The sequence below is a fragment of the Moraxella sp. CTOTU46934 genome, from assembly GCF_031979465.1.
GTDB lineage: Bacteria > Pseudomonadota > Gammaproteobacteria > Pseudomonadales > Moraxellaceae > Faucicola > Faucicola tetraodonis.
This window is the reverse complement of sequence record NZ_DALZEG010000006.1, coordinates 1-115,343: the sequence shown is the minus strand read 5'-3', so window position 1 is coordinate 115,343 and position 115,343 is coordinate 1. Positions and strand designations below refer to the sequence as shown.

Genomic DNA, 115,343 nt, shown 5'->3' with positions numbered 1-115,343 from the left:
TAGCGCTACCCATTTTCGAGACTGCGCGTAGTTACCCGCTCGCATTTCACCCATTGCCATCAGCATTTGTGCGCCTTGGTGTTTGGGACTTTTGGCTAGAATATGCTCAACCACTTGACGGGTTTTGTCATCCATTACCCCGCCTTGGGTAAAAAAGCTAGTTTGCGCGTAAGTAATGGCGATTTTTTCATCATCAGGATTGAGACGATACGCCCTTGCCAAGGCTTCAATTGCTTGCTCGGGTGCTTGCAAGGCTACAAACACTTCAGATAGACGGAACCAACGTAGCGGATCGGTGGCATGATGATGCACGTTGGTTTGCATGGCACTAATCAGTCCCACACTGTCTTTGGTCGCCCATTCGGGTGGCGTATCGATTTTTGCGGTCAGCAAATCATCCGCGACTTGTCCCAAGCGATTTTGTGCATCCCATAATTGATAGACGGGCGTGCGGTCGCCAATCATCACATAAGCCATCGCAGATAATAGCGGAATCCAGATGATAACTATCAGACGGCTTTTCCAATTGGGGGTAAAATGGCTGGTATCTTGATTGTCACTGATGTCTAGTAATTGACGCTCTAACGCCAGTTTTTGGGTTTGATAAGTCGCCTCATCGATTTGACCCTCGCCAAAATCGGCATCAAGTTCTACCAACCGTTGTTTAAATACTTCAATATTGAGCGTTAGTAGCTGATTATCAGCGCGATTGGCAATAGCGTGATGGTCTTGGGTTTGCAACCAAGGTAACAAAATAAATACCGCAAGCGTGATAGCAAACAAAAGCGCGACAATGATAAAAATAATTAGCGTTGACATTAATTTTCCTTAACCGCTGCTTGATTGATTTCACTAGTTTTAGCATTGGCAGCGTTATCATTGGCGTTTAACAAGTCTTGTAATCGCTGTTGTTCGGCGGCTGAAAGTGGCGCATAGCCGTCTTCTATGGGATTGGCAATGACAGCGGCACGTTTTGACGAATTACGGTTACGAATAAACCAAGCCAGCATCACAAACACCAACAACACAGGCGGAAAAAACCATAAAATCCAGGTGGATGGGCGCACAGGTGGTTTGTAGCTAATAAAGTCACCGTAGCGCTCATTCATATACTGGCGAATTTCGGCGTCGGAACGACCGTCTTTGACCATGTCATAAGTCTTTTGTTTTAAATCTTGTGCAATTGGCGCATCGGAACCTGCCAAGTTTTGATTTTGACATTTTGGACAACGAAACTCTTCGATAAGCGCACGATACTGGGCTTCTTGGCGCGGGTTGTCAAATTGGTAGGTATCAATATTTGCCCAAGCCGATATGGATAACCCTGCGACTAACAATACCATAGCCATCGCCCTGACTATCAAATGAAGAGTTTTTGAAAATGTGATACTCATTGGCACACCTCACGGATTTTAGCATCGGCGGCTTGTTCACGCAGCGCAGTCATACAAGGCAATACTTGCTTATTGTAGCGATCTTCGTTGATTTCACCCAAGATATGCTGGCGCACATTGCCTTTGCCATCAACCACAAACGACTCTGGCACACCCGTCAGACCCAAATCAATGCCAAAATTCCCTTCTTTGTCTTGCACATTGAGGGTAAATGGGTCTTCATGGGTGTTGAGATAATCAAGCGCGTCTTTGGTTTCATCTTTATAATTGACTCCAACAATCGGTACGCCTGCCTTTGACATTTGCAATAAAAACGGGTGTTCAACTTTACAAGTCACACACCAAGATGCCCATACATTGAGTAAAAATGGCTGTTTGGGTAACTGCGCTTGGGTAATCATTTGTGATGGGTTACCCAAAGACGGTAAGCTAAAACTTGGCAAAGCGCGATTGAGCGAGGTGTTGGTCACTACCGTGGTATCTTTGCCCAACCGCGTATAAAACAGCGCAATGATAATCAAAAAAAGCACCAAAGGAATTAAAAACCAAAGTTGTCTTTTACGCATTGCCATGAGCACTCTCCTCACCTAACTTGCTGTCATTTTTTACTAACACGGGGGCATTTGCCGCTGCTGTGTTAATCGCTGCCAAATTCCCCGACTTGTCATCACTCATATCAGCAAGTCTCGGCAGTTTACGATAGCGTTTATCAAACATACTTAAAATCGCACCCAGCGCCAGCACAAAACCGCCCCACCACACCCAGCGTACGCCAGGTTTGATATAGATACGCACCGCCCATTTAGTGGCAGTGGCTTCCGTTTGATTAACCCCTAAAATCGGCTCACCCATTGCCATGTAGATATCTCTTAATGGGTTGTACTGGATAGAAGCTTCGGTCATGGGCATTTGACTGACCACATAATGGCGTTTTTCTGGATAAAGGGTCGCGACCACTTGATTATTTTTACGAACACTGACGACCGCTTGGGTGGCATCAAAGTTGGCGCCGCGAATTTTTTTTAGTTCATCCATCGTGAACTGGTAGCCCTGTACTTCAACCGATTGGTTTTTTTGCATGGCAATGTCTTTTTCGATACTTAAGCTTGTGGTAATGGCAATGCCCATCACGGATAGTAAAATACCCAAATGCGCTAGCTGCATTCCCCAATAGCCCATGTGCAGACGTTTCAGCCCAGCGCCCAGCGAGCGCGCGTTACGGGTTTTGTCTTTGATATCAATCACCATCCATACCAACACCCATAAACACAGTGCCGCTGACATAAAGATGTTGATATTGATGCCACTCACCAAGAAATAGCTTAAAACCCCGGCTAACACAAAACAGCTGGCTAAAATCGCCAAGCCTATACCTAAGAATGGACGGGTGTCTTTTTTCCAACGGCTGACCGGTCCAATGGCTAAAAACAACAACAATAACCAAGTTAATGGCACAAATAACGCATTAAAATAAGGCGCGCCGACCGATACTTGACCCAGTTTTAACGCATCGGCCAGCATTGGATAAAGTGTGCCAATGACCACCACGATGGTTGCGACTAATATAATAATGTTATTGATGACCAATAATGTCTCACGAGATTTGAGCTGATAATGGCTTTCTTGGGTTAAACGCCAACCGCGCCACGCAAACATCGCCAGACCGCCACCGATTACCACGCCCAAAATCACTAGGATAAACAGACCGCGGGTGGGATCTGCGGCAAATGAGTGAACCGAGGTAATGACCCCCGAACGTACCAAAAACGTACCCAATAAACTCAAGGCAAAAGTGAAAATCGCCAACATAATCGTCCAAGCTTTGAACACGCCGCGCTTTTCAGTAACTGCCAATGAGTGTAATAATGCGACCCCACCGAGCCAAGGCATAAACGACGCGTTTTCCACAGGGTCCCAAAACCACCAGCCACCCCAGCCAAGCTCGTTGTATGCCCACATTGAGCCAAACACAATCCCTAAGGTCAAACAGCTCCAAGCCGCTAGTGTCCAAGGACGCGACCAACGCGTCCACACCGCATCTAACCGACCCGCCCACAATGCTGCCATGGCAAAAGCAAACGGTACTACCGCGCCCACATAGCCCATATACAGCATCGGCGGATGAAAGATCAATCCGGGGTCTTGCAGTAGTGGATTCAAATCTTTGCCATCCACGGGGATGCTGGGTAGACTGCGATTAAAAGGTGACGACACAAAAATCACCATGCTTAGCATCATCATTTGCACAAAGGCTATAATCACCAACACGCGTGCGCGCATGGCAAGCGGCAGGCTTCGACTAAAAACGGCTACCGCCGCGCCCCAAGTGGCCAAAATGGTGACCCACAGTAACAGTGAACCTTCATGCCCACCCCACGTGGCGGATAGGCGATAGTACCAAGGCAGCAAAGAATTTGACTGATTAGCGACATAAATCAACGTAAAATCATTGGCATAAAACCCATACATCAGGCACAAAAATGACGTACCGGTTGCCAAAAACTGCGCAATGGCAAAACTTCCCGCCAGTCGTTGCCAAGCAGGTTGGTGTTTAAACACCCCGACTGCTGGCAAAATAACCTGTAAAATGGCAATCACCAAGGCTGAAATAAGCGCAAAATAGCCCAATTCAGTAATTAACATACCCACTGCTCCTATCGCTGTAGTGGTTATCACACTGTAGAATTTTCACCAAAAAAATGGGTCAAATTAATAAAACACCAATATCAAATGTATCCAGCCCGCCAAAAACCCTGTCACACCGCCCAAAATAATCAGTGTTAATTCATCTTCACGAAAGGCAGGACGCAACAGATTTTGAAATTCATTGGGCGTCAATGCGCGAATACGGTCTCGAAACAGCCCAAAGATTTTTTCTGCGCGGCTAAGGTTTAGCTCAGGATTACTCATCGGCACCATAGTCGCTGCAATTGACTTATCAATAATCACGTGCTTAAGCTGACCAAACTCTTTACGACCCAAACCAAATTTCAAGCTTGTTTGAATCACCTGTGATTCCAAAATTGGGTTTAGGTGTTTTTTAATCAGCTCACGCGTTTGCATCGCACGGCTGCCATACATCATTTCATGCATGATGTTTTTGAGCGTGACCAAATCTTTGACCACAATCTCAGCAAACACCTCAGAGACCTCAGGCTGGCGTTTCATAAAACCACCTTGCCAGTTAAATTGTCCCATATGCGGTTTTTCAAAGCGGATAAACGGCAGCGATTTGCTAAAACTAAAAAATTTGGGATAGCGATAATAATGCGGCTCAATCGGATTAAACACCATCCAGATGGCAATCCAATTGGTCAACAGCCCCCAAATCGCGGCAAAAAACGGCACCGTCCAGTGCTGCGGCACAAACCAAAAAATCGCCATCTGCAAAATACCAAATACAAACCCAATCAGCGCACTGATATGCCAAATAAAATTAATCTCTTTTTGACCTACCTTCAAAAACATCCGCACCATCAGCGCGCGGTCGCTTTCCATCTTATTGACAATCATCTCGCGCATATCAACCAAGTTTTCGACATTGTAGGTCAAGTCGAGCACCAGATTTTTCATGATAGCTGGCAATTGCTCGTGTCCATACGCATAGATACGGCGTTTGACAGCAAAAGGCAGATTCGCCCACAGCGTTGCCGAGCGCTCATTCATGATTTCATCAATCAGCAAATCCAAGTTTTGGTTCATGGTTTGGCTGATAAAATCTGCCACTTCTTCAGGGTGCATGGCTTGGAAAAACTCATCAAGCGAGCCAAGCTTGGATAAAGTTTGGTCAACAATAATTCCTGAGATTTTACCCGCTTTGCGTGGCACAATGCCCTGCCAGCCGATACCGCCGCCTGGGAACCCTTGAATCTTAATGCCCCAAAAATGAATGGGATAAAATAGCATCTTGAGCGCCATCCATACATGCGCCCAAGTCACGACTGCTGTCACAAATGGAATGGTCAGCATGGCGAAAAATTGCGGATGGGTTGCAAGCTTGTGCCAAATTTCTGCAAACATATCAAAAAAGCTCACATAGTGAAAAAGCTAAAATCAAAGGACCATAAAACCGAGATGACATTACAAGGTTTGCTTGACAACGTCTGTAGTATGGGTGCGTGAATATGGGTGCGTTCAAACCGCTAGATTTTAGCACAGAAAGATACATTTTACCTGAAGAAGTTGTATTTTTAGCGGTTTTGCATCCCTATGTTATATCCATATTGCCGTCAATTCGGTTATCATAATTTGATACACTTGTTTTGACAGCAGCCGTTAGTTATTTGCGATTTTGACAGGATTTGGGCATGCTTATTTGCCACATTTTATGCTAGTATATCGCTCTTAAATTTTGACTTAAGCCATCAGATTTAAGCCACCCATACTTAAGCCACCCATATAGGAGCTTAGTAGCTGGGTGATATCCCTATATTTGCATTAAGCTAAACATTCATCGCACCGCGACCCTTTTTAAAACCGTTCTAATTGCTGTTACCCGCTTATGAAACCACCCCATTCTTCAGATATGCAACGTGAAAATCTCATCTTTCGCCGCCGGGTAATTTTGGCATCAGTGTTTGTTTTTTTGGGCTTGGTTGGCTTGATTGTACGCTATGCTTATCTACAAATTTATACCCACGACCAGTACGTTACCCAGTCTGACAATAATCGTATCAAACTGGTTTCTGCGCCGCCCAGTCGCGGCTACATTTATGACCGTAACGGCGTGATTTTGGCAGATAACCAGCCTGTTTTTACCGCTGTCATCAGTCCTGATGAAATTGACAATCCTGACAATACCTTGGCACTACTCACCCCGATTTTTCAGTTGACACCTGAAGAAATCAGCGAAGCTTCAAAAGCCCTTAAAAAAAGTAAAAACGAACCTGTCACCATTAAAATCGGACTCACCGAACAGCAAGTTGCCCAGTTTAGTGAACGCAAACCGTTTTTTAAAGGGGTGACGATTCAAAGTAAACTCACGCGCACCTATCCCTACAGTGATTTGTTTGCCCATGTGATTGGCTATGTTGGGCGTATCAGCGACAACGACAGTAAAAAGCTGGATAAAAAGCTGTATGCAGGCACCGATTTGATTGGTAAAACAGGGATTGAAAAATATTACGAGCCGCTGCTACTGGGCAAACCCGGTTATCAATCAATTGAAACCAATGCTTATGGCGATATCATCAAAAAACTCGATACCAAACCACCCATTCCCGGCAATGATATTTATCTAAGCCTTGATTATGGCTTGCAAAAGGTGGTGAGTGATGAACTTGCTGGAAAAAGAGCGGCTTTGGTGGCAATGGATCCTAGCACAGGCGAGATACTTGCATTTGTTAGTAACCCAAGCTTTGACCCAAACCCCTTTATCTCAGGGATAAGCTCCAAAGAATACAAGGCGCTGCAACAAGACCCCGACATGCCACTGTACAATCGCGCCTTGCAAGGTCAATACCCGCCCGCCTCAACCATTAAGCCTTTTGCTGGGCTTGGTCTGTTAGATGCTGGTATCATGACTTGGGACAGTACGATATATGACCCTGGGTATTTTAGTATTCCAGGTGATAAGCACAAATTTAGGGACTGGAAAAAATCGGGTCATGGTACGGTTAACTTGACCAAATCGATTACCCAATCTGTTGACACCTATTACTACAAGAATACCTATGAGTTAGGTATTGATAGAATGCATGACTGGATGACGCGGTTCAACTTTGGTAAAAAAACAGGTATTGATTTACCGGGAGAAAAAACCGGTGTCTACCCTTCAACGGCATGGAAGATGAAAACTTATAAAAAGCCTTGGTTACCAGGCGAAACTGTCTCTGCCAGTATCGGTCAAGGTTATTTTTTGGCGACCCCTTTACAAGTTGCGAATGCAACTGCCATTTTAGCAAATGCAGGAAATCACTTGACGCCCCATCTATTGAGCAAAACCACGGGGGCGGTTAAATATTCACTTGCCAATAACCCAGACGGTAAAATTCCCTTTAGAGGCACTGAGCAAGATTGGCTCAACATGCAGACTGCCATGGAATTAACGGTAAAATCGGGTACCGCGAAAGGGGTGTATACCGATCGTTACCGTTTGGCGGGTAAAACAGGTACTGCGCAAGTTAAATCTATTGCTCAAGGCAAGCGTTATAACGAGGCAGCACTGAGTGAGCGTCACCGTGACCATGGCTGGTTCATAGCATTTGCACCTGTTGATAACCCACAAATAGCGGTGGCTGTGATAGTTGAAAATGGACGTGGGGGTAGCAAGGTGGCACCCATTGCTCGAAAAGCGATTGATTATTGGTTGCTTACGCGTCATAACAATCCAATCACCCCACCCTCGCCTGAACAACTTGCCAAAATCAATGCGAAAAAACAGCAACTACGACTGCAGCGCCAAGAAGCAATTTTATCAGGTAAACCTATTGTCTCAAAACCCAGCTTATCCAAATCCACTGCCGCCGAACTCACTGCATTGAGTGGCGCTGACTGACGTAATGCAGATGTCCAAACTATGATGTCCAAATTTAGCAAACGACCCAATAAAGCTACCAAATCTCCACCAGTTTCTCACGTGCGTATTATTGGCGGTGAGTATCGGCGGCGTTTGGTAGCGTTTATCGATGCCGATGGGTTGCGACCGACCCCCGACCGTGTCCGAGAGACAGTGTTTAACTGGCTTGCCGATGATTTAGTCAATGCCAAGGTACTAGATTGCTGTGCGGGTAGTGGGGTGCTCGGTTTTGAAGCCTTGTCGCGAGGTGCCAAGCAGTTAACTTCTATCGAGCCTAACCATGAGCAATGTAGGCACATCAAAGCCACCCAAGCCATTTTAGGTATTGATGATACAAAAATTGTGACAATGGAAACTACGATACAACATGCCTTACCGCAACTGGCAAACACCGAGCCGTTTGATGTGGTGTTTATCGACCCGCCTTATCAACTAGCGTTGTGGGGGACAATTTTGCATGGCTTAATAAACCATCAGTTAATCCATCCGCAGTCATTACTATATATCGAAAGCGATCAAGATCACACACAGTTGTTGGAATCATTCACCGCATCACTTGAGCCACTCAAATATAAAAAAATGGGGCAAATTTTTGCCGGCATTTATCAGCTCAAAGCGCTTTAATTCAAAGCGTTTCAATTAAAAGCATTTTAATTCAAAGCCCTTGAATTTAGCCATTAAAAAACCGACTGGATTAACCGAGTCGGCAAATATAATAACCATTCACGCCTAATAGCAAACCTACTATTAGCTCTTAACGCATATACCCACTTGTACGGCAGAAGCGGACGGACAAAAATATTTCGATGACTGTCCTTTTAAGTTGTTAGCTTCATACAGATAGCTGACCCCCACCACCATCAAAAATGTCACCACGAGCGCTAACATAATCACCAGTACAACACTATGAATGTTGATTTTGGAGTGATGGCGCGTCATTTCTACACTATCATCGGTGCCTTTAGTATCGTTCACTTGATGGATCATAACTTGTGTCCTAAAAAATTTGAAATTTAACTGTTTAAATTTCACTCTGTTACTTAGCAATTATCCCTATACGACATAGATTGAAACCTATGTCTAGTAGTGCTACAAAAGCAATTTACAAAGGTAATCAAATATTACATTTATCTTATAGTGATTACATTCTACACTGTATCTGTTACTAAATTATAACAATAATAAAAAAATTACACAATTGTTTTATCAGAAAAGTTCCTATTTGGTCATTTTTTGCGATTAATGGTATAGTGTCATCAAACACTTGAAAAAATTTTTATCCAAACTGGTTAATAATCAATTATCTAGCTAGAATCAATTAGCTAGTTAGCTAATTCCAAGAATCCGCTATTTATCTTTATGACTGAAAATAATAATGAAAAAAAATACACACAAGCAATGGCAAGCGCTGTTATCTGCCAAACCTATCTATCATGGCAATCATTTCACCCAATCCAAGACGTCAAGGACGGCATTTCATAAGGACTATGACAGGCTGGTTTTTTCGCAATCTTTTCGCCAATTGAATCAAAAAACCCAAGTGCATCCGTTAACTCATGAGATGGGTATTCATACCCGCTTAACCCATTCGCTTGAAGTGTCTTGTATTGGTCGCTCGCTAGGGATGATGAGCGCGGAGAAACTCGGTAATGACTTGCCAAGCGGCTTTACCATGTCGGATATGGGAGTCATTGTGCAGGCAGCTTGTCTGGCGCATGACATCGGTAACCCCCCATTTGGGCATGCGGGTGAACAGGCGATTCGAGATTGGTTTTTTCAGCCTGCGCAGCGCCAATATCTAAGGCGGCTTAGCCCGCGCCAGCAAATAGATTTATTAGCGTATGAAGGCAATGCGCAAGGCTTTCGACTGCTGACCCGTAACGAGCATCATCCCGATGCAGGCGGCATGCGCTTGACAGCGGCGACGCTGGGCGCTTTTATGAAATACCCTTATCTTTCCACACCTATCAACCCAGTCAGCAACCCAGTCAGCGACAGTGACGCACTGCCCTCACCCTTAACGCTCAAAAAATTTGGTTGTTTTGAAAGTGAAGCGCCGTATTTGCATGATTTGGCAGAGCAGCTGCGATTACCCAAGACTCAAAGGGGGTACGCGCGTCATCCATTGGCTTATTTGCTAGAAGCTGCCGATGATATTTGTTATGCGCTGATTGATTTGGAAGATGGGATTTTACTGGGTATGTTAGCGTATCATGAAGTTGAGCCACTGCTGCTCAAACTCGTCGGTAAACGGCTTGGGGTACCGTCTGAAGTCACGACCAATGCGCCTATCAGCCAAAAATTAGCCGCGCTACGGGGGCGAGCAATGCGGCGATTGGTGGACAAAGTTACTGATGCCTTTGTTGCCAACCAAGCCGCATTATTGGCAGGTGAGCTGACGGGCAGCTTATTTGACTACTGCCCCAATAACGTACGCAGTAGTATCAGTGAAGCCAAAAGCCTAGCCCATACCCGTATTTTTCAACATCCAAGCAAAGTACGCGTTGAAATCATGTCAAACCGCTGTTTACATACGCTACTTGATGCGTTTATGCCGCTCGCGTTGACGGGTAATTCAGCAGACAGTATCTCTCAGTTTGAGCAATTACGGCTGCTTAATCTATTAAATGCCCATTTAAGCAATGTTAGTCGGCAATTAGGGGATGATGTTTATCAAAATATCTTGTGTATTTTAGACATGCTGACTGGCATGAATGATCATGAAGCCTATCGGCTCGCGCAAGCGTTAAAAGGCAATTGGTCGGTGAATATTTAAACCTCATCGCTGAGCTTCAATCGCCAATCGTCAATCGTCAATCGTCAACGATTGTATATTTGGCGTTTTCGGCTTAGAATATTTTTCCTTATTTAACCCGCTGATTGGATACCTAATGACTAGCCGTGACTTGCAAAAACGCCAAACCCGTCAAGCCTTTTTTCAATCGGTGCTTCAGTTATCGAGGTCAGGGCATGCGTTTTCGTCGATCTCACTTCGTCAGATTAGCCGCGAAGTGGGCGTAGTGCCGACGGCTTTTTATCGACATTTTCAGGATATCGATGAGCTTGGCACCTGCTTGGTCAATGAAGAACTCGGTCACACGCTGCAAAGTCTGCGCGATCATTTGCAGCTAGGTCGCACCCGAACGCATGAAGGTCAAATTGCCTCAAGCGTGCGTTTCTTTTTGGAAAGTGTGGAACACGCGTCATTGCACTGGCACTTTATTGTCTCTGAACGCTATGGTGGCAACCAAGCTGTGCAAAATGCACTCGACGAGCAAATCAGCTTGTTCGCGCAAATCATGACCGATGATTTGGCCATGCAACCTGCCTTTGGTCATTTAAATCAAGAAGTACGGCTGTTGATTGCGGATATGGGCGTAAATATGTATTTTTCTTGGGTGTATCAATGGCTCAAATTTGACCCCACCGAGGTGCAAGGTAAGCAAGAGTATCTCAATCGCTGTATCAAACAGGCGCAAGTGCTGTTTTATGGCGTCCGTAATTGGTATCCTTAACCAAAACTTAAGCTAAAAAACAGTAAAACCAACAAACCGTGAAACCAAAAAACCGTGAAACCAAAAAAGGCTGAGCATTAACTCAGCCTTTTTACTGTTTATCAACCCATTAATAGCGCCAGTTATAAATCAAATCGACAGAGTTATTGATGGCGGATTTAGCCTCAATGTATAAGCGCCTTGTTAATTGATAACGCATACTGAGCTCAGGCTGCGAGGTGAACACGCCTACCCCATACCGTATAAACAAGTCTGGGGTGATATACCCTGTTAGACTGACCAAGGTGTCATTGCCCGAGCCATTGGCATCTAACGTTAAACGCTGCAACCCAAACGCCCGACCAATTTGGTTGGTAAATTGGCGCGTCCCGCTTAAGCCATAACTTAACCCTGCTGCGGCAATGGTATTGTTGACGCGATTTCTAAAGTCTTGTTCGTTGGTAGTTTGACCTGAATTGTTATTTAGACTACCTGTCACCAACGCATTCATCGCCTGCTGTTCACTAAGTCCGCCATTATTAAACACGGTAATATTTGGCGCACTGGTGCTGCCTTTGACTTTGACACCCACTTGTACGCCTTGCACGTCTTTTACTGCCTCTACGTTTAGCAGTGGTTTCATCACTTCACCATTGAACCGAACTTGCGCAAAGTTTAGATTCAAGCTTTGCCCAAATACTTCGACTTTTGAGCGGCGTGATACTTGTACCACCCCTTCTGCTTTCATGGTGCCTTGACCGCGCTGGGTGATATGCAGCGCACCCGCCAATGGCAAGCGTGCCCCAAAACCTTGGAAGCTGACGCGATCGCCGAGATCCACACCCACATCTGCGTTGATGCTCCAGGGTTGAGTGACTTTTAGCACATCATCAATCTGACCCATCAAGCGTCTATCAATCACGTTAACATCTGGGGATTTGCTCACCACATTGCTTGTGGTTTCAGGTGGGCGAATGGTGGCACGAGGCACATCAACCACGCCTACGATATTCACGTAGCGCTGGCTAGGTTTGACAATCACATCAAAAATTGGATTAATAATGGCAGAAATCGCAGGCGGCTGGCTCACTTGCAGCGCTTTACCTTGCAGCTTCAGCTTGGCTTGCAACTCACGTGTCCAATCAACTGTACCGGTAATGGTGCCTTGACCATCGCCTGCACTGGCAAAAGACCCATCAATAGAGGCTTGATTGCCTGCCACGTGCGATAACACATTAATCTTATCAAAGCGCATCGGCACGCCTGTGATGCTAAGACCGGCATCTTGTAACTCAATATCGCCCACAAATTTGGGCTGCATTAATGAACCACTGATTTTACCTGCCACAAGACCGTTACCTGTCAAGCGTTCAAACGATGGGAAGAAAGGTTTAAATACCGCCAAATCAATATCTTGAAAAACAACGGTGCCTGAAATCGGTTTTGACTGTATGTACGGATTGACAGTGGCGTCCAAATAGCCATTGCCTGCACCATTGGCTGTTTTGATATCTGCACGAAGTTTTAGCCCTTCTGCGGTTGAACGGGCGATGACACTGATACGCTCATAGGCAATGGTCGTTGGATTTTCTTCAGGGGTTTGTGGGGCAGTACCAAATACCCCGTTATCGGTAAAGAAGCTGGCATTGATACTGGGTCGTTGGTTCTTCTGCCAATGAACGAGTGCGGTGCCGTTGAGTTTTCCTGACCAAGCGATATCACGCGGCATCACCACAGAGAAAATTTGGCTATCAATTTGTTGTACGCTGACATCGACATTGCCTTGCCCATTACTGACCACAAGGTTGTTTTTTAGACACAGACTGCCGTTTTGACCCACCATTTGCCAGCAGTGTGCCGCCATTTGTACATTCAGGTTTTGCCAGCCCAATAGCATTTGTGCGGGCTGTAGCTGTTGCAGCTTGGCATATTTGGTACCAATTTGTCCATTACCGAGCATACCCGACCACTGTTTTTTGGCAAGATCGATACGACCTTTGAGCGTCGCTTGTACTTGTCCTTTGGTACTATCTGCTTTGACATCCAAGGTGTGATTGTCTTGGGTACCGTTAAAATACAGTTGCAAAGAGCGCAGCGGTTGATTAGCGATATTGATACCCGTTGCAGTCAATTGCAACTGACTGGGTGATTTGGCAAGATTGACCAATTTGCCGGTGATTTTGGCATCGAGTACCACAAAGTTTGGCAGTGAAATGTTACGCCCGACTAAATCCACATAGATATTAGGCAGTGCTTGGTTGTTATCTTGGGTTAAGACAATGCCGCCTTTAACGATACCTTTTAGCTGCGGCATTAGCTGATTGAGCGTGCTGATATCGACACTGGTCACTAGTTGATTTTGGTTGCCATTGGCGGTGATGCGATTGCTGCCCCATTGTACCAGCAGATTATTGGCTTGCAGACTTTCAACAAGACGGCGGATTTGTCCGTATTTTTGATTATTGGCGCTATTTTCAATGACTTGGCGCAGCGTGCTGAGGTCTTTTGGCAAATTCAGTTTTGCGGTCAATTGACCTGTCGCCAATAACGGTTGGTTTTTTAGCCTGCCTGTGAGATTCATATTGGCGATATGAATGTACTGAGCGCCTGCCCGCCAATAGCCATCGGTATTGATGGTGCCGGTGATTTGGCTTGGCAGACTTGGCACAAAATAGCTGGCATCAAAATTTTTCATGTCAGCATTGATATGCCAGCCGGCACCATTGCTCATATCAATGCTACCGTTGGCATTGATATAGCCTTCTTTACCTTGATGGCTAAATTGATTAATTTTAAGCTGTTGTGGCGTGCCTGCAATATCAAATTTAAACGAGCCTGCGGGTACGTTTGGCGCATTGAGGCTACCATCAAATTTGGCGGCGATATAAGATAATTTATTGCCCAGTAGATCGGCACGTACTTTGCCTGCGCCTTTTAACGCTAAGTGTTTTTTGCTATTGTTGGCGCCCAATAAATCCCCTGTCATGTCAATTTGGTTGATGGTGACATCATGACGGGTCACAACTGCTCGATTGGCTTGGCGAATACGTTGCTGGGTACCGCTGGCAACCACATTGCCCGTCAAGTCTTGCAGCGGGATGCTATTTAAAATGCTGTGGGCATTTAAATGATTGGCTTTGGCATTGATTTGCCAAGCTAACGGCTGATTGCCGCTCGCTAGTTTAATTTTACCATTGCCTGCCAAATTACCTGCCACGCCTTGGTACAGCAATTGAGTGATATCAACCAGCTGACCTGTTTTATTGACATTGACTTGATAATTACCGCTTGGGGCTTGATTGAGCTTTAAGATATTGGCATTGACTTGGGCTTGTACACTGCTGGGTCGCTTGCCGTCTGCCGGCTGAAAAATCACGTGCGCTTTGCCATTGGGACTGTTAAGCTCGCCAATGCTCGGTAGATTGTGACGTATCAGCTGTTGCCAATTGGCATCGATAGTATAAGGTTTATGGTTGCCTTTGGCTTGTCGGATATCGGCATTGATAATTTCACCGTCATCTTGGCGCAGATTTGCCCGTACTTGCATCGGCAATTTATCGGTTGCCACATCATAGACGATGCCTAATTTGCCTGTTAAGGTCTCTGGCGCATAGGGGGCGATGTCTTTTGGCAACAACTGACGAATCTTAAAGCCATTCCCCGTATTCATGAGGGCAATACGGGTGCGGTCATGCCAATCAATCGTGCCTTGACTCGTCAATGTCCCTTGCGCGACTTTAGCCGTGAGATATTCGATACTGAGTTTTTGATTGGCAATCACGCCGCGACCTTGATAATGGCCATCGGGGATATCTTTGGCAGTCAAATCAGCATTGATACGCAGCTGGATATTATTGGTCACCCCGCTCGCAGTCGCTAAGCCATTTTTTAGATGGATGTTTTGACTGGTGGCATAGGGCAATAACACATCTTTCCATTCAAGTTTGGCATTAAATGGCGCGTTTTTATCCATCGGCTGCGCCGTTAAATGCCCAGTAACATCCGATTTATTGTATTTACTCTTTATATCCGCGGTCAAAAATTTCAAACTGCCTGTGGCATGGGTATCGAGCGCATCGACATACACTTTTGACAATGAATTGACGATGACCAGTCCTGTCACATCCAGCGGATAATCATGCTGCAGGTCAATTTTGCCTTTGATTTTATCAACGCTTAATAAATTGTTATACGCCAATTTGCCTTCGCCAACCGTGATTTGGGTATCATACCAAGTAAAATTTTGGACATGCGCTTGTTTAAAATCGATGGGGTCGCGGGTCACTTGCTGATAGCGCACTAAATTTGCTTTTACGTCATCTAAGGTTAAGTTAACAGGCAGTGCGATGCGTGGGTAATCAAAGGGTTTATTGGAAGGGGGTTTTTTGTAGGTGATGACCATGCGATTGATGTTGGCTTCACGCAAATGCACTTCTTTGTTGATGAGCGCGCGCCAGCCAATTTTGACATAGGCTTTATCAACGGTGACTTCGACATAATTTTTGGGGGGATTGTCAGGGATTTTAACATCATACACCCAGATACCATCACGAAGATTGCCTTTGCCGTATGTTAGGCTGATACCTGTTTCTTGAACGATGGCATTGATAAGTAACCGTGTACCCCACGGGGTGCCGACGGCATAATAAGCCCCTAACAAAATCGCAATCAAAATAACGACTAACACCATCACAATTTTAGTGACAAGACCCTGTCGATACCAGTGTCGAAGCCAACCCGCCTCTTCTTTTGCAGGGTCTAAATCTTCACCGTCTGGACTTTTAGTTTCTAGATTTTCAGTGTCTATTTTACCGTCTAGGTCATTATCTACCAATGATTTATCGTCAGGCTTGGTGCCATCTTCGGGCAATGAGTCGTTGTTATTATCGTCTTTCATTAATATCGCAAATCAATCGTTGGCTAACTACAAAAACACAGGTTCTATGCGCTGTATATGGGCGGTATATTGGATAAACCTTCCATACTAGCAAAGTTTTATCCAAAAATCTTAACTAAAAACCTTGCATAAAATAATGCCGTGATTTTTAGCCAAATTATTATAACGGTGAGCCGATAAAGAAGTGTAAACGGACATCGTTGTTATCCCCTGTCAGACCTTTTGCCACATCGAGCCGTACCAAGCCTATCGGTGATTGCCAGCGGATACCTGTACCGATACTGACCGCCGTTGCGTTATCATATTCGCCAGTTGTATCATACGCATTACCAAAGTCAGTAAACACAGCGCCACGAAAGCTCGGTCTAAACTCATAGTTATACTCTGCCGACCCTACCGCTAAGGCATCACCGCCGACTAAGAAATTTTCGCCGCCATAGGTTGGTCCTAAACTATCGGTGTTGTAGCCGCGGATACTAGAATCACCGCCTGCAAAAAAGCGTGAACGATAAGGCACATCATAAAAATCACCGCTATATAGATAACCCAAATCCAGTCGCCCAATCACTTGTTGTTTGTTATCTTTGCCAAAAGTATACATCCCAGTACCACCCGCACGTAGAATGGCCATATTGGTGTCACTCAGTGCCCCTTTAGCACCGACTTCAAGCGAATAACGTTGGCTATAACCCCACATTGGCGTCAGCATATTGTCTGCTACCGTTTTATTAATTGCATAACCCGCTAACAAGGCTTGTTGGGTATAATCCGATGCGTAGTTGTTAAAAGGATAAGGCAAGCTATCGGTGCTATATTTTTCAGGATCGACTGTGAGTTTATCGCCGCGGTAGCGCAGCGAATAGGTGCGATTCCAACCACTATCATGATAAATATTGCGGGCGATACTGGCATAGACCGTGTCCGCTTCAAAGGTGTTGACTAGGTCATCAACTTCTTTGTGTTGATAGCCGACTGTGCCTGTTAGTTTATCGTTGAGGGGATGCTTATAGGGTAAACTGGCATTAAATTCCACCGCTTGATCGACTTTAGATAATGCTACTGATGCCCCAGTCTGCAAGCCACTTCGGTTAACCAAGTTGTTTTGATATTTACCAGTCAAGCGCACGCCCACATCCGTTTCATAACCCAAACCCAACTGTGCCTCATGCGGCTTGGTGGCATTGAGTACCACATAGGTTGGGATTTGCTTTGTTTCATACACTTGTTGTGGCGTGAGCTTTGGTATGACTTGGTCTTCTCGTGGTTTGATGGGTAAGTCTTTGTCTTTATCCAGTTTTTTTGCCGTTTTACTGACCGCATTGGCAATGACCACCAGCGGATTTTTACTTTTATTTTCAGCCTCGGGTGATAACTCCATATCTTCGGGTGCGGCCAATAAGTTTTTGGCTTTTCGGCTGATGGCATTGAGACGTTGTTCGGTCGAGTCATCGACTTCAAATTGAATCGGCGCAATGTCATTGGGGTCTTGCACCTGATTGACGGTTTTTTGTGTCGTGCTATCGACAGTACCTGCGGATTGAAGTTCCGATGACTGATTTTGAGATGAGTTACTTTGAGCTGAGTTGCTTTGAGATGCGAGACTTTGATCGGTTGAATTGGCGGATAAAATACCGGCGGATGTATCAGAAGTGTCCGCGGTATTGTCGGCTGCGGTATTACTGGTGTTGGCATTGCTGAGTGTCGCCGAGCCAGATTGTTCAAATGCGATATCACTTGCTGCTTCGTCCGATGGCATGATGACATCCACATCCACCCCATTAAAATAACGGGTGGCAGTCAAGTTGTTGGTAAATTCGCTGACAAAGGGTTGATAGTAGGCATCGCCTTTTTGGTACGTCATTAAGGCTTTCATTAGCTTTGGCTTTAAAGGCAGTTTATCGGGGTCATCGGTCAAATTGCCTTGCTTATCAATGCTATATATTTTTATATCATCAAAGTGATAGCGAGTCTTTGTGTCATAAATTAGGTCAACATCCGCGGTATTGTCCGGCAAAATAATATCCACCGAACTATTGAGCCATTTGGCATCGAAGTAACCATTGGTTTGCGCGACACCTTCAATCGTGGCCTTTGCGGCTTTATAGATACCATGACTGAACACATCCCCTTCTTTGGGCGGGATTTCTTTTTCTATCACAGGATACACCGGCAGGGCGTTATCGCCTTCCCCACCTTCACCACGGATATCAATGATGCGATTTTGCACGATGACGGGTTTGCCGACCTCTAAGCTGACTTGGATATTGTCTTTGCCTAGATGTTTAAAAGCAATTTTAGTGTCATAAAAACCCACCGCCTCTGCCGCATCTTTGGCAATTTGGCGTAATTTGTTCACACTGGCATTAAAATCCGACACCGATTCGACGGTCACTTTTTCCAATGCTGCCTTGATATTGCGCGCAGGCTCAAGTTTGGCATCTGCATTGGCAAAGCTGATATCAATATAGTTTAGCCCTTCGCCGCGACCAATGATTTTGTTCTTCAAACGCGCCACGATGCCTTGCGACTCTGCGGTCACGGTTGAGTTGGCTTGTGGGGTGGTCAATGCCGTTGTTTGCTGTTGATAGGCGGGCAAGTAATCATTGGGATTGATGGTGTCGGTGGATTTGATATTGCTGGCATCATTGGCAACGCCTTGATTACTAACATTCTGATTAGCAACATTTTGGTTAGCGATATTTTGATTAGATAAATTGGTTTGCTCGCTCACCTTTTGATTAATCGCGTCGAAATTCTGCTTTTCGGTGGTTAGCTGCTCAGTGATTTGTGCTTGCGCCTGAGTGTTCACGGTTGCCCTGGGTGCAGGCTTGCTATTGTTGATTTGATTGGCAACCGACTGCGGCGTTGTTTGGTCTAATGCTTTACTGTAGCCGACACTAGGTTGGTTTTGTTTCAACGTCGCCACAGGTTGGTTAAAATTATTAAAGTCTGCCAAGGTCTGATTATCGAGTTGTTGTCCAATTTTATCTTCAACACGCTGCTGATTGAGTTGATACAGATAAGGTTGAGCGCTGTTGGCATCGGTAGTGATACTATCTTGCCCAGTTGCCGCAGGCGTGGTATTTTGCGTTGCCGTGGTGCCCTTGCTGTCATTGGCGGTCGTGTGCGCTGCGCTGTTCGTGGTTAGCGTGCTATTCGTTGCTGAGCTATTAGCTGAACTACTAACAGTAGCTGGCATTGTTATTGTTGGCGTTTGTGCCCCCCAAGCAGGCACCACACCCATACCAACCAAGGTAATTGCCAAACGTATGGGTGTCAAGCGAAACAGCGAATGGTTTGATACGCTAGATTGGGTCGGGCTTTGATAAGGATTTGACGATAGTAGAGAAATGGCATGAACAAAACTAAACGGGTTATCGGTCAATGCGATTGACGGACGATAGGGTAGCAAATTTATTGGTTTCATGATAAAAATCAAATCCTTGAGCGAGCACTAGGCGATTTTAGCATAAACATTTTACTAACCAAACATTTTCGCAACCCTTTGTAAAATATTTGTTAAGATAGTCATCATCAGACATTTCTAGGATTGCTCATGAGTACCCAATTTGCGCTTTTTAAATACAAACGCTTTAGCGCCATGTTTGCTACCCAGTTTTTAGGGGCATTTAATGACAATGTATTTAAGCAAGGTTTGATTCTAGTACTGACCTTTATGGCAGCGGCAAAATTGGGGATGCGTGTCAGTTTGCTCAACAATCTGGCGGCGATGCTATTTGTATTGCCGTTTTTTTTGTTTTCCGCCTTGGCGGGTCAAATTGCTGATAAATATGAAAAATCTTGGCTGACAAGGCTGATTAAAATCCTTGAAATCGTCATCATGGTAGTTGCCGCATTTGGGTTTGTGTTTGAGATTTATCCGCTATTATTTGTGGCGTTATTTTTGATGGGCACCCATTCGACGTTTTTTGGTCCTATCAAATATGCTTATCTACCCCAAGCCATGACTACCGATGAGTTGGTAGGAGCCAATGGGCTGTTCCAAATGGGCACGTCACTGGCTATTTTGACAGGGATGATGCTGGCTGGCGTATTGATGAAATTAGACAGTCCGCTGTTTTGGATATCTGGGGTGACGGTTTTTGTGGCGATTATGGGCTACTTGGCTTCTCGGTTTATTCCCGTCATGACTGCGCCACAGCCTGATTTGACCATCGACTGGAATATCTTTCGTACTAGCTGGCAAACCATTGCCAATTTATATCGCTTACCGATTATGTGGTTTACCATTTTGGGTAATAGTTGGTTTTGGTTTTATGGTGCCACGTTTTTGACCCAAGTACCTGAATTTAGCAAGTCTATTTTGCTAGGCGATGAAAGCGTCGTGATATTTTTATTGACGCTGTTTTCTGTCGGTACGGCGCTCGGCTCACTGTTATGTAAAACGTTGACTAAAAACCAAGTGAGTTTAAAGCTGTTGCCCTTTGGGATTGCAGGATTGACGATTTTTGCGATTGACTTATACTTCACGCTTTCAGCGATGCATTTGCCGCCCCTCGCCAACAGCGCGCACTATAGTATCGGTATGATTTTTGCCACGCAAGGTGCTATTCGTGTGTTTGTCGATTTGTTTTTATTGGGTTTCTCAGGCGGTATTTATATTGTACCTTTATACGCTTATATGCAAGCTTATTCACCTGAAACAAGCCGTGCTCGCATTATCGGTGCCAACAATATTTTAAATGCCGTATTTATGGTGGGTTCGGCGATTTTTTCGATTGTTTGTTTGACGCTAGTTAACGTGAGCCTGCCGATGCTATTTGCGATTGTCGGGGTGATAAATTTGATCATGGGCATTTGGCTATTTTTAAAACTAAAAAAATATAGCCCTGCCAAGCCCTTTATGATTCATGAATAACACTCTATCGCCCTATTTAATCGCCCCGTTAAATAGTCAGTATAAATAGCTAGCAATGCTAGGCAATGGATGAATGGCAAGCAATGGATAAATAAGGGGTTTTGCGCTATTTTTTCATTTGAGTCCAAAATGTTGCTATTTGTTATCGTTTGGCAAAGAAACGTTGTTGTTAACTCCAGTTACTTTGTAAGTGGTTAAAAGTTAGTTACTATACCCTGACTTGTTGTAATTTTTTTTGTATCACTTGCTAGGAATGACTGTTATGTTTGCCACTTATAAAACACTCTGCACGCCCAAACTGGTAAAACTCAGTGCGATAGCCTGTACGGCGGTGTTGATGACCGCTTGTGCTTCACAGAAGATCGCGACCGTGGATAAGCGCCCTGTGTATGTACGGGGTGTCCCCAACTATTATATAGTTAGAAACGGCGATACTTTAAGCAAAATCGCCACCACTTATGGACTAGATTATCGTCGGGTTGGCGCGCTCAATGGGCTCGATAGCAACTATACCATTTATCCAGGGCAACGCTTGATTTTAACCTCAGCAAGTAGTCCCACTTCTTATCGCCCAACGACCATTCGCCCGGTGACGGTCAACCAATCATCCCGCCCGTCTAACCCGACTTATTACCCACCTAGACAAGCCAATAACTTATCAACCCCGTTACCGATGCCAAATCAAGTCATCGTGCCAACCAGCAGCTTGTCACAAGGTTGGTTACGTCCTACGAATGGCAATCTATTGCGGCCGTTTAACCAGCAAACAGGTACGCTAGGTATGTGGTTTGGCGGACAAGCAGGGGCAAATGTTGTCGCCAGCCAGCCAGGTACGGTGCTGTATGTCGGTAGTGATTTGCCAGAATATGGCAAATTGATACTGATTCAGCACAACAGCGACTATATTAGTGCCTATGCGCATTTGGGAAGTTTTGCTGTACAAGAGCGCCAAACGGTGCAAGCAGGTCAAACCATCGGTACCGTTGGGACGGACAATAATTTGAATCAACCTGCTGTAGAGTTCCAAATCCGATATCGGGGTACGCCAGTGAACCCTGCCAGTTATTTAAAATAATTAAATAGCTGCTTAAAATAGTTAAAAATCCATTTAAAATATCGCAATAAAAAAGCCAATCGTCATAGATTGGCTTTTCTTTGTCAGGGTGATTATCGCTATTATCGGTGAGGATGATTAGAGGGCAATCGCGGTCGCCATGTTATTGGCATAGTCAATCGCATGATACAGACTATCGGTACTCGCTTTGCCTGTCCCTGCCAAATCCAGTGCTGTGCCATGATCGACTGAGGTGCGAATATAAGGCAACCCTAAAGTGATATTCACCGTTTCGCCAAACCCATGTGATTTGAGCGGCGCCAGTCCTTGATCGTGATACATGGCGATAATAGCATCCGCAGTGGCGATATGTTTTTGGGTAAACAAGGTATCAGCTGGCATTGCCAAACTAATATCGACACCTTGATCGCGATAATGCTGTAATACAGGATTGATGATGTCAATTTCCTCTCTGCCAAGATAGCCGCTTTCCCCGGCATGAGGATTGAGTCCACAGACCAATATTTTTGGGTGAGTGAGACCAAATTTTTGCTGACAATCATGGATGACAATATCAACGGTTTTTGCCACTTCTTCGTGGGAAATCGCATCGGCGACCGCACGCAGGGGCAAATGGGTGGTGACTAAAGCCACTTTCATCAGGCTATTGGCGAGCATCATCACCACTTTATCCAGCCCCGACTGCTGCATAAAAAATTCGGTATGCCCCATAAAGTCTGGCAACACAGTCATAATCACCGATTTTTGCAGTGGCGCGGTGACAATTGCAGCGACTTGTTTGCTGATGGCGAGCTTATGCGCCAGTTGCAACTGTGCGATGACCATTGGCGCGTTATGAGGATTTAACTGCCCTGCTACCACAGGTTGTGCTGTCGGCACATCCACCACCAAAATAGTATCATGCGCTGAGGGTTGCGCAATTTGCGGTAAATCTTTTAACTCATGTAACTCATGCGTCGCTAATTGTTGAATCATCAATCCGTCTTTTACAGCGCCTTTTTGTTTGAGCTCACTATACCTTTCTTGCAGCGCGTTGATATCTGCCAACACAATGACAGCGCGATTGGGCAGATTTAATTGCTGTCTGTCAGCAAGCATCAGTATGATATCCATGCCAATACCCGCAGGTTCGCCCGAAGTAATCACTAAGGGAAGACTTTGAATGGTCATTTTTATACCTTTTGATAAACACTGATAAAGCTATCAGTTAATATTTTATGAATTTATTACCAATGATGGGGCGCATTGTTAGCTTGATAAAGATAAAATAGTTTCATGTTCATGACGTCAACTAAAACCCTGATTACATCGATTATGGTTAGCGATCACCAATGATTTGATTAAATGAAATCTAATTATTTGCGTAATGTTAAGTAACTATTGTATACCCAATGAGTTTGCTATTATTAACTTAATTTAAATCAGTGTATAATAGCACTACACTTTACTGTCAATCCTGTATTTTACTGTTGTTATCAATGGAGTCCTTATGGCTACCTACGAACATATTAACCAAAAAGTTGAAAAAATGTGTCAGCAATCTGAAGATTTTTCAGTTCGCGTACCACAAGTCATGCAGCGCCGCATCTATATGATAGCGAAACAAAACCCCCTCAATAATGCCAAAGAAATGAAAGAAATGGAACGTATGGTGACTGAAAAACCCATCGCATTTTTTGAATCTTGGACGCAAATGGCTTGGCAAGCGCTCGTTGCGCAGCAAAATATTGGGCAATTAATGTTTTCAAACTGTATGAAATTAAGCGTGGGTCAACCGATTTCCTTGGAAAACTTCTTTTATGCTGTCAATCAAGAAGCGCTGCATGTATTAGAAAAAGGGATGCACCCTATCTATAGCCGCGTGGCCGCTAATGCCAAACGTTTAAGCTAAGTTTTACTTTTTTAAGCCACACCCAATAATTTTTTATTGGGTTTTTTATTTTTATAAGTTTTTGATGTCAAAAAAACTGGTACGCCCAGCGGGACTTGAACCCACGTCGGTCGCTTAGGAGGCAACTGCTCTATCCAGTTAAGCTATAGGCGTAAAGGGCTACTATTTTATCATATTAAATCGTAAATGCTTAGCATCCGCTGATATTTTTAGGCATTTTGTTGCTGATTTTGTAGGTTCGCAGTTTTGCAATTCATAGTATAATAGTGGGCTAAAGATAAACCGCAATAAAGGCAATCCATGGCATTTGTACACTTTGGTATTCACACCGAATTTTCTATCACTGACTCGATTGTACGCATCAAAGCGCTGGTCAAAGCTGCCAAAGCCGATAACCAACTGGCGCTTGCCATTAGCGATTTATCCAACCTGTATGCCACGGTCAAATTTTATAAAGCTTGCTTGGATGCCGGTATCAAGCCAATTATTGGCTCTGAAGTCTGGCTTGAAAATGATAGTACGACGGTAACGCTACTTGCCAGCAACCAAGTCGGCTACAAGAATTTGACCAATATCGTGTCAAAAGGCTTTGTCGATGGTCAAGTAATGGGCAAACCGATTATTCAGCGTGACTGGATTTTTGAGCGCAGTGAAGGGGTGATTGTGCTGTTCACCGAAAAATCAGACGTCGGTCAAGCCATGTTATCAGGTCACCCAGAAAAAGCCGATAGCCTACTACAACAATGGCAAACCACATTTGCCGATCGTGTCTATTTTGCCATTAAACGCACCCAGCGTGCCAACGAAGACCGTTTTATCGAGCAAGCCATTCGCATGTCAAATGCCTTTGATGTGCCTATCATTGCCCATAATGACGTGCGTTTTTTAACAGAAGATGATTTTGAAGCGCATGAAGCACGGGTGTGTATCGCCAATTCGCAAGTGCTTGCCGACCCCAATCGCCCACGTGATTATTCCTCTGAGCAGTATTTAAAAACCCAAGATGAGATGACTGCCCTGTTTAGTGACATGCCAGCGGTGATTGACAACACCTTGGATTTGGCAAAACGCTGTAACGTCATTATTCCTATGGGTCATCACGATTTACCCGAATTCCCCATTCCCGAAGGCGATACTATTGAAACTTTCTTTCGGCGCACCGCGCAAGAAGGTCTAGAAAAACGCCTTGAAAAACTCTACCCCATCGAAAAACGCGACGACAGTTGGGTAGAAAAACGCAAGCCGTATGATGCGCGTTTGGCGTTTGAACTCACGACGATTTTGAATATGGGTTTCCCCGGTTATTTCTTAATCGTGATGGACTTTATCCGCTGGTCAAAAGCCAATGATGTGCCTGTAGGTCCTGGTCGTGGCTCAGGCGCGGGTTCATTAGTGGCGTATTCGCTCAATATCACTGACTTAGACCCGCTAGAATATGACCTACTGTTTGAACGGTTTTTGAACCCTGAGCGGGTATCCATGCCAGACTTTGACGTCGATTTTTGTATCGAAGGTCGCGACCGCGTCATTGATTATGTGGCGCAAAAATACGGACGAGAAGCGGTATCCCAAATCATCACCTTTGGTACGATGGCGGCAAAAGCGGTGGTGCGTGATGTCGCGCGCGTTCAAGGTAAATCGTATGGTCTGGCTGATAAAATCTCCAAACTTATCCCGAAAACCCCAGGTATTTCGCTGGCTGAAGCGGTTGAAGCCGAACCGCAACTCAAAGATTTGCTTAACAATCCTGACAACATGGATTATGAAGATGCCAATGAGATTTGGGAAATGGCGGTACGGCTCGAAGGGATTACCCGGGGCGTTGGTAAACATGCAGGGGGCGTACTTATCGCGCCGACCAAAATCACCGATTATAGCGCAATCTATTGTGATGAAGAGGGTCATCCCGTCAGTCAGTTTGATAAAGACGATGTGGAAGCAGTTGGCTTAGTAAAATTTGACTTTTTGGGTCTGCGCAATTTAACAGTAATTAATGCGGCAGTAAAAAATATCAATGCACGCCGCGCTAAAGAGCAACAGCCACCGCTTGATCTTGAGACTTTACCCTTAGACGATAAGCCCACCTACTCCCTGCTACAAGATGCCCATACCACCGCTGTATTTCAGCTTGAAAGTACCGGCATGAAAAAATATTTGGCCAAGCTTAAACCGACCAATATTGAAGACGTTATCGCCATGTGTGCGCTGTACCGCCCAGGTCCACTAGATGCTGGAATGGTCGATATGTACATTGACCGTAAACACGGCCGCGAAGAGGTCATCTATGACCATGACCGACTTGAGCCGATACTGGAAAATACCTATGGGGTGATTGTCTATCAAGAACAGGTGATGCAAATCTCGCAAGCGATGGCAGGCTATAGTCTAGGCGGTGCCGATATGCTACGCCGCGCAATGGGTAAGAAAAAACCCGAAGAAATGGCAAAACAGCGCAGTATTTTTGTTGAAGGGGCGATTGGTCAAGGCATCGATGATAAACTTGCAGGTGGCGTGTTTGATTTGATGGAAAAATTTGCCGGCTACGGGTTTAACAAATCACACTCAGCCGCATACGGTGTGTTAGCCTATCAAACTGCCTATTTAAAACACTACTACCCTGCCGAATTTATGGCGGCGGTCATCACCTCGGATATGAATAATACCGATGGCGTGGTGTTTTTTATCAATGATTGCCGCGAAAATTTTGGTTTAAAAGTAGAAAACCCCAGCGTTAACCACTCCAATTGGGCGTTTGTGCCGATTAACCCGACGACCATTGTGTATGGCTTAGGCGGTATCAAAGGTGTCGGTGAAGGTGCCGTAGAGTCTATCGTGGAAGCGCGAAACGCGGGCGGTGAGTTTACCGATTTGTATGATTTTTGCCGCCGTGTTGACACACGAAAAGTCAATAAACGCACCCTTGAAGCATTGGTTAAAGCAGGCTGTTTTGATAGTTTTGCGCCAAAATTACGACCTGATTTGCCTGCGGATGAAGCTTATCACATTCGTGGCGCGTTACTTGCCGAATTGCCAAAAGCGGTACAAGCAGCCGAGCAACAGCGTAGCAATGACAGCCTAGGGATGATTGATTTATTTAGCGATATACAAGAAGTCACTGCGCCGCCCCCATTGCCCCGTGAGCCAGTCTGGACAGATGCTGAGCGCTTAAAAGGCGAAAAAGACACGCTAGGACTTTATCTCACCGGCCACCCGATTGATAGTTATCGCGATGAGTTAAAACGCTATACGCCAAAGACATTAGGCGATTTAAGCGAAACCAGCTATGGCGAAACCGTATTTTTTGCAGGCTTGATACTTGATGTCGCAAACTTTGGTAATCGCTCAGTGATTACCTTAGATGACGGTACAGGTCGTATCGAGGTGAGTTGTTATGCCGAGCGCTTTGCCCGCGTCAAAGATAAGCTTAAAGTGGAAACCGTGGTGATTATCGACGGCTCTATTCGTGAGCGCGATGGCACGTTTTATGCTAGCCTACAAGAGGTAATGACCTTAACCGATGCGCGCAAACGCTGGCTAAAAAAAATCAGCATCAAAATTGCAGGTCATGATATGGCACTGTTTGAACAGATACAGCAATTGTTAGCGACCGCCAATAACTCAACAATTCACTATTTATCGCATCAATTTAATCACTCTGCCGACAATGCCCAATTTGCGGACAGTCAGACCGCCAATGCATCGGGTCAATTAGGGGTACCGATTAACCTATGTGTGTATAACGACTATGCGATTGCCCATCTTAATATGCCAACGCATTGGCAAATTGTGCCGACTGAAGAGAATTTTGGCAAACTCAAAAGCTTGGTCAATGAAGAAGATTTGCATTTACATTTTAGTTAGCGTCTGATTTTGGTGAATTTGGCCGATAAACCCATCATGTGATAAACGTTTGTATCCTTTAAACTGACTTTCATCAAAGTTTTGATAAAATTCAATGAGATATGGGCTAAAATAAGCCAATCAAATTTAATCAATGATGTTTTATTTAATGTCCCATCAACAGGAAAATCATATGACTCAGCCATCCCATATCAGCTTGCCCCAGTTTGAAGAATTAAGAGCATTACTTGACGAAGATTTTGTCGATTTGATTCATACTTATATGGAAGATAGCTTACAACGTTTATCGGAAATGGAGACAGCGTATGCCAACTTAGACAACCGTTTGGGGTATAATGCAGCGCACGGCTTAAAAGGCGCTAGCTCTAACCTTGGCGCTACCGAGCTGACCGAACTTTGTTATAAACTGCAAGAAATCTGCCGCACGGGTCATATCCATCAACATGAACAATTGATTGAAGAAATCAAAGCGGAATGCCAAGCAGTGAATGACCAAATACAATCGCTTATTGCGTAACGACTGGCTAAAATTTGACAACCCATGGTAACGACTGACACTAACGCTTCCCCGCAACCCTTCTCAACCCTTGCGGCATTTTTAGCCGGTATTCGCATTGTGATGGTGAATACCACCTTGCCTGCCAATATTGGCTCTGCCGCCCGTGCCATGCACACCATGGGTCTAACGCAGCTCACGGTAGTGGCGCCCAAACTACCGATTGACGAAGATGCCTATGCCCATGCCGCAGGTGCCAAAGCAATTTTAGACGCTGTGACCATTTGTGACACCCTTGAGCAAGCCCTGCAAGATTGCCACTGGGTAATTGCTACCAGTAGTCGCCAACGCCATATTCCAAGACCCGTGTTATCGCCCCGACAAGCGGCTGAATTGATGGTCACTAATTTTCAAAACCTTGACGATTTAATGACAGATGCTGCGCATCGCAATTGGCAACTTGCCATTGTGTTTGGCCGTGAAGATCGGGGTTTAACAAATGAAGAGCTGCAACTGGCCGACTACCATATTCAAATTCCTGCCAATGCTGAGTATGGGGTGTTAAATGTGGCGGCTGCGGTTCAAGTGATTGCCAGCGTTTTTTACGAAACCGCCGAATTGGCATTGACGGCAAAAACAGCGGCTGAAAAATCCATTGATTTGACTTTTCGCCAGCAGTGGGATGAGCCGCCTATCTCAAATGAGCAGCGTTTACAGCTAGAAAATAGGCTGTTGGCATTGCTGGAGAATTTAGATATCTACAACCCTGCCCAATCTAAAGTGATGCCTCAGCGTATTAATCGACTGCTTAGTAGATTACAGCTTGATATCAAAGAATATCAGTTACTGCAAGCCACCATCGCAAAATTACTCAAACGATAAATTATTAACCCGTTAAGCGCTCAAAGTTTATGTCTGCCACTGTTTTGCTTGCTGTTGTGTTTGTGCTGAGCTTAACGCTTGTCACTTGGCTACTCAATCAACTCCCCCAACGGATGATTGTGGGGTTTGATGCTACCCATCGCCATTCCCCATTAGATGGTATCCGTGGCATTTTAGCGCTATCAGTGTTTACTCATCACTTTTTTAAACATTATTTCTTTCAAACGACGGGGCGCTGGCAGTCACCCAATATTGATTTTTTTACCAACTTGGGTAGTGTGCCGGTATCGCTGTTTTTTTTAATCACCGGCTATTTATTTTTTGGTAAGCTCAGACAGCCGCGGATGGATTGGCAATATCTTTATCGCTCTCGGCTGCAGCGCATTGTTCCACTGTATTTGTTTTTGGGCATTTGTATCGTCGCTATCTATTTCACCCAGCAACACCCGCCGTTACCCCTGTCTGAATGGCAGCAATGGACGCTGCGCTGGTTAAGCTTTAACAATCAATCTCTTAAAGATTTTTACGCTTGGCCGCTGGTCGCAGGCGCGGCTTGGACGCTGCTTTATGAGTGGGGTTTTTATTTTAGCTTACCGTTACTGTTTGTGTTGGTGCATCCCAAACAAGTATGCCAGTGGCAAAATATCGCGATGCTGATGATAAGTTTGCCTGTGTTGTATTACGTTCTCACGCATACTATTATCAAGCTGTATGGGTTATTTTTGTTGGCTTTTTTTGCAGTTTGGCTGGAAGATTTTTTTAAAAATTTATTGGCAAAATTTCCTGTGGTTTTTGCAATCGCTTTATGCCTACTAACCCTGTTTATTTTATTTGAAACTTCGGCGTATTCTTATTGGCAAATGCTACTTTGTGGCTTACTGTTTTGTTTTATTGCCAACGGTTTTACGTATTTTGGCGTGTTATACCAACAAGGTCTAAAGGTCTTGGGTGAATTAAGTTATAGCTTATATCTGACCCATGGTTTGGTCATGTATATATGGTTTAACTTATTACACTTGCATGACTTTAGCCAATCGATGACCGCTTATGTGTGGACGTACCCGCTAGTATTGGTATTCGTTGTTATGTTTGCTGTTATAGGCTACAACTATATTGAAAAACCTTTGATGCATCGACCTAACTCTCGCCGTGATGCGACAACAGTATTGCAATCATAGCCAATCATAGCGTAGCTTAATGAGTTCGTGATATCATAATCACTTAAAATTTTTATAAAATCGGTAGTCAGTATGTTGTCCGTCATCCAAAATTTATCCAAAAAAACCCAGACCATCAAAGCAGAATTACAAGAGGACATCCAAGCGGTGTTTGACCGTGACCCTGCGGCACGTAACACGCTTGAAGTGCTGTTGACTTATCCTGGCGTCCATGCGCTATTGATTCACCGCGTCGCCCACAGTATGTGGCAACACAATAACAAAGGCTTGGCACGGTTTGTATCCTTTGGCAATCGATTTTTGACCGGGATTGAGATTCATCCTGCAGCAAAAATTGGGCGGCGATTCTTTATTGACCATGGCATGGGCGTGGTCATTGGTGAAACCGCTGAAATCGGTGATGACGTCACCTTGTATCACGGCGTCACGCTCGGTGGGGTATCATTAAGTGAAGGCAAACGCCATCCCACCCTGGAAGATGGCGTGGTTGTCGGTGCAGGTGCCAAAGTATTAGGCGGATTTACCGTGGGTAAATATGCCAAAATCGGCTCTAATGCTGTCGTGGTCAAAGAAGTGCCTGCCGGTGCGACCATGGTAGGCGGCGCGGCGCGTTTGATTCATGATAAAGCCAAAGCGGAGCAAATGGGGCTTGATAGCTTGGCAAATAATGGGGTCACCCCAACTGACGACTATATCGAAAAAACCGTCATCAAAAAAACAACCGATGCTGAGCAGATGAAAGCGGTTGAACAAACCTCCATCAATACCTCTGCTACCAATGAGGATGATTGCAATAAAATTAAGTTAGAGCAAGCGGGCGTTTTTCATCAATATGGCATTGACCCAAACACCCAAGACCCTGTGGCAATGACTTTTATCAAAATGCTCGAGCACATTCGCCAGTCTGAAGCGCGCCTTGATGAATTGCAAAGTGCGATGTGCAAATTGGATCCAAATTTCTGCAAAAAACACTATACCAAACTTGATGTGCGTGATTTGGATGCCGTCGATCCGCAATTTTTTATGGAAGATGAATTGTAAGATAAATTCCACCCGATGATAAATATGACAGATTATTGGGTGACGGCTTAGGTGATGAGCTTAAAAAGACTGAGGCGTTGGCGTAGGTTTAAGTAAAAATTGGTTGCTTCGTTTGGTGGTTTGCAAATCCGCTAATACCTGATCTTGCCAACTCGTTTCTGCACCCGTCAAAGTCACATCCGGTTTGACGCCTACGCCATCAATTTTCTCGCCTTTACTTGAGTAATAATGCGCGACCGTTAGCTTTACCGCTTCGTTATCATTGATGGGTACAATGCTTTGGATAGAGCCTTTACCATAACTGGTTTCGCCATACACCTTAGCTCGTTGGTTGTTTTGTAGCGTACTGGCTAATACTTCAGCCGCCGAAGCAGAATAACGATTTTGCAACACCACCAACGGTAAATCGGCAAACTGGGCTTTGCCGTGGGTGCGCATCACCTCTTGTATGCCCTGGCGATTTTTAATCTGCACCACCACTTTATCGTTCATAAATAAGCTTGCGATATCATTGGCAGCTGACAACACGCCACCTGGATTATTGCGCAAATCGAGTACCAGCACGCTAAAAGGCTGATTTAATTTGGTGAGTGCCATTAAAAATTGCTGCTGGGTATTGTTTTGAAACACGGGGATTTGCACCACCGCAGCACCATTAATGATGTTGGTGCTCATGGCTTGTTGTTGTACCAAGGTTCTTTGCACCACTACCAGATGTTTACGACGGCCTTTATCCGAAACTAACAAGCGAGCCGTTGTCCCTGCGATGCCTGTTAGCAGCTGCTCGACATCTTGTGGGGTTCGCGTGCTGTCTAGCTTATTATCATTGATTTGATGCAAATAATTACCGCGCTGAATACCCGCTTTTGCAGCAGGCGAGTTGGGCAGCACGTCATCAAACACCCAGCTATCTACATCGGCATGAAAACTCACACTCACACCAATACTGCCAATATCGCCTTCGGTAAATAACCTTAAGTTTTCAAACGCGTTCGCATCCAAATATTCAGAATAAGGATCGAGACCAGTTAAAGTGCCTGCCATCGCATTGGCAAACAGCGATTCATCATCGACATTTGTCACATAGTTTTGACGGATGATATCAATCATTTTGACAAATTTTTCGACTGTGACGGGTGATACTGCGCCCAACGCCACTTGCTGGATTTGCCCAGAAGCTGGCGCGATGGGCTGAGTGTCTTTTGGCTGAGTGTCTAGGTTTGGCTGAGTAGCTGGATTAGTCACCATAGGCGTGGTTGACGTAATATCCACTTCCCCGCCATCGTCAGCGCCGTCATCCGTTAAATTATCGTCATCAGCGGCATCGGGTATACCATCAGGTGCATTCCCCCCACTAACAGGTACGGCAGCAGGATTGGCACCTGCAATCGCCTGAGTGATTGCAGGTTTTAATGCCGTTTTATTAGTTTTTGCCGCAACTGAGGTAGCAGATTTGACCGGTGGTTTGACAGGCGCACTGACAGTCGGTCGGTTAGCAGCATAACCCAATGACCCTATCCCCCACAATGCCAGCGCTATAATGTGTCTTTTGAAAGTAGGGTTAAATAGGGGTTTGAGACGCTGCGTTACCATACGATAGTTGTACCCATTAACTGTTAATTTGCTACGATTAAGCTTTCACCTGTCATTTCGGCAGGTTTGGCAAGGTTCATTAAGTCCAATAGTGTTGGCGCCACATCTGATAGCTTACCACCCGTGCGAATGTGCACGGTATCAGTCGCTTGCTCATTGACATAAATAAATGGCACTAGCTCTGTGGTGTGCTGGGTGTGTACCTGTCCGCTATCATAATCTTGCATTTGCTCGACATTGCCATGATCAGCGGTAATCAGTAAATGGCCATGATTGGCAATCACACAATCGGCAATGGTTTTCACACAATTATCTAACGTTTCGACGGCTTTGACAGCGGCATCGAACACACCTGTATGGCCTACCATATCGCCATTGGCATAATTCACAATCAGTACATCATACGCACCGGAATTGATGGCATCGGTCAATTTTTCAGTGACTTCTGGCGCACTCATTTCAGGTTGTAAATCATAAGTAGCAACAGCAGGCGAGTTGACCAAAATCCGCTGCTCCCCCTCAAACTCTGCTTCACGCCCACCACTAAAGAAGAAGGTCACGTGGGCGTATTTTTCGGTTTCAGCAATGCGCAGTTGGGTTTTGCCTTGCGATTGCAAATATTCGCCCAATGTGTTGGTCAGCGATGTCGGTTCAAATGCGATACTGGTCACGCCATTGTTTTGTAATTCATCGGAGTATTTGGTCAGCATCACAAATTTTGACAGTGTTGGCAGCTTTTCACGCGTAAAGCCATCAAAATTAGCTGACACCAGTGCTTGGCTGATTTCACGGGCACGGTCGGCACGAAAATTCATAAAAATCACACTGTCATTGTCTTGGATAGTACCAAAGTCAGCGTTTTGGTTAGCATAACGCACCCAAGTCGGTTTGACGAACTCGTCACTTTCACCTGCGCTATACGCCGCACTAATCGCTTCAGCACCTGATATCACCACCCGTTCTGCTTTGGCTTGGGTCAGCAAATCATACGCTTGCTGTACCCGATCCCAACGTTTATCCCGATCCATCGCAAAGTAGCGACCAATGAGACTGACCAAATAAGCCGTGCCTTCATATCGCTGATTAAGCGTGGCAAGCGCTTGTTCTAATTGTGCGACATAATTGTCCGCACTTTTAGGCGGCGTATCACGCCCGTCCAAAAATGTATGGATAAAGACCTGCTTTGCACCCTGCTGCAATGCCAGCTCCACCATCGCGACAATATGATCTTGATGCGAATGAACTCCCCCATCAGATAACAATCCCATGATATGCACATTGGCTTGTCGGTCATTGGCAAGCTTTACTGCTTCGGTTAATGCAGGGTTGCTAAAAAATTGCTGTTCGCGGATTTCTTTGTGAATACGGGTAGAGTCTTGATACAAAATACGACCTGCCCCCAAATTCATATGCCCGACTTCAGAGTTACCAAACTGCCCTGCGGGTAAACCCACGTCTTCACCTGATCCTGAAATCAACCCATGGGGATAATGCTGATACAAATAATCAAGGTTTGGGGTATGTGCTGCGGCAATCGCATTATCACGCTGATCTTCGCGATATCCAAAACCATCTAAAATCATCAACACATGGGGGATTTTTTTAACCGTCGATTGATGGGTAACCGAGTTAGACGCTTGATTCATTGTTGCCTCTAGAAAAGCTAAAATAAGGAAAATACAAAACTAGTATTAAAAAAATTTTGAAAATTATAGCATAGCTCGCTCAATCTCTTTAACCCAGATTTTGCGTCATTCTGTTAACTGCAAAGCCTGTTAACTGCTAAGCCTGTTAACTGTTAACTGCTAAGCAATATGATGACAACAAAAAACCTTGTGATGTGTGTTGAGGGTTTGAATGGTATTTTGACCGTCAAGTGTGATTAATTTAATCAATCATTGAATTAATGCGCGAGCTTTTGCATCATCTTAGGTAATCTGCTACAATACATGCATCTGGGGTATTCGCCAGTTTATGGTTTTACCTGAGCTGATAATTTATATAAGGGTATGCGTTCTTTTCACTTGTTGTGCAAGCCTGCATCCAGCTACGCTGCGATGATTCAGGAAGCCTTAAGAGTGGTTGCCATACCCACCCTGAACGTTACAGTTCATGGGTTCACATAGACAGCGGTACTCTGGACCAAAATTTAATAAAAAAACCATCTAACCCAATTCGGCTAGATGGTTTTTTTTGCTCAGCCATTGATTAACTTAAAAAAATCAATTTTGCCAACAAAATCACCGTTAACACCCAAACCGCAGGGCTAACTTCTTTATAACGTCCACTCACCAATTTGGCAATGGTATAGGTGATAAAACCTAACGCAATCCCATCCGCGATTGAGAAAGTAAGCGGCGTCAATAGCAGCACTACCGCGACAGGTGATGCTTCGGTCAAGTCATCCCAATCAATCTCACGCAGCGTAAATAACATCAATACCGCGACATAAAAAATCGCCCCTGCCGTCGCATACGCAGGAATCATCCCAGCCAATGGCGCAAAAAATAACGCCAATAAAAATAACACACCCACTACAATCGCGGTCAAACCGGTGCGTCCACCTGCTGCCACCCCAGCTGTGCTCTCTACATAACTCGTTACCGATGAAGTCCCTAGCAATGACCCTGCCACAGCCGCCGTTGAGTCAGCAAACAAAGCTTTACCTAGATTCGGGATTTGACCGTCGGTAGACATTAACCCAGCTTTTTTGGTTACACCGATTAATGTGCCTGATGTATCAAATAACACCACAAATAAAAAGGCAAAAATCACGCTAACCATAGTCACATCAAGCGCGCCTGCAATATCTAACTGCATAAACGTCGGTGCAATCGATGGCGGCATTGACACAATCCCTGAGTAATGGGCTTCCCCTGCCAACAAGCTAATCACCGTCACAATTAAAATTGACAACATCACTGCCGCAGGGACTTTACGCTGCACAAATACGACAATCAGAAAAAAACTTAAAATCGCCATCGCAGGACCAAAATCAGTGAGTTTGCCCATCGTCACAAACGTGGCGGGACTCGCCACGATGATGCCCGAGCTTTTAAGCGCAATAAACGCTAAAAATGCCCCAATCCCTGCCACGATACCTTGTTTAAGGGTATAGGGAATCGCGTTGATAATCCATTCACGCAGTTTAAAGGCACTAATCAACACAAAGAGCAAGCCTGAAATAAATACCGCCCCCAACGCCACTTGCCAGCTTTTACCCATCCCCAAGACGACGGTAAAAGTAAAAAACGCATTCAAACCCATGCCAGGTGCCAATGCCACGGGCAAACGCGCAATCAATCCCATCAAAAAACAGCCCAGCGCTGAGGCTAGACACGTCGCCACAAATACGGCCCCTTTATCCATCCCGGCTTTTGCCAGCATGTCGGGATTGACAAAAATAATATAAGCCATGGTCAAAAAGGTTGTCAGACCTGCCAGAATTTCAGTTTTTATCGTTGTATTGCGGCCATCTATGCCAAAATAGCGCTCGATTACATTCATCTATATTCACCCAATTTATTCATCCAATTTATGCGTCTAGGTTACATCTAGGTTGCATCTGTATCCGTTGTGTTAACAACGCTTTTGTGCCCGTTTTCTGCCCCATTGTCATTCAACAACGCCCAACAAAAACCCCTTATTTTACCCTAGAATACGCCAGCAACAAATAACTGATTAAAATAAACACAAAATAACTGAGAATTTTGAAGCCAATTTATTGCGCTGCTGCGTTATTGGGCAAAGGGTAAAAATTGGCGGTTGTAAGTGATAAGTTGCGGCGACGTGTTATTTTGCGTGCCATTTTGCGTATTGACTGGTGCTGGGATGGTTGTCGCTGACACACCAGAAGCAGCTGCTGGGTCATTGTCAGCTTTGGGTAAAATCTTAGCAATTTGACTATGCAAAAAAAGCTGCTTGTCGTCACTTTTGACACTGACAACGACGTGAAAACTTTGGCTTTGGATGGATAACAGCTTGGCGATGCGTGCTTGGTTACGCTCGTCAATCTGGGCAAAACTTGGCACGGCCCATAATTGACTCAAGTTTTGCACCGGCAGGTTATTTTCTCGGGCATTCGCCCAATTGATGATTGCGGTATCGTCGATTTGGTGGGTAGCCGCCACATTTGAAGCTGCGCTAGTGTCTTGCCCAGATTGTGAGTTGCCATCACTGTCCGAACGGTTTGAGCCTTGCGGATGATTGCCATTGGCTTCGGTAGGTAAATTCACCAGTATGCTTAATAGTTCGGGCTTTACCGTGTTGATATTCATGGGCAGATAGTATGGCACTGCGGTCAGATAAGGCGCTAATTTTTGCAATCCCTCGCTATCCATACCGCGCACATATTGCAATTCATTGATTGAGATAAAAGGCTGATTAGCGATACCCATCGCCATTTTTTTGCCCGTACTTTGATAATACGCTGCTTCTGCGCCACCATCGGCACGGGTGTCACTGTCTGGATCTTGCCAATCGAGCACCGCCATCGCAATGTTGGGCGATAAGCCATTGGCTTGTAACAGCGCTTGAAAAAAAGCCAGTGCCGTATCATCCACTTTGCCATCGTGATACAGGTTGTTCACATTAAAACGGCTGGCGTCATCATCGATTTTAATATTGACTCTGGCTTGATTGATGGTTTGCTCAGCTATGGGTTTTGCCCAAGCGTCTGCTAAACTATCGACTTGGTTGACTTGGCTGTCTTGCGCGATCAAATTGGTCGCCATAGCTTCCCCTGCCAAGGCATATTCTTTAAGCTGCCCTTGACCTTTGGTCAGCTCAAACTCTCGAATCATCACTTTTTGATTGGCAAGCATACTGCCTGCCACGATGGTAATCGCCACCACCAACAACAAAATAGTCAGGAGTGCCATCCCTTGTTGCCCATGCCGATATGGCGGGTTTGCTATGGCAATATTTGCAAAAATTTTAGACGGAGTGCGGTTTGTTGGCATGGTGTATTTGCTAAAATTTGATTGAATTATGGGTTCGGTGCGTTTGGCGGTGTGTTTGGTAACGCAAATCGCCAAGTAATCGGCTCGCCTTGATAACTAAAATTAAGCTCGATGCCGCGTGGTAACTGCTGATAAGGCGTCAAATCTATCCTGTTTTGCAAATTGCCATTTTGATCTGTTACGTTATCAGTCGGGTTGGGAATCGGATTGGTTGAAGCATTGGCTGTTTGATTGGTCTTTTTTTGCGCTTGTATTTGCTGTACCTTTTGCAGCGTGGCTTCATCTGGAAACACACTCACCGCGTCAGGCGTCAATGCTCGCCAGCTGGCATCCTTGATACCTGTCAATAACACACTGGTTGCAGGGGTTTCGTTGTTGTCGTCTAACTGGTAAAAACGCCGTTTTGTCAGCGTTTTCCCTGCGACCGAATATTGTATTTTTGCTAGCATAGGTGACGGCTGATAACGCGGATCGGGCGCGGCAAAACGGATAAAACTTATTTGTGACGCATTTAATACAAAGGTTGGCGTCATAGCGGCACTATTGACCGATGCCGTATTATTAGCATTGGCATAGGCAGTCGCTGACAGGATTGGCACCGCCACATAATTGCTGGTTTGTGCCAAATCTTGTGACAGCTGTAAATAAGCATAATCGAGTTGTGATAATGATTTTTGATGTTGGTAGCCGCGCTCGCGACTTTTGGTCAGACTATCCATAATCTGCCATCCCGCCAATGCCAGCATCGCAAAAATCACCAATGCAATCATCAGTTCGATTAAGGTAAAGCCTTGCTGGGATGTTTTATGCGGTGCTATTGCAGCAGAGGAATAAATAAAAAAAGGGGTCACGGCGTTGTCCCCATATCCTTTACCAGTACTGCATCAATATCCACCACGTCTTTTTTTGCGCTGCCATCGACAATAGGTGCCACGCGAATATGAATGGGTTGGACAAAGCCTTGACTGGTTTGTGTGGTTTGCGGTGAGATAACCACTTGCCATTGACGACCTTGCGAGGTGATTTGCCGCGTATCGGACGCGGTGAGCCAAGTTTTTTGTACGCGTAATTCTGCCAGCGTGTTTTGCGCCACATAATAGCCAAAGGTTCGTGTTTTCATGTTATCCACAGATTGCACATAACTGCGACTGGCTTGGCTGGCTGATATCGCAACCACCGCCAAAATCGCTAACGCCACCATGACTTCAAGTAACGTAAATCCTTGCTGATGCTGTCTTGTAGCCAGTCTATTTGAGGTAGCCACAGTCATTTTGCCACCTCGATTGCCCCAGCTTGGTTGACGATGATGGGATTGCCAACCACAAAAGTTTGTTTGTCGGCATTGGTTTTTTGGATGCTGATTTGCACGGGTGTCGCCTCACCTGTCCCAAACCACACCACAGGCGGTGCTTCGCTGCCGCTCAACCAGTTGGCGGCAGGTTGGGTACTTTGGGCAGCGGTGGTGTTAAATGGATTATCCAGTGGGCGGATTTTGACGTCAAGGTTGTTTGGCACATCCAGCGGTGGGATTTGTTTTTCTATCACCCATTGTGGTGGCGTAGGTTGTGAGGTTGTTGCGGCATTGGCATTGCGAACAGCACTTTGAGAATAGGTAAAGGCGTTTTCTAATTTAACCACCACCAGCTGATTGGGCGCGTCATTTTGCGGCAGTTTGATTGCCAACCCATAAGGCTGCATGCGTTCTGTTGATAACAAGCGTACATAATTAAGATTACTGGTCAGACGCTCATAAAACGCCGTGTTTCTACGATTTTCACTACCGCCAACCGATAGGCTCATCATCCCAGCAAAAACAGATAAAATGACGATGACCACCATGATTTCGATTAAGGTAAAACCTTGTTGCCCACCCATCGCACTGGGTGCGGGCGTGAAAGTTTTACAAGACCGACCAAATAGCAATCGCATCGTCATGCACTCAGACAAAACAGGGATAGTTTATAAAGCTTAACCGGGGGTGATGATAGTTAACTAGTATTCTTTGACATTTACTATTTGACATTTATTATTTGACATTGCGCGGCGTCAAGTTTGATTCAGTCTGCAAATTTGCCGTATGAGTAGCAGCGCTGGGCAGGTTTGCCCCAGTAGTCGCATCGACTGATTGTAGCGCAGCAGGGTATTGCTTGGGAATGTCTAAAATATGCTGAACCAAGGCAAAACGTAAAGTATCGCGGCGACCAAGATAACGTTGGTAGAAACTAGAATTCAGCAGTCCTGCACCGCCTTGACCCATCGCCCAAATGGTTGACAGATAGTCTCGGGTACTCATGGTACTGTGTAGCGATTGCAGGTATTCAGCCGTGGTATTGATTAATCGCTTCATGCGTTCACGGCGAATTTCATACAACTGCGAAAAAAGCTTATTAAGCCCTACGGCAGAATTAGCTAAGCGCTCTTCGATTTGGTTGAGTAATATGGCTTTTTGCGGATTGATCAATTGAAACAGCGTAAGACGTGCCACACCTGCGGCAGGAGAATCGCCGACTTCGCTTAGCGCAAGTAGTTGTTGCTCATGACGGATAATGATGCGTAAAAACAATTCATCTTTGCTGGTAAAGTGCTTGTATAGCGTACCTTTGGCTAAGTCTAGCTGCTCGGCTAAACTATCTAGGGTGATATCACCTTCCCCAGACTCTAATAGCAACTGCTCGGCAACTGCCAATATGACTTCTTCACGATTTTTGAATTGTTGTTGACGACTCATTGATTACTCCATCAGTCTGTTCTAGTAGCCCCTATTGTTGACGAGACCCGTTACATCAACCCATCTACGCACAACTGTTAAATGATAAAAAAATGCTTGCATAATAACCTAGCTTACTAACCTCGCATAGTAACCTAGCTTACTAATCTCGCTTAGTAACATAGGAGCAAGGTTGTTACGTATAATACATGACTGATGAGTCATTGCCAAATGTTTTATCACATAAATTTTATTACTTACTTAATAAATTATAAAGATTTCGTTAACTATATTTAAGCGTACTGATGTAATAATGCGTCAAAATTTTGATGAGTTAAGTGAGCGAACTCATCCACTGGCATGCCATAATGCTTGGCGAGAAAATCCGCCACATAGGGTACAAAAGCAGGCTCGTTAGATTTACCGCGTTTGGGCACTGGCGCGAGATATGGGCTGTCAGTTTCAATCAAAATGCGATCTTTAGGCAGTTTTTTCGCCACTGCTTGTAATTCAGTGGCGTTTTTAAAGGTCACAATCCCTGATAAAGAAATATAAAAACCCAAGTCTAAGGCTTTTTTGGCGGTCTCATAATCTTCCGTAAAGCAATGAATAATGCCATGCTCGGCTTTTTCTGCTTTTAATAAATCCAATGTATCGTGTTTCGCCTCACGGGTATGGACGATAATGGGTTTTTTCAGGTGCTGGCTGGCATGGATATGGCGGGCAAAGCTTGCTTTTTGTTCTATGCTATTTTCTGTTGACCAATAATAATCTAGCCCCGTCTCACCAATCGCCCAAACATGCGGCTGATTTGCCATTTCAACGAGTGTCTCAACCGTTGCACTCTTTAGCATCGCAATGTCTTCGCAGGGATGCACGCCCACACTCATCCCCAACGTTAGCCCGTCAATTTTCGTATTGATAGTCTCATAAATAGTATCGTATTCATCCAGCTCACACATAATCGCCATAATCCGCTGCACATTGGCATCCTTGGCGGCTTGTAAGGCTTGACGGATATCACCTTGATATTTTTCTAAGTCCAAACGGTTTAGATGCGCATGGGTATCGGTAAACATATCACTCTCTTTTTTAATTGATTGACGCTTAAATAAGGCTGCGGCGCATAAATTCAATCAAATGCACCGTCAAAGCGTTAATCATCGGGTAAAAATTCTTGCAGCACTTGGTTTAAAAATAAAAATCCTTGCGCGGTGCAGTGGATATGATCACCGCTTAACTCAACCAAACCACGATTATGTAGTTTTATCAATTGAGGCTCAATGACTGACCATGCCAAGCCTGTTCTCTGTGTCCAAAACTGTTTGGGCACGCCATTTTTTAGCCGCAGCCCATTCATCATAAATTCAAACGGTAAATCAGACGGCTCGATGGCTTGCCAACCTACCGCCGACTGATTAATCCTATAATCTTTTGGCAAACGGGATTTGCTAAACCGGTAAATGCCATCAGGCTGCGTGACTTTACCATGCGCGCCTGCCCCAATCGCCAAATAATCACCAAACTGCCAATAATTGAGATTATGCTGACTGGGCTGAAAATCCGCCTGCCTTGACCATGCGGACACTTCATATTGCACAAACCCATTGGCTTTCAAAAGCTGAGCGCCTTGCTCAAAAATGTCCACCAATATCTCGTCATCGGGCAAAATCGGCGTATTGCGATAAAACACGGTATTAGGCTCAATGGTGAGCTGATACCACGAAATATGCGAAATGCCCAAATCAATCGCTTGCTGCAAATCGCTCAGGGCGTTTGTCAGTGTTTGGTTGGGCAAGCCATGCATTAAGTCGACATTTAACTTTTTAAACCCTGCTTGCTGGGCATTGGCAATAGCTAAAAGCGCTTGCTGCGGGTTATGAATCCGCCCCAAGGCGGCAAGTTTTTGGGTTTGAAAACTTTGCACACCGAGCGACAACCGATTGATACCGACCGCTAAATACTCATGAAATGGCGCATGCTCCACAGTGGCAGGATTGGCTTCCATGGTGATTTCACAGTCGTGCGTCAGTGTTAACTGAGCATTGATACCGGCAAAAAGCTGCTGATATTGCGCAATCGGCAGTAGCGATGGCGTGCCGCCCCCAATAAAAATGGTGGAAATCTTGCGCCCTTGTACAAAGCTTAGCTGGGTTTTTAAATCGTCTAATAAAGCATCGACATAGCCTACAAAATCAATCGGTGTACGGCTTTCATGTGAATTAAAATCACAATACGGGCATTTTTTAACACACCAAGGAATATGGATATAAAGCGATAAAGGGATAAGGTTTGGATTTGGCATTAATCAGTAACTAATTCATTTGATTGATAATTTAACACGCTATAGCCAATAGTTTTTTGATGATAATCGCTACTATTTGGCTATACTTTAAAAAATAACAATGGTAGCATAGCCCAAACTTTTATTTTGATTTTATTTAATAATTTATCGCTATTTGTTATTGCTATTTCATCTATTATCAAGGAAGGATTGTCATCATGTCATATACCCAAGTGCCTTATAAAAAAGCACCTTGTAAAAAAGCGTCTTATAAAATAGGCATGCTAACTGCGCTCACCATTGCCCTATCTGCGTGTGGTGGCTCAGGTAGTGAGACTGTCGACAATGCCCTAAACGATGCCAATGATAGTTATAAAAACATTGCAACGGATGTGCGCGCCGCCTACAAAAAAGTCGAGGATAAATTAACCAATAAAGAAAAAAGCATGGCAGAAATTTTACAAAGTATCTTTTTGCCTGAAGATAGCTTAGATAATTTTTTGGACAAAATCACCCCAGAAGGCGGTAAAGGGGGATTGTATGTTGGCTATTTTGTAGAAGACAACGACAACGAGCCCAATGATAGCGACCTGGGTGTGGTGTATTTTGATATTGGCAATAATTATGCCGCCTCGGTATATGGTCAAATGAGCTATCAACAAAAAACTTGCCAAGACCCAAACACCTTAACCACAGAAAAAATTTCTATTAAAACTGACCAAAAGATGGGTGGTGTGCTGTCTGGCACACTCGACCCAGCAGCAAAATTTGATCATACGGTTCTTAAATTTTTACAGTTTGACGAATTAAAAACCTCTGTGGCGGGCATGCCATTTAATGGCGATTATGATAGCAAGCGCGATTATTGGGATGGTCAATATAGTTATCAGGTGGGTGTCGATTTTGGCAGAGAATTATCTGACAATAAAGACGGCTGTGATGTCAACTATACCTTAGGCGGCGATGGCGATTTTAAAGTATTGCCACTTACTGCTAGTGTCGGCAATTTAGGCGTTAATCTCACGGGGACAGGTAGTACCCTAAACCTCAATTGGACTGCGCCTGCCAACACCGCTCGCACCCTTGTCACCCAAATCAACTTGGATAAAGCCACTGACCGCGGTATGGGTTTTGTACGTACTAATCAATTAACCTACGGCACTACTTTTACACCGTTTGTGGATGCCACCAAAGCCAATTACGCGTTTGTGGTACAAACCTTTGATGCGACCAATAAACTGACAGGCTATCAAGCCATGATTAAAGCGCTTTAAAAGCTACTGTTGAACAAAGCCTTTATCAAATTGTGGCAATATTTGATAAAGGCTTGTTTGTTTATATCACCACAATCAAACGCTAATTTTTTTTGACCTTTAGTTTGTTGGCCTGTTAAACAATAAATTAAACAATAAAAAATCATGCCGAAAAATCTGTTAAACTGCCGCCTTTATTGAATTTTCAACGAATATTTGGTCATTACATGCTGTCAGCTATTGCTCGTCAAGACTTAAAACAATTATTTGTCTTGACCTTACCTATTTTAATCACCCAGATTTGCCAGTCAGGACTCGCCTTGGTCGATACCTTACTCGCTGGGCAAGTCTCCGCGCTAGATTTATCGGGCGTGGCAATCGGCGCAGGTATTTGGATGCCCACGTTTTTGCTGGCGGTTGGTATTTTGCTTGCCACCACGCCATTGATTGGGGAAGCGATTGGTCAGCAGCAACTGCAAAAAGTGCCGTTTATCACCCAACAATCGCTTTGGCTGGCGCTTATCATCGGTATTATAGGGTTTGTGGCGGTCAATCAGCTGCATTATTTGTTTGATTGGATGAAGGTACCGAAGGATATTCAGCATATCGCCCAAAAATTCTTGTTTGGTATCTCTTTTGGGTTTCCTGCGGTCTGTCTATATACCTCGCTGCGCTGCTACACCGAAAGCTTAAAACATCCCACCGTGGTCATGGTGATTAGCCTCATTGGTTTGATTTTAAATGTGCCGCTCAGCTATGCGTTTATTCATGGCGTTACCCTCGGTGAAACTGCGCTGATTCCTGCCATGGGCGGTGCGGGCTGTGGTTTTGCCTCTGGGATTGCGTTATGGATAAATTTATTGATGCTGGTAAGCTATTTGACTTTAAGCCCCCAGTCAGATTTTGCCAATCAACGGTTTTTTGCCAATTTTGCCGGTATGGATTTTGCTCAGTTGCGTCAGCAATTATCGATTGGTATTCCCATTGGCATGTCGATTTTTTTTGAAGTGAGCGCGTTTAGTCTAGCTTCCATTATCATCAGCCCACTGGGTGAAATCGCGGTGGCAAGCCATCAGGTAGCGTTGACGATTTCATCGCAGTTATTTATGTTTCCGTTTTCAGTGGCGATGGCGCTCACCATCATGGTGTCAAACCGCTATGGCGCCAAAGATTACCGAGAGCTTAAACGTATTAAGCTCATCGGCATTGCCGTAGCCACGTCATTTGCGGTGATTAGCATGTTGTTAACTGCCATTTTTCGGCAAACGCTGCCAACTTTCTTTAGTGAAAATCCCCAAGTGATTCAGCAAGCCGCGCTGTTGTTATGGTTTGCCACCGTGTATCAGTTGTTTGATGCTTGGCAGGTCAATTTTGCGGGGATTTTGCGCGGTATGCAAGATACCACAGTGCCGATGTTTATCACCTTGTTTTGCTATTGGGTGGTGGCGATTCCGCTGGGTACTTATTTGGTGCGCCATACCGATATGGGGGCTAAAGGATTTTGGATCGCGCTGGTTGCAGCGCTGGGATTGGCGTCACTGCTGTTAGGGACGCGTTTATTACGTCAGCAAAAACGCTTAAAAATGGCTTGGCTATAAAAATAAGTCGGTAATAAAAACGACTTGAAAAAAATGAGTGGCAATGATTAGTAAATTCGCTTAGGTTATTTATTGTGGGTTATGGTTCATGGGTTGATGACAATATTTGGGATATTCAACCAATGATTTTTATAGCGATTTTAAATTAAAAATAAAGTAAAAAAGGGCGAACTAACGCCCTTTTTTATCGTTCATAAAGGTTTGTTAATTAAAGTTTTCGCCAGTGAAGATACCATCAAATAGCACACTGGTTAAATAACGCTCACCACTGTCTGGCAAAATAACCACAATGGTTTTGCCTTGCATCTCAGGGCGGCTTGCTAGTTGATACGTCGCCTGCAGCGCTGCACCGCAAGAGATACCACATAAAATACCTTCTTGGGTCATCGCCCTTCTTGCCCATGCAATCGCATCATCGCCAGTTACTGTGATGACTTCATCAAGCAAATCAAGCGCAAGATTTTTTGGGATAAAGTTGGCGCCAATCCCTTGGATTTTATGGGGGCCTGGGGTGATGGGCTTGCCTTCACGCGTCTGGGTAATAATCGGTGATTCCGCAGGCTCAACCGCGACGGTATAAAGCGGCTGATGTTTGATTTGTTTAAAATAACGGGCGATACCTGAAATCGTCCCGCCTGTACCCACGCCTGCCACTAGCGCATCGACCTTACCCGCTGTGGCATTAAAAATCTCAGGTGCGGTGGTTTTGACATGGGTGTCTGGGTTGGCAGGGTTATCAAACTGTTGCGGCAAAAAGTATTCGCCAGGATGGTTATCATGGATTTCTTGCGCAGCTTCCACCGCGCCTTTCATACCTAGCGAAGGCTCAGTGAGCACCAAGTGTGCGCCCAAGGCGGCCAGCACTTTACGGCGCTCCATACTCATCGAGGCTGGCATGGTCAGCGTGATTTTATACCCTTTGGCTGCTGCCACAAACGCCAGCGCAATCCCCGTGTTACCGCTGGTCGGCTCGATGATTTGCATACCTGGCTTTAATAACCCTGCTTGCTCGGCGGCTTGCACCATGCCCGCACCGATTCGGCATTTGACCGAAAACGCTGGGTTACGGCTTTCGATTTTGGCAAGCACGGTCACCCCCTGTGGCATGATATGATTAAGACGTACCAGCGGCGTGTTACCAATAGCATCGGCATTGTTGGCATATACCGCTGTGCCAAGGTTGGCGGGTGCGGTGTAGTGATCATTAGGTTGTTGTAGCATAAGTATTCCCTTTTTTGTTAGATATTGTTGAATGATTTTACGGTAGTGATTTTGCGCTGTCTAACGCCATTTGGTAAATTCCATATATCAAAAAACATTAATACACGGGTCTATAATACAAGGCTATAACACAAAGCCGTAATACGGTGCTATAAGAAAATTTATCAAATATTTATAGCCTGTTGATTAAACTTTCCCATTAAATTTTATTATTAGCTTGGCGCTGTACTACGTTTAACCAAGCTTGCATCGCTGGGGTCAGTGGTCGGTGTTTTCGCCATGCCATCACCATTTGCCAAGTCAAATTGGGCTGGACGAGCGGCAGGCAAACCAGCTGTTTGTCATCGAGTTTATCAGTGTAATATTTGGGCAGTAGCGTCACCCCCATGTTTTTTTTCAACAATGTCGTCAGTAGTTGCCATTGGTTGGTGTGGCAAACGATATCGGGTTCAAAGCCGAGTTTTTGGCATTCTTCGACAATCATTGAGGTAAATGACGAATGGGACGCAAACAACATCAACGACGCATTTTTTAAGGATTTTAAAGTCACTTGTTTGATGGTATGGCCCATATGCTGCCGGTGTGCCACCATCATAATGGGATAATCGCATACTGGGATACAATCAAAGTCTTCTTCAATCGGTTGCATCAAAGTACACACATCAAGCGTATCATCGAGCAAGGCTTGTTTTAACGACTCTGCGCCATCTTCTAGCAACGACAGCTCAATATGGCGATGGGTTTGATAAAACTCAAAAATCGCATCGCTCAACAACTCACCCCCGAGCGGTGACAACCCCAGCCGCAGCTGCCCGCGGTCCATGTGCTGATATTGCGTCACCGTCTGCTCAAGGTAGCCGACATGTTGCAGCACCGTCTGCGCCTGCTCATATACCAATGCACCAATTTCGGTCAGCGCAATATCCCGCTTGCGGCTCATCAGTTGCTTATCAAAGAGCGCCACGCCCAGCGTATCTTCCAAATTAGAAATGGCTTTGGTGACGGTTGGCTGCGTCAAACTCAAGGTATCGGCAGCATGAGAAAATCCGCCGGTTTTCACCACCGTGATAAAGCATTGAAGTTGTTTTAAGGTCATCATGTTTTTGCACTGCCCAAAATAGCTTTATAGTGTTATAGCTTTGTTTTTTAGCTTTATAATTTTATAGTTTTGTAGCTTTATAGATTTTACGCATAATTTTAAAAATATTATTCATATTTTTTGTTAATGGGTTTTTTATACTAGATACCTTAATTATTGATGACTTTTTTACCATGAAACGCGCTATGAATCTTCCAACCTTTCAGCAGCTATTACCCCATAAACTGGTGCCCCATAAACTGTTACCCAAAAAAATAGACCGTATGTTACAACAGCCACTGGTCAAAATTTTACTGCAAATCACCCTCATTGGTGTGGTATGGGGCTTAGCTGACATCCTCAAAAAATTATTCAACCTCCCTATGTCATCTGGCATTGTGGGGCTGTTTTTGATGCTGGGATTACTATTGACTGGGGTCATTAAACTCGACTGGGTCAATGTCGGCGCGAAGTTTATCTTGGGCGAGTTGGTGCTGTTATTTATTCCGCTGATGATGTCGATTACCCAATATCAGCAGTTATTTTTTGCTAAAGGTTGGCAGTTGATGATTACCATTGTCGTGAGTACGGCATTGGTGATGCTGAGCTCTGCCATCACTTTTATGCTAGGCAATCGTGTTAAGCGCGCGTTGTATCGCCGCACGCACCATACACATCACTAATCAAACATATCACGAATCATTAATCATACCAATCGTAATTTACTATGAATATTATCTCTATCGGCTGTTTACTGTGGACTATCTTGGCGTATGTTTTAGCAAAGCGGGTCTATGCCCGTTTCCCAAAATTTTGGCTCAATCCTGCCATCACAGTGGCGACGGTAACGATTATTTTGATGATTGTGCTTGGGATTTCTTACCAAACCTATTTTGCCGATACCGCTTGGATTGTGGAGTTGTTGGGCCCTGCAACCGTGGCATTTGCCATACCGATTTATCAGTATCGTCAATTGATTTACCGCTATGCTGCCGTGCTTGCGGTGTCGATTGTGGTGGGCATGTTGGTGGGTATTGCTAGCATTATGGTGTTTGCTCGCGTGTTTAAATTTGATGCCACCCTCACCTACAGTTTGATGGCACGGTCAATTTCTACTCCATTTGCCATTGATTTGGCGCAGCAGATTCATGGTTCAGCGGCGCTCGTATCGCTATTTACTTTAATTACTGGGGTGGTCGGCATGGTGATTGGCGATATGGTACTGGCGTGGTCAAAAATTCGTTTCCATCTTGCCCACGGCGTGGCATTGGGTAATGCGTCACATGGTTTTGGTACCGCAAGAGCCAGTCAGCGCCATGAAAGCGAAGGCGTGATTGCCAGCCTGACGATGGTATTGGCAGGGTTATTTATGGTATTTTTTGGCCCTGCGCTGATTCATTTAATGACAGCTATTTAACCCATGCTTTTTTAAGCTATTTAACACATGCCTGTTAATACTTGCTGTGATTTTACAACGTCTCAAAGCTCTCTACTGATGAAAACTTGCCAAAATGACGTATTAATATTTGCCAAACAAAATAAAATTAGCGACAATGACCTACCTTTTTTTGGATTGTAGGAAAAAATTATGTCATTACAACAGATTATTGAAGATGCGTTTGAAAACCGTGCCAACTTCAACCCCAATGACGCCACCGACGATGTGCGTGCCGCCGTCAATGATGTGCTCGCTCAGCTCGATGCGGGCACCTTGCGCGTAGCAGAAAAAAAAGACGGTGAATGGATGGTCAACCAATGGGTCAAAAAAGCGGTATTATTATCCTTTCGTCTGAACGACAACCGCATCATGAATGGCGGTCGTGACCTGCAGTTCTTTGATAAAGTCGAAACCAAATTTTCAGATTGGGGCGATGAACAATTTGCCAAAGCGGGCGTGCGCGTGGTGCCACCTGCCGTCGCGCGTAAAGGCTCATACATTGCCAAAGGCGCTATCTTGATGCCATCTTACGTCAATATCGGCGCCTATGTCGATGAAGGCACGATGGTCGATACGTGGGCCACGGTGGGGTCATGCGCCCAAATCGGTAAAAACGTGCATCTATCGGGCGGTGTCGGCATTGGCGGCGTCCTTGAGCCGCTACAAGCCAACCCAACCATCATTGAAGACAACTGCTTTATCGGTGCGCGCTCAGAAATCGTTGAAGGTGTGATTGTTGAGGAAGGCTCGGTGATTTCGATGGGCGTGTATATCGGTCAATCAACCAAAATCCTAGACCGCGAAACAGGCGAAATCAGTTACGGCCGTATTCCTGCAGGGTCAGTGGTCGTGTCAGGCAGTTTGCCAAGCAAAGATGGCTCGCACTCGCTTTACTGTGCGGTAATCGTGAAAAAAGTAGACGCGCAAACCCGCTCTAAAACCTCCATTAATGACTTGCTCAGAATGGCCTAGATTTTTCGTCAAGATAACAGTAAATTATTTAAAGCAAATCAGCCATGGTTTGCTTTTTTTATAGCCTTCAGCAAATTTTATAGCCTTTATTAAAGGAAACAGTATGTCGTCACAACAAAACACCCCGTATGACAACGGCATTGCGGTACGCAAACAAGTCATGGGCGAAGCGCATGTGGAGCGCGCCATGTCACAAGTCACCGAATTTACTGCCCCACTGCAAGACTGGATTAATGAACACGCGTGGGGCTCGACGTGGCAACGTGACGGCAAAGGAATAGACCGCAAAACCCGCTCACTGGTGACCATTGCCTTTTTAATCGCGCAAAAATCCCCAACAGAACTAAAAGGGCATATTCGCGGGGCGATTAATAACGGCGCAAGCGTGGCAGAAATTCAAGAAGTGCTACTGCATAGTCTACCTTACTGCGGTGCGCCAGCGGCGCAAGAAGCCTATCGTGCTGCAGTGGACGTGTTAACCGAAATGAAATTGCTTTAACCGCTGAACACAAAGATTTATTGGCATAAATTTGATAAAATAAACGCTAATTTTTATTAGTTAATCACATTTATGCCAAATTCAACGCTACCCATCCGCAATACCGCCATTCCCACCACTGACCCCGAAGCAGGACTTAAAGTCACTGAGATTTTTTACTCGCTGCAAGGTGAAGCCTTGACCGCAGGATTACCGACGATTTTTATTCGCTTGACTGGCTGCCCGCTGCGCTGCGTGTATTGTGATACCGAATATGCCTTTGTCGGCGGCGAGCGCATGAGTTTGGCAGGGATTTTGGCAGTGTGTCAGAGTTTTCCGTGCCAGCGTATTTGTTTGACAGGCGGCGAACCTTTAGCCCAGCCCAATGCAATCGCTTTGATGAACTTGCTACTGGCGCATGGCTACGAGATTTCGCTTGAAACGTCGGGCGCGCTGTCCGTAGCAGAGGTGCCAACGGCAGTCTCTAAGGTCATGGATATCAAAACCCCAAGCTCTCAAGAAGCCGATAAAAATCTGTGGCAAAACCTCCCCTACTTAACTACCCATGACCAAATCAAATTTGTCATTATGAATCGCGACGATTATGACTGGTCAAAACAAATCCTAGCAGACTACCAACTGGATAAAAAAGTCGCAACGGTGTGGTTTTCTCCGATGTTTAATGTGGAAGAACGTCAAGCCAATGTACCCACCCTTGCCACTGACTTGGCAGAATGGATACTTGCCGACGCGCTGCCGGTGCGTTTTCAACTGCAACTGCATAAAATCATTTGGGCAGATGCCAAAGGCAAATAGCCGCTGTCAAATAGCTACTGCCAAATAGCCACTGTCAAATCGTTAGAACACAACTTAGGGAAATATCAAGCCAATGGGAAAAATGATTGTTTGGGGGCTGATTGCGTCGGCCTTTTTTAGCACGTCGTTTGTACTATATCAATTGATGAGTGTACAAGGCGGACATTGGTTTTGGTCAGCAAGTTTTCGCTGTTTTTTTATGTGGCTGTTGTTATCGGTTTTTATTTTGTTGCAAAACAAACTCAATCCGTCCAAGCTGATAGCGCTATGTAAACTATTTGCCAGTCATTGGCAGTTTTGGTGTGTGACGGGCGGTATTGGGCTTGGCACATATGGACTGCTGGCGTTTGCGGCGGATTATGCGCAAGGGTGGGTGCTTGCCGCGACCTATTTATTCACTGTGGTGGCAAGCTTGGTGGTACTGAGTTTTTTTGGGCAATCATTTCAAAAAAAAGTTATTGTCTATTCGGTGATTGTATTTATCGGTGTGGTACTTGCCAATGTGGGTGAAGGATTAAGGCATAGCACGAGCCAAGGCACTGATTGGCATGCTTTGTTGCTATTTGGTGCGCTGCCTGCCTTTATCGCCAGTTTTTGTTTTCCCTTAGGTAATCAATTGATTTGGCAAGCAGGACAACCCAAAGGGGACTCCACCCATCCTACTACTAATGAAATGAGCAAATTGGCAACGCGCAAATTGCTACAAAAAGTGCCGCAAGTAACTTCCCCACTGCTATCAAATCCCTTGCATAAAGTCTGGCTGATGTCGCTAGGGTCATTGCCGATGTGGTTGGTATTAGGCTTTCTGGTACAACCGCCCGCGCCCAGTGTCTCACAAATGACCATTAGTTTTTTGGTTGCCTTGATGGCAGGTGTGCTAGGTACGACCACTTTTTTACATGCCCGTAGTCTTGCCAAACAGCCTCAACAACTGGCCGCCGTCGATGCCACACAAGGCAGTGAAATTATTTTTGCGTTGTTAGGCGGTATGTTGCTGCTGCACACGCCCATGCCATCAGGCTTAAGTTTTGTGGGGATTGCGCTGGTGATTATTGGGCTTGGGCTGTTTGCCAAGCAACGCTAGCGGTAGTCCAGGTTGTGATAGTTTGCTATAATGCAGGCACTTTTATTTTAACCCTTTATTTAACCGATTAGGATTATTTGATGAATACTTTGACCGCTCTTTCACCTATTGATGGTCGCTATGCCAGTAAAGTGGATAGTTTACGTCCTTACCTGTCAGAATTTGGCTTGATTCATGCCCGTGTGACGGTGGAAGTACGCTGGTTGCAGACCCTTGCCAATCATGCAGATATTCATGAAATTCAGCCTTTTTCGGCAGCGACCAATGAGCGCCTAGACGCGATTGTAGCCAATTTTAGCGAAGCAGACGCGATGCGTATCAAAGACATCGAACGCACTACCAACCATGATGTCAAAGCCGTTGAATACTTTTTAAAAGAAAAAATTGCCGATATCGATGCGCTAAAAGACGCGGGTGAATTTATCCATTTTGCCTGTACCTCTGAAGACATCAATAACTTATCACACGCGTTGATGCTAAAATCCGGTCGCGACGTACTGGCGCAATCGATGCAAAAAATCATTGATGAGATTGCAGCCCTCGCCGAAACCCATGCCGACCAACCCATGCTGTCACGCACGCATGGGCAAACCGCGAGCCCAACGACTTTGGGTAAAGAAATGGCAAACGTGGCGTACCGCCTGCATCGCCAACTCAAGCAATTTAATAACGTAGAATTGCTAGGTAAAATCAATGGTGCAGTGGGTAACTACAACGCCCACCTGTCAGCCTATCCACAGATTGACTGGGCAAAAAATGCCGAGCACTTTGTCACTAGCCTTGGGTTGACCTTTAATCCGTATACCACCCAAATTGAGCCACACGACTATATCGCCGAATTGTTTGACGCGCTGCGCCGTTACAATACCATTTTGATTGATTTTAACCGCGATGTATGGACCTATATCTCCTTGGGTTATTTCAAACAAAAACTCAAAGATGGCGAAGTGGGCTCATCCACCATGCCACACAAAGTCAACCCAATCGACTTTGAAAACTCAGAAGGTAATCTAGGTATTGCTAATGCCGTGTTGGCGCATTTGGGTGAAAAACTGCCGATTTCTCGTATGCAGCGCGACTTGACCGACTCGACAGTCCTTCGCAATATGGGAGTGGGTTTTGCCCAAAGTTTGATTGCCTTTGACGCCTGCTTAAAAGGTATTGGCAAATTAGAGCTTAACGCCAATCGTCTCAATGAAGACTTGGACCTTGCCCAAGAAGTATTGGCAGAGCCGATCCAAACCGTGATGCGTCGCTACAATGTTGAAAAACCTTATGAGAAACTAAAAGCCTTGACCCGCGGTCAAGCCATGACTCGTGAGATGATGGTCAACTTCGTCAATGGTGATGAACTGTCAGCGGTGCCAGAAACTGAGCGTCAACGTTTGGCTGATTTGACCCCTGCCACTTATACAGGTAATGCAGCACAGCAAGCCAAAAACTTGAAAAATTTATTAAAATAAGACTTTTTCGCTCATCAAAAATCAAAAAGGACGCCTAGGCGTCCTTTTTTTACGTGACTTTTTTTTAAATCGAGTTTTTTACAGAATTTTTTTTAGGTGAGTTTGTTGATTAAACTTTGGGTTATTTTTTGGCATAGCCTTGTTGGTTAAGATAAGGCAGCACCTCGGGACGGACGGGTTTATCCAAATAACTTTCAATGGTTTGCACCCAATCTGACCCTGCTTGACCACGCGTCGTATAATAATCGGCAACGGTTTGGTTATACTGGTCTAATGCGGATTTGTCAGCGGGTTGATATTGGTTGGTGGAAACCACCAATGCCTTTGGCAAGCGTGGACGCATGGCAGGATTTTGGTCAGGATAACCCAATGCCATGCCAAATAGCGGCACCACGCCTTGTGGCAGTTTGAGTATGTCGCCCATCCGTCTGATATCATTGCGGATACTGCCCAAATACACACCACCCAATCCCATGCTCTCAGCCGCTAGTAGCAGATTTTGCGCCATAATGGCTGCATCAACCGCCCCAACAATGGTGACTTCAGTCCAATCAATTTGCGCATTGGGTACAAGGGTTTGGTGGCGGTGGTTGTCCATACAAAAAATTAGTAGCTCGGCACACTGCTCCACATAGGGATGACCGTATTTTTCTCCGTCTTTGGCTTGCTGGGCATCGGCGCAAATACGGCGTATGTCATAGCGCTGCGTTGCATCTGTCACCCGAATGATGCTTGCTGACTGCAAAAATCCCGATGATGAGCCTGCCATCCCCGCTTCGATAAGCTGCTCAAACGTCGCTGCATCTATTGGCTGATTGGTGAATTTGCGAATTGAACGATGATTGAGTATCGTCTCTAGGGTGGGTTTACTGTCGCTATGCTCACTATGTGTTGTCATAATTTACCTTGTTATGATTTGCCTTGTTATGGTTTGTGTTGTTATAAGTTGGGTTAGGGTTTGATTAGCCTTAGGGTTGGTATGTTTGAATCAGCTTTTGGGCTTGCACAATCACCGGCGTATCGACCATTTGTCCATCCATGGCAAATGCCGCAAGCCCTGTCTGTGCATAATGGTCAGCCACTTTTTTGGCAAAGGCAAGCTGTGCTTGGCTGGGTCTAGCCAGTGCATTGACAATAGCGACTTGGTTGGGATGAATACATAGCATCCCTGAAAAACCCAAATCGCGCCACCAATTAACGCGCTGGGTCAAACCGTCATCATCATTAAAAGGCGGGTACACGCATTCAATCGGTGGGGTGAGCGCATTGATAGCACTATGCAAGCTTAGCTGATAACGGATTTGGTTGGCAACCATCTGACCTGCCTCGCTGTCTGCGCGCACGCCCAATTTTTCACAGATATCCAAAAAGCCAAAACTGAGCGCAGTCAATCCTGCGGCAGCAGCGATGTCGGGAATATTTGCCATGCCTTTGGGTGTCTCAATCAAGGCAATCATGGGTTTGGCGAGCGCATGACGGACGCGGTCAACCTCTATGGCGTGCTCGACTTTGGGTAGCACTACCCCAATCACGTTGTTCATTGCAGACACTGGCAAAGATTTGAGCAAATCAATATCGCCCGCTTGGTGGTTGCTACTTGCGGCATTGATACGCACCCAAACAGGCTGGGCATCAGCGCCGCTTAGATAATTGACCATATTGTCACGCGATTGCATTTTGACACTATCACTGACTGCATCTTCTAAGTCAATTATCACCGTATCTGCGCCACGGGCAAAGGCTTTTTCCACCCGCTCAATATTGATGGCGGGTACAAACAAATAACTGGTTGCGCTCAATCCCTTGGGTTTTGCTACATTGTTTTCGCTCATGCGACATCCTTTTTCGTCCATTTTTGTTGAGATATTGCCCTTTTTAGCAAACGACTTATCAAACAGCTTATCAAACAGCTTATCAAACAACGCCGCCCTACCCAAAGTAAGGCGTTTTTTAGTTTATTTTAAAACCGTCAATTTGGCTTTTTCACTGCGGCTAAACAGTAAATTTAACACGATGGCGACCACTGTCGCTGTACCGATACCGCCCAAATTAAATTGTCCAATATGTAAGCTAAAATCCCCAGCGCCCATAATGACGGTCACTGCAGCAATGATTAAATTAGCATTTTTGCTAAAATCAATGTGATTATCGAGCCAAATTTTGACCCCTGCTACCGTGATAAGCCCGAACACCACGATCGAGGCACCGCCCAATAATGGCGCTGGGATGGTATGGATAAGCGCGCCAAATTTTGGTGACAGCCCCAGTAGCACAGCAATCAAGCCTGCCACCACAAAAACCGTGGTCGAGTATACTTTGGTCACTGCCATCACGCCGATATTTTCCGCATAGGTTGTCACGCCCGTACCGCCCATGCTCGATGACATCGCTGTACATAGACCATCAGCAAAAAAAGCCCGTCCCATATAGGGCGATACCGCTTGTCCTGTCATGGCTTCCACCGCTTTGATATGTCCTAAATTTTCGGCGATTAAAATAAAGGCAACCGGGGCAATCAAAATTATTGCGTTGATATCAAACGTTGGATGATAAAAATTCGGTAATCCAACCCAAGCTGCTTGGGCAACTGGGGTAAAATCAATCGGCTTGCCATACCCAAGCACATTGGTGAGCACAAAATATGCCATATACGCCAATAGCAATCCAATCAGTAGCAACAAACGACGTAGCATACCGCGGCTAAACACAGCGACCGCACTGATACACAGCACCGTCATCAACGCAACCCAACTATCAAACTGGTTGCCCGACACGCCTTTGATAGTCACTGGCGCCAAATTTAGCCCGATAATCATCACAATCGCACCGGTTACCACAGGCGGCATGAGTTTCTCAATCCAGCTAACCCCTGTTTTCATCACGAGTAATCCGACCATGGCATAAAAAATACCACAGACAAAAATACCACCAAGCGCCACGGATAAATTACCATTAAAGCCTGAGCCTGTATAAGCCGTCGCGGTAATCACGGGCGCGATAAACGCAAAACTTGACCCTAAATAACTGGGTACTCGCCCACCCGTCAAAAAGAAAAACAGCACCGTACTGAGCCCCGCCATCAAAATCGCAAGGTTAGCATCAAATCCCATCAATAACGGCGCAAGCACGGTTGCACCAAACATCGCAAACGCATGTTGCAGCCCAAGTAGCAAACTTTTGTCGGCAGGTAAATACTCGTGGATACGCACAGGATGATGATCTAAATGCCCATCGTAAGGCTGCCATTTTGGGAACCAGCCGCTATCATTGCCGGTATTTTGATGGGTTGGTCGTCTTTGCGAATTTGCCATAATTTTGCTCTCATCTGTCAACTGCGCGAATTTTACACGTTATTTTTGTTTTGTCAAAAAACCCTGCGTTTTGAGCCAATCTTCTGCAGCAGCAACATACGGTTGACTATAGTAATCGGCAAATTTTTGACGGTATGGCTTACGCTCACGCGCTTCATTAAAGGTCAAAATGGTTTGCTCGTAATCGGCGAGCATTTGTGGTAACGCGTCAACTTGATACTGATTGTCAAAATACACCGCAGATTTTGGTAAACGCGGTTTTAGGCACATTTCCACGCTAGGTTTACCGATACATAAGCCAAAAATTGGATAGGTATATTTTGGTAGCTGCAGCAGTTCGATTAAGTCATTGGCAATCATACGCAAACCACCAATCGGACAGGTGGCATAACCCAAACTCTCTGCCGCCACCGTGGCATTTTGCGCCGCCAATGCCGTATCGGTAGCGAGGGTAATCAATGTATCACTATCCTTAAACCCCTCAAAGCTGCCGTCATACGCTTGACTGCTCAAATAGGAGCGATAGCCATCCATCACAAATACCAAAAATACACTACATTGGGCTATCTGTGGGTTACGCGGTTGCAAATCGACGATTTTTTGACGTAACGCTTTATCACTGATGTTGATAATGCTGTAGTGCTGTCCGTTTTGCCAACTTGGCGCTTGCTGGGCGCATTTGATGATGTCATTTAATTGCGAATCTGGCACGGTGGCGCTACTGTCAAACTCTCGATACACCCGATGATTTTGTAAAAGTTCAATGGTTTGATTGCTCACAGTTTGATTACTCGTAGCTTGGTTATTCATAGTTTGGTTATTCATGATTGCCCCGTTAAAAGTGATTTAAACATGATTTGATGATTGTTGATGTTGATATAGTCGCCAAAGTAGCGCTACCCCAATAAGCAAAACGATGGCAGAGACGGGTAACAACGCCAGCCAAATATTTTTGCCTGTTGCAACTAGCGCAGTTAGCGGTCCGATAAGCTGCCCAAACGCAAAACTTGCAGTCATCAGCGCACTTAAATTGTATTTAGGATAGTGCGTGACTTGGCTTGCTGCCACTTGTAGCCCTGCCATCGTCACCACCATAAAGGTGCCGCCCACCATCAGCGATGACAACATCAAACCTGCCAACGACTGCCAAAGCGCAGGCAATAACGTGCCAACCGCCATGATAATTTGCGACACTCGCCAAACGCCGAGCAAAGAAAAGTTGTTATAACGGCGCTGTAATCCCTGAGACAATACTACCGACAAAGCCGCCGCCAACCCAAAAAATGGCCAAATCAGCAAATAACTTTGCCCCGATAACCATTGCTTGGCGATTTGTGGCAAAAAAGTCGCAGGTAAAATATAGCCAAACCCAAATAAGCCGTAGGCGGTTAATACATTCGCTAATTTTAGCTTGGCAGGTGTTATGCTAGCGGTAGGATTGGTATGGGTAGCTTTGGTAAGGGAGGTTTCGGCAGCGGCTGTTGAGGCAGCAGCTGTTGAGGCAAACTGCGAGTTGATTTTCGCCAGCAGAAAGGTGACAAGCAGAGTGGCGAGCAGTGCAATCACGCCTAGATACTGCCATAATCGACTCGATAATGGACTGAATGATGACTGAGCCGCGATAGTCACCGTCGCTGATTGAAAAATAAAATAGCTACAAATCAATCCTGTGAGGGTGATACCAATACCCACACCCGTATAAATCAAGCCACTGCTGGCTACCTGTCTTGATTTTAACCAATTGATTGCAAACGCACTGATAGATACCAGCACCCAAGCGCTTGCCACACCCGCCAAAAAGCGTAGCACTAGCAACCAGCCAAAGCTGCTTAGCGAAGCCAGCCAAGTGGTAAGCGTCACCAAGCTGAGACCTAACATGACAAAAAGCGGATGTCGCTTACTTTTAAGCAGTGACAGTGCACCGACCAAATAGCCAATATAGTTGCTGCTTGATAACCACGCCGTTTGCGCAAGATGCACCGTGCCCTCTTGTATCATTAAAGGCAAAATCGGTGTAAAGGCAAATCGCCCGATTCCCATTGCCACCGCAAGCGCGGTACTCGCTAGGATAAAGCAAAATATAATCTGTTGTCGGTCAGATTGTGACATTTTGCGTTACCCCTTGATTTTATTGTTACGGCTTGTCAGCGTTTAAGCTTGCATTTTAAAGATTATTGAGCATACTTTGCAAGGTTTCCTTCACATTTTTGGATGACATATTAGCTTGGCTTAATATCAAAGCCTGTTTAACCATTGACTTTTTGTCTGCTACCAAGGCATTCCAATTTGATAAACCCTGTATCAAACGTGACGCCAACAGTGGGTTACGTTTATCCAAATCTTGCATCATGCTCAAATACTGCTCAACGCCCTGCTGTGTCCAAATTTTGGTAGGCTGCGCAAGCAATCCGCCGAGCACTGCCCGCACCCGGTTTGGGGTATTGATATCAAAGTCTTGATGTGAGGTTAACGCAAAAATATCGGCAACGCTCGCCTGACTGTCATTGGCTTGGACACTAAACCATAAATCCATCACCAATGCATCATGATGAAAGCGTTGGTAAAAATCGGCCAGCCATTCGGCTTTTTGGGGCAAACCATGCTCCACCGCCGCATTTAACGCGCCTAAACGCTCGGTCATACAAGACGCTTGTTGGTACTGGGTAATCGCCCAATGTTTGGCATCACTCACGCCTGCCAATAACGCCATATCCAGCACCACATTTCGCCACGCCCGCACGCCCATGGCTTCGGCTGTATCTTCATACGTGGTAATCGGCAGTTTGGCATACGCACTTTGCCAAATGTCTTTAAGCTCTACCGCCACGGCTTTTTTGACCGCTTGATGACGGGCGCGAACTTGGCTAGGGTCATAGTCGGTCTGAATCGCACTGCCCAGCTCTCGCTCGCTTGGCATATCTAGTAGCCGCGCCGCTAGCATAGGATCGGTTTCTGATAGCGCTGGCAGACTGGCTTTTAATGCCGTGATATAAGCATCGGTATCGGCATTTTGCAATAAAATACGATTGACCAACAACTGTGCCGCTTGCCAACGGTTAAAGCCATTGGTCTCATACTGCATCAAAAACGCTAAATCATCATTGCTATACTCAAAATTGAGCTGAACAGGCGCGGAAAAATCACGAAGCAATGACACTACAGGGTCAAAATCCGCTGTGGTAAACAAACCGTCAAAGTTAAACGTCTGACTATCTTCGCGCAGTAATACCAAATCTTCGTGTACCAGTTGCCCATTGGCACGGTTAAAAATCGCCATTTTGATAGGAATTGGCAAAGCTTTTGGTGCAGGATAGCCTGCCACTGGGCGCGTTTGTTGGCTTAGCGTCAAGATAAGCTTGTCAGCTGTTTTTTCAAAATACCCCGACAACACAGGTGTTCCTGGCTGGGTATACCAATCAATAAATGTTTCAATACTTGGGTCTGCAACGCTCAGTGCAGATAACAAGTCTTCAACCGTCACCGCTTGCCCATCGTAACGGCGGAAATATTCATCCGTGCCTTGACGGAATTTTTCTTTGCCAAGCGTATTGGCAATCATGCGCACGATTTCTGCGCCTTTCTCGTACACTGTGGCGGTGTAGAAATTATTAATCTCGACAAAATGGTCAGGGCGTGGCGGGTGCGCCAATGGGCTGGCATCTTCAGGAAACTGCGCCGCTCGCAATGTTGCCACATCATCAATCCGCTGTACCGCAGGGGAATGCAGACTTTCGGAAAAAGACTGGTCACGAAATACAGTAAAGCCTTCTTTTAGGCACAGCTGAAACCAGTCACGGCAGGTGATACGGTTGCCCGTCCAGTTATGGAAGTATTCATGGGCAATCACCGCTTTGACATTAAAATTACGGCGATCGGTGGTAGTCTCTGGGCTAGATAGGACGCAAGCGGTATTAAAGATATTTAATCCCTTGTTTTCCATCGCGCCCATATTAAACTGGCTAACCGCCACAATCATATAGCGGTCAAGGTCATACGCCCGTCCGTAGTTGTCTTCGTCCCATTTCATTGAGTCTTTTAACGCTTGCATGCCGACATGGCACTGCTCGATGTTCTCATGTTTGGCATATAATTCAAGCAGCACTTCACGCCCTTCACTGGTGACATACTGATCGGTCAATACGTCCAAATCTGCCATCACGCAAGCGAATAGATAACTCGGTTTTTTGGTAGGGTCTTGCCACACCGCAAAATGACGGTCGCCCGCAAGCTCGCCTTGGTCAATTAAATTACCATTGGCAAGCAGCGTTGGGTAAGTTTTATCGGCTTCAATGCGTGTGGTAAAGGTAGCAAGCACATCGGGACGGTCTGGATAAAAGGTAATTTTACGAAACCCTTCTGGCTCACACTGGGTACAGAACATTTTGTCCGCCCCTTCCCCTGCTTGGTATAAGCCTTCTAGACTGGTATTGGTTTGCGGCACGATGGTGACAATGGTGGTAATCTGACAAGTGTCTGGCGCATTAACAATCGTTAGGCTTTCTTGGTCTAGTTGGTAGTCGCTTTCGCTTAAAGTTTTGCCGTTTAAGGTAATTGATTCAAGTTGTAATTCTCGTCCAAAGAGTACCAAATCGCCTGCCGTGTTTCTTGTCATGTCAAGATTGGCGGTGACAGTTGCATGCTTTTTATCAGCGCGGTCAAACAACTCAATTTTTAAGTCAATGTGATTGACACTAAAGACCGGCGGTGTGTAGTCTTTTAGATAGATTTTTTGCGGTTGGTTACTATTTAATTGGTGACTATTTAAACTGGGGTCTGGCGTGGGTATGTTAGCGGGTACATCGGGCATTTCGGTGTTTAATAGCTGGGGGTTTTCGGTTTGGTTGGTTTCGGTGACGTTGGTCATATATTTCTTTAGCTCGCAATGTGTTGTTAAAAATTATTCTCATTCAATGTGGCTATTATGCCATAATTAATGACATTTTTTGGTCACAAACCATAATGACTTTGTTATTACATTTTCATGCTATTTTTTTTATTTTTATCGGATAAAATTTCAACTCTTCTTGACTCATTTGTGGGTGACATGATGGATAATTTTGTAGGTAATTTATTTGATTTAGATTGGAAATTGATGGTAGTTCACATGTTTCAAATGGTGATAGCATTTGTGTTGGTATTACCTGTAGGCTACAATCGTGAGAACAGTCGACAAAACATTGGGCTGCGCACTTTTCCGCTTGTAAGCCTAGCAAGCTGTAGTTTCGCGCTGCTTGCGTTCGAAGTGCAAGGCGATGACCCGAGCGCGATGGGGCGCATCGTAAGCGGCGTGGTAACGGGGATTGGCTTTATCGGCGGCGGTGCAATTCTCAAAAAAGATGGCATGATTGAAGGGACATCGACAGCGGCTGCGATTTGGTCGGCAGGCTGTGTGGGCGTGGCAGTGGCGATGGGACGGCTAGAAATTGCGGTATTGATTAGTGTGTTTATGGTAGGGATTTTTTATTTTGTTAGTCCGTTAAAACAAAAACTTAGCAAGGAAAATGATGATGTTTAATGTAAAAAGTTGGATGATAGCTTAAACTTGCCCCAAGAAAAGCTGTTGCTTTTCTTAGGGTAAAACCGCTCATTTAACACCCATCGTCTACCATCATTGCAACACAAACTCTCTTAGGCTTACCACTTTATCGCGCACTTTTGCCGCTTCCTCAAACTTCAAATCACGCGACAAGGCTTTCATCTCTTTTTCTAACCGAGCAATCTCTTTGGCAAGCAAATCAGGCGAACGCAAAATCGAAATATCCACATCAGGGAACGCATGGGTGACCGCAATCGCTTGGTTATCATTCGGGGCTTCTGCCTCGCCTGTGTCGATTTTATCGGTAATCTGACGGCGAGCGGATGTCGGCGTGATGCCATGTTCCTCGTTATACGCCATCTGTTTGGCACGGCGACGCTCGGTTTCTTCAATCGCTTTTTGCATACTTGGGGTAATGCTGTCAGCGTACAAAATCGCCTTACCATTGACATGGCGCGCGGCACGACCGATGGTCTGAATGAGCGAACGCTCCGAGCGTAAAAAGCCTTCTTTATCCGCATCAAAAATCGCCACCAAGCTCACCTCAGGCATATCCAAGCCCTCACGCAACAGGTTGATACCGACCAGCACATCATGCACGCCTGTGCGCAGTTCATGGATGATTTTCATCCGCTCCACCGTGTCAATATCCGAGTGCAAATAAGCGACTTTGATATTGTATTCTTTTAGATAACTGGTCAAATCTTCTGCCATGCGTTTGGTGAGCGTGGTAATCAGCACTCGCTCATCTTTGGCTTTACGAATGTTGATTTCTGATAGCACATCATCAACTTGGGTCAAGACAGGGCGAATCTCAAGCTGTGGATCCACTAGACCTGTCGGACGTACCACTTGCTCTACGACCTGCTCGCTATGCTCAAGCTCGTATTGGGCAGGGGTCGCCGACACAAAAATGGTCGCAGGGGTAATACGCTCCCATTCTTCAAACATCAGCGGGCGGTTATCCATCGCAGACGGTAGGCGAAAGCCATAATTGACCAAGGTTTCTTTACGACTTCTATCGCCTTTGTACATCGCGCCGACTTGTGGCACGGTTACATGGCTTTCATCAATAAATAGCAAGGCGTCGGGCGGAATATAGTCAAACAACGTCGGCGGTGCTTCACCCGCAGGACGTCCCGATAAATGGCGCGAATAGTTCTCAATGCCGTTACAGTAGCCAAGCTGTTGAATCATTTCCAAATCATAAGTGGTACGTTCTTTGATACGCTGTGCTTCAATCAGTTTGTCATGCGCTCGAAAATACTCAAGGCGTTGTTCAAGCTCGGCTTTGATAGTACCACTGGCTCTTTCTAACTTGTCTCGTGGGGTGACGTAGTGAGATTTTGGATAGATGGTAATGCGTGGCACACTGCGCACGTTCTTACCTGTCAACGGGTCAAACCAAGTGATTTTTTCCACTTCATCATCAAACATACTGATACGCACCGCAAGCTGTTCAGACTCAGCGGGGTAAATATCTAGCACTTCACCACGCAAACGGTAAGTACCTCGCCCAAAGTCAAGCTCGTTACGCGTATATTGCAACTCCACCAAGCGTTTGAGCATGGCAGTGCGATCGATTTTGTCACCCACTACAATGTGGAGGAGCATTTTTAGGTAGCTTTCTGGGTCGCCTAGACCATAAATACAAGACACCGATGCAATGATAATGGCATCACGACGTTCGAGTAGCGCACGCGTGGCCGACAGTCGCATTTGGTCAATATGGTCATTAATGGCGCTGTCTTTTTCGATAAAGGTATCACTGGCAGGCACATATGCTTCAGGCTGATAGTAGTCGTAATAACTGACAAAATACTCCACAGCATTGTGGGGAAAGAACGCCTTAAACTCGCCATATAGCTGGGCGGCAAGGGTTTTGTTGTGTGCCATGATAATGGTGGGACGCTGGCATTGGGCAATCACTTTTGCCATGGTGTAGGTTTTACCTGAGCCTGTCACCCCCAAAAGCAGCTGACCGTGCATGCCGCGCTCAATGCCATCAACCAATTTGGCAATCGCTTGCGGTTGGTCGCCTGAGGGTTCAAATTCGGTCACCATCTCAAAGGGTTTACTTGAGATTTGGGTGCCACTGGCATTGACACCGGTGATTTGGGCATCATCTTGGATTTGGCGGGCAAGTTGGCTAAGTTCACGTTCGGAGCGGGAAGATTGAGGTGGTCGCATTTTATTGTCTTTATCGTAGTCACAGATGGGTAAATAATGGGGTTGATGGGTGAGAAGTTAAAGCAAAATAACGCGAAATATTGTATCAGTGATTGGGTTTATCAAAAAAGACCACCCATTAACAAACCACCTATCATCAAACTTGTTAAAATTACCCCATTAGCCTATTCCAGTTAGGCATTTAAAAGCATTAGGTTAATTTGGCAAAATCCCTTATAATATCCCCTGACTTTTTCCACTTTAGCGGCAGTGACTTGTATGAGTCATTTTGCTATTAGTCATATTAATCATTTTTTCGTTAATCATTTTGCAAACTTGCTCGTGCTGTATTGCAGTCCGTGACTTTCTATTTTTGCTTTGTTCTTGTTTTAAAATGTAAAATAGAGATAGGTTTGCAAAGCGATTAATTTTCTATCACCCTTGATATAATGAGAAAATTAAATGCGTGAATATCAACTATTTACCTCTGAATCCGTCAGTGAAGGTCACCCAGACAAACTCGCTGACCAAATCTCTGATGCTATCCTTGACGCCATCCTTGAGCAAGACATCCATGCGCGTGTGGCGTGCGAAACCTTGACCAAAACAGGCGGCGTGGTGCTGGCGGGTGAAATTTCTACCACCGCCAATGTTGATTTTGAAAAAATCGTGCGTGATACCGTCCTGCGCGTTGGCTACAATAGCTCAGAGTTGGGCTTTGATGGTGCCACCTGTGCGGTTATCAATATGCTTGGCAAACAATCCCCCGAAATCGCCCAAGGCGTTGACCGCTCGCGCCCTGAAGAGCAAGGTGCTGGTGACCAAGGTTTGATGTTTGGTTATGCCACCCATGAGACGGATGTGTTGATGCCCGCCCCTATTCAGTTTTCCCATCGTTTGATGGAAAAGCAAGCGCAATTGCGTAAAGACGGCACATTAGCGTGGCTGCGTCCCGATGCCAAAGCGCAAGTCACGGTACGCTATGATGGCGACAAACCTGCGTTTATTGATGCGCTGGTACTATCAACTCAACACGATCCAAGTATCTCGCAAAAAGACTTGCATGAAGCAGTCATGGAAGAAATCATCAAGCCTGTCATCCCAGCTGCCATGCTGCACAAGGACACGAAGTATCATATCAACCCAACCGGGTTATTTGTGATTGGTGGTCCTGTGGGGGATGCGGGTTTGACGGGTCGTAAAATCATCGTAGACACGTATGGCGGTATGGCGCGTCACGGCGGCGGCGCGTTCTCAGGTAAAGACCCATCAAAAGTTGATCGCAGTGCAGCCTATGCAGGACGTTATGTTGCCAAAAATATCGTAGCGGCAGGACTGGCGGAGCGCTGTGAAATTCAAGTCAGTTATGCCATTGGGGTGGCAGAGCCAACCTCTATTTCTGTCAACACTTTTGGCACGGGCAAAATCAGCGATGACAAGATTGTCGACTTTATCCGCCAGCATTTTGATTTACGTCCGTATGGTATCACGCGTATGCTTAACCTACTCCAGCCCATGTATGAGCAAACAGCGAGCTATGGTCACTTTGGTCGCCAGGGTACTGAAACCGCTTTTACTTGGGAGCGTACTGACCGCGCGGCACTACTTAAAGCAGACGCGGGTTTATAATTTTATTGACGAAATACAAGATTTGTAGGGTGCGTTTTACGCACCTTTTTAACGTTTAATTGATGGTAGAAAATTGTAGAGAAAAATTATGAGCGAAAACACCAACCAAATCACCGAAGAAATGAATGCGTTTTATGAGCGCGCTGATGAGTTTATCCAGCTTGCCAATACCCTTCGCACCGATGATATACACGCAGGTAAAATCAATGCCTCCATGCTGTATGCAGTCGCGCGTTTTAGCGCATGGACAGCGGCAACGGGCTTTGTCAAAGGCAGTGACTACGCCAAAGAAAAGCAAGATATTATCGAACATTTCACCAAGAATTTTGAGCGTATGCTGTCGGATAATATTGACGATTATGCCGAAAACTTCCAAAAATACATGCAAATTGGCAATTGATTGCAGTCCAACAACATGAGCATTTCATTAAAAAAGCGTATTGAATCATCATACGCTTTTTTTATTGCAGCGCTTATCATCTACACCCGCAATTATTTGAACAATTAATTATTTAAACAATCGATAAAACAACCAACCTATTATCAAGATGACCAAGATAATCACACTCACGCGTTTCACCCATCTTGGCAATAACGGTAGGGTGATATTTTCTTGTTTGAGATGATTATCAAGCCCTTGTGTCAATGTGCTAAAGCCTTGCTCTTTAGTCTCTACTGATGACGCAGGATGAGCAGTAGGCGGCGTTTGACTGTTTGTCGCTAACGCTTGATTTTCATACGCATCTATTTGTTGTTTTGCCTCATCTAAGCTAATCCCCTGCTCTTGTGCGTGGGTTTTGATGGCGATGACGTAGTTTTTTTTATCGACCAGTTGCTTAATATGACTCGGTAACGTTGATTGTGCCATAAGTAATTCCTCAAATCTTAATCCGTATATGATGCCTAGTTTGTTAAACTTATTTTAGAAGAATGTAGCAACGAACGCCTATTTATTGTAAATAAATGTAAATAAACACTTCACACTTTGCGCAAAATATTCACCTTTTAAAAGTTAGCGCGACTAATTATGTAAAAATAGAAGTTTACTATTTATTTTTCGCATACTGTTATTTTTACTTAACTTAATTTTTAAAAATGGCGTACTGACGGTTAGTTTTTTTGTGCGTATACTTATGGATATACTAAGGCAAAGCAGCAAATAACCTGTCCTACACCTAAAGCAGGGCTGATTAACACTAACTTTGCTATTTTCCCCTTCAATCATGTAAAAAGGAAGCAACATGGCACCTATCTCTGCAGGTCGCAAATTCCGTGACGCCATCGAGTCTGAAAAAGCCGAAGGTCGTCCCCTTCAAATCGTTGGTACTATCAATGCCTACACTGCCATGATGGCAAGTCAGGTCGGTCATAAAGCAATTTATCTCTCAGGTGGCGGTGTTGCCAATGCCTCATTTGGTTTGCCTGACCTCGGTATGACGAGCCTTAACGATGTATTGACCGATGCCACCCGTATCACCAATGCGGTGGACACGCCCTTATTGGTTGACATCGACACGGGTTGGGGTGGCGCATTTAACATCGCCCAAACCATCAAACAAATGGAAAAAGCAGGCGTTGCCGCTGTTCATATCGAAGACCAAGTGGCGCAAAAACGCTGTGGTCATCGCCCCAACAAAGAAATCGTCTCAACCGCTGAAATGGTTGACCGCCTAAAAGCTGCGCTGGATGCCAAAGTTGACCCAGATTTTGTGGTGATGGCACGAACCGATGCGCTGTCAGTGGAAGGTTTGGATGCTGCGGTTGAACGTGCGGTGGCGTTTCAAGAAGCAGGCGCGGACATGATTTTTGCTGAAGCATTGACCGATATCGCCATGTACCGCAAATTTACCGACGTGTTAGACATTCCTGTGCTTGCCAATATGACTGAGTTTGGTCAAACCGACCTTTACAGCACCAAAGAGCTGTTTGACGTGGGCGTTGACATGGTACTTTATCCATTATCTGCGTTTCGTGCGATGAATAAAGCCGCCCTCAATGTCTACCAAGCGTTAAAAGATGAAGGCGTACAAACCTCCGTGGTCGACACCATGCAAACCCGCATGGAATTGTATGATTTCTTAAATTACCACTCATATGAGCAAAAATTGGACGCATTATTTAAATCAAAAAAATAATTAACGAACTTTGCTAATTACTTAAGACTAAACACTGAATGCCAAACACTGAATAAAGCTAAAAAGGAGTTTTACCATGTCAAAAGACACCCCAGTGACAGAAGCGACTGACAACAAGCCAAAACCCAAAAAGAGCGTTGCCCTATCAGGGGTACCCGCCGGTAACACTGCCCTATGTACCGTAGGTCGTACAGGCAATGACTTAAGCTATCGTGGCTATGATATTTTGGATTTGGCAAAAGACAGCGAGTTTGAAGAAGTGGCACACTTACTGATTCATGGTCATTTGCCAAACCGTCATGAGCTAGCGGCGTACAAGAAAAAACTCAAAACCCTCCGTAACTTGCCGGTCAATGTACTGGCGGTGTTAGAAGCCTTGCCTGCCCACGCCCACCCGATGGATGTGATGCGTACTGGCGTATCGGCACTGGGCTGCACCTTGCCTGAGCGTGAAAGCCAACCTACCTCAGAAGCCCGTGATATCGCCGACAAGCTTATCGCCTCATTAGGCTCAATGCTACTATACTGGTACCACTACAGCCACAATGGCAAAGTCATCAGCCTTGAGAGTGACCAAGACAGCATTGGTGGTCACTTTCTTGAGCTACTACAAGGTGAAGCCCCCAGTGAATCGCATATCAAAGCCATGCACATCTCGCTCATCTTATACGCTGAGCATGAGTTCAATGCATCAACCTTTACCAGCCGCGTGATTACCGGGACTGGCTCGGATATGTACTCCGCCATCTCAGGCGCAATCGGTGCATTAAAAGGTCCAAAACATGGCGGCGCCAATGAAGTGGCGTATGACATCCAAAAACGCTATCGCAATGCCGACGATGCAGAAACAGACATCCTTGAGCGTCTTGAGAAAAAAGAAGTTATCATTGGCTTTGGTCATCCTGTGTACACCGTGAGCGACCCACGCAACGTTGTAATTAAAGAAGTTGCGCGTAACTTGTCACAAGAAACTGGCGACATGACGTTGTTCAATGTAGCAGAGCGTCTAGAAACCGTGATGTGGGACAACAAAAAAATGTTCCCGAACTTGGACTGGTTCTCAGCGGTCAGCTACCACAAAATGGGCGTACCAACTGCGATGTTTACCCCATTATTTGTGATTGCGCGTACCGCTGGCTGGTCAGCGCACGTACTTGAGCAACGTGCTGATGGCAAAATCATCCGTCCTTCTGCCAACTACACAGGCCCTGATGACCAAGTATTTGTGCCGCTAGATGAGCGCCAATAATTAGCGTTTTAATCGTACAAAAAGCCTTTCAGGTCAGCTCACCCATTGATTTGAAGGGCTTTTTTTCTAATGGATTATTAATTTTAAGGTTAAGCCAAATGACAAGCCAATACCGCAAACCCTTGCCCAATTCTGATTTGGAATACTTTGACACCCGCCAAGCGGTGAATGATATCACCCCAGACGCGTATGACAAACTTCCCTACACCTCGCGTATTTTAGCCGAGCAACTGGTGCGTAAAGTCAGCGACCCAAACGAACTGACCGCTGCGCTCAAACAGCTCATCAACCGCGAGCGTACGTTAGACTTTCCTTGGTACCCTGCGCGTGTGGTGTGTCACGACATTTTGGGTCAAACTGCCCTTGTGGACTTGGCAGGCTTGCGTGATGCCATCGCTGAGCAAGGCGGCGACCCAAGCAAGGTCAATCCTGTGGTGCAAACCCAGCTGATTGTTGACCACTCGCTCGCTGTGGAATGCGGTGGTTATGACCCAGATGCGTTTGAAAAAAACCGCGCCATCGAAGACCGCCGCAACGAAGACCGTTTTCACTTTATCAACTGGACAAAGACTGCCTTTGAAAACGTCGATGTGATTCCCGCAGGCAACGGCATCATGCACCAAATCAACCTGGAAAAAATGTCACCTGTGATCCAAGTACAAAATGGGGTCGCCTACCCAGATACTTGCGTGGGCACAGACAGCCACACCCCGCACGTGGATGCGCTAGGGGTGATTTCGGTGGGTGTCGGTGGACTGGAAGCAGAAACCGTGATGCTCGGTCATCCATCAATGATGCGCCTGCCTGATATCGTGGGCGTACACCTCAAAGGCAAACGCCAAGCAGGCATCACCGCCACCGATATTGTGTTGGCGTTGACTGAGTTTTTGCGTAAAGAGCGTGTGGTCGGTGCCTATGTAGAATTCTTCGGTGAAGGCGCAGACAGCCTATCCATCGGTGACCGTGCCACCATCGCCAACATGACCCCAGAATATGGCGCGACTGCTGGCATGTTCTACATCGACCAAAACACCATCGACTACCTACGCCTAACTGGCCGTGATGAAGACCAAGTAAAATTGGTTGAAAACTACGCCAAAGTAGCAGGTCTATGGGCTGATGACTTGGTAAATGCTGAGTACGAGCGCGTATTAGAATTTGATTTGTCATTGGTTACTCGTAACATGGCAGGTCCATCAAACCCACACGCCCGTGTATCAACCGATGAGCTTGCCGCCAAAGGTATCGCTCACGCAGAGGGCGAAGCTGTACCACAATCAGAAAACGGCTTAATGCCAGACGGCGCCGTGATTATCGCAGCTATTACCTCGTGTACCAACACCTCAAACCCTCGTAACGTAGTAGCAGCGGCATTACTTGCCAAAAAAGCCAATGAACTTGGTTTGACCCGTAAACCTTGGGTGAAATCATCCTTCGCCCCTGGCTCAAAAGTGGCTGAACTATACTTGCAAGACGCTAACCTATTGCCCGAACTGGAAAAACTCGGCTTTGGTATCGTGGCATTTGCCTGTACCACTTGTAACGGTATGTCGGGTGCGTTAGATCCAGCAATTCAGCAAGAAATCATCGACCGTGACCTGTATGCCACTGCGGTGTTGTCAGGCAACCGTAACTTTGATGGACGTATCCACCCGTATGCCAAACAAGCCTTCTTAGCAAGCCCGCCGCTGGTGGTAGCGTATGCGATTGCAGGGACGATTCGTTTTGATATCGAAAAAGACGTACTTGGTGTGGTCAATGGTAAAGAGATTCGCCTGATTGACATTTGGCCATCGGATGAAGAGATTGACGCGATTGTGGCAAAACACGTCAAACCTGAGCAATTCCGTCAAATCTATATCCCGATGTTCAACCTTGACCGCAGCGAAAAAGCCGACAGCCCACTGTACAACTGGCGTCCACAGTCAACCTATATCCGCCGTCCACCTTACTGGGAAGGCGCGCTAGCGGGTGAACGCACCCTCAAAGGTATGCGTCCACTTGCCATCTTGCCTGACAATATCACCACCGACCACTTGTCACCGTCCAATGCGATTTTGGCAAGCTCGGCAGCAGGCGAATACTTGGCAAAAATGGGCTTACCCGAAGAAGATTTTAACAGCTATGCCACCCACCGCGGCGACCATTTAACCGCGCAACGTGCCACCTTTGCCAATCCAAAACTGTTCAATGAAATGGTGAAAAATGACGATGGCAGTACCAAACAAGGCTCACTGGCTCGCGTTGAGCCTGAAGGTCAAGTGATGCGGATGTGGGAAGCGATTGAGACCTACATGAACCGTAAGCAGCCACTCATCATCATCGCAGGCGCGGATTATGGTCAAGGCTCTAGCCGTGACTGGGCTGCCAAAGGTGTGCGCCTAGCTGGGGTGGAAGCGATTGTGGCGGAAGGCTTTGAACGGATTCACCGTACCAACCTTATCGGTATGGGTGTGCTGCCGCTTGAATTTAAAGCTGGGACGACGCGTATCACGCTAGGGCTAGATGGGACTGAGACGTATGATGTGATTGGTGACATCTCTCCACGTTGTGATTTGACGCTGGTGATTAATAAAGAAGGCTCGCAGCCGCTTGAAGTGCCTGTGACTTGCCGTCTTGATACCCAAGCGGAAGTGGATACTTACAATGCTGGGGGCGTATTGCAGAAATTCGCGCAAGATTTTTTAAAGGGTGAAGTGGCGTAGTTTTTACTTTTCAATTGTTTAACTTTTAAAAGCCGAGTATGATAAATGCTCGGTTTTTACTGTTTTTTTAATACCTATGAAAGAGATTAAATAATGAATTATACAGATAGAATATTTCCAACAAATAAAGGATTAACGACATATCTTGATGAATTAATAGCTAAAAACTACCAAATTCCAACCTTTCAACGTGATGTTGTTTGGCAACAGGAAAACGTTAAAAAACTTTGGGACAGTATTTATAAATTCTATCCTTTAGGTAGTATTTTAATTTGGAAAACCGATTTAAAACTTCAAAACCATAGACAAATTGGTGGGCATCAAATAACCGATATAGATTTTACTCGCACAGAATATCAATATATCTTAGACGGACAACAAAGAACTACCTCACTTTTAACCTCATTATATGGCGGTAGTATTGAAGGACGAAGTGGATTTGACCCATTATTATATATTGACTTAACGATTCCTTTTGATAGTGATACAGATGATGAAAGCTATCGTAATCGCTTTTTGTTTTGGACAGAAATTGATGACCGAAATGGCGAAATTAAAGCAAATATTGGTAAGAAGAAAAGATTTGATGAGGGTTTAATTGTTAAACTTATTGATATTAAAAATAATTTTACTACTGTTCAAACAAATGTATTCAATAGCTTACTTGTCAATAAAGATTTTAATCACCCTATTTTAGCTGAATTGTCTAAAATAAAAGGTGTTCTTGATAACTATCGAATTTCCTTTATTGAAATTAAAGGAATTCAAGTTTCAGAAGTTTGCCAAATTTTTGAAAGAATAAACCAAGCAGGTAAGCCCCTAAATATCTTTGATATTGTAGTGGCTAAAACATTTAAGCCTGTTATACCGCCAGCTTTGAATACTCAAGGTGAAAAAGGATTTTATTTGCGTGACTTGATAGATGATTTTAGAAAGCAAAATAATAGTGAATTTTTAAAAATTAGTGACATTGATTACTTGCAAATTTTATCAGTCATCATTAATCAAAATGTTCCAAATAGCGGTGTAAGGAATATTACTGACCGCTATTTGAATGAAATCAAAACCGAACATATTCTAGCGGTTTGGGAGGATACGAAAAATGCAATGTTAAAAACATTCGATTTTTTTGAAAATCATTTGCATATCAAAACCCCTTACTTAATCCCTTTCCGTTATTTTTATTTTTCTATTACTGCTTATTTTTACAAGAACAGCACACCAAATTATGACTTCCTTAAAAAATATTTTTGGTTTAATAGTTTTCACAATGATGATTTATTAAGTAACACTACACAATTAAATCAACATATAGACTTTTTAATTAAAGAAAGAATGAAACAACCAGTTGTATTTGAAAGGTTCTTAATTGATAAACAAAAACTCCGAAATGCCACTTATAGCTCAAAAGGTAGAATGAGCCGAGCTATTTTGGCATTGTATTCGAGTTTAAAACCTAAAGATTGGGAACACTGTGATAGAGAAGTATTAGTACAAAACTTCTTCTTTTCTACAGACAAGCCCAACTTACATCATATCTTTCCCACTAACTCAGAATATGTGCTTAATAATCAACATAAAAACATTATCACAAGTGATAGTCTGATGAATATTGCCTATTTAACGCAGATTACTAATCTTGATATTACTAATAGAAATCCTTTAGAGTATATACAAGATTATGACAAACCCGCATTTGAGAAAATCATGCCTACACATTTACTTTCGAATGAAATTTTAGAATGGGCGAGAAAGGGTGTTTTACCTGAAAATGCAATAGATTTATTTATTGAGAGTAGAGTTAATAATATTTTAGATAACCTAAAAGAAAAATTAGATGGTATAACTTTTGATGTAATTGATACTGTGGAAGTTTAATTCAGATGTTATACAACTTAAAAAAGTTCTAAAATAATTCTTAAATTATAACCGAAAAAAGGTAACACTATGCAACCCCTTTTCGCCCGTCATTCCGCCAATATCTTTTAAGCAAATAAAAACAGCCAGTTATGACTGGCTGTTTTTTTTGCTTAACCGATTTTTTCCACGCCCATATACGGACGTAACACTTCAGGCACCGTAATCGTACCATCCGCATTTTGATAATTTTCCATAATCGCAAGCAAGGTGCGACCCACCGCAAGACCTGAGCCGTTTAGGGTATGTACCAGCTCAGTTTTTTTGCCATCTTTGACACGCGCTTGCATACGGCGTGCTTGGAAGTCGCCACAGTTTGAGCAGCTAGAGATTTCGCGGTAGGTAGTTTGAGACGGTAGCCACACCTCGATATCATAGGTCTTAACCGCGCCAAAACCCATATCACCGCCACACAGCACAATCACCCGATACGGCAAACCAAGCTGCTGCAAGATATATTCCGCTTGTCCTGTCATGTCCTCTAAGGCTTGCATTGACTGCGCTGGATGGGTGATTTGTACCATTTCTACCTTTTCAAACTGGTGCTGACGAATCAAGCCGCGTGTATCTCGCCCGGCACTGCCCGCTTCACTGCGAAAACAGGGGGTATGGGCAGTTATCTTGATGGGCAGAGCTTCAGGGTCTAGGATTTTGTCACGCACGCTGTTGGTAAGCGGCACTTCTGAAGTAGGAATTAAGTAATACTCTTTTTCACCGCGCAATTTGAACAAATCTTCTTCAAACTTTGGTAGCTGCCCTGTACCAAGCAGGCTGTCGGCATTGACCATATACGGTACATACATTTCCGTATAGCCGTATTTGTCGGTATGGGTTGTAAGCATAAAGGCAATCAAGGCGCGGTTGAGTTTGGCGAGTTGACCTTTTAGCACGCTAAACCGTGAGCCAGTCAGTTTTGCCGCCATTTCAAAGTCAAGTAGCCCCAAGTCTTCGCCCAAGTCGCTATGGTCTTTGACCTCAAAATCAAATTGGCGCGGCTCACCCCATCGACGCATTTCGACATTGTCGTTTTCATCTTTACCTGCCGGCACGCTGTCATCCGGTAAATTTGGGATGGTTAAAGCTGCCGCTTGAATTTTCTCCTGCAAGGCTTTGAGCGCGTCTTCCGCTTGTTTCATCTCGCTACTGATGGTTGCCATTTCTGCCATCAAGGCGTCAGTATTTTCGCCATTGCGTTTCATCAAGCCGACTTGTTTGGCGCCCGCATTTTTTTTGGCTTGTAGTTCCTCGGTTTTGACTTGAATGGATTTGCGCTGTTCTTCGACTTGCTGCCAAAATGCTTTATCAAGCTCATAGCCGCGTTTGGCAAGTTTTTCGGCGACCGTGTCTAGTTCTGTACGCAGTAATTTTGGGTCGATCATGGCGATAAGTTCCTTAAATTGTTCAAACTTGAGTTAAAGCAGCAAAATGGCTGTTGATATCAGCGTGTATGATACCAAGATTGCAGCGTTTTTTCACGGTAGCGACTAGAAATACACGGCAAATTGACGATTTATCGGTATGCGCTTACCGGCGTTAGGCCTTCGCTACACTTGCGGTAAAACAAAAATTTATCAAAAAGTGCGTTGTTAGGTTTATTTTTGGGTCAAGGTTGGGTAAGATAAGCCTTCTTTTATCGTTTTGTAACTATCGTTTGATAGTGAGTGAATTGTTTATGGCGCTGTACCCTTACACCCTACAACCTGTGGATTTGAATCTGACCGAGGACGAGTTTCGTCAAGCACAGCTGCAGCTATTTGATGCCAACAACCAAACTTTGACCAAAATCACCCCAAAAACTTGGGCAATTTTGGCAGTCATCGTGGTGCTAGCGATTTTAGGTCTGATTTTTGTGCACGGTTATTCCACCATTATTTTTTGGTTGATGCTCGTGGGTGTGGTGATTTATTTGCTAGCGCGTACTTACGGTCTTAAATGGTATGTCAAACGAGAATTTGAAAAACAAATGGCAAGCCAAAGCATGCCGCCAGAGATGCAACAAATCAAGCTTGGCGTACAGCAGCACGGGGTAGTGATGTCCATGCCTGCCCCCAACATGCCTGCCATGCCACGCGGCTACAATCAGCCTTTGGTGCGTAGTAGCGGTATGCAGCAAGCGGTCATCAAATGGGACAATGTCACCAACTGGCAAGAAACGCCTGACTATATCTTTATGATGTTTGATGTCAAAAATCCAAAAACGGGTGAAAGCCAACAAGGCAGCCAAATCGTACCCAAACGCCTTGCTAACCAAAAATTCCCGATTGATACCTTACGCCATCATTTACAACAAAACATCGGAAAACAAGGTTTTGATTTAACCGACAAACCGACTGATAAATATTTTCCAGAAAACAATTAAGACTAAGACAACAATTAAGAAAAAACTACTTATTGATGACCACAAAAACTGCAGCCAAGAAACTGCAGTTTTTTTATGGCAGCAAGCAAAACTATTTACCAAATTTGCACACAGCTGTGCCAAATGTTTGATATTATTTTTAGGGTAATACCGTACATTTTAATTGATAAAATTAAACGTACTGATAAAAACGATTAATTTTAATAACAGATTGTTTAGGCTTACAATTAAGCCCTAAACAAATAAAAATCATCATTTTAGGAGATAATAACATGGCAAAACAAGCCACTACAAAGCAATCAGCAACCAAACAAGATTCAGAACAATTAGACAATACCGATAAATCAGGTGAAAAAGTGACTACCTCCAAATCTACCGCTTCCAAATCTGCCTCAAGTAAAACACGCGATATCAGTCTAGCCGCTGCAGACATGAGCGCCATTGTTGAGCAATTAAATACCTTATTAGCCAATTATCATGTGTTCTATACCAATGTTCGTGGCTATCACTGGAATGTGCGTGGCTCAGATTTCTTTACCCTCCATGTGAAGTTTGAAGAGTTATATACTGCGCTGCAAGTCCAAATTGATGAAATTGCTGAGCGCATTTTGACCTTACAAGGTACACCACTACATGCTTATAGCGATTTCTTGAAAATCTCAAGCATCAAAGAAGACAAAAACGTCTCTGACGGTGTGGCATGTGTGAAAGGTATTTTAACAGGTCTGACTATGACCATCGCTAAAGAACGCGAAATTATTGACCTAGCGGATGAAGATGACGATCAAGGCACTGCCGACCAATTGACTGCCTATGTGCAAGAACAAGAAAAATTGGTGTGGATGTACAATGCCTATCTTGGCTAATCGTCCCATCTGACCAAAAAGACGGCTTTGATAGTCGTCTTTTTTATTGCGTGGTATAATAAAAACACAATATATAGATTTTCAAATGTCAATAAATTTAATTAGTTATTTTTTGATATACAAATAGTTATATATTTCAATATGTTATAAATTTTATCCTTAAAAATCAAATCCTTGGGTGGATTGCAATTGCTATATGTTGTTATCTATAATAGCCAAGCACACTAGCCAGTTGATGCACTTGTTAGCTGACTTATTGTTAAGTGATACTGCTACGCCACTTGTCTTGAACTTTGATTGAAGAAGATTCACCGCTATGTCATATTCCATCTTTTGCCAAACCAAAAATGACCCATTGCTTGAGCCGATGTTTTTTGGTCAGCCTGTCAATGTGGCACGTTACGACCAACAAAAATTCCCTGTTTTCGAGCAGTTGATTGAAAAGCAATTGTCGTTTTTTTGGCGTCCAGAAGAAATTGACGTCTCCAAAGACCGTTTGGATTTTAGCAACTTGTCAGTGCATGAACAGCATATCTTCTTAAGTAACCTAAAGTACCAAACCTTGCTTGATTCGATTCAAGGTCGTAGCCCCAATGCCGTGCTACTGCCGCTGGTGTCGATTCCTGAATTAGAAACCTGGATTGAAACTTGGTCATTTTCTGAGACCATCCATTCTCGCAGCTATACCCACATTATTCGTAACGTGGTCAATGACCCAAGCAAAGTATTCGACGATATTGTTGACAATCCTTTTATCCTAGAGCGCGCGACAGGGATTGCCAAGTTCTATGACGAGTTGTATCAACTATCTCAGCTATATAACCTATACGGTGAAGGTCGTCATGTGATTGATGGCAAGCCCGTTGAGGTCAATTTACGCCTGCTTAAAACCAAATTGTATCTATGTTTGGTGGCTATCAATGTGCTAGAAGCGATTCGTTTTTATGTGTCGTTTGCTTGTTCATTTGCCTTTGCTGAGCGCAAACTGATGGAAGGTAATGCCAAAATCATCAAAATGATTGCCCGTGACGAAGCGCTTCATCTAAACGGCACCCAGCATATGATTAATTTGATGCAATGGGGCAAAGATGACCCTGACATGGTAGAAATCGCCCAAGCCTGCCAACAGCAAGCCATTGAAATTTTCAAAGACGCGGCTGAACAAGAAAAAGCATGGGCAAAATACTTGTTTAAAGATGGCTCAATGATTGGCTTGAATGAAAATATCTTGGTGCAATATGTTGAGTACATTACCAACCTACGTATGGATGCGATTGGCTTACCGCCGATTTTTGGAGCGATTAAAAACAACCCGATTCCTTGGATTAATGCTTGGCTCTCCTCAGACAACGTGCAAGTCGCGCCCCAAGAGTCAGAAATCACCTCTTACTTAGTCGGTCAAATTGACGCAGAGCTCAGTGATGATGCGTTTGATGATTTTGAATTGTAATTCGTCATACGCTTATTTTATTTAGGCAATATAATCGATTATGGCATGGATTTTTACCAACAACACGCAGTTTTATCTGCATGACGCCGAGACGTTGCTACAAGGCATGCTTCGCTCAAAAATCCTTGCCAATCACCAATGCCTTGAAGGTTATTGCGGTACTTGTAAGCTCAAATACCGCCGTCGCCACCATGACACCCGTATCGACTATATTCACCCGCCGCTAGTGATGTTAGCCGATGATGAAATCCTGCCCTGCTGTTGTCAAGTCAGAGGGGCAATCGAGCTTGATATCGATTGATTTACCAAGATAACCCGCCAAAAACTGCGCGAAATGCCGCATAAAGCGAAAACTTACCCGCTTTACCTTTAATTTTCTCCCCGCGAACCTCATAAATCGCTATAATAATAGGTTGACTACCGCTTTTTAATCATACTAAATCTTTATTTAGTCCTCGACTGTCATTTGCAGGGTATATCCCTTGATAAAAATGAAGAAATACAGTCATTAGCTTATTTGTCGTGCTATTACATTATTTATTTTTTTAACCAATATCAAAGCGAGCCCTCATGAGCGAACATTCAACTTCTCAATTAGCCACGCTGATTCAATTAGGTAAAGAGCAAGGTTATCTCACCTATGCTGAGATTAATGACCAACTCCCCGAATCGGTAACTGAAAGTGACCAAATTGATGATATTATTCAAATGCTCACAGACGTTGGCATCAAGATTTTTGAGACCGCGCCTGATGAAGACGACATTATGCTTAGCGATGATGCGGATGATGACGAAATTGCTGTCGATGAAGCCGCTGCGGTACTTGCTTCAGTAGAATCTGAGCCAGGTCGCACCACTGACCCTGTGCGTATGTATATGCGTGAGATGGGTACGGTTGACCTACTCACCCGTGAAGGCGAGATTGCGATTGCTAAGCGTATCGAAGATGGTATTCGAGATGTACAACATGCCATGACCTTTTGGCCAGGTACCGTGGCCATGCTCATTAATGAATACCATCAAACCTTTGAAGGTGAAAAGAAAGTCTCGGATATTATTACAGGTTTTCTTGACCCTGAAGCCGCTGATGTCATCCCCCTTGCCGATGACGAAGAAGTGGAAATCGCGTTACCGATTATCAAACCCAAAGTCAAAGACGACACAGCCGAGGATGAACTCGATGATGAAGCCGAAAACGCCGATGAAATCGAAGAAGCCGATGGCGACGTCAGTGAAGATGCCGATACCGAAGAAGCCAGCGGTCTTGACCCTGAAGAAGTGCGTCTGCGCTTTGAAGAATTAGAGCAATTGTTCACCAAGGTCAAAGATTTGTTAGCCACCCATGACCGTGATAGCGACGTGGTCAAAGCGGCGATGAATGAGCTTGCCAACTGCTTTATGCTGTTTAAGCTCAATAGCCGCGTCTCTGACAATATCATGGATATGATGCGTGAAGTGTATGAAGACGTGCGTAAAAACGAACGTCACATCATGAAACTGGTGATTCGCCGCGGTAAAATGCCAAAAGATGAGTTTCGCAAAACCTTTCCGCATAATGAAACCAACCTTGACTGGCTACCTAACCGTATCGCAGGCAAACCTGCCTTTGCAGATACATTAGAGCGGGTACTTGATGAAGTGTTACAGTATCAGGGACGTATCCAGCAGCATGAGCAAAATCTTGGCATGAGCATCAACCAAATGAAAGTGGTCGCACGTAACATGTCTGTGGGGGAAGCCAAAGCCCGCCGCGCCAAAAAAGAAATGGTTGAGGCAAACTTACGTTTGGTCATCTCGATTGCTAAAAAATACACCAACCGCGGTTTGCAGTTCCTTGATTTGATTCAAGAAGGCAACATTGGCTTGATGAAAGCGGTAGATAAATTTGAATATCGCCGTGGTTATAAATTCTCGACTTATGCCACTTGGTGGATTCGCCAAGCCATCACCCGCTCGATTGCTGACCAAGCGCGTACCATCCGTATCCCTGTGCACATGATTGAAACTATCAATAAAATCAACCGTGTATCGCGCCAGCTATTACAAGAAATGGGACGTGAGCCTACCCCTGAGGAATTGGGCGAACGCTTAGAGATGGACGAAGTCAAAGTCCGTAAAGTACTCAAAATCGCCAAAGAGCCAATCTCAATGGAAACCCCAATTGGGGATGATGAAGACAGTCACTTGGGTGATTTTATTGAGGATTCGAGCATCTCAAGCCCAGTGGATGAAGCAACGGCACAAGGGTTAAAAGAAGCTACCCGTGAAGTGTTAGCCAACCTCACCGAACGTGAAGCCAAAGTGCTTAAAATGCGTTTTGGTATTGATATGTCTACCGACCATACCTTAGAAGAAGTGGGTAAACAATTTGATGTCACCCGTGAGCGTATTCGTCAGATTGAAGCCAAAGCGCTGCGTAAACTGCGCCACCCTTCTCGCTCTGAACATTTACGTTCATTCCTAGAGAATGATTAATGTTATCTCCATCCAAAAAAGCCGAGACAATGTTCTCGGTTTTTTTATGGGCGAGTTTGTGAATGTGGTTTTTCTATCAATGTGGCTTTTTATGAATTGGGTTATGAATAGGTTTATGAATGGCGCTTTTTTCAACGTCAAATTCTAACGTCTTGAAATTATCGGTTTTACCCTCATTTAGACCCTAAAGAAATTTATACAACCTTAGGTGATGCTATGAACGATAAAACAATTACGCTCAATAACTTGGAAGCCGCTGCATGTAGTACGCGAGCGGCAAAACCTACGGATATCCAGCACCCAGAATTGTGGAATTTTCCGATGGACTATCCGTTAAGTATCATCGGTCATGAAGGTCACAAAGAGACACTACTCGATGAAGTAAAATTAATTTTGGGTAGCTTATTTCCTGAATTTGATTTGGCAAGTTTGACTATTAATCCATCGCGTACCGGTCGTTTCCATTCAGTACGCGCTAATGTGTATTTGACAGATGCCGAGCAAGTCAACAGTTTGTATAAAATGCTTGATGAAGCGGCAAGTATTCGTACCGTATTATAAACCTGTCATGGTTAAAAATGGCACGATTGATTGACGTACAAAAAGCGGGATACATCAGTTATTCCGCTTTTTTTATCTGTTTTATATGGGTTATCAGCAGTTGATGCTTCGTTTGCCCGATTATTGGCTCAAAAGTAACAACTGATAGGTAGCTTTGTAGGCATCATAATTAAAATCATAGCTTGCCTCAAAATGAGGTTTGAGTTTTTCAATTAACTCATCATCTTCATCAGATAGGCTGATATGCTTGGCTTGGGTCTGCATGTCTTCGATAGCGATTTCGCCCAGTAATTGATTAAACTTATCATGCGCCTGCGTTTGCTTGGCAATATCGGCAGCCGTCATGCGGACGGGTGCAGTATCAGCGTAGCTAGATTGCTGGCTCGCTGCCTGTTCCTGGGCGGTGGCTTTGTCTATTTTTGCACAGATTTTGGCAAGGCGGGTGCGTGATGTTTTATCAAGTTTATATGTGTCCAACAATAGCGAACAAGCTTGTTGTTCTTGGCTTTCCTCAACAACATCTACTGCTGCAGCTGCAGCTTCCGCCGCCACTGCAGCTGCGCTTTCTGCATCGCTGGCTACATCGCTCGGTTTGTCGCTGATAGTTTGATACAACTGGCTAAAAATCTGGGCGTCAGATTTGCCTTGGGCTTTAAGTTTGGCAATTTGTTGCAAGTATTGCTGATTGCGATAGGTTTTATCAACAATCCCTGCGATATGTTCGGCAAGCTCATCATCGACATACGCATCAACATCTGTAATCGCTTTTTGCTGACGGCTATCGGTATTCATGACCGCATAATTATCGGCCTGTATTTTTGCAAGTTTGGTTGCAGCGGCGTTTAGCGCCGCCATATCTATTTCATTGAGGCTGGCTTCATCTTTTTGCAACACAAACTGGTAGGTATAAAGGGTGACAAAGGTCTCGACAAACCCTTTGTTTTGTTTGAGTAGGCTATAAGACAAGGCTTCTAAATTTTTATCACTGTCAAAGGTTTTGGATTGTTTTGTCGCCGCCAATAGATTGTTATCTTTTGATGCTTGTTGCCAAGTGATTGCCTTGTTGAAGATATCAGGATTGACGCGGGCTTTGCCATAATCATAAAAGTTAACCACTGTGCGCATTTGGGTCTTAGGCTGATTGGTTGTCGGCATGGTTTTTTCAAATGCTGGCAAATCACTCATTGCTACCACATTGAGTAGTTGATTTTGGCGGTTGAGTCCGTAGCTGATACGGATGTCATCATCCATTGAGATAAAACTGCTATTTGCCTCTTTGCTTATTTCAGCTTGCAGCGCTTTAAACGCTTGCGGATTGGCCTCAATGATTTTTGCCAGTGCAGCGGCACTGACCAATTTGTCTGATTGGTATTTGTCAAAGGCTGCTAAGGCTTTTGCAGTTTGACCCAATTCGTCACTGGTTGATTCGTCTGTGGTTGGCTCATCAGTGGTTGACTCGTCAGTGGCTGTTTGAGTATCTAAACTGTCCATTGTCTCTGCAGCATCGGCACTGGCTGGGTCAGCAGCGCTGTCATCTGATTGTGCACGCATTTTATCAATAGCTTCATACAGGCGCATGGCAGATTCATACGCTTTTTCTTCAACGCTTGCCAACTCATGGCTGTCAAAGGCTTTCTTCATCAGATACCTTGGGCTAACGGCAAGGCTACTAAGCTGCTTTAGTTCATCATCTTTGACAAAATCGGCTGGATTGATGAATGATTTTAGGTAGCGCTTATTGACGTGGAAGAACAGCAAATACTCTGCTAGCATTTGATTGTAGCCAATGCGGTAGCCAATGCGCTGGCTCACACCTTTGGCTTTATCTTCAGTAGTCAAAGCCAATGGCTGATAATCGCTTTCTTTGGCAAGGGTGGCATTTAGCAGTGACATCTGTTCAAATACCTTGAATAAGGCTCTTTTATCTATCTTTTTATCTTTTAGCAGTTTGCTATAGTCATATTCAATGTAGCGTCCATCATATTGCGGGTCGGTGGCAAATTCAGAGAGTCCCGATAAGTCAGCATATACTTTGGAGCGCGCAAAATCAGCCGCCAGTGGCACTTTAATAAACGCCCCTGCATTGTTCTGCACGTAGCGAAATTCAGGCACGATTGACATTTGCCCTCGGCGAAGATCTACCACACCTGTGGAGGCAAACTCAAAGCGCTTGGCTAAAATATCCATCACTTGCCCCGCTTCGCTTTGTTCACGGGTTTGGTGATTGGCCCCCTCTGTGACCAAGGCTTGTTGGCGAGCATCAAGGTGCTGTGCTGCGCTAAGCTGACCGATAAGTTTCAAACGATTAGGGCTTGCAGCTAACGCTTGTGCGCTACGTAAGGGCGGGCGCACCACATTGACTCGATAGTCATAAACATAGCTTTGGCGACTGACCAACTGTTGGTTGGCTTGCAACACACGTTGAGACAGCGGTTGACTCGCGCTAGGCTGTATGGCACAGCCATGAATCCCCAGCAAGACGATGGCAAAAGTGAGAGGTTTTATACAAAAGGCGATGGCTTGTTGCGCATTCATTGAGCTTCCTTAACAAATTTTATTATAGAGTCTATCTTTATAACTGAATTGATTTTTTTGTAAACAAATAGCCAGTGTTATGCGGCAATGTTTACAAAGATAATGGGTAATCTAACGGAGTTTTGCTATCATACGAACTAAATACCGCAAAAACGCTTAAAAACTACTCATTTAAAAACTAATCACTTAAAACTAGTCACTTAAAAACCACTCAGAAGAACCCTTGTATGTCGCAACTCACTCTACCCGCTAATCTTAATTTACCCACTAATTTAGAACACTTACTCACCCAATTTTTACAGGCGCAGCTGCCCAAGCCCATACAACTTGACCCAAGCGTGCTTGCCTACCGCTGGCAATCCAATAGCCGCACGGGCAGCGGTGAATTGGTGCCTTTAACCGTGGATTTGCGATTGACGCTGGATGATTTGCTGGGCATTGATGGGCAAAAAAATAAACTGGTTCAAAACACGCGCCAATATTTAGCAGGCTTACCTGCCAATCATGTACTCATGACAGGCACACGTGGCGCAGGAAAATCCTCGCTCATTCGGGCATTGCTCAATCAATATAAAGCGGATGGTCTTCGTATTATCGAAGTGTCACGAGATGATTTGGTGATGTTAGAGCCGATTCGCCAAGCAGTACGAGACCTTCATAAAGCCCAGCCCAATCATGGCTGTCATTATGTGGTGTACTGTGATGACTTAGCGTTCAATGGGCAAGATGAGAATTATCGCACACTCAAAAGCGTGCTCGATGGCGCGCTAGACAGCGAGCAAGACAAACTACTGGTCTATGCGACCAGTAACCGCCGTCATCTACTACCGCAACTGATGAAAGACAATGTGAGCATTTATAATGGGCAAACTGATGAAGTCAATCCGTACGAGACGATTGATGAAACCGTGTCGTTGTCTGACCGCTTTGGGCTGTGGCTGTCGTTTCATCCGATGACCCAGCCTGTGTATTTGGATATTTGTGCGCATTATTTGGCGCAAGCAAGTTTACCCTTTGATGAGCAAGCAAAAGCCGCTGCCTTGCGCTTTGCCAGTGAGCGTGGCGGACGCTCTGGGCGCGTGGCATATCAGTTTAGTCGGAATTTTATTGGGATGAAAGGATTAAATCAGGTCTAGTATGTTTAATGAAGAAGAATGTTTGCAAAACTATTTGCATGATTTAAACGTCAATAATAATTTACCGAATGAAATAGTTGCAATTAATTTTGGAATTTTTGAAAGTGGACAATATGAGGTAGGCTATCAACTTTATGTTATGGGTTCAAAAAGATACGATTCTCATAATGATGACTGGGCATGTTTTATAGATTATACACCAGAATATCCCGATTATCCTTTAGGCTTTTATGGTATGAGTCGGGAAGTTATACAAGATTTTGTCCAACTTGTGTTAAGCGATTATCTTAAAAACATGGACTTTTCACAAAAACTTTTCTCGCAAGTACCGCATATTACCATAGGCTTTGATGATGGTAATTTAATCGTGATTAAATAACTACCTATAAAAAAAGAAACTTAAAAATGTACACACCCCAAGACCAACTCACCGAACTCATTCGCCGCCTTGAAGAAAAACAGCATATTTTTGCCGCTGACCCTATCCTTATCACGGAAAAACTGCAAAATGAGCCCGGCGAACCACTGAGCAAATTGCGCCGCCGTGCCACACGCATTGATAATGATGGCAAACTTGCGCAGCTACTTACCACCATTGACACCCGCGTCAATGGCATGATTTGGGGATTGACTGTGCTGTGGTTTATTTTGGGCTTTGTCGCGTTATTTGGGTTGATGCAAGCGCAGGTGGTGAACTTTTTTTATGTGCTAGCCAGTTTATTAGGGTTTAATACCATTATCTTGCTGGTTTGGCTCGGTTGGATGCTGTTCTCACCGCGCAATAAACCCAGTTTTTTTGGTACTTTTTTTACCCCGGCAACCCTAGTGCGTGGCAAAGATATTGTCACCCAAACGGCGGTTGAACTGTATCAAGACCAGCTTAATCACGCTGGCACCAAATGGTACGTCAGTCGTATCAGCCACCAGTTTTGGTTAGCCAGCCTATCGGGAATGTTGGTGTCATTAATTCTATTGTTATTGGTCAAAAATTATAATTTTGTGTGGGAATCAACCCTACTACAAGACAGCAACGTGGTAGAAGTGGTCAAGCTGATGTCTTGGCTCCCGCATTGGGTAGGCTTTCCTACCCCAACGGCACAAGATATTATCACCGCGCAGATGAATCCTGAAACCACGCCACAGATGATTTCGTTTCGCTGGGCGATGTTATTAATCGGTAGCCTACTGATGTACGGTATCGTGCCACGTTTGCTCGCATGGCTATGTTGTCTGGTGATGGTGCGCTCAAGTCGTATGAAACTTGATATCAAACAGCCGTACTATCAAAAAATTATCGATTTTTGGCAGCGCAAAGTGATTGACCCCGATGACAGCCCTGCTGAGCAAAAACCTATCGCGCCCACTGCCCAAATCAGCCTAGCCAATAAACTTGCCGTGTTACTCGAGTACCCGCAAGCCAACCCGCAATGGTATGCCAAAACCGTCGGCATGGCTGCGCAAAACTTTGGTCGTATCGATGATCGTGATGACTTGGAAAAACTGATTGCCTACCTTCAAATCAACCCTGTTCAAGTGCTCGTCGGTATCTCCAATCTCGCACTCCCCGACCGTGGCACCCTGCGAAAACTCGATAATATCGCAAGCGCGGCAAAAGGCGGTATGATTGTACAACTGCTCGATGCCAATCAAGGCTACCTGCCGAGTCCGAGCGAAATTGAAACCATCAAAGCCCGTCAACTACAATGGGAAACCGCGCTGGCAGAACGCCAAATTGCCCTAGTAAGAGAAAATTAACCATGAATGCCACAATCAGCTATGCCGATGTGATTAATAGCATTGCCCAAACTGCTTCACAGCTTACGCTCGCAGCGCAAAGCGCTTTTGTGCAAAATCTACTGCGTCAATTCGTTCAAAATTTACCAGCCGATTGGCTTGACAATGAACTTGACAGTGAAAAACCGCACTATCAAGCCCTGTTTGACATCATAAACAGGCAAACTTGGCAAACCGCTAGCATCGAACAGGCGCTAAATGCGCTCGATGACATCATGTTTGCTATGGGCGAGAGCTATCCACATAACACCAGTGACGCGATTTTGCTGACGCTTGATATGCTGGGGTTTTATCTATCTTTGACAGCCATGGAAGAAAAATCTGCAGTGAGTGATGGTTGGGTGATTTTAACTGTTGAAGGCTATTTGGATTATTACGACCAATTGGCAGAAGATAGTAGCGAAAACATAGATGATGTTGCGCATAGTTTTGATGATTGGCTGGCACATCCACTGACCCAAACTGCCTTCAATCATGTCACTCATGCCCTAGAACTTGCCAAAAGAACTTGCCAAAAATAGCTCGCGCTGAATATATAAAGGTTAATAAATAATGGATAACAAAGACATAACTGCTCAAGAAAAATTGACAATTGATGTAGCCAAAGATTATTTGCCAGCGACGGCTACTGACAGTGCGACCCATCCAAGCACCGACATCGCCACGCAATCGCCCAACCATCCATTAGCCCAAGCTGAACAAAACCCCTATCCAAGCCGCAAAATCAGCATTGGCGAAAATGAAGCGTTAAAATTGGCAGTCGTGGGGCATACCAATACCGGTAAAACTTCGCTACTACGCACCCTGCTGCGTGATATGTACTTTGGCGAAGTCAAAAATGCGCCTGCCACTACCCGCCATGTGGAAAAAGCCATGATCAATGACAGCCAAACAGGGCAAGGCTTGGTGGCACTGTATGACACGCCCGGTCTAGAAGATGCGTCAGGGCTACTTGATTGGTTAGAAGACAATACCGCCGCCCGCCGTGACGGTGTAGAGCGGTTACAGCAATTTTTGGCAAGTGCGCCTGCGCAAGATGAGTTTAGCCAAGAAGCCAAGGTCATTCGTCAGCTGATTGCCAGTGACATGGCCGTTTATGTGATTGATGCGCGTGAGCCTGTGCTCGGCAAATATAAAGATGAGTTGACGGTGCTGTCATGGTCAGCCATCCCGGTCATGCCCGTATTTAACTTTACTAAGGGTCAAGATAGCAATATCAATGAATGGCAGCAGATGCTCGCGCGCCGCAACTTGCATGTATCTACGCGGTTTGACTCAGTGGCGTTTGAATTTGATGATGAAATCAAACTGTGGCAAAACTTAGAAACCATGCTGATACAACCTGAAATTATCAAACAGCTGATCGAGCGTCGTAAAGCCGATTGGGATGATTTGTACGATGATGCCAATATTATCATTGCGCATTTTTTATTAAACGTTGCCGCCTTTGTTGAAACCATTCACGAGGAGGATGATCCGCTGCCTACCTTGCAAAAAATGCAAGAAAAAGTACGCCAAGCTGAACGCAGTATGCAAGATGAACTATTAAACCTGTATAAATTTTATGACAATACCGTCACCACCACACCGCTTGAGCTGACTGAATATCGCCGCGATCCGTTCGATAAAGACGTACTAGCCAGTTATGGGATTCGTACCACAGGCGGTGCGGCGGCAGGCGCGCTGATTGGACTGGGTATCGATGTCGCCACCCTTGGCACGTCACTGGGGCTGGGTACGGCGCTTGGTGGTTTGGCAGGTGGTTTACTGTCAAACACCGGCGCGATTGCCGACAAAATCAGCGGCGTCAAACGGCTGCACATAGACCCTGCCACCCTGACTTTACTGGCGACTCGAGCGATGGACTTACTGACTGCGCTACGCCATCGTGGTCATGCGGCGACTGATAGCATCATGGCGAACCAATTGCTCGCGCCTTGGTCAGTTGATAGATTGCCAAGTTTGCTCAAAAAAGCGCGGGGTAAGCCCGAATGGTCATCACTTAACATAGGCAGACAAGCAACCGTATCTGCAAAGCAGTCGCATGAGCTGCGCGATGAGGCAGCTTGGCAATTATCACGCCAACTAAGACGCTGACTTATCAACCTACAACCATGATAAAAAACTTGGCTAAAAACTATTTAGCCTTGTTAAGGTTATTATTTGCTAAGCCCACTATAAGAATTTATTAAGCTAATTTTGTTATGTTTACCTTTTAATCTATGTTTTAATTTATGTCAATTTTTTTGTTTTTGAGGGCAATACCGTGTATTTAGCACATCATGAACCGCATTTTAGTAATCGTAACAACTGGCTGCGCGCAACCGTGCTCGGCGCCAACGATGGTTTGATTTCCACCGCTAGTCTATTAATGGGGGTTGCGGCAGCGCGAGTGGACAGTCACACCTTGCTGTTGACAGGGGTGGCCTCGCTGATTGCTGGCGCAATTAGTATGGCAGCGGGCGAATATGTCTCCGTCTCTTCGCAAGCCGACACCGAAAAAGCCGACTTGGCAAAAGAAGTCTATGAACTTGAGCACAATTCAGACCGCGAGCTAAAAGAACTGACGCATATTTATGTTCAGCGCGGCTTAACGCCTGCTATGGCACATGATGTTGCGGTAGCACTCACTGCTCACAATGCCCTAGAAGCGCATGCACGCGATGAAATTGGACTTACCGATACCGCGTCCGCCAATCCCCTACAGGCAGCCGTGGCATCGGCTTTATCCTTCATCACAGGGGCGCTGCTACCGGTGCTGTGTATTTGGCTGTTACCAAAGCAATATTTGGTCGGCGGTTTGGTCACAGTGACCTTGATAGGATTAGCATTTTTGGGCTGGTTATCGGCGTATTTGGGCGGTGCCAAAATTTTTCCTGCCATTGTGCGTGTAGTCATTTGGGGCGTTGTTGCGTTGGTTACTACTAGCCTTATTGGTGAAATGTTTGGGGTAAAAACAGGTTAGTCAATCACTTTTTATCGCATTATTTATCGCCAATTTTTATCATTACCATTTGCAAAACCAATTGTTTCTTATAAGATAAGGAAACTGTAATAATTCAGCAAGTTTGTAGAAACTTTTATTGGGTGATAGATTATCGTTTCTATAAATTAAACAATTGGCAAATAGTCAAAAATCCTATGGGATTTTAGCTTTCTACGGTAGTGGGAGATAAGGTAATGCAAGATTTTGTCAATGCGATTAATGATTGGGTATGGAGTCCCGCATTAATCTATCTATGTTTATTGGTTGGTTTATATTTTTCAATTCGTGGTCGTTTTTTACAAGTGCGCCATTTTGGTCGCATGATTCGATTGCTGATGGGCGGCAAAAGCAGCGATCAAGGTGTGTCTTCATTCCAAGCACTCGCTATGTCACTCGCAGGTCGTGTGGGTACAGGTAATATTGCCGGTGTCGCAACAGCGATTACCTTTGGTGGTCCTGGTGCATTATTTTGGATGTGGATGGTAGCGTTCTTGGGTGCCAGTACCGCATTCGTTGAGTCAACCCTTGCGCAGATTTATAAAGAACGTGATGATAAAGGCTTTTTTATCGGTGGTCCAGCCTATTATTTTGAAAAAGCGCTAGGGCAAAAATGGTACGCGGTGTTATTTGCGATATCGGCAATCGCCGCTTGTGGTTTATTGTTACCGGGCGTACAGGCCAATTCGATTGCTGAAGCGATGAACAATTCCCTAGGTATCGCACCTAGCATTTCAGCCGCGGTAATTGCGGCACTACTTGGCTTTATCATCTTTGGTGGTGTCAAACGTATTGCCTCCTCTGCTGAGTTGATTGTACCTTTTATGGCACTTGCCTACATCATCGTGGCGATTGTTATTATCATCATGCACATCGGTCAGTTACCTGAAGTGCTAGCGTTGATTTTCCGCTCTGCGTTTGGTATGGATTCTACGTTTGGTGCTGTGTTGGGTCTTGCCATCCAATGGGGTGTGAAACGTGGCGTTTACTCAAATGAAGCAGGTCAAGGTACAGGTCCTCACCCATCGGCAGCCGCTGATGTGTCACACCCAGCCAAACAAGGCTTAGTACAAGCGTTTTCAGTGTATGTCGATACGCTATTTGTTTGTTCGGCGACAGGTTTCATGCTAATCATTACTGGTATGTACAACGTACAAGACCCCGCCAACAAAGAAGCCTTCTTGTATCAAGGGGTTAAAGGCGTTGCCGCAGGTCCAGGTTATGTGCAAACTGCGATGGAAAACATCATGCCAGGTTTTGGCTCAGTGTTTGTGGCGGTTGCGCTATTCTTCTTTGCTTTCACTACCATCATGGCTTACTACTATATTGCAGAAACCAATATCCGTTATCTCACTCGTAGCATGAAGCTAAATTGGGCAATCCCTGTACTCAAAGTAGTGATTTTATTTGTGGTAATTTATAGCTGCTTAAAAACCGCCGACTTGGCATGGGCACTGGGTGACTTGGGCGTTGGTTTGATGGCATGGCTCAACATCATTGGTATCTTATTCTTGCAAAAACCTGCGTTTGCCGCACTGCGCGATTATGAAGCACAGGTCAAACAAGGCAAAGATCCGATCTATGATGCGCGCGCCAATGGCGTACACAATGCGCCTATTTGGGATGAAATTTCAGCCAAGTACCGTAAAGAATTTGGTGAACAACCTAACCATGATCGCTTTGTACCCTAATTTTAATATGTGAATGCTTCAATACGTTCACTTGACAGTCGTTAAAAAAATAAGCCCCATTGATTGGGGTTTATTGTTGTGATGAATGATTATCTTCTGATTGGGATTTTAATTAACCCAAAAAACGCAATCAGTAAGGCGATGACTTGTACAGCCAGCAGCGTATAGACTGTATATAACCATTTGCCTTGTGCATATGCCAGGCCACACGCCCACGCCCCGATACTACCACCGATGTAATACGCCATATAATATAAACCTGATGCCAGCGACCGCCCTTCTTTGACATTCACCGCGATATAAGTAATGGTCGCCGATTGGGTAATAAATACCCCAGTTGACATCACTGCAAGCGCCACAACGACCAAAGAAATAGGCGCAGCCAGTGTCATCAGCACGCCCATCATCGAAATCATCACCGCCACGCGTACCATACGGGCAGCGCCGTATTTGGCAATCAAACTACTTGCAATCGGTGTGACCACCACCCCAATTAAATACACCGCAAAAATGTTAGCCAGCCCAGCACTCGATAGATTGTAGGGTGTATCTGCCAAGTGCAAATTAACATAGGTAAAACAGCCCACTAATGAAAACAACACGCACGCGCCAAGCAGCCCTGCGGTCACCACATAACGGTTGCGCACATGTTTACTTAGCATGTGCTGCGCCGATGTAAAATTTGGGTTGGCATGAAAATGCCGTGAGCGCGGTAATAACCAAGCCACCAAGGCAGCGCCTAGCACCGTCAACACGCCCATGAACACAAAGCCTTTTTCCCAGCCGATAAGCTCTTCTAAATGCCCCAAGATAAAGCGCCCTAAAAATCCCCCAAATACCGTACCTGAGACATAGTAGGACATCATTTTTGCCATCTCTTTGCCCGCGTACTCTTCCCCGACATAGGCAATCGTCACCACTGTAATGCCAGGTACCGCCAACCCTTGCATAAATCGCCAAATAATGATACTAGAGAGTGAGTCAGACAGCCCAATCATCATCGTGGGTATTGCCATAAAGGCAATGGATGCCACAATGATATTTTTACGACCCACGGCATCAGACAACATCCCCATAAACGGTGACATGATGGCAATGGCAATCACCGTCGCCCCAACTGTCATGCCCACTTGCGTTTCGGTCGCTGAGAACGCTTGCATCATAATCGGCAAAATCGCTTGAATCGAATAAACCTGCAAAAATGCAAACGCGCCAATCATGCCAATCATGATTTTGACTATCAATGAGGGTGGCGTTGTCGGTGGTTTGGCATTCGGGTGTTGAGAAGACGGTCGTTGAGAAGGCGGTTGATTTTGCGGTTGGCTATGGGGTGGATTGCGGCTAGTTAAGTTAATGGATGTTAGTGTGTGAGTATCAGTATCAGTGAAATGATTGGAAGAATCCAAATGCCCAGTGGCATATTGTGGTTGAGACGTCATAGGTGACCTTTTTACAGAGTAGTGCCCGTCAAAGAAATGCCTATACTAGCACTAAAGCGCGCTATTTATTGTTAAAAGAAGTTTAACCTTAAGCTGTAATCTTCAAAACCAATCACGTGAATTGAGGGGTATTGGCAAGCGCTTCAATGCCAAATTTGGCGTCCTAGAGTGTAATATTTTTAAAAGATGACTATTTGCCAAAACATCCGTATTTTTCAAAACATGACTATCCAGCCATGACAAAACTGCAGTAATATTTAGCACATTGTGGAAGTTAACCTTAAAATCAATAGGATTGAATTATGCCAGAGAATTTAAAACAGCCAATGCCCGCTGCCATGCAAGCGTATTTGACACAGCTGCATCAAGTGATTGTTCCGTCTCTGTTAGCGCAAGGGGTTAAGCCCAATGCCATCAACGCACGTGAAGCGTTAGCCAATTTGACAACCGCATTTGTCACTGACGCACCCAACATGGCAAAAATCATCGATACGGTGCTAGTGACGCCAAGCAATTTTCGGGGTTACAACGTACCACTTAGGCTATTTGTACCGAGCAACTGCCCCCTGCCAAATGAACAAGCAACGGCTGACGTGCCAGTAATGGTGTATTTTCATGGCGGTGGTGGCATGGCAGGTAGTGTCACTGTGTATGATAAACTCTATAAAAAATTGGCCGAAGCGACAGGCTGTGTGGTGGTAGCGCCCGAATATCGCCTTGCGCCAGAAAACCGCTACCCTGCGGCGATTGATGACGCCCACGCGATTTTAACCTATTTAACAGCGACCCTACAGCAAGTCGGTTATGCCTGTAACGGCAAGCTTATCATAGCAGGTGATAGTGGTGGCGGGGCAATTACTGCCACCTTGGTGCAAGATTGGCTTGCCAACCGTGTGAGCACAGACTTAGCTATCACCCATCAAATTTTGATTTATGCCAGTCTAGACTACACCATGTCACAGCCCTCGATTAAGGAAAATAGCACGGGTTATTTACTGGAATCCAGCAAAATCCGCTGGTATTTTGACAATTATTTTTCAGCCTATGATGACCGTGAACTTAGCTCACCGTTTTGGACCGATATGGCTACCCTACTGCATCATTCGCCGTATCAAGCCCCAAAGACACTGCACCTAACGGCTGGTTATTGTCCGCTGCGTGATGAAGATATCGGCTATCATGACGTGTTACAAGCCGCAGGCGCGCCATCCCAACTCGTCCATTTTGCAGATATGCCGCACGCGTTTTTGAATATGGAAAATCTGTGCCCTGAGCAATGCCAACAACTGTATCAAACCGTTGGCGAATTTTGCCAATAACACAACGACCCAAACACCCACACAGCCGGATAAAATTTGCCCAGTCTGATGACAAGTCAAAATAAGCGACCCAAAAAAAAGCACCCAATTAGGTGCTTTTTTTACTGCTTATAACTTATAGCGGTTTGCCCGTGCTATTGCGACGGCTACGTTTTGGCGCATCCCAACCATCTTGTTTGCCAGCCGGTTTAGCGGATGGCTTGCTTGATGAGGCATAACGGTCAGACGATGACTTAAATCCTTCCGATCTTGACGATTTACCTGCAAATGGTTTATCTGACTTTCTGAAACCCTCAGATTTAAACCCATTTGAGCGTGAATCGCCAGCACGTTGACCCTCTTTTGCCGGATACGGTCTGTCGCTACGTTTTTTAAGCGGTTGACCAAAGGTTTCTTCTACGATTGGACGTGGCTTGCGAGCGCGGTCATCGCCACGAAACTCGCTAGAGCGTTCGGTTTTTTTGGCAAAAGGTTTGTCACCAAAACGGTCATTTTTTTCAAAGCGGTTAGGACGCTCGCCATGACGCTCACTGCTGTTACGGTCAGTGTTGTAACGTGGTTTATCACCTTGATAGCCTTTAAAGCCATCTTTGTTAAAGCTACGGTTATCATCGCGGCGACGATCTGCATACTCACCTTGGCGAGGCTCACGATTACCTTGGCGTGAATCACGGTCAAAATTTGGTTTGTCCGATGATTTAGCGGCGCGGTGAAAATCGCCCTGACTATTGCCATGACGGTTATCTGAATCACGATGACGACGCGGCGCACTCGCATCATCACGCCCAAAACGACTATCGCTGTTGCCTTGGTGACCTTTGTCAAAACGCTCACGTTTTTCAAAACGTGCCGAACTATCGTTGCTCGCTGATTTACCATAGCGTTCTTGGTTGTCAAAACGTGGCTTGTCCGCAAAACGACGCTCGCTCGAAGGTCTATCGCTTGAACCAGCAAAACGTTGTGAGCGACCGCCACGGCTATCACTGCCGCTGCGACCACGACCGCGACCATCACGACCATTAGGCTTACCACGACCTTCAAATTTTTCCACAAAACGCGGTTCTAAACCTTCAACTTGCGCTTCATTGATATCACGTTTTAGGTAACGGGCGATATTGCCAAATTGACGACGGTCATCGCGGCTACATAGGTTGATAGCAATACCAGTACGACCGGCACGACCTGAGCGACCGATACGATGTACATAATCTTCTACTTGGCGCGGTAAATCATAGTTAAATACATGGGTAATATTAGGTAAATCAAGACCACGTGCTGCCACGTCTGTTGCTACCACGATGTCAAATTTGCCACTGCGTAAATCTGAAACGATACGATTACGCTTGCTTTGTGGCAAGTCACCATGTAGATAACAGGCTTTGTGTTCCCATTGTTGTAGGCGCTCAGCGACTTCTTCACTGCTGCGTTTGGTCGCGGTAAAGATAATCGCTTGACCACGCTCTGGGTCACAGATCAGCTGCTCTAATAATTTATTTTTGTGGTCAAAGTTGTCACAGAAGTACACTTTTTCATCGATGTGTGCGGTTTCAACTTTGATGTTGATACGCTCTGGGTCTTTGGTAAAGCTTTCAGCGATTTTACCGACTGGACCATCCCATGTCGCAGATGACATGATGGTTTGGCGATGCGCGGGAGTGGCTTCCAAAATCGCATTGATATCATCGGCAAAACCCATGTCTAGCATACGGTCTGCTTCATCAAGTACCAACATGGTCAAATCAGAGAGATTCACACGCTGCGCGTTGATATGATCTAGCAAACGACCCGGCGTCGCCACGATGATTTGTACGCCTTTTTTTAGCGCACGGATTTGACCACTGTATGCCGCACCACCAACAAGAGGCACACTGTACAAATCTTTCATGGCTGAGCCATAACGACGGATACTGTCTTGTACTTGGTTAGCCAGTTCACGTGTCGGCGTCAAAATCAACGCTTGTACGACTTTTGGCTGTTGGCGACCACGTTTGCCACTTGCGGTCTTTTCTGCCGCTTTTTCTTTGGCTTGTAGTTCGCTTAATTGATGCAAAATTGGTAATACAAACGCGGCAGTTTTACCACTACCTGTTTGTGCGGATAATAGCAAATCACGACCCGCTAATGCCGCAGGAATCGCGCGCGCTTGGATAGGTGTTGGTGTGGTATAACCCGTTGCGACAATACTTTTTAATAATGAGCCTGAAAGACCCAATGCGGCAAACCCATTTTCGCTAGGGTTAGCATCATCAGACGTTGGCGCATCCGTTGCTACAATATCAGTCGCTACAACATCCGTTGTCGCAGTTGCTTCTGTATCATTAACTGGGGTATTGTCAGTAGGCTCATTGCTGTTGGCTTGGCTATTGCTATTGCTATTGCTATTGCTAAAAAAATTATCGATTGAGTTATCAGCAAAATCTGTGGGTAAATTAAAATCAGTCATGTAAGTCCTTAAAAAATAAGTTAATCAAAGTGTCGGTGGTAACCTTGATTGAAAACACGCAACAAGCAAAAGCCCTCAAGCTGAATGCACTTTCAAAATGGATAAGCAAAATGAATAGGCAAAATTATCAGCTATCATTAATCACAAATATCGTGTTAATCGCTTTAAAGCATTGTAATCGTGTCTGTAAGACTTATTTTCACTATAAAAATAGTGACAAAACCTACTGTCAGACTTATCAAAACTTTTGAAACAGTAAAACCATCAAAAAGTTCGTATCGCGGCATTCACAAGAATGCTTAAAAAAATACAATGCTAAATATTAGGTTATCATCGGAAGATTATCAGCGCTTACAATGGCGCGCTTGATATTAGGCAGATGGATAAGCTAGATTAATTGGAAAATTGACGTTGCTCTTAGCGTTTAGGTAGCGTATATGAGTCATTATTGGTCAGTTTTCTTTCGCAATTAAAAAACTTACCAAGTGAAATAGGCATCAAAAACACCTACTTAAAAAAGTGATAACCCCACTAGCACATCTTCGGCACACTGACTGGCTGCTACCGTTGCTACCTTCCGGTCCTGGCGGGGTTCACAGCAGCTAGTTGCGAAGCTACCAATGGGGTTACCGAAGCGGTATTCTAGAGAATTCGGCGACCAAATGCAAACTATTTTTATCATATACGCCAAATTTTTGTATTTATTTCACTTTTTCACACGCTAAACCATTACCAAGCAACATTCGGGTAAATTTTTGTCGAACTTCTTACCCTTTTTCTACAATTCTTCCACTGCAAATGTTACAAAATATTTTATAATGCCCATTCAACAACATATTGAATGAACTAATAGAGTAGTTTAATCAGCAACAGATTCATGCCAACCCATATAAAAAAGCACTAGAAAAACTAGGAAAAAACAATAGGAAACACTATGACACATTTAAGCACCGCGACTACCAACCATCCCAATCATAAAGCGCATGCCAATCATACAATGACCAAAGGTATTGCAACCAGCTTACTTGCTATGGCGACGCTATTACCTTTTACCAGTGTTTCAGCCACTATCTACCCTGTGAATCCATCCCCTGCGAACTCATCAATGACCAATACTTTAAACTACGGCTTGCTTAATTTTGCTGCCTCAGCAAGTAAAAAAGTCAGCAATGACCAAATCAATGCGACCCTTAGCAAAACTGTGCAAAACAAATCAAGCAGTGAGGTGGCTAATCAAATCGCTACCACGTTGAACCAAGCGGTTGCCATTGCCAAAAAATACCCACAAGTGCAAGTCAGTACGGGCAACCAAGCCACCTATCCGCAATATGATAAAAACCAAAAAATCATTGGTTGGACGGGGACTGCAAGCTTGAATTTAAAAAGCACCGATACAGTTGCCGCTAGCAAATTGATTGCTGAATTGCAAAGTTTTATGACGGTTGATGGATTAGACTTTAGCGTGTCTGATGCTGCGCGCAAAGCCACCGAGCAAGAATTGATGATGGAAGCTTCCAAAAACTTTCAGCGCCAAGCGCAAACGCTGCTGCCTGTTTGGGGTGCAAAAGGCTATCAGTTAGTTTCGTTGGAGTTTAGTCAAGGGGGCGATTATCGTGCACCGCGCGCGTATGGCAGCGTAATGATGCTAGAAGCCGCCAGTGCTAAAGTCGCTGACCAAAACTTCCAAGCGGGCGATAGCACCATTACGGTCACTGCCAATGGTACCGTTCAACTGGTCAAATAAACCGATTTTAACCACAAAAAAACCTGTTGAATCAACAGGTTTTTTTGTCTTTTACTCACTAAGAAATGCTTAGTAACAAATACTTAGTAGATAATACTTAGTAAGAAATTTCTGCACGGCGGTTTTTTGCCCATGCTGATTCGTCATGACCGGGATCGGCAGGTTGGTCTTCACCGTAGCTGATGGCTTCCATACGTGAAGCTGATACCCCTGACGTAGCTAAGTAGGCTTGGGCGGCTTGGGCACGGCGCTCACCCAATGCCAGATTGTATTCACGGCTACCACGCTCATCGGTGTGACCCGCAATAGCGACACGGGCACTTGGGTTGGCTTGTAAGAATTGCGCTTGTTGATTTAACACGGCTTGACCTTGAGCGTCGATTTCACTGCTATCAAAGCCGAAATACACGGTATTTGGGTTAGCACCCGCGGCAGTGATGACTGACGTCGAGTTTGTTACCACAGCGCCACCGTTATAGTAGCCTACGCCACCGGGTACGCCCATCGGCGCAACCACCACTTCAGACGTGCCAGTACGTTTGGCAGAACACCCTGTTAAGCCGATGGTTGCCATCATCGCAGCAGCGCTTACTACTTTTAGCATCGTTAATTTCATAGTCTTTCCTCAAAAATTATTATTTAACGCGTTTACCTATTTTGTTACTTTTCGATAGAGTAAATCAATCTCGCGCTTTTTGTAAACAGTGTTACTGTAAATTTTAGCCAACTTTTTCTCAAAGTTCTCAAAGCAGTTTAATTTTTGGATTAAACAAGTAGCTTAAAAAAATTTACCGGTTATAAGATAAGTGATGATAATGAAACAAGATGTCTAAAACAGTGATATTTAAATTTTTGTCTAAAACCGCTACCAACGAAATTTATTCCATAGTTCAGGATTTGCCCAAAACTTGCTATTAAACCAATCTGGCAAATGTTTATAGTCAAACAGATTAAATTGCCATACTTGGTAGTTGGTTGCATGATGATCTTGGTCATTTTCCACAATCGGCTGCTCATGTAATCGGCTAAAGCCAAAGCTCACCACATCCACACCTGTTGCTGGCTCGGATAAGTTTTGCACCACCAAACAATGCTTGGCAAACAAGTCGCGACAGCGCTGAATGATTTGGGTATCGATAGCGCTATCGTTTGATAATATTATCACTGCCAACTCATAGCGCTTAGCAAACCGATGCGCGATAAACGCTTGATAATCAAACGCTTCCCAACTCACGGCTTGATCAATAGCTTCATCAATGGCTTGAATTTGGCTAAAAACCGACTGCGTGTCATTACCAATAATCAGCCCGGTGAACGGTTGATTTATTGATGAGTTATTTTTATCTTTACTTAAAAATGCCAGACTTTGTCGGATGACATCGGTAATGCTTAAGGTGGGATTGGTCAAAATAAAATCCTTTTGATGAGTTTTTACCAGATACGATTGAATGATAGCCGTGATATAGCAATGATAAGGGTGGCTAATATGCCATTATTTAAAACCAATTATAACTATCTATCATGAGCCATGACTAGCCCTTTTGGTCGAGACAGAGTACACTAAGTGCTAAATTTATCACTTGTATTGACTGTTACAAATAAGGAACAACCATGCCACAATATCGCTCAAAAACCTCCACGTCTGGCCGCAACATGGCGGGTGCACGCGCACTTTGGCGTGCAACCGGTATGACGGATGAGGATTTTAACAAACCGATTATCGCGATTGCCAACTCGTTTACCCAGTTTGTACCCGGTCACGTACACCTAAAAGACTTGGGTCAGCTGGTTGCCCGCGAGATTGAAGCGGCAGGGGGTGTTGCCAAAGAATTTAACACCATTGCGGTGGATGATGGTATCGCCATGGGTCACTTGGGTATGCTCTATAGCTTGCCAAGCCGTGATTTAATTGCCGATAGCGTGGAGTATATGGTCAATGCCCACTGCGCCGATGCGCTAGTTTGTATCTCCAACTGCGACAAAATCACCCCTGGTATGCTGATGGCAGCGATGCGCCTCAATATCCCAACGATTTTTGTGTCGGGCGGTCCAATGGAAGCGGGCAAAGTATTGGCATCCACCTTGGGCGATGGACATACCACCCATGAAACCGTGATGAATGAATTGGGTGAAAAAATTCGCAAACTTGACCTAGTCGACGCCATGATTGATGCGGCAGATGACTTGATTAGTGACGAAGATGTGGCACAAACTGAGCGCTCTGCTTGCCCAACTTGTGGCTCATGCTCAGGTATGTTCACTGCCAACTCTATGAACTGTTTGACCGAAGCCTTAGGCTTATCCCTGCCTGGTAATGGCTCGTTACTTGCCACTCACGCCAAACGTAAAGATTTATTCTTAGAAGCAGGTCGCCGTATCGTGGCACTTGCCAAACGTTATTATGAGCAAGATGACGCCAGCGTATTGCCACGCTCAATTGCGACCAAAGCGGCATTTGAAAACGCCATGAGCCTTGATATCGCCATGGGTGGCTCAACCAACACAATTCTACATTTGCTTGCCGCTGCCCATGAAGCCCAAGTAGATTTTAAAATGGCCGATATTGACCGTCTAAGCCGCCGTGTGCCTTGTCTATCGAAAGTTGCCCCTGCGACGCAAAAATACCATATGGAAGACGTGCACCGTGCTGGCGGGGTGATGGCAATTTTAGCCGAGCTTGATCGCGCAAACCTGCTGCAAACCGATGTCCCCACCGTTCATAGTGCTTCACTCAAAGCGGCGCTTAGCCAATGGGATATCATGAATCCTGATAATACCGAGGCACGTGAGCGTTATATTGCAGCCCCAGGTGGGGTACGCACCACGCAAGCCTTTAGCCAAAACAATGCGTGGTCCAATCTTGATGTCAACCGCGAATCTGGCTGTATCCGTAGCAAAGAATTTGCCTACTCACAAGACGGTGGTTTGGCGGTATTGTTTGGTAATATCGCTGAACGTGGCTGTGTCGTCAAAACAGCGGGCGTGGATGACAGCATCCTAAAATTTACCGGTCGTGCCCGTGTTTTTGAAAGTCAAGACGATGCCGTGGCTGCCATTTTGGCAGACCAAATTGTCGCAGGTGACATCGTGGTGATTCGCTATGAAGGTCCAAAAGGCGGTCCTGGTATGCAAGAAATGTTGTATCCGACGTCTTACCTAAAATCAAAAGGTCTGGGTAAAGCCTGTGCGCTACTTACTGATGGTCGTTTTTCAGGGGGTACGTCGGGTTTATCCATCGGTCACGTCAGCCCAGAAGCCGCTGAAGGCGGTACCATCGGTTTGGTCAATGAAGGCGATACCATCGAGATTGATATCCCTAATCGCTCGATTCATTTGGCGGTTGATTTTGCCGAACTGGAAAAACGCCGAGAAGCGATGGTGAGCCGTGGCAACCAAGCTTGGAAACCTGTCAATCGTGAGCGCCAAGTGTCAGCCGCCTTGCGGGCGTATGCAGCGATGACTACTAGCGCGGATACCGGCGCGGTGCGTGATGTCAGTCAAGTAGAGCGCTAATTTTTACCCCAACGACATTACTATAAAAAAAATTAGCAAAAAAGAATTATCAAAAAGATCGATGCTACTTATCGGTCTTTTTTTAGCGCCATAAAAAACGTTGCAAACCCCATACTTTACGCCCACGGTTTTAGATGCCATGCACGGTTTTCAAAAGGTGCGTTTTATAAAAAGTGCGGTTGTTAAAAGGCGCGGTTTATAAAAGCATTATCCACATCGGATGAATTCTGCTAAAATACAATGTTTACATTTTTTTGATAATATATGCCAAATTTAATTTTGAAATATCTTAAGGAGCCGCTGTGAGCCGTCCGTTTTCTTCAGCCGATATACGTCAAGCTTTTATCAATTATTTTGCCGAAAATGGTCATACCCCAGTGGCATCATCGAGCCTAGTCCCACACAATGACCCTACCCTGCTATTCACCAATGCCGGTATGAACCAATTTAAAGATGTGTTCTTAGGGATAGACAAACGCGATTATAAACGTGCGGTATCGTCGCAAAAATGTGTGCGCGCAGGCGGTAAACACAATGACCTTGACAATGTCGGCTATACCGCGCGTCACCATACGTTTTTTGAGATGCTCGGCAACTTTTCGTTTGGCGATTATTTTAAACAAAAAGCCATCCCATTTTGTTGGGAGTTTTTGACATCGGATGAGTGGCTTGGATTACCCAAAGATAAACTTTACGTGACGGTGTATCACACCGATGATGAAGCCTTTGATATTTGGCATAACGTGGTGGGCTTGCCTGCCGAACGCATCATCCGCATTGGTGATAATAAAGGCGGTCAATACCAATCGGATAACTTTTGGGCAATGGGTGACACAGGTCCTTGTGGTCCTTGTACCGAAGTATTTTATGACCACGGCGAGCATATTTGGGGCGGTCTGCCAGGTACGCCTGAAGAAGACGGCGACCGTTTTGTCGAGATTTGGAACAACGTCTTTATGCAGTTTAACCGCCAAAAAGACGGCACACTTGAAAAACTGCCTGCGCCAAGTGTCGATACGGGCATGGGGCTTGAGCGTATCAGCGCTATCATGCAAGGCGTGCACAGCAACTATGAAATCGATATGTTTACCCATCTCATGCAGCACGCGGCGCAAGTGATTGGCTTGCCAAACGATATCGACTTACAGTCTGAGCCATCACTCAAAGTGCTTGCCGACCATATCCGCTCGGTTTCCTTCTTAATTGCAGATGGCGTATTGCCAAGCAATGAGGGCCGTGGTTATGTGCTGCGTCGTATCATCCGCCGCGCGGTTCGTCATGGCAACAAATTAGGCGCTACTGACAACTTCTTTTATAAGCTCGTCGCGCCGCTTGCCCAAATCATGGGCGATGCCTACCCACAGCTTCGGGAACAGCAAGCCAACATTGAGCAAGCCATCTTAAAAGAAGAAGAACAATTTGCCAAAACCTTATCACAAGGTCTTAAACTGCTATCCCAAGAATTAGATAGCTTAAAATCTGGCGATACTTTATCGGGTGCAACGGTGTTTAAACTGTATGACACTTACGGTTTCCCTGCCGATTTGACTGCCGACATCGTGCGCGAACGCGACATCAGCATTGATGAAGCCGGTTTTGAGCAAGGCATGGCGCAGCAACGCGCCCGCGCCCGTGAAGCGGGTAAATTTGGCGTTGATTACAACCAATTGATTCAAGTCGACAGTGCCACTGAATTTTTGGGGTATGACAAAGCAGAACACAACAGCACTATCACCCATTTATACCTTGAGGGCAAATCTGCTGAACAATTGCAGGAAGGTGATGAAGGGGTCATCGTATTATCGGCAACGCCTTTTTATGCGGAAGGCGGTGGTCAAGCGGGTGAATTGGGTGACATCCAAACCGAAACCGGCGTATTTGAAGTCCAAGACACCAAAAAATCTGGTCAAGCCATCATCCATCATGGCGTGGTCAAAATGGGCAGTATCCGCCAGGGTCAATCAAGCGAAGCACGCGTCGCAAGCCAAGTACGCGCCATGAGTGCCAAAAACCACTCCGCCACTCACCTACTGCACGCTGCCCTTCGTGAGTATCTTGGTACAGGCGTCACCCAAAAAGGGTCATTGGTCAATAGTGAGGTGTTGCGTTTTGACTTCTCGTATGACAAAGCCTTGACTGAGCAAGACATCATCACCATTGAAAACATCGTTAACCAACAAATCCTTGCCAACCAACCTGCCACTGTAGAAATGCTCAGCATGACGCAAGCGCAAGACAAAGGCGCGATGGCACTGTTTGGTGAAAAATATGGTGACACGGTTCGCGTATTGTCGATGGGTACGATAGATAAAGACGGCAAGCCTTTCTCCATCGAGCTATGTGGTGGTCTGCATGTACAGCGCACGGGTGATATCGGCTTATTCAAAATCGTCAGTGAGCAAGGTATCGCGGCAGGCATTCGCCGTATCGAAGCGGTGACAGGCATGGGCGCAGTCAAATATGTGCAGCAAGGTGAAAAACAGCTCAATCAACTTGCCAGTCAGCTCAAAGCCAAACGCGACGAAATCGCCGACCGTGTCAATCAAATGACCGACAAAACACGCGACCTTGAAAAACAGCTTGAGCGTTTGCAGCAAAAATTGGCCAGCAGCCAAGCCAAAGACTTAATCAACAACGTGCAAGATATCAATGGACAAAAAGTGCTGATTGCAAGCTTACCAGGCATGGATGGTAAAGCATTACGCACGATTGCCGATGACATGAAATCAAAATTGCATGATGGTATTGTGGTGCTCGCGGGCGTGGCTGACGATAAAGTTGCGCTGACTGCCAGTGTCGGCAAAGAATTAACCAGCAAAATCAAAGCGGGCGATATCATCAAACACTTAAGCGAGCAGCTTGGCGGTAAAGGCGGTGGTAAACCCGACTTTGCCCAAGGCGGCGCAACTGATGTGGCAGGATTGCCAACCGTATTAGATGCGCTACCAAATTGGTTGGCTGAGCGACTTGCCTAATTAAAACTACACCTAAAAAAACGCCGAATGACTTATTCGGCTTTTTTTATGCGGCTATATTTATGCGGCTATATAAAGCATTAGTTTAATCACGCTTAATCAAAGCGCCATTTACTTTAGCCAAACATTCGGTATTATAAAGCCTAAAGCACATTGTGTATAATCGTTTCTATAATCGCATCTATAGTCATGTTTATAATCATATCTAACATCTTATCAACCAAAAAAGCTTTAAAACACTCATAATCAACAAGGAAACATCATGGACAATCATTACCAGCCCCCCAAAATTTGGACAAATGATAGCCAAAACGGTGGCAAATTTGCCAGTACCAACCGCCCTACCGCAGGAGCGACCCACGAGCAACACTTACCGATTGGTAACAATCCTTTGCAGCTTTACAGCTTAAATACCCCAAACGGTATCAAAATCAATATCTTACTTGAAGAGTTGGCAGAGCTTGGTATTGAAGGCGCACAGTATGACGCCTACAAAATCGACATCATGAATGGCGACCAATTTGGCTCAGATTTTGTTGACATCAATCCCAATTCTAAAATCCCTGCACTGGTGGATAACAGTGTTAATCCACCGATTAAACTGTTTGAATCAGGGGCTATCTTGCTATACCTTGCCGAAAAATTTGAGCAGTTTATCCCAGCAGACACCGCCAAACGTGCCGAATGTTTGTCATGGTTGTTTTGGCAAATGGGCGCTGCACCGTATGTCGGTGGCGGCTTTGGGCATTTTTATGCATATGCCCCAGAGAAGTTTGAATATGCCATCAATCGCTTTACCATGGAAACCAAACGCCAATTGGATTTACTCGACCAACATTTAGCGACTCACACGTTTATGCTAGGTAATGACTACAGTATCGCGGATATCGCGATTTGGGCATGGTATGGTCAGTTAGCACTGGGCAAATTGTATAACGCTGGCGAGTTTTTACAAGTGCAAAACTACACCCATCTACAACGCTGGGCAAAAAACCTGCATGACCGTCCTGCCGTGCAACGCGCTGTAACCTTACCGCTACAACCGATTGCCTAAACTGATAACGTTTGGTTCACAGTACCCATCCAATTTTCAGCCAGTCATTTGGGGATTTTTGGCAATTTTGCCTTGCCCCAAAATTGGGAAATATGGTATAAAGTACCGTTTAATTTACGTTTCGTGACATTGTAAACAATCTGCTAAGCAATCCATCAAGGACTTGGTATGGCAAGTCTTGCATAGCGATGGCAAACAACGTGCGCGATATTATAGGGTGTATTGACAATGGCTTTAATCGTACAAAAATACGGTGGTACGTCGATGGGTAGTGTCGAACGTATCAAAAATGTGGCACAGCGCGTCAAACGTTGGCATGACAATGGTCATCAAGTGGTGGTTGTCGTCTCTGCCATGAGTGGTGAGACCAATCGCTTGATTGATTTGGCACGTCAAATCAGTAAAGAGCCGAACGCTCGTGAATACGACCAAATGGTGTCAACCGGTGAGCAAGTATCAATTTCTTTACTTGCTATGGCATTAAATGAAATCGGTGTGAGAGCCAAGTCAATGACGGGTGGACAAGTGGCGATTCGTACCGATGATAGCCATACCAAAGCCCGTATTCAACATATCGATGATAGCCAGCTTCGCGCCGCACTCGATGCTGGCATGGTCGTTGTGGTGGCGGGTTTCCAAGGGGTGGATGAAAAAGGTGACATCAACACCTTAGGTCGGGGTGGCTCCGACACCACCGGGGTTGCACTGGCTGCTGCCCTATCTGCCGATGAATGTCAAATCTATACCGATGTCGACGGCGTGTATACTACTGACCCGCGTGTGACACCAAAAGCCAAAAAATTATCAAAAATTACCTTTGAAGAAATGCTAGAAATGGCAAGCCTTGGCTCAAAAGTGTTGCAAATTCGCTCGGTTGAATTTGCCGGAAAATACCAAGTACCACTGCGTGTTTTATCCAGTTTTGATGAAAACGCCGATGGTAAATTCGATGATGATTTTAAAAAGAATGTAGGTACATTAATTACCACCGATGAGGGAGACAGCATGGAACAACCAATTATTTCGGGCATCGCCTTTAACCGTGACGAAGCTAAAGTATCTATCTTAGCAGTGCCTGATCGCCCTGGTATTGCATCATCGATTTTAAGCCCAATCAGTGCTGCCAATATCGAAATCGATATGATTATCCAAAACATCGCAGAAAATGGATTGACCGACTTTACCTTTACCGTTAACCGTGGTGATTTTGATAAAACCCTAGCGATTTTGGGTGACAATCTTGCTGAGATTGGTGGCAAAGAAATCGTGAGCAACAACAATGTGGTTAAAGTATCACTGGTGGGTGTTGGGATGCGTTCACATGCAGGCGTGGCAAGCAAAATGTTTGAAACACTGGCAGAAAACAACATCAATATCCAAATGATTTCTACCAGCGAAATCAAAATCTCGGTACTGATTCAAGAAGAACAACTGGAAAAAGCGGTTAAAGCGCTACATACCGCTTTTGGTCTTGACCGTGAAGACGGTGAAAGCAAGGTTGCTGGATTATAAGAAATTTGTAATTCTCCACAAAAACAAGGTTAATATCCGCGTTTTGCGGGTGTTAACCTTTTTTTTATTTCAGCATTTCGTTTATAATGGCATCTCGTTTATTGGGCACAAACGCAACTGACCCCTCAATGCCTATTTTGACTGTTGGCAAATAGCCGCCAAGCATGATGAGTTGGCTTAAATTATGCCCTTGCAGTCTGTCTTTAACGTATCATTGGGCAATGATACATGATAATATATTTGACGAATTTAGCTAATTTATCGTTGAATCATCATAGGACATTGATGGTACTTGTTGCGACATAAGGAGTGTGACGCATGTTAATTTTGACTCGCCGTGTTGGCGAAACGTTAATGATAGGTGACGAAGTGAGTGTCACCGTACTGGGTGTAAAAGGTAACCAAGTCAGACTGGGCGTCAATGCGCCAAAAGACATTGCCGTACACCGTGAAGAGATTTATCAAAGAATTCTGCATGAACGGACTGGGCATGAACGCATGGGTTATGAGAATCACCCAGTCGATTTTGCCGCCCATGATAGAATGGGTCAAGACCGCAGTGGTTTTGGGGCAGCCAGTCATGAGGCCTTTCCCCAAGAGCGCAGTAAACCCTCTCAACCACGCAACAGCGGTCAGCAAATGCGTCATTTAGAAAACCGTGTGGAAAACCGCGGTTTTGGTCAGACCAACAATAATTTTAACCCAGCGTTTGATCCGTTTGAGGACGATTATTTTAATCGTTAATGACGGTCGCTATTTTGACTTTTGGAGTAACTATGAGCGCTATTGATAAGCTAGAACTATCAAAACTATTAGCTAAACTAGAAAACAAATCGCTAGATTTTGCTTCCGTGCTAGCTATCATCGATAGTTACTATGACTATCGCCCAACTGAGTTTAACAATGGCGAAGTGCACAATGCGGCGGGTGACAATGAAGGCAGTGCGAAAGTATTCGGCTTTGCCCTACTCAACCATTTGACCCAACAAGATACGCTAAAACTGTTTGCTGAGCACTATGACAGTGTTAAAGCAGAACCAAAAGGTACAAACCATGCCAATATCCGTAACTTTAGCTTTTTTGGCTGGCAAGGCTTTTTGATGCAGCGTAACTGTTTAACGCCAAAAGCGGCATAAGCTCATCGAAAATACTTAATTCTTAAAATCTAACCGTTTTTTGCGTCAAACAAGGCAGCCGATGGGTTGCCTTTTTTTATGCAATGTTTTTTATTTTAAAGAATAGTTTTGATTTTAAAGAATAGTTTTGAGAGACTTATTGGTTATTGGTTATTGGTTATTGGTTTGCCCTTAACTGCTCGCGCATTTGTTTTTTTTGCTCACGACGATGGCGAAAAAAATCCTGCAATAACGCGCGACTTTGCTCTGCCATTACGCCTTGTTTTACGGTCAAAAAATGATTATAAAACGCCACTTGGCTAAAATCTTGCTGGCTGACAATCATGCCCGCTTTCGGCTCTGTCGCTGCAAATACCAAGCGCGACACTCTGGCGTGAATAATCGCTCCTAGACACATGGTGCAAGGCTCAAGCGTGACAAACAGCTCACAATCCGCTGGCAGACGGTAATTATCAAAATATTGACATGCTCGCCTTATTGCCACTATTTCGGCGTGGGCCGTGGCATCATGACTTAAAATTGGTTGATTGTAGCCTTTGGCGATGATGGTGCCTTGATGCACAATCACCGCACCCACTGGCACTTCCCCCAGCTGTCCGCCCTCGGCTGCAACGTCAAGCGCCGCTTGCATAAAGGCATAATCGGTGTCACAAAAGTCGCTGTCACAAAAGCCTGTTTTACAACAGTTATCCTCACTTGCATTCATTTATGATACCACCCAAACTACTGTGGCAATTGCCAATCTATCGGGCTTTTGCCGTGAGCCATCAGATAATCATTGGCTTTGGAAAAAGGGCGCGTGCCAAAAAAACCACCCCGATTGGCGCCAAGCGGTGATGGATGCGTGCCTGTAATGATTAAATGCTTAGATGTATCAATAAAACGGCCTTTTTTCTGTGCGTAACTCCCCCATAGAATAAAGACACAGTGCTCGCAGTGCTGATTGACAGCCTCAATCACCGCATCAGTGAACGTTTCCCAGCCAATACGCTGATGACTGCCCGCCTGCCCTGCTTCTACGGATAACATACTGTTGAGTAGCAGCACCCCTTGAGTTGCCCAATGGGTCAAATCGCCATGTTTTGACGGGGCGATACCCAAATCGGCGGCAAGCTCTCGTAAAATATTTTGTAGACTCGGGGGTTTGGGGATAGCTTTGGGCACGGAAAAGGATAACCCCATTGCTTGTCCCGCGCCATGGTACGGGTCTTGACCCAAAATCACTACTTTAACCTGCGACAAAGGCGTCAAATTAAACGCATTGAACATTTGACTACCCGAGGGATAAATCACTTTTTGCGCATGATATTGATCTCGCAAAAACTGGCGAATCTTATCCATATTGCTGCTCGTTAGTTCTGTCGCCAAGGCGTGCTTCCAATCGTCCGGCATTTTGACATTGGCTAAAATTTGTTGTTGTTCAGGCGTTAATGTTTTCATGGTTTATCTGCTATCAAAAAATTATAAAAAAAGCCAAAGAATTTCTTGGCTTTATTGTAGCAAATAATTGTCATCAATAACTGCAACACTTTGATGTTGTTTACTCTATACCGACTGATTATTCTGTGAAGGTTTGACGTAGGGTAAAATCGTCTAATTTGACCGCTTCACGGCTGGTTTTTTCAGTGGGGGGAATTACTTGCGCTTCGCCTGTCACTACCGCTTTACCCTCTTGATTAGTCACTTGGCAATCTAACACCACCCATTTTTTGCTATCGTCTTTACTTTTCACCGTCAAGGTCGCGGTTAAAGTATCATCGATATGCACAGGACGACGAAACGACAAGCTTTGGTTCAGATAAATTGTCCCCAAGCCTGGGAATTTGGTGCCAATCAAGGCTGATAATAGACCGGCTGTCCACATACCATGGGCAATCACGCCTTTAAACTGGCTTTGCTCGGCATACTCACTATCGAGATGCGCAGGGTTGTAGTCATGGGTAACAAGCGCAAATGCTTTGACATCATCTGCGGTCACTTGGCGGGTCATGCTGGCAGTTTGCCCGATAGTTAATTCCTCATAGGTAAAATTACTAAAAATTGTCATTGTCCGTCCTTTTGTTTTTGTTGATTAATTTTATAAAAACCACGATTACAAAATCGTTTTGATGGTTTGACTATAGTTCGACTATAGCATAAATTTTTCAATTTTTTATGACAATGACTACGCATTCATCAACCCATCTGATTTTAATAATTACAAATTTTTTATCTTTTTGCTTGACTTGATGAACTGCTAATAAAATCAAGCGTCTAGCATTTTTGCAGAAAAATAGGCAAAAAATTGAAAAAAATACAAGCTAGAATTACAAATTTTTTTACGCTATATTGTGCGAAATAATAAAACAACCCCTAGATATAGTAGTTTTTTGCAAAATCTTGCAATAATACGGCAATGACTTTGCAATGTTACATAAGTGACGTGGCCTCGGCTCAAAAGCCGTCGTTAAAAGCGGCATACACACTCACTATACTTTCGGTTAGCTGTTTTACTTGGCATTTTTATCTCACCACCTCTCACTCAGCGCCTTTTTAATACATACAGATATGACGTTGATAAACAGGTAAAAAAAGGAACGTATTATGACTCGTACTGAAGATATCCTCGTGCAAAAACGCGATGGGCGTTTGGAAAAAATTGATTTGGATAAGATTCACCGAGTCATCGAGTGGGCAGCAGAAGGGCTCGATAATGTGTCTGTTTCGCAAGTAGAAATCAGCTCACACATCCAGTTTTATGACAAAATCACCACCAAAAGCATCCATGAAACCATCATTAAATCAGCCGCGGATTTGATTTCTGCAGCAACACCTGACTATCAGTATTTGGCAGCGCGATTGGCAATTTTTCATTTACGCAAAATCGCGTTTGGTCAATTTGAGCCACCGCATTTGTTTGACCATGTCACCAAACTGACCCAAGAAGGTCGTTACGATGCGCATATTTTGCAAGACTTTAGCAAAGAAGAATTTGATATACTCAATGACTATATTGACCACAACCGTGATTTAAGCTTTGCGTATGCCGCCGTCAAACAAATGGAAGGCAAATATTTGGTGCAAGACCGCGTCACCAAACAAGTCTTTGAAAGCCCCCAATTTTTGTATATGCTCGTTGGTATGTGTCTGTTTGCCAGTTACGACAAACAATATGACAAGGCCGCGCGATTAGATTATATCAAGCGCTTTTATGACACCACGTCTACTTTCAAAATCTCACTGCCAACGCCAATCATGTCGGGCGTGCGTACCCCATCGCGTCAGTTTAGTTCATGTGTACTTATTGAATGTGATGATAGCTTAGATAGTATCAATGCCACCACCAGTGCCATCGTGCGTTACGTGTCACAGCGTGCCGGTATTGGTGTCAATGCGGGTCGTATTCGCGCATTAGGTAGCCCAATTCGTGGCGGTGAAGCGCAGCACACCGGCTGTATTCCTTTTTACAAACTATTCCAAACTGCCGTTAAATGCTGCTCACAAGGCGGTGTGCGCGGTGGTGCAGCGACCTTGTTCTACCCTATTTGGCATTTGGAAGTGGAAAATCTGCTGGTGCTCAAAAACAACCGCGGTGTAGAAGACAACCGTGTTCGCCACATGGATTATGGCGTGCAAATCAATAAAACCATCTATCAACGTTTGATTAAAAATCAAAACGTGACCCTGTTTTCACCATCGGATGTGCCAGGTTTGTACGATGCTTTCTTTGCCGATCAAGCCGAGTTTGAGCGTTTGTATGAGCAATATGAGCAAGATGACTCCATTCGCAAACGCAGTGTGCCCGCGCAAGAGTTGTTTAGCCTGATGATGCAAGAGCGTGCCAGCACAGGTCGTATCTATGTGCAAAACGTTGACCATTGCAACACCCACAGTCCGTTTGACCCAAGTGTCGCGCCAATTCGCCAATCCAACCTATGTATGGAAATCGCGCTACCGACCCAACCGCTTGACAACATCAATGATGAAAACGGTGAAATCGCCCTTTGTACGTTATCAGGGATTAACTTGGGTGAAATCAACCAATTAGAAGACATCAAAGAGCCAGCGGAACTGATCGTGCGTGCGCTAGATGCCTTGCTTGACTACCAAGACTATCCGGTTATCGCTGCTAAAAATGGCTCTATGAAACGCCGCACGCTGGGTATTGGTGTCATCAACTATGCCTATTATCTTGCCAAAAACGCTACCAAATATTCAGATCCTACGGCGCTCGGTTTAACCCATCGCACTTTTGAAGCCTTACAATATTATCTGTTGGTGGCGTCCAATAAACTGGCTAAAGAGCAAGGCGCGTGTCCTGCATTTGGCGATACCACGTATTCACAAGGTATTTTACCGATTGATACGTATAAAGCAGACATTGATGCGATTTGTAATGAGCCGCTACAACTCGACTGGGAAGCGCTGCGTCATGATATCAAAACCCACGGTCTTCGCAACTCAACCTTGACCGCCTTGATGCCATCAGAAACCTCTAGCCAGATTGCTAACGCAACTAATGGCATTGAGCCACCTCGTGGTCTGGTCTCTGTCAAAGCGTCAAAAGACGGTATTTTAAAACAAGTGGTGCCTGAGATTGATAAGCTCAAAGATCAATACGAGCTATTATGGCAAATGCCAAATAACAAAGGTTATTTGAGTCTTGTGGCAATTATGCAAAAATTCATTGACCAAAGTATCTCAGCGAATACCAACTACGACCCAACCAAGTTTGAAGATAGCCGTGTACCGATGAAGGTGATGATTCAAGACTTGTTGATGGCGTATAAATTGGGCGTTAAAACACTGTACTATCATAACACCCGTGATGGCGCAAATGATGCCCAAGACGACCTAGAAAATGGCTGTGCTGGCGGCGCTTGTACGCTTTAGTTTACTTAATAATTATCAAGTACTTTTAAAAATGAATGGTTTAGGTAGATTATTTTTAATCGGCTATTTAAAGGATAAGTAATGTTAGTTAAGTATTTAGGGACGATTTTGAACACTGAAGGACATACTTATGCACGTTCAGATTTTTTAGAAAATGGTCTTTTTAGAATAACTCAACCAAAGTATCTGAATGATAAAGGAAGTGAAGCAAGATTTTATCCATATTTTGAGAACCTGTTCACGATTAAAAAATATGCTAGGATAAGCCACATAATCGATTAATA

The 115,343-nt window shown here is 44.9% G+C and carries 86 protein-coding genes, 1 tRNA gene, 2 other RNA genes and 2 pseudogenes (1 of these 91 running past the window's edge); 51 read left to right on the top strand and 40 right to left on the bottom strand.

Annotated elements, in window-relative coordinates; all coding sequences use genetic code 11:
- The 5 genes from ccmI to RTN07_RS06665 form a co-directional block, all read right to left on the bottom strand.
- Positions 1 to 819 carry the 5' portion of a c-type cytochrome biogenesis protein CcmI gene (gene ccmI / locus RTN07_RS06685; protein ID WP_007115276.1) on the bottom strand. It extends 462 nt beyond the left edge of the window, so the window shows 819 of its 1,281 coding nt (coding positions 1-819); its start codon is at positions 817 to 819; its stop codon lies beyond the left edge, outside the window.
- Entirely contained in the window at positions 819 to 1,343 is a 525-nt protein-coding gene (locus RTN07_RS06680; protein WP_409455550.1) for a cytochrome c-type biogenesis protein, read from the bottom strand. Before RTN07_RS06680 ends, ccmI begins: the two co-directional genes overlap by 1 nt.
- A 47-nt stretch (positions 1,344 to 1,390) precedes the next feature.
- Complete coding sequence (locus RTN07_RS06675; protein WP_312176785.1) at positions 1,391 to 1,966, bottom strand: DsbE family thiol:disulfide interchange protein; 576 nt, start codon at positions 1,964 to 1,966, stop codon at positions 1,391 to 1,393.
- On the bottom strand, positions 1,953 to 4,037 hold the full coding sequence (locus RTN07_RS06670; RefSeq protein WP_312176783.1) for a heme lyase CcmF/NrfE family subunit: 2,085 nt from the start codon (positions 4,035 to 4,037) through the stop codon (positions 1,953 to 1,955). The genes RTN07_RS06675 and RTN07_RS06670 overlap by 14 nt, the downstream gene beginning before the upstream one ends.
- A gap of 66 nt (positions 4,038 to 4,103) precedes the next feature.
- Positions 4,104 to 5,414 (bottom strand): DUF445 domain-containing protein, encoded by a 1,311-nt coding sequence (locus RTN07_RS06665; protein ID WP_312176781.1) that lies wholly within the window; start codon positions 5,412 to 5,414, stop codon positions 4,104 to 4,106.
- 481 nt (positions 5,415 to 5,895) lie between these two features.
- Between RTN07_RS06665 and mrdA the strand changes: the two genes are divergently transcribed.
- The gene (gene mrdA / locus RTN07_RS06660; RefSeq protein ID WP_312176779.1) at positions 5,896 to 7,890 is read left to right on the top strand and encodes a penicillin-binding protein 2; all 1,995 of its coding nucleotides are present in this window, start codon (positions 5,896 to 5,898) and stop codon (positions 7,888 to 7,890) included.
- A 21-nt stretch (positions 7,891 to 7,911) separates the two neighbouring features.
- Positions 7,912 to 8,535, top strand: a complete 624-nt coding sequence (rsmD, locus tag RTN07_RS06655; protein ID WP_312176777.1) for a 16S rRNA (guanine(966)-N(2))-methyltransferase RsmD — start codon at positions 7,912 to 7,914, stop codon at positions 8,533 to 8,535.
- 123 nt (positions 8,536 to 8,658) lie between these two features.
- On the opposite strand, the gene RTN07_RS06650 is transcribed toward rsmD, so the two are convergent.
- Positions 8,659 to 8,898, bottom strand: coding sequence for a hypothetical protein (locus RTN07_RS06650; protein ID WP_312176775.1), 240 nt, complete (start codon positions 8,896 to 8,898; stop codon positions 8,659 to 8,661).
- A 388-nt stretch (positions 8,899 to 9,286) separates the two neighbouring features.
- Between RTN07_RS06650 and RTN07_RS06645 the strand changes: the two genes are divergently transcribed.
- Both RTN07_RS06645 and RTN07_RS06640 read left to right on the top strand, forming a co-directional pair.
- Complete coding sequence (locus RTN07_RS06645; protein ID WP_312176772.1) at positions 9,287 to 10,687, top strand: deoxyguanosinetriphosphate triphosphohydrolase; 1,401 nt, start codon at positions 9,287 to 9,289, stop codon at positions 10,685 to 10,687.
- A 115-nt stretch (positions 10,688 to 10,802) separates the two neighbouring features.
- Positions 10,803 to 11,426 carry a TetR family transcriptional regulator gene (locus RTN07_RS06640; protein ID WP_312176769.1) on the top strand — a complete coding sequence of 208 codons (624 nt, stop codon included), beginning with the start codon at positions 10,803 to 10,805 and terminating at the stop codon, positions 11,424 to 11,426.
- A gap of 109 nt (positions 11,427 to 11,535) precedes the next feature.
- On the opposite strand, the gene RTN07_RS06635 is transcribed toward RTN07_RS06640, so the two are convergent.
- Together RTN07_RS06635 and RTN07_RS06630 are read right to left on the bottom strand one after the other, a co-directional pair.
- Entirely contained in the window at positions 11,536 to 16,302 is a 4,767-nt protein-coding gene (locus tag RTN07_RS06635; protein ID WP_312176767.1) for a translocation/assembly module TamB domain-containing protein, read from the bottom strand.
- A gap of 160 nt (positions 16,303 to 16,462) precedes the next feature.
- Complete coding sequence (locus RTN07_RS06630; RefSeq protein ID WP_312176765.1) at positions 16,463 to 19,729, bottom strand: autotransporter assembly complex protein TamA; 3,267 nt, start codon at positions 19,727 to 19,729, stop codon at positions 16,463 to 16,465.
- A 129-nt stretch (positions 19,730 to 19,858) separates the two neighbouring features.
- On the opposite strand from RTN07_RS06630, the gene RTN07_RS06625 reads away from it, so the two are divergent.
- Together RTN07_RS06625 and RTN07_RS06620 are read left to right on the top strand one after the other, a co-directional pair.
- Entirely contained in the window at positions 19,859 to 21,181 is a 1,323-nt protein-coding gene (locus tag RTN07_RS06625; protein WP_144917787.1) for an MFS transporter, read from the top strand.
- Between the two features lie 262 nt (positions 21,182 to 21,443).
- On the top strand, positions 21,444 to 22,256 hold the full coding sequence (locus RTN07_RS06620; RefSeq protein ID WP_144917788.1) for a peptidoglycan DD-metalloendopeptidase family protein: 813 nt from the start codon (positions 21,444 to 21,446) through the stop codon (positions 22,254 to 22,256).
- Between the two features lie 117 nt (positions 22,257 to 22,373).
- On the opposite strand, the gene pdxA is transcribed toward RTN07_RS06620, so the two are convergent.
- A complete protein-coding gene (gene pdxA / locus RTN07_RS06615; protein ID WP_312176761.1) occupies positions 22,374 to 23,426 on the bottom strand; it encodes a 4-hydroxythreonine-4-phosphate dehydrogenase PdxA in 1,053 nt (350 codons plus the stop codon).
- 319 nt (positions 23,427 to 23,745) lie between these two features.
- Between pdxA and RTN07_RS06610 the strand changes: the two genes are divergently transcribed.
- Positions 23,746 to 24,147, top strand: a complete 402-nt coding sequence (locus RTN07_RS06610) for a hypothetical protein (RefSeq protein ID WP_076774143.1) — start codon at positions 23,746 to 23,748, stop codon at positions 24,145 to 24,147.
- A 77-nt stretch (positions 24,148 to 24,224) separates the two neighbouring features.
- Here the strand turns inward: RTN07_RS06610 and RTN07_RS06605 are convergent.
- Positions 24,225 to 24,300, bottom strand: a tRNA-Arg gene (locus tag RTN07_RS06605).
- 147 nt (positions 24,301 to 24,447) lie between these two features.
- Here RTN07_RS06605 and dnaE point away from each other — a divergent pair.
- The 5 genes from dnaE (at position 24,448) to cysE (ending at position 31,605) form a co-directional block, all read left to right on the top strand.
- Entirely contained in the window at positions 24,448 to 28,008 is a 3,561-nt protein-coding gene (dnaE, locus tag RTN07_RS06600; protein WP_312176757.1) for a DNA polymerase III subunit alpha, read from the top strand.
- 172 nt (positions 28,009 to 28,180) lie between these two features.
- Positions 28,181 to 28,525, top strand: a complete 345-nt coding sequence (locus RTN07_RS06595; protein WP_312176755.1) for an Hpt domain-containing protein — start codon at positions 28,181 to 28,183, stop codon at positions 28,523 to 28,525.
- Between the two features lie 24 nt (positions 28,526 to 28,549).
- Positions 28,550 to 29,386 carry an RNA methyltransferase gene (locus RTN07_RS06590; protein ID WP_312176753.1) on the top strand — a complete coding sequence of 279 codons (837 nt, stop codon included), beginning with the start codon at positions 28,550 to 28,552 and terminating at the stop codon, positions 29,384 to 29,386.
- Between the two features lie 29 nt (positions 29,387 to 29,415).
- Positions 29,416 to 30,564 carry an acyltransferase family protein gene (locus RTN07_RS06585; protein WP_312176751.1) on the top strand — a complete coding sequence of 383 codons (1,149 nt, stop codon included), beginning with the start codon at positions 29,416 to 29,418 and terminating at the stop codon, positions 30,562 to 30,564.
- Positions 30,565 to 30,678: 114 nt separating this feature from the next.
- A complete protein-coding gene (cysE, locus tag RTN07_RS06580; RefSeq protein WP_409418205.1) occupies positions 30,679 to 31,605 on the top strand; it encodes a serine O-acetyltransferase in 927 nt (308 codons plus the stop codon).
- 60 nt (positions 31,606 to 31,665) lie between these two features.
- On the opposite strand, the gene RTN07_RS06575 is transcribed toward cysE, so the two are convergent.
- The gene (locus tag RTN07_RS06575) at positions 31,666 to 33,198 is read right to left on the bottom strand and encodes a S41 family peptidase (protein WP_312176750.1); all 1,533 of its coding nucleotides are present in this window, start codon (positions 33,196 to 33,198) and stop codon (positions 31,666 to 31,668) included.
- Positions 33,199 to 33,221: 23 nt separating this feature from the next.
- Positions 33,222 to 34,844 carry a 2,3-bisphosphoglycerate-independent phosphoglycerate mutase gene (gene gpmI, locus RTN07_RS06570; protein WP_312176749.1) on the bottom strand — a complete coding sequence of 541 codons (1,623 nt, stop codon included), beginning with the start codon at positions 34,842 to 34,844 and terminating at the stop codon, positions 33,222 to 33,224.
- Between the two features lie 303 nt (positions 34,845 to 35,147).
- Between gpmI and ssrS the strand changes: the two genes are divergently transcribed.
- Positions 35,148 to 35,346, top strand: a non-coding RNA gene (gene ssrS, locus RTN07_RS06565) — 6S RNA.
- 60 nt (positions 35,347 to 35,406) lie between these two features.
- Here the strand turns inward: ssrS and RTN07_RS06560 are convergent.
- From RTN07_RS06560 to hemW, 8 genes are all read right to left on the bottom strand, one after another.
- Positions 35,407 to 36,705: an NCS2 family permease gene (locus tag RTN07_RS06560; protein ID WP_312176747.1), complete on the bottom strand. Its 1,299-nt coding sequence runs from the start codon at positions 36,703 to 36,705 to the stop codon at positions 35,407 to 35,409.
- 230 nt (positions 36,706 to 36,935) lie between these two features.
- Positions 36,936 to 38,159 (bottom strand): type II secretion system minor pseudopilin GspK, encoded by a 1,224-nt coding sequence (gspK, locus tag RTN07_RS06555; RefSeq protein ID WP_312176745.1) that lies wholly within the window; start codon positions 38,157 to 38,159, stop codon positions 36,936 to 36,938.
- A gap of 26 nt (positions 38,160 to 38,185) precedes the next feature.
- Positions 38,186 to 39,010 carry a PulJ/GspJ family protein gene (locus RTN07_RS06550; RefSeq protein WP_312176742.1) on the bottom strand — a complete coding sequence of 275 codons (825 nt, stop codon included), beginning with the start codon at positions 39,008 to 39,010 and terminating at the stop codon, positions 38,186 to 38,188.
- Positions 39,007 to 39,429 (bottom strand): type II secretion system minor pseudopilin GspI, encoded by a 423-nt coding sequence (gene gspI / locus RTN07_RS06545; RefSeq protein WP_312176739.1) that lies wholly within the window; start codon positions 39,427 to 39,429, stop codon positions 39,007 to 39,009. The genes RTN07_RS06550 and gspI overlap by 4 nt, the downstream gene beginning before the upstream one ends.
- Positions 39,426 to 40,088, bottom strand: coding sequence for a type II secretion system protein (locus RTN07_RS06540; protein WP_312176736.1), 663 nt, complete (start codon positions 40,086 to 40,088; stop codon positions 39,426 to 39,428). Before RTN07_RS06540 ends, gspI begins: the two co-directional genes overlap by 4 nt.
- 97 nt (positions 40,089 to 40,185) lie before the next feature.
- Positions 40,186 to 40,887, bottom strand: a complete 702-nt coding sequence (locus tag RTN07_RS06535) for a TetR/AcrR family transcriptional regulator (protein WP_312176733.1) — start codon at positions 40,885 to 40,887, stop codon at positions 40,186 to 40,188.
- Positions 40,888 to 41,159: 272 nt separating this feature from the next.
- Positions 41,160 to 41,945, bottom strand: coding sequence for a TatD family hydrolase (locus RTN07_RS06530; protein WP_312176731.1), 786 nt, complete (start codon positions 41,943 to 41,945; stop codon positions 41,160 to 41,162).
- 77 nt (positions 41,946 to 42,022) lie between these two features.
- The gene (gene hemW / locus RTN07_RS06525) at positions 42,023 to 43,171 is read right to left on the bottom strand and encodes a radical SAM family heme chaperone HemW (protein ID WP_312176729.1); all 1,149 of its coding nucleotides are present in this window, start codon (positions 43,169 to 43,171) and stop codon (positions 42,023 to 42,025) included.
- 197 nt (positions 43,172 to 43,368) lie between these two features.
- Here hemW and RTN07_RS06520 point away from each other — a divergent pair, with 197 nt between their 5' ends.
- Both RTN07_RS06520 and RTN07_RS06515 read left to right on the top strand, forming a co-directional pair.
- Positions 43,369 to 44,424 (top strand): hypothetical protein, encoded by a 1,056-nt coding sequence (locus RTN07_RS06520; protein WP_312176727.1) that lies wholly within the window; start codon positions 43,369 to 43,371, stop codon positions 44,422 to 44,424.
- Positions 44,425 to 44,630: 206 nt separating this feature from the next.
- Positions 44,631 to 46,001, top strand: coding sequence for an MATE family efflux transporter (locus tag RTN07_RS06515; protein WP_312176724.1), 1,371 nt, complete (start codon positions 44,631 to 44,633; stop codon positions 45,999 to 46,001).
- Positions 46,002 to 46,205: 204 nt separating this feature from the next.
- Here the strand turns inward: RTN07_RS06515 and cysK are convergent, their stop codons facing one another.
- Positions 46,206 to 47,222, bottom strand: a complete 1,017-nt coding sequence (gene cysK, locus RTN07_RS06510; protein WP_312176721.1) for a cysteine synthase A — start codon at positions 47,220 to 47,222, stop codon at positions 46,206 to 46,208.
- 199 nt (positions 47,223 to 47,421) lie between these two features.
- Positions 47,422 to 48,321 carry a LysR family transcriptional regulator gene (locus RTN07_RS06505; protein WP_312176719.1) on the bottom strand — a complete coding sequence of 300 codons (900 nt, stop codon included), beginning with the start codon at positions 48,319 to 48,321 and terminating at the stop codon, positions 47,422 to 47,424.
- 185 nt (positions 48,322 to 48,506) lie between these two features.
- Between RTN07_RS06505 and RTN07_RS06500 the strand changes: the two genes are divergently transcribed.
- From RTN07_RS06500 to purB, 7 genes are all read left to right on the top strand, one after another.
- Positions 48,507 to 48,983, top strand: coding sequence for a CidA/LrgA family protein (locus tag RTN07_RS06500; RefSeq protein ID WP_312176717.1), 477 nt, complete (start codon positions 48,507 to 48,509; stop codon positions 48,981 to 48,983).
- 44 nt (positions 48,984 to 49,027) lie between these two features.
- Positions 49,028 to 49,717, top strand: a complete 690-nt coding sequence (locus tag RTN07_RS06495; RefSeq protein ID WP_007115736.1) for an LrgB family protein — start codon at positions 49,028 to 49,030, stop codon at positions 49,715 to 49,717.
- 171 nt (positions 49,718 to 49,888) lie between these two features.
- On the top strand, positions 49,889 to 50,710 hold the full coding sequence (gene dapD / locus RTN07_RS06490) for a 2,3,4,5-tetrahydropyridine-2,6-dicarboxylate N-succinyltransferase (RefSeq protein WP_312176715.1): 822 nt from the start codon (positions 49,889 to 49,891) through the stop codon (positions 50,708 to 50,710).
- A 103-nt stretch (positions 50,711 to 50,813) separates the two neighbouring features.
- A complete protein-coding gene (locus RTN07_RS06485) occupies positions 50,814 to 51,209 on the top strand; it encodes a carboxymuconolactone decarboxylase family protein (protein WP_312176712.1) in 396 nt (131 codons plus the stop codon).
- A gap of 72 nt (positions 51,210 to 51,281) precedes the next feature.
- Entirely contained in the window at positions 51,282 to 52,004 is a 723-nt protein-coding gene (queE, locus tag RTN07_RS06480; protein ID WP_095356002.1) for a 7-carboxy-7-deazaguanine synthase QueE, read from the top strand.
- A gap of 73 nt (positions 52,005 to 52,077) precedes the next feature.
- Positions 52,078 to 53,088 (top strand): multidrug resistance efflux transporter family protein, encoded by a 1,011-nt coding sequence (locus RTN07_RS06475; RefSeq protein ID WP_312176708.1) that lies wholly within the window; start codon positions 52,078 to 52,080, stop codon positions 53,086 to 53,088.
- An 80-nt stretch (positions 53,089 to 53,168) separates the two neighbouring features.
- Positions 53,169 to 54,551: an adenylosuccinate lyase gene (gene purB, locus RTN07_RS06470; protein WP_309593803.1), complete on the top strand. Its 1,383-nt coding sequence runs from the start codon at positions 53,169 to 53,171 to the stop codon at positions 54,549 to 54,551.
- 121 nt (positions 54,552 to 54,672) lie between these two features.
- Here the strand turns inward: purB and nfsA are convergent, their stop codons facing one another.
- The 6 genes from nfsA to pepN form a co-directional block, all read right to left on the bottom strand.
- Positions 54,673 to 55,449: an oxygen-insensitive NADPH nitroreductase gene (gene nfsA, locus RTN07_RS06465; RefSeq protein ID WP_312176705.1), complete on the bottom strand. Its 777-nt coding sequence runs from the start codon at positions 55,447 to 55,449 to the stop codon at positions 54,673 to 54,675.
- A 70-nt stretch (positions 55,450 to 55,519) separates the two neighbouring features.
- Positions 55,520 to 56,383 carry an HpcH/HpaI aldolase/citrate lyase family protein gene (locus RTN07_RS06460; RefSeq protein ID WP_312176701.1) on the bottom strand — a complete coding sequence of 288 codons (864 nt, stop codon included), beginning with the start codon at positions 56,381 to 56,383 and terminating at the stop codon, positions 55,520 to 55,522.
- A 123-nt stretch (positions 56,384 to 56,506) separates the two neighbouring features.
- The gene (locus RTN07_RS06455) at positions 56,507 to 57,862 is read right to left on the bottom strand and encodes a solute carrier family 23 protein (RefSeq protein WP_312176698.1); all 1,356 of its coding nucleotides are present in this window, start codon (positions 57,860 to 57,862) and stop codon (positions 56,507 to 56,509) included.
- 39 nt (positions 57,863 to 57,901) lie between these two features.
- The gene (locus tag RTN07_RS06450; protein ID WP_312176697.1) at positions 57,902 to 58,687 is read right to left on the bottom strand and encodes a nitroreductase family protein; all 786 of its coding nucleotides are present in this window, start codon (positions 58,685 to 58,687) and stop codon (positions 57,902 to 57,904) included.
- 21 nt (positions 58,688 to 58,708) lie between these two features.
- Entirely contained in the window at positions 58,709 to 59,971 is a 1,263-nt protein-coding gene (locus tag RTN07_RS06445) for a YbfB/YjiJ family MFS transporter (protein WP_312176696.1), read from the bottom strand.
- A gap of 55 nt (positions 59,972 to 60,026) precedes the next feature.
- Complete coding sequence (gene pepN, locus RTN07_RS06440; RefSeq protein WP_409455549.1) at positions 60,027 to 62,726, bottom strand: aminopeptidase N; 2,700 nt, start codon at positions 62,724 to 62,726, stop codon at positions 60,027 to 60,029.
- Positions 62,727 to 62,909: 183 nt separating this feature from the next.
- Between pepN and RTN07_RS06435 the strand changes: the two genes are divergently transcribed.
- Entirely contained in the window at positions 62,910 to 63,377 is a 468-nt protein-coding gene (locus tag RTN07_RS06435; protein ID WP_312176694.1) for an MgtC/SapB family protein, read from the top strand.
- 93 nt (positions 63,378 to 63,470) lie between these two features.
- Here the strand turns inward: RTN07_RS06435 and uvrB are convergent, their stop codons facing one another.
- Entirely contained in the window at positions 63,471 to 65,588 is a 2,118-nt protein-coding gene (gene uvrB, locus RTN07_RS06430; protein WP_312176691.1) for an excinuclease ABC subunit UvrB, read from the bottom strand.
- A gap of 441 nt (positions 65,589 to 66,029) precedes the next feature.
- On the opposite strand from uvrB, the gene metK reads away from it, so the two are divergent.
- Together metK and RTN07_RS06420 are read left to right on the top strand one after the other, a co-directional pair.
- Positions 66,030 to 67,196: a methionine adenosyltransferase gene (gene metK, locus RTN07_RS06425; protein ID WP_095356014.1), complete on the top strand. Its 1,167-nt coding sequence runs from the start codon at positions 66,030 to 66,032 to the stop codon at positions 67,194 to 67,196.
- Positions 67,197 to 67,284: 88 nt separating this feature from the next.
- Positions 67,285 to 67,596: a DUF3144 domain-containing protein gene (locus RTN07_RS06420; protein ID WP_050325523.1), complete on the top strand. Its 312-nt coding sequence runs from the start codon at positions 67,285 to 67,287 to the stop codon at positions 67,594 to 67,596.
- Positions 67,597 to 67,704: 108 nt separating this feature from the next.
- Here the strand turns inward: RTN07_RS06420 and RTN07_RS06415 are convergent, their stop codons facing one another.
- Positions 67,705 to 68,064, bottom strand: coding sequence for a hypothetical protein (locus tag RTN07_RS06415; protein ID WP_312176688.1), 360 nt, complete (start codon positions 68,062 to 68,064; stop codon positions 67,705 to 67,707).
- Between the two features lie 373 nt (positions 68,065 to 68,437).
- Between RTN07_RS06415 and prpB the strand changes: the two genes are divergently transcribed.
- From prpB to RTN07_RS06395, 4 genes are all read left to right on the top strand, one after another.
- Positions 68,438 to 69,331: a methylisocitrate lyase gene (gene prpB / locus RTN07_RS06410; protein WP_050325521.1), complete on the top strand. Its 894-nt coding sequence runs from the start codon at positions 68,438 to 68,440 to the stop codon at positions 69,329 to 69,331.
- A gap of 76 nt (positions 69,332 to 69,407) precedes the next feature.
- Complete coding sequence (prpC, locus tag RTN07_RS06405; protein WP_312176686.1) at positions 69,408 to 70,580, top strand: bifunctional 2-methylcitrate synthase/citrate synthase; 1,173 nt, start codon at positions 69,408 to 69,410, stop codon at positions 70,578 to 70,580.
- Positions 70,581 to 70,678: 98 nt separating this feature from the next.
- Positions 70,679 to 73,285 (top strand): Fe/S-dependent 2-methylisocitrate dehydratase AcnD, encoded by a 2,607-nt coding sequence (acnD, locus tag RTN07_RS06400; protein ID WP_312176684.1) that lies wholly within the window; start codon positions 70,679 to 70,681, stop codon positions 73,283 to 73,285.
- A 93-nt stretch (positions 73,286 to 73,378) separates the two neighbouring features.
- Positions 73,379 to 75,163, top strand: a complete 1,785-nt coding sequence (locus tag RTN07_RS06395; protein WP_060994291.1) for a GmrSD restriction endonuclease domain-containing protein — start codon at positions 73,379 to 73,381, stop codon at positions 75,161 to 75,163.
- 152 nt (positions 75,164 to 75,315) lie between these two features.
- On the opposite strand, the gene serS is transcribed toward RTN07_RS06395, so the two are convergent.
- Positions 75,316 to 76,581 (bottom strand): serine--tRNA ligase, encoded by a 1,266-nt coding sequence (gene serS, locus RTN07_RS06390; protein WP_312176681.1) that lies wholly within the window; start codon positions 76,579 to 76,581, stop codon positions 75,316 to 75,318.
- Between the two features lie 293 nt (positions 76,582 to 76,874).
- On the opposite strand from serS, the gene RTN07_RS06385 reads away from it, so the two are divergent.
- The 6 genes from RTN07_RS06385 (at position 76,875) to RTN07_RS06360 (ending at position 82,913) form a co-directional block, all read left to right on the top strand.
- Entirely contained in the window at positions 76,875 to 77,561 is a 687-nt protein-coding gene (locus RTN07_RS06385; RefSeq protein ID WP_135888989.1) for a YcxB family protein, read from the top strand.
- 272 nt (positions 77,562 to 77,833) lie between these two features.
- Positions 77,834 to 78,427, top strand: a complete 594-nt coding sequence (locus tag RTN07_RS06380) for a Dps family protein (RefSeq protein WP_409455548.1) — start codon at positions 77,834 to 77,836, stop codon at positions 78,425 to 78,427.
- Between the two features lie 316 nt (positions 78,428 to 78,743).
- Positions 78,744 to 79,877, top strand: coding sequence for a class Ia ribonucleoside-diphosphate reductase subunit beta (gene nrdB / locus RTN07_RS06375; RefSeq protein WP_312176680.1), 1,134 nt, complete (start codon positions 78,744 to 78,746; stop codon positions 79,875 to 79,877).
- A gap of 40 nt (positions 79,878 to 79,917) precedes the next feature.
- Positions 79,918 to 80,178, top strand: coding sequence for a 2Fe-2S iron-sulfur cluster-binding protein (locus RTN07_RS06370; RefSeq protein WP_282849721.1), 261 nt, complete (start codon positions 79,918 to 79,920; stop codon positions 80,176 to 80,178).
- A 269-nt stretch (positions 80,179 to 80,447) separates the two neighbouring features.
- Positions 80,448 to 82,352 (top strand): RNA polymerase sigma factor RpoD, encoded by a 1,905-nt coding sequence (gene rpoD / locus RTN07_RS06365; RefSeq protein WP_312176675.1) that lies wholly within the window; start codon positions 80,448 to 80,450, stop codon positions 82,350 to 82,352.
- Between the two features lie 216 nt (positions 82,353 to 82,568).
- Positions 82,569 to 82,913: a YbeD family protein gene (locus RTN07_RS06360; protein WP_227522732.1), complete on the top strand. Its 345-nt coding sequence runs from the start codon at positions 82,569 to 82,571 to the stop codon at positions 82,911 to 82,913.
- Positions 82,914 to 83,033: 120 nt separating this feature from the next.
- Here RTN07_RS06360 and RTN07_RS06355 read toward each other — a convergent pair whose 3' ends face one another.
- Complete coding sequence (locus RTN07_RS06355) at positions 83,034 to 85,448, bottom strand: hypothetical protein (RefSeq protein WP_312176672.1); 2,415 nt, start codon at positions 85,446 to 85,448, stop codon at positions 83,034 to 83,036.
- A 227-nt stretch (positions 85,449 to 85,675) separates the two neighbouring features.
- On the opposite strand from RTN07_RS06355, the gene RTN07_RS06350 reads away from it, so the two are divergent.
- From RTN07_RS06350 to RTN07_RS06320, 7 genes are all read left to right on the top strand, one after another.
- Positions 85,676 to 86,584 (top strand): ATP-binding protein, encoded by a 909-nt coding sequence (locus RTN07_RS06350; RefSeq protein WP_312176670.1) that lies wholly within the window; start codon positions 85,676 to 85,678, stop codon positions 86,582 to 86,584.
- Between the two features lies 1 nt (position 86,585).
- Positions 86,586 to 86,963, top strand: coding sequence for a hypothetical protein (locus RTN07_RS06345; protein WP_312176668.1), 378 nt, complete (start codon positions 86,586 to 86,588; stop codon positions 86,961 to 86,963).
- Between the two features lie 26 nt (positions 86,964 to 86,989).
- Complete coding sequence (locus RTN07_RS06340) at positions 86,990 to 88,339, top strand: DUF2868 domain-containing protein (RefSeq protein ID WP_312176666.1); 1,350 nt, start codon at positions 86,990 to 86,992, stop codon at positions 88,337 to 88,339.
- A gap of 2 nt (positions 88,340 to 88,341) precedes the next feature.
- A complete protein-coding gene (locus RTN07_RS06335) occupies positions 88,342 to 88,899 on the top strand; it encodes a hypothetical protein (protein WP_312176664.1) in 558 nt (185 codons plus the stop codon).
- Positions 88,900 to 88,930: 31 nt separating this feature from the next.
- Positions 88,931 to 90,475 (top strand): DUF3482 domain-containing protein, encoded by a 1,545-nt coding sequence (locus RTN07_RS06330; protein WP_312176662.1) that lies wholly within the window; start codon positions 88,931 to 88,933, stop codon positions 90,473 to 90,475.
- A gap of 169 nt (positions 90,476 to 90,644) precedes the next feature.
- Positions 90,645 to 91,343 carry a VIT1/CCC1 transporter family protein gene (locus RTN07_RS06325; RefSeq protein WP_312176660.1) on the top strand — a complete coding sequence of 233 codons (699 nt, stop codon included), beginning with the start codon at positions 90,645 to 90,647 and terminating at the stop codon, positions 91,341 to 91,343.
- A gap of 215 nt (positions 91,344 to 91,558) precedes the next feature.
- A complete protein-coding gene (locus RTN07_RS06320; protein WP_312176657.1) occupies positions 91,559 to 93,052 on the top strand; it encodes an alanine/glycine:cation symporter family protein in 1,494 nt (497 codons plus the stop codon).
- Positions 93,053 to 93,141: 89 nt separating this feature from the next.
- Here the strand turns inward: RTN07_RS06320 and RTN07_RS06315 are convergent, their stop codons facing one another.
- A complete protein-coding gene (locus tag RTN07_RS06315; protein ID WP_312176832.1) occupies positions 93,142 to 94,281 on the bottom strand; it encodes an MFS transporter in 1,140 nt (379 codons plus the stop codon).
- A gap of 512 nt (positions 94,282 to 94,793) precedes the next feature.
- Here RTN07_RS06315 and RTN07_RS06310 point away from each other — a divergent pair.
- Positions 94,794 to 95,810, top strand: a complete 1,017-nt coding sequence (locus RTN07_RS06310; protein ID WP_312176655.1) for an alpha/beta hydrolase — start codon at positions 94,794 to 94,796, stop codon at positions 95,808 to 95,810.
- An 805-nt stretch (positions 95,811 to 96,615) separates the two neighbouring features.
- Here RTN07_RS06310 and RTN07_RS06305 read toward each other — a convergent pair.
- Positions 96,616 to 98,085 (bottom strand): annotated as a pseudogene (locus RTN07_RS06305) (DEAD/DEAH box helicase); the annotation flags it as partial.
- A 694-nt stretch (positions 98,086 to 98,779) separates the two neighbouring features.
- Positions 98,780 to 98,876, bottom strand: an RNA gene (gene ffs / locus RTN07_RS06300) — signal recognition particle sRNA small type.
- A 311-nt stretch (positions 98,877 to 99,187) separates the two neighbouring features.
- Here ffs and RTN07_RS06295 point away from each other — a divergent pair.
- Positions 99,188 to 99,997 (top strand): SIMPL domain-containing protein, encoded by an 810-nt coding sequence (locus RTN07_RS06295; protein WP_083710702.1) that lies wholly within the window; start codon positions 99,188 to 99,190, stop codon positions 99,995 to 99,997.
- Between the two features lie 97 nt (positions 99,998 to 100,094).
- Here RTN07_RS06295 and pal read toward each other — a convergent pair whose 3' ends face one another.
- Together pal and RTN07_RS06285 are read right to left on the bottom strand one after the other, a co-directional pair.
- Positions 100,095 to 100,613: a peptidoglycan-associated lipoprotein Pal gene (pal, locus tag RTN07_RS06290; protein ID WP_060994275.1), complete on the bottom strand. Its 519-nt coding sequence runs from the start codon at positions 100,611 to 100,613 to the stop codon at positions 100,095 to 100,097.
- A 249-nt stretch (positions 100,614 to 100,862) separates the two neighbouring features.
- Positions 100,863 to 101,405, bottom strand: coding sequence for a DUF6231 family protein (locus RTN07_RS06285; protein ID WP_050325104.1), 543 nt, complete (start codon positions 101,403 to 101,405; stop codon positions 100,863 to 100,865).
- A 203-nt stretch (positions 101,406 to 101,608) separates the two neighbouring features.
- Between RTN07_RS06285 and ilvD the strand changes: the two genes are divergently transcribed.
- The 6 genes and pseudogenes from ilvD (at position 101,609) to RTN07_RS06255 (ending at position 110,187) form a co-directional block, all read left to right on the top strand.
- The gene (gene ilvD, locus RTN07_RS06280) at positions 101,609 to 103,510 is read left to right on the top strand and encodes a dihydroxy-acid dehydratase (RefSeq protein ID WP_060994273.1); all 1,902 of its coding nucleotides are present in this window, start codon (positions 101,609 to 101,611) and stop codon (positions 103,508 to 103,510) included.
- 302 nt (positions 103,511 to 103,812) lie between these two features.
- A complete protein-coding gene (gene alaS, locus RTN07_RS06275) occupies positions 103,813 to 106,485 on the top strand; it encodes an alanine--tRNA ligase (protein ID WP_312176645.1) in 2,673 nt (890 codons plus the stop codon).
- Positions 106,486 to 106,747: 262 nt separating this feature from the next.
- Positions 106,748 to 107,539, top strand: coding sequence for a glutathione-dependent disulfide-bond oxidoreductase (gene yghU / locus RTN07_RS06270; RefSeq protein ID WP_312176644.1), 792 nt, complete (start codon positions 106,748 to 106,750; stop codon positions 107,537 to 107,539).
- Positions 107,540 to 107,767: 228 nt separating this feature from the next.
- Positions 107,768 to 109,051, top strand: a complete 1,284-nt coding sequence (locus RTN07_RS06265) for an aspartate kinase (RefSeq protein WP_060995184.1) — start codon at positions 107,768 to 107,770, stop codon at positions 109,049 to 109,051.
- Between the two features lie 318 nt (positions 109,052 to 109,369).
- Positions 109,370 to 109,552, top strand: a pseudogene (gene csrA / locus RTN07_RS06260) (carbon storage regulator CsrA); the annotation flags it as partial.
- A gap of 275 nt (positions 109,553 to 109,827) precedes the next feature.
- Complete coding sequence (locus RTN07_RS06255) at positions 109,828 to 110,187, top strand: HopJ type III effector protein (protein WP_050325100.1); 360 nt, start codon at positions 109,828 to 109,830, stop codon at positions 110,185 to 110,187.
- A gap of 157 nt (positions 110,188 to 110,344) precedes the next feature.
- Here the strand turns inward: RTN07_RS06255 and tadA are convergent, their stop codons facing one another.
- From tadA to RTN07_RS06240, 3 genes are all read right to left on the bottom strand, one after another.
- A complete protein-coding gene (gene tadA, locus RTN07_RS06250) occupies positions 110,345 to 110,893 on the bottom strand; it encodes a tRNA adenosine(34) deaminase TadA (protein WP_409455547.1) in 549 nt (182 codons plus the stop codon).
- A 17-nt stretch (positions 110,894 to 110,910) separates the two neighbouring features.
- The gene (gene ung / locus RTN07_RS06245) at positions 110,911 to 111,627 is read right to left on the bottom strand and encodes a uracil-DNA glycosylase (RefSeq protein WP_007115680.1); all 717 of its coding nucleotides are present in this window, start codon (positions 111,625 to 111,627) and stop codon (positions 110,911 to 110,913) included.
- A 118-nt stretch (positions 111,628 to 111,745) separates the two neighbouring features.
- Positions 111,746 to 112,234: a MaoC/PaaZ C-terminal domain-containing protein gene (locus RTN07_RS06240; RefSeq protein WP_312176641.1), complete on the bottom strand. Its 489-nt coding sequence runs from the start codon at positions 112,232 to 112,234 to the stop codon at positions 111,746 to 111,748.
- Positions 112,235 to 112,770: 536 nt separating this feature from the next.
- On the opposite strand from RTN07_RS06240, the gene nrdA reads away from it, so the two are divergent.
- Positions 112,771 to 115,059, top strand: a complete 2,289-nt coding sequence (nrdA, locus tag RTN07_RS06235) for a class 1a ribonucleoside-diphosphate reductase subunit alpha (RefSeq protein WP_312176639.1) — start codon at positions 112,771 to 112,773, stop codon at positions 115,057 to 115,059.
- The last annotated feature ends 284 nt before the right edge of the window (positions 115,060 to 115,343 follow it).

Bases quoted from the DNA above. Each gene is read 5' to 3' on its own strand.
- RTN07_RS06500 (WP_312176717.1), top strand. From the start codon at position 48,507: ATGAATCTTCCAACCTTTCAGCAGCTATTACCCCATAAACTGGTGCCC.
- RTN07_RS06530 (WP_312176731.1), bottom strand. From the start codon at position 41,945: ATGTTTACCGATACCCATGCGCATCTAAACCGTTTGGACTTAGAAAAA.
- RTN07_RS06620 (WP_144917788.1), top strand. From the start codon at position 21,444: ATGTTTGCCACTTATAAAACACTCTGCACGCCCAAACTGGTAAAACTC.
- RTN07_RS06355 (WP_312176672.1), bottom strand. From the start codon at position 85,448: ATGAATGCGCAACAAGCCATCGCCTTTTGTATAAAACCTCTCACTTTT.
- nfsA (WP_312176705.1), bottom strand. From the start codon at position 55,449: ATGACAACACATAGTGAGCATAGCGACAGTAAACCCACCCTAGAGACG.
- RTN07_RS06265 (WP_060995184.1), top strand. From the start codon at position 107,768: ATGGCTTTAATCGTACAAAAATACGGTGGTACGTCGATGGGTAGTGTC.
- RTN07_RS06340 (WP_312176666.1), top strand. From the start codon at position 86,990: ATGTACACACCCCAAGACCAACTCACCGAACTCATTCGCCGCCTTGAA.
- hemW (WP_312176729.1), bottom strand. From the start codon at position 43,171: ATGCCAAATCCAAACCTTATCCCTTTATCGCTTTATATCCATATTCCT.
- RTN07_RS06350 (WP_312176670.1), top strand. From the start codon at position 85,676: ATGTCGCAACTCACTCTACCCGCTAATCTTAATTTACCCACTAATTTA.
- purB (WP_309593803.1), top strand. From the start codon at position 53,169: ATGAATACTTTGACCGCTCTTTCACCTATTGATGGTCGCTATGCCAGT.
- queE (WP_095356002.1), top strand. From the start codon at position 51,282: ATGCCAAATTCAACGCTACCCATCCGCAATACCGCCATTCCCACCACT.
- RTN07_RS06310 (WP_312176655.1), top strand. From the start codon at position 94,794: ATGCCAGAGAATTTAAAACAGCCAATGCCCGCTGCCATGCAAGCGTAT.
- RTN07_RS06535 (WP_312176733.1), bottom strand. From the start codon at position 40,887: ATGAGTCGTCAACAACAATTCAAAAATCGTGAAGAAGTCATATTGGCA.
- RTN07_RS06585 (WP_312176751.1), top strand. From the start codon at position 29,416: ATGTCTGCCACTGTTTTGCTTGCTGTTGTGTTTGTGCTGAGCTTAACG.
- RTN07_RS06475 (WP_312176708.1), top strand. From the start codon at position 52,078: ATGGGAAAAATGATTGTTTGGGGGCTGATTGCGTCGGCCTTTTTTAGC.
- RTN07_RS06320 (WP_312176657.1), top strand. From the start codon at position 91,559: ATGCAAGATTTTGTCAATGCGATTAATGATTGGGTATGGAGTCCCGCA.
- RTN07_RS06435 (WP_312176694.1), top strand. From the start codon at position 62,910: ATGGATAATTTTGTAGGTAATTTATTTGATTTAGATTGGAAATTGATG.
- RTN07_RS06645 (WP_312176772.1), top strand. From the start codon at position 9,287: ATGAAAAAAAATACACACAAGCAATGGCAAGCGCTGTTATCTGCCAAA.
- RTN07_RS06380 (WP_409455548.1), top strand. From the start codon at position 77,834: ATGGCAAAACAAGCCACTACAAAGCAATCAGCAACCAAACAAGATTCA.
- RTN07_RS06460 (WP_312176701.1), bottom strand. From the start codon at position 56,383: ATGAGCGAAAACAATGTAGCAAAACCCAAGGGATTGAGCGCAACCAGT.
- RTN07_RS06295 (WP_083710702.1), top strand. From the start codon at position 99,188: ATGACACATTTAAGCACCGCGACTACCAACCATCCCAATCATAAAGCG.
- RTN07_RS06345 (WP_312176668.1), top strand. From the start codon at position 86,586: ATGTTTAATGAAGAAGAATGTTTGCAAAACTATTTGCATGATTTAAAC.
- RTN07_RS06665 (WP_312176781.1), bottom strand. From the start codon at position 5,414: ATGTTTGCAGAAATTTGGCACAAGCTTGCAACCCATCCGCAATTTTTC.
- RTN07_RS06395 (WP_060994291.1), top strand. From the start codon at position 73,379: ATGAATTATACAGATAGAATATTTCCAACAAATAAAGGATTAACGACA.
- RTN07_RS06625 (WP_144917787.1), top strand. From the start codon at position 19,859: ATGAGTACCCAATTTGCGCTTTTTAAATACAAACGCTTTAGCGCCATG.
- RTN07_RS06255 (WP_050325100.1), top strand. From the start codon at position 109,828: ATGAGCGCTATTGATAAGCTAGAACTATCAAAACTATTAGCTAAACTA.
- metK (WP_095356014.1), top strand. From the start codon at position 66,030: ATGCGTGAATATCAACTATTTACCTCTGAATCCGTCAGTGAAGGTCAC.
- dnaE (WP_312176757.1), top strand. From the start codon at position 24,448: ATGGCATTTGTACACTTTGGTATTCACACCGAATTTTCTATCACTGAC.
- RTN07_RS06680 (WP_409455550.1), bottom strand. From the start codon at position 1,343: ATGGTATTGTTAGTCGCAGGGTTATCCATATCGGCTTGGGCAAATATT.
- serS (WP_312176681.1), bottom strand. From the start codon at position 76,581: ATGATCGACCCAAAATTACTGCGTACAGAACTAGACACGGTCGCCGAA.
- RTN07_RS06445 (WP_312176696.1), bottom strand. From the start codon at position 59,971: ATGTCACAATCTGACCGACAACAGATTATATTTTGCTTTATCCTAGCG.
- prpC (WP_312176686.1), top strand. From the start codon at position 69,408: ATGTCAAAAGACACCCCAGTGACAGAAGCGACTGACAACAAGCCAAAA.
- gspI (WP_312176739.1), bottom strand. From the start codon at position 39,429: ATGACTGTGGCTACCTCAAATAGACTGGCTACAAGACAGCATCAGCAA.
- RTN07_RS06240 (WP_312176641.1), bottom strand. From the start codon at position 112,234: ATGACAATTTTTAGTAATTTTACCTATGAGGAATTAACTATCGGGCAA.
- nrdB (WP_312176680.1), top strand. From the start codon at position 78,744: ATGTCATATTCCATCTTTTGCCAAACCAAAAATGACCCATTGCTTGAG.
- RTN07_RS06575 (WP_312176750.1), bottom strand. From the start codon at position 33,198: ATGGTAACGCAGCGTCTCAAACCCCTATTTAACCCTACTTTCAAAAGA.
- rsmD (WP_312176777.1), top strand. From the start codon at position 7,912: ATGATGTCCAAATTTAGCAAACGACCCAATAAAGCTACCAAATCTCCA.
- RTN07_RS06370 (WP_282849721.1), top strand. From the start codon at position 79,918: ATGGCATGGATTTTTACCAACAACACGCAGTTTTATCTGCATGACGCC.
- RTN07_RS06455 (WP_312176698.1), bottom strand. From the start codon at position 57,862: ATGGCAAATTCGCAAAGACGACCAACCCATCAAAATACCGGCAATGAT.
- RTN07_RS06495 (WP_007115736.1), top strand. From the start codon at position 49,028: ATGAATATTATCTCTATCGGCTGTTTACTGTGGACTATCTTGGCGTAT.
- RTN07_RS06330 (WP_312176662.1), top strand. From the start codon at position 88,931: ATGGATAACAAAGACATAACTGCTCAAGAAAAATTGACAATTGATGTA.
- pal (WP_060994275.1), bottom strand. From the start codon at position 100,613: ATGAAATTAACGATGCTAAAAGTAGTAAGCGCTGCTGCGATGATGGCA.
- RTN07_RS06595 (WP_312176755.1), top strand. From the start codon at position 28,181: ATGACTCAGCCATCCCATATCAGCTTGCCCCAGTTTGAAGAATTAAGA.
- RTN07_RS06610 (WP_076774143.1), top strand. From the start codon at position 23,746: ATGGCTACCTACGAACATATTAACCAAAAAGTTGAAAAAATGTGTCAG.
- pepN (WP_409455549.1), bottom strand. From the start codon at position 62,726: ATGACCAACGTCACCGAAACCAACCAAACCGAAAACCCCCAGCTATTA.
- RTN07_RS06520 (WP_312176727.1), top strand. From the start codon at position 43,369: ATGTCATATACCCAAGTGCCTTATAAAAAAGCACCTTGTAAAAAAGCG.
- mrdA (WP_312176779.1), top strand. From the start codon at position 5,896: ATGAAACCACCCCATTCTTCAGATATGCAACGTGAAAATCTCATCTTT.
- pdxA (WP_312176761.1), bottom strand. From the start codon at position 23,426: ATGACCATTCAAAGTCTTCCCTTAGTGATTACTTCGGGCGAACCTGCG.
- RTN07_RS06650 (WP_312176775.1), bottom strand. From the start codon at position 8,898: ATGATCCATCAAGTGAACGATACTAAAGGCACCGATGATAGTGTAGAA.
- tadA (WP_409455547.1), bottom strand. From the start codon at position 110,893: ATGAATGCAAGTGAGGATAACTGTTGTAAAACAGGCTTTTGTGACAGC.
- RTN07_RS06635 (WP_312176767.1), bottom strand. From the start codon at position 16,302: ATGAAAGACGATAATAACAACGACTCATTGCCCGAAGATGGCACCAAG.
- RTN07_RS06560 (WP_312176747.1), bottom strand. From the start codon at position 36,705: ATGAATGTAATCGAGCGCTATTTTGGCATAGATGGCCGCAATACAACG.
- RTN07_RS06630 (WP_312176765.1), bottom strand. From the start codon at position 19,729: ATGAAACCAATAAATTTGCTACCCTATCGTCCGTCAATCGCATTGACC.
- ung (WP_007115680.1), bottom strand. From the start codon at position 111,627: ATGAAAACATTAACGCCTGAACAACAACAAATTTTAGCCAATGTCAAA.
- RTN07_RS06385 (WP_135888989.1), top strand. From the start codon at position 76,875: ATGGCGCTGTACCCTTACACCCTACAACCTGTGGATTTGAATCTGACC.
- uvrB (WP_312176691.1), bottom strand. From the start codon at position 65,588: ATGCGACCACCTCAATCTTCCCGCTCCGAACGTGAACTTAGCCAACTT.
- RTN07_RS06540 (WP_312176736.1), bottom strand. From the start codon at position 40,088: ATGCGATTGCTATTTGGTCGGTCTTGTAAAACTTTCACGCCCGCACCC.
- gpmI (WP_312176749.1), bottom strand. From the start codon at position 34,844: ATGAATCAAGCGTCTAACTCGGTTACCCATCAATCGACGGTTAAAAAA.
- nrdA (WP_312176639.1), top strand. From the start codon at position 112,771: ATGACTCGTACTGAAGATATCCTCGTGCAAAAACGCGATGGGCGTTTG.
- RTN07_RS06505 (WP_312176719.1), bottom strand. From the start codon at position 48,321: ATGATGACCTTAAAACAACTTCAATGCTTTATCACGGTGGTGAAAACC.
- RTN07_RS06335 (WP_312176664.1), top strand. From the start codon at position 88,342: ATGAATGCCACAATCAGCTATGCCGATGTGATTAATAGCATTGCCCAA.
- RTN07_RS06515 (WP_312176724.1), top strand. From the start codon at position 44,631: ATGCTGTCAGCTATTGCTCGTCAAGACTTAAAACAATTATTTGTCTTG.
- dapD (WP_312176715.1), top strand. From the start codon at position 49,889: ATGTCATTACAACAGATTATTGAAGATGCGTTTGAAAACCGTGCCAAC.
- RTN07_RS06675 (WP_312176785.1), bottom strand. From the start codon at position 1,966: ATGGCAATGCGTAAAAGACAACTTTGGTTTTTAATTCCTTTGGTGCTT.
- RTN07_RS06590 (WP_312176753.1), top strand. From the start codon at position 28,550: ATGGTAACGACTGACACTAACGCTTCCCCGCAACCCTTCTCAACCCTT.
- ilvD (WP_060994273.1), top strand. From the start codon at position 101,609: ATGCCACAATATCGCTCAAAAACCTCCACGTCTGGCCGCAACATGGCG.
- RTN07_RS06450 (WP_312176697.1), bottom strand. From the start codon at position 58,687: ATGAATAACCAAACTATGAATAACCAAGCTACGAGTAATCAAACTGTG.
- RTN07_RS06415 (WP_312176688.1), bottom strand. From the start codon at position 68,064: ATGGCACAATCAACGTTACCGAGTCATATTAAGCAACTGGTCGATAAA.
- RTN07_RS06315 (WP_312176832.1), bottom strand. From the start codon at position 94,281: ATGATTGGCATGATTGGCGCGTTTGCATTTTTGCAGGTTTATTCGATT.
- cysK (WP_312176721.1), bottom strand. From the start codon at position 47,222: ATGCTACAACAACCTAATGATCACTACACCGCACCCGCCAACCTTGGC.
- prpB (WP_050325521.1), top strand. From the start codon at position 68,438: ATGGCACCTATCTCTGCAGGTCGCAAATTCCGTGACGCCATCGAGTCT.
- yghU (WP_312176644.1), top strand. From the start codon at position 106,748: ATGGACAATCATTACCAGCCCCCCAAAATTTGGACAAATGATAGCCAA.
- RTN07_RS06640 (WP_312176769.1), top strand. From the start codon at position 10,803: ATGACTAGCCGTGACTTGCAAAAACGCCAAACCCGTCAAGCCTTTTTT.
- RTN07_RS06420 (WP_050325523.1), top strand. From the start codon at position 67,285: ATGAGCGAAAACACCAACCAAATCACCGAAGAAATGAATGCGTTTTAT.
- RTN07_RS06360 (WP_227522732.1), top strand. From the start codon at position 82,569: ATGAACGATAAAACAATTACGCTCAATAACTTGGAAGCCGCTGCATGT.
- gspK (WP_312176745.1), bottom strand. From the start codon at position 38,159: ATGCCAACAAACCGCACTCCGTCTAAAATTTTTGCAAATATTGCCATA.
- rpoD (WP_312176675.1), top strand. From the start codon at position 80,448: ATGAGCGAACATTCAACTTCTCAATTAGCCACGCTGATTCAATTAGGT.
- acnD (WP_312176684.1), top strand. From the start codon at position 70,679: ATGACAAGCCAATACCGCAAACCCTTGCCCAATTCTGATTTGGAATAC.
- RTN07_RS06670 (WP_312176783.1), bottom strand. From the start codon at position 4,037: ATGTTAATTACTGAATTGGGCTATTTTGCGCTTATTTCAGCCTTGGTG.
- RTN07_RS06485 (WP_312176712.1), top strand. From the start codon at position 50,814: ATGTCGTCACAACAAAACACCCCGTATGACAACGGCATTGCGGTACGC.